Origin of the sequence: Nitratireductor sp. B36, assembly GCF_020833685.1 — a bacterium.
Taxonomy (GTDB): domain Bacteria; phylum Pseudomonadota; class Alphaproteobacteria; order Rhizobiales; family Rhizobiaceae; genus Nitratireductor.
Genome location: NZ_JACKZY010000001.1, coordinates 793,128 through 906,820 on the forward strand (window position 1 = coordinate 793,128; position 113,693 = coordinate 906,820).

Sequence of the window (113,693 nt, forward strand, 5' to 3'; positions counted from 1 at the left end):
CATCTCGAAGCCGAGAATGCCTATCAGGCAGCGCTCATGGCCGATACGGAAGAGTTGCAGAAGACACTCGTTGCCGAAATGCGTGGCCGCATCAAGGAAGATGAAACGTCTGTGCCTTCCAGAGACGGCCCCTATGCCTATGCGGCCGGCTTCCGAACCGGCGGCGAATATCCCCGCTTCTTCCGCCTGCCCAGCGGTGGCGGAGCGGAAGAGACCTTGCTGGACGGCGACCGGGAAGCCGAGGGCAAGAGCTATTTCCGCGTCGGCGGGGTCGATCATTCACCCGATCACAAGCGTCTTCTATGGGGCCACGACGACAAGGGATCTGAACTCTACACGATCAGCGTGCGCGATCTCGCCAGCGGCGAAGACCTGCCCGACATCGTAGCTGAAACAGGTGGCGGTGGCGTGTGGGATGCGGCAAGCGACGGCTTTTTCTACACACGCCTCGATGAGAACCATCGTCCTTCGAAAGTCTTCTTCCACCGTGTTGGCGCAGACCCCGCCTCCGATCGTCTCGTCTATGAAGAAGCCGACGCAGGGTTTTTCGTCGGCGTCTCCGGTAGCCGCACGCAGGAGTGGATTTATATTTCCGCCCACGATCACGAAACGTCGGAATGCCACATCCTGCCGGCCAACGATCCGGATGCCGCGCCACGTCTGGTCGCGCCACGCGAAACAGGCCTTCAATACGATCTCGAGGAAGGCGGCGATATCTTCTTCATTCTGACCAATGCGGATGGCGCCAAGGATTTCAAGATTGTCACCGCGCCGGCCAGCAACCCCGCGCGCGAAAACTGGCGGGATCTCGTCCCCCATGAGCCCGGCCGCCTGATTCTCGCGATCATGGCCTTTGCCGATTACCTCGTACGCCTCGAACGCAAGGATGGACTGCCGCGCCTTGTTATTCGCGATCGCCACGACGGGTCCGAGCACACCATCGCCTTCGATGAGGAAGCCTATTCGCTCGGGCTTCAGGGCTCCTACGAATACGCCACCGACACGCTGCGGTTTTCCTATTCCTCGATGACCACCCCGGAGCAGGTGTTCGACTACGACATGCGGACCCGCACCCGCAGACTTCTAAAAACGCAGGAGGTCCCCTCCGGGCACAATCCGGATGCCTATGTGACCCGTCGTCTGATGGCGCCTGCGCCCGATGGCGAATTGGTGCCGGTGTCTCTCGTCTATCGCAAGGGCATCGCGCTCGACGGCTCCGCCCCCTGCCTGCTCTACGGTTACGGGGCCTACGGCATGGCCATGCCCGCGTCCTTCAATACGAACTGCCTGTCGCTGGTCGATCGCGGCTTCGTCTACGCCATCGCCCATATCCGTGGCGGCAAGGAAAAGGGTTACGCCTGGTACGAGGAGGGAAAACGCGAGAAGAAGGTCAACACCTTCACCGATTTCATCGCCGCGGCCCGTCACCTCGTGGCCGAGGGATACACCAGCCACGACCGCATCGTTGCGGAAGGCGGGTCGGCCGGTGGCATGTTGATGGGCGCGGTTGCCAACATGGCGCCGGAAGCTTTTGGTGGCATCGTCGCCGCCGTGCCTTTCGTCGATGTGCTCAACACAATGCTCGACGACACATTGCCTCTCACCCCTCCCGAATGGCCGGAATGGGGCAATCCCATCGTCTCGCGTGAGGATTACGACACCATTGCGGCCTATTCGCCATACGACAATGTGGATGCGAAGGAGTACCCACCCATCCTGGCCCTTGCCGGCCTCACGGACCCGCGCGTTACCTATTGGGAACCCGCGAAATGGGTGGCCCGGCTGCGCGATCGGAAAAAGGGCGGCAATCCGGTTCTCCTGAAAACCAATCTCGATGCCGGTCACGCAGGAGCCTCCGGCCGTTTTTCACGGCTGGAGGAAAAGGCGCTGACCTATGCCTTCGTCCTGAAAGTCACCGGGAAGATGGATAGCCGTTAGCTCTGGCAGGCACCGACTTGAGATAGGCGGCAATCGCTTCTCGGTCTTCCTTGGAAAGGTGGGCCATGTTCTTCTGAACGGAAACCATGGCCCCTCCCACCGAATCGAACTCCGGCGTGAAGCCGCTCTCCAGATAGTAGGCGATATCGCCCGCCGACCAGGAATCGATGCCGCCTTCCCCGGAGGTGATGTTGGGTACGATCCCCTCGCCTTCGGCTGATACGGCTCCTGCAAGCCATTGATCATAGAGCTGCCCTCCGGCGAAATTCCGCGGCGTGTGGCATTCGCCGCAATGGCCAGGCCCTTCAACGAGATACCGCCCTCGCTTCTCCGCCTCAGAGGCAGCTGGAGCCAACGGGATGACGGGCTCGTCACGCATGAAGGCCAGCTTCCAGAGACCGACACCACGGCGCATCGTGAACGGGAATGAAAGCTGGTGTTCTCCCGCCTGGCCCTCCACTTCCGGCAGCGTTTTCAGGAAGGCAAAAAGATCGCTTACATCCTGTGCCGTCATCCGCGCATAGGAAGGGTACGGAAACGCGGGATAATAGTGCTCCCCTTGCGGAGAAACGCCGTACAGCATCGCATTGGCGAAATCTATCTCGCTCCAGTCGCCAATACCGTCCTTGGGATGAGGGGAAATGTTGGGGGCGACGAAGGTGCCGAAATCGGATTTCAGCTCGACGCCTCCCGCAAGCTCCAGCCGCGCATCGCCGTCAGCCCCGGGGCGCGCGTGGCAGGAAGCACAGCCCCCAGCCCAAAACACATGTTCGCCACGTTCTGCACTTGGCTCTTCCAGAGCACCCAGGGCCCCGGCTTCGAGCGAAGTCGGAGCACTGAGCAACCAGAACGCCGCTCCACCGCCCGCAATGATCACGAAGGCCGAAGCAAGCAACGTCTTTTTCATGAGAGTCCCGAAGATCCCGGGTTAGTTGTTCTGCACACGGAAGTTTTCATGGCAGCTCTTGCAGTTTCCGAAAACAGGGCCGATCGCCGCCTGGAATGCCGCAAGATCGGCAGGACCATCCTTGCCGGAAGCCTCGACGGCAGCTGCCGTATCAGATATATATTTGTCGAGAGCGGCCTGAAAGCCCTCGGCGTCATCCCAGATTGCGGGAGCTGCCGTCGTATCACCATCTCCCGAACCTTCAGGGAAGAATTCACCGAATGATTTCGCACTCGCGCTCAAGGTCAGGATAGCGGCCTTGGCAATCGCGGGATTGTACTCCAACTCCCCCTTCATCATCGCGCCCGCGAGTCCCGCGGAGGCGGCATTCGCCTGCATGATCGCCTTGCGCACGGCAATGGGATCGTCAGCAGCGGCAACGCCGGAGATGGATAAACAAAGTGCTGTCACGGCAAGCGCAATTTTTTTCATGAGAACCCTCCGTTGATTTGTCCAAACAATACCCCGATCAACGCCCGGGACCCGCATTTATTCCGGAAAGTGCGCTCACGGTTTCGTGATGGCCCAACAGAATCGAAAAAGGCCCGGCTTTGACCGGGCCTTTGATACAGTCCGAAACTGTATTGATTGTGAAATCGCCAAATGCTGTTACGAGGCCTGCTCGTAAAGCTCCAGCACGTAATCCCAGTTGATCAGGCTGTCGACGAACGCTTCGAGATATTTCGGGCGCGCATTGCGGTAGTCGATGTAGTAGGAGTGCTCCCACACATCCACACCCAGGATTGGCTTGGCGTCATGGATGAGCGGGTTCTCACCGTTCGGGGTCTTCATGATCTCAAGCTTGCCGTTCTTGACGGCGAGCCATGCCCAGCCGGAACCAAACTGCGTCGTGCCGGCGTTGATGAAATCAGCGCGAAACTTGTCATAGCCGCCCAGATCGCTGTCGATCGCCTTGGAAAGCGCGCCTGGCAGGTTCGTGCCGCCGCCGCCCTTTTTCATCCATTTCCAGAAATGGACATGGTTGTAGTGCTGGGCTGCATTGTTGAAGAGCCCGGCATTCTTGCCGTGAGACTGCTTGACGACCTCTTCGAGGGAAAGGCCGTCCATGCCTGCTTCTGCCGCAAGCTTGTTACCATTGTCGACATAGGCCTTGTGGTGCTTGTCGTGGTGGTATTCCAGCGTCTCCTTCGACATGAAGGGCTGCAGCGCCTCGTAATCATAAGGCAGATCCGGCAGTTCAAAAGCCATGGTGGTAAACTCCCTCGTACAGGTGGTTGAATTCTGCAGGACGCAGATGGGGTTGCGCCTCTGATGACACAATACCCATCGCTCCCGATTGTTCCCGGTGTATCAGACGGGCAACCCGGAATGGGCCCATTCCCAATAGAGCTCACGCGCCTTTTTGGCCACAGGGCCAGCCTGATAATTCTGGTCTTCGACCTTGCTGACCGGCACGATCTTTGAATGATTGCCCGACGAAAACACCTCGTCCGCGTCCAGAAAATCCTTCACCGACAATGTTTTCTCGACCACCTCGACGCCAGCTTCCCGCAGAAGCGTGATGACACGACTACGAGTGATGCCTGAAAGGAAAGTGCCGTTCGGTGCCGGTGTGAAAACCACCCCGTCCTTCACCATGAAGATGTTGGAGCTCCCGGTTTCGGCCACATTGCCGAGCATGTCGAGAACCAGGGCATTGTCATAACCGCGGCTGCGCGCCTCCATGATCGCCCGGCCATTGTTGGGATAGAGGCATCCAGCCTTTGCATTTGTCGGCGCGGTTTCGAAGGTCGGACGGCGGAACGGTGAGACGGTCACCGAGAATCCGGTCGGCTCCAGCATCGGAGCTTCATAAAGACAGAGGCAGAAGCGGCTCGAATCCGGGTCAGCGGGAACGCCCATATAGCCCCCGTGTTCGCCCCAATACATGGGCCGGATATAAACGGCCGTTTTGCCGTCGAACTTTTTCAGACCATCCTTTGCCAATCCGATGATTTCATCGGCCGAAACCTTGGGTGTGAGACCAAGATTGGCCGCCGACGCGTTGACACGCTTGGCGTGAAGATCAAGATCGGGGGCGACATTCTCGAACCAGCGGGCGCCATCGAACACGGTGGAGCCCAGCCACATGGCATGACTGCGCGGGCCGATGAGCGGTACGTTTCCCTCATGCCAATCGCCGTCAACATAGGTCCAGGTCGTCGATTGGACTTCGCTCACCACGGTCATGCTGTGTTTCCCTTCCTGTGATTTCTTGCGTATCTCGGCAGAGATGCAATTCTTCAATTCTTTATGCCACGCATCGAAATGGCTTTGTCGGATTTCGTCAATCGTTCCTGCATCGCTATCGATAAGGCCAGAGGGCGTTTCTTGACCGCCGTCTGCTGGTGCGGTCAAGTGGACGATACAAACAAGGAGTTTTCATGCGGCACGCAGCTTTCGTCTTCGATGCATATGGTACGCTGTTCGATGTGCATGCGGCTGTGCGCCGTCACGCCGGCGAGATCGGGCCCGAAGGACAGCGTTTTTCGGAATTATGGCGGGCAAAGCAGCTTGAGTATTCCTGGGTATTCACACTCATGGACCAGTATCAGGATTTCTGGACCATGACAGAGCGGGCGCTCGATTATGCGTTCGCAAAGATTCCCTCGGTCGATCGGCGACTGCGGAAGGACCTGCTCGACGCCTACTGGCAATTGGATTGCTACGAGGAAGTGCCGGCCGTGCTGAAGGCGCTCAAGGCAGGTGGGGCGCGGCTCGCCATTCTGTCAAACGGTTCCCCGGCGATGCTCGAATCGGCCATCCGTTCGTCAGCCCTCGATTCCGTTCTGGATGAAGTCTTCTCTGTGGAGTCCGTTCGCCGTTTCAAGACCGATCAAAGCGTTTATGAGATGGTGACCAACGCCTGGCGGCTTTACCCGGAAACCGTATCTTTTCAATCCTCAAACCGTTGGGATATCGCCGGAGCGCGGCAATTCGGGTTTCGCACCGTTTGGCTCAACCGTACCGACCAACCCGACGAATATGAAGACTTCCCGCCCGATCTCATTCTACCCTCACTTGAGGGGCTGATCGCATAGCGGCTGGGCGTGCCTGACACCTGATGATTATGATGCATCTATAACACACATTCACGATAACTTGTGTGGGTGCGGCATTTTTCGCCTTCAAGTCGAGTGTACTCGGTCTATCAAGCACACTCCGATATTTTTTCGGAACCTAGGGAGGGAAGCTTGGGGTTACCCCCCAAAAGGGAGGCAAGCATCCATCACGGATGTTCGCACTCACCGGTCCTGACGAAACGCGAGTATACGAAGAAACCATGTCCAATTCTCCCATTGCCGCACGATCTCTCAACCGGCGCCGCTTTTTGTCCATCAGCGCCGCTGGTGCCGCGTCGCTAGGTCTGTCCGCATGTGTCAGCAGCTCAAGCGATACGCCCACCATAGCGCCTCGCCCCGAGCCTGAACCCGGTCCGATGCAGTACAGCTCCATTTACGGGGCGGTCACGGACGCCGGATACGACATTCCCGCTGTGCCGATCGAAAAGATCAATCCGCGCTACTATCGTCAGGAAGTCGCCGACCCGACGGGTGAGCGTCCCGGCACCATCGTGGTCGATACGGCCAATCATTTTCTCTATCTCGTGCGTGAGCGCGGTCGCGCCATGCGCTATGGCGTTGGCCTTGGCCGCGCCGGCTTCGAATGGGCAGGCCGCGCGGAAATCAAGTACAAACAGCAATGGCCACGCTGGTTCCCGCCGGCGGAAATGATCGATCGTCGTCCCGAGCTCGAAAAATATCGCTCGGAATACGACAAGGCCAACGACAAATGGGTCGGCGGCATGCAGCCGGGCGTTGCCAATCCGTTAGGCGCGCGCGCACTCTATATTTTCGAGAATGGCAAGGACACGCTCTATCGTGTCCACGGTTCGCCGGAATGGTGGACGATCGGCAAATCTGTTTCTTCGGGTTGCGTTCGCATGATCAATCAGGACGTGATTGATCTCTATAACCGTGTGCCCGACGGTTCGCCGATCCTCGTGACCTCCGGTCTGCGCAGCGTCTAGACCTGCGTTTCCGTCAGGATCAAAAGTGAAAAAGGGGCGTTTTCAGCGCCCCTTTTTCAAACTCCCCAGAATGCCGCGCACCAAGGCCCGGCCGAGCGATGTCCCTACAGACCGTACCACGGATTTCAGCGCAGCTTCGCTGACCGATTGCCGGTTGGATGTGCGCCGCCTTGTGGTGGTTTTGCGTTTCGTGGTGGTGGTGGCTCCACCGCTGCCGAAATCGGGAAGCGACCAGCGAGAGCGCTCTTCCGCCGCCCCTGCCTCTTCCGCCTTCTGCGCCTCGGCTTCGGCCTTGGCCTTGTCCTCTGCCTTTTTTTGCAGGATTTCGAAGGCTGATTCGCGATCGACGCTCTCATCATACTGCCCGAACACCGGGCTGGCTTTCAGCAGCTGGTCGCGTTCAGCGTCGGTGATTGGGCCCAGTCTGGATGCCGGTGGACGAATCAGCGTCCGTTGCACCATCGCCGGAACACCTTTTGCCTCCAGCGTGGACACCAGCGCCTCACCTACCCCGAGCTTGGTAATTGCTTCAAAGCAGTCAAATTCAGGATTGGGCCTGAACGTGTCAGCGGCTGTCTTCACTGCCTTCTGCTCGCGCGGCGTATAGGCGCGCAGCGCGTGCTGGATACGATTGCCGAGCTGGCTCAACACGGTTTCAGGCACATCCAGAGGGTTCTGCGTGACGAAGTACACGCCGACACCCTTTGATCGAATGAGTCGCACCACCTGCTCCACGCGGTCGACCAGGATTTTCGGCGCTTCGTCGAAAAGCAGATGCGCCTCATCGAAGAAGAACACGAGCCGTGGGCGGTCCGGATCGCCCACTTCCGGCAATTCTTCAAAAAGCTCTGACAGCAGCCACAGCAGGAAGGTGGCATAAAGGCGCGGGTTCATCATCAGCTTGTCGGCAGCCAGCACATTGATGGCACCGCGACCATCCGGCGTGGTGCGCATGATGTCACTGATCTTCAAGGCCGGCTCGCCGAAGAAGAAATTTGCGCCCTGCTGTTCCAGCACCAGCAATGTCCGCTGGATTGCCCCCACCGACTGTTTTGACACATTGCCGTAACGCGCACCGATCTCGTCGGCGCGGTCGGCGACATGAACGAGAAGCGCCTGCAGATCCTTCATGTCCAGAAGCAGAAGACCTTCCTCGTCTGCAATCCGGAAAGCGATGTTCAAAACGCCTTCCTGCGCATCGGTCAAATTCATCAACCGTGACAGAAGCAGAGGCCCCATCTCCGAAATCGTTGTGCGGATCGGGTGTCCCTTTTCCCCGAAAAGGTCCCAGAAGATCACCGGGAACTCCTGAAACTCATAGGGATCGAGCTTGATCGTATCGGCGCGCTTGGTGAGGAAATCCTTTTCCTCACCCATCATCGCAATGCCGGACAGATCGCCCTTCACATCCGCGCAGAAGACCGGAACGCCCGCATTGGAGAAGCCTTCCGTTAAAATCTGGAGGGTGACCGTCTTGCCGGTGCCGGTCGCGCCGGTAACGAGGCCATGCCGGTTGGCATATTTCAGCAGCAGGCTTTCGGCCTTCTGATAGCTGTCGTCGGGATGCCGGCTGGCCCCCAGAAAAATGCTGTCTTCCGCCATTTGCAGTCTGCCTCGCTCGCCGGTCCCGCTGAATTTCGTGGTTCTCCGGTATAGTCAGCCTAGCAAAAAGTCTCAACGCCGTTGTGTGCGTGAAGTAAAGCGCGGCTTTCCTGCAACGCTAGCCGGCTATTCGGCCTATTGTGCATTGCGGCGTCTCGTATGGCGTCCTAAACTTCCCTGGCAATGACAGGTTGGTTGCCCTTGAGGTCTGATGCCGGCTGTGCGGACAGATTTCCGGGCCAACGGCGGAGCGGGAGGCATGATGGATCGCGCGATCCTGAAAAAGGTGAAATTTCCTCAGATCGACCAGGAGCGCTGGCGCGATCTCGTGATCGAGTCCCTGAAAGGTGAAGCCGGTCCCGAGGCGCTTTCCTGGCAGACGGATGACAACATTTCCATGCGCGCACTTTATGAGCGCATGCAAGATGCCAAGCCACTCGCCCGGGGGCGCGATAAGTCCGGTTGGGCAGCGGTCCAGCGCATGGACGATCCCGATCCGGTGCGTGCAAACCGTCAGGCAAAGGAAGACATCGCTCAGGGCGCCACAGGCCTCGCTCTTGTTTTCGAAGGCGCACCCAACGCATTCGGCTATGGCCTTCCAGCTACGCCCGAGGCGGTCGCCAAAGCGCTCGAAGGCATCGACCTGCAGGGGCTCTACCTGCGCATGGATGCCAATCCCAGCAGCCGCGCCGTCGTCGATTGGCTGACCCAGATCTTCACCGAGCGCCGCATCAATCCGGCCGCCATGACGCTGTCCTTCGGCATTTCGCCAGCCGCCACCTTCGCCGGCACCGGCAAGCTGCGCATGTCCATCGAGGCTCTGGAAGCGTCCATGCCGCAGTCCTTTGCAGGCTTCTTCGCCATGGACCTGCCCGGCATCCTGCTTGAGGGCGATGGACGTGTGTTCCACAATGCGGGCGCCTCCGAGGCGCAGGAGCTTGGCATCATGCTGGCTTCCGCCGTTTCGCATCTGCGCATGTTCGAACAGGCCCGCCAGCCGCTGGTCTATGCCGCGCCGCATATCGGCTTCTCGCTCTGCGTCGATCAGGACCAGTTCCTGTCGATTGCCAAGATCAGGGCCTTGCGCCGGCTGTGGGCGCGGGTTCAGGAGACCTGCTCCATCGAACCCTCGCTCGCGACGATCCATGCCGAAACCTCCTATCGGATGATGACGGCGAAGGATCCGGAAACCAACACGCTGCGCACAACCATCGCAGCCTTCGCTGCCGCCGTCGGCGGTGCCGATTCGCTGTCCGTCCTGCCGCACACCATCGTTCACGGTCTGCCGGATGAAGATGCAAGGCGGCTTGCCCGCAACACGCAGCTCATCCTGTCGGGCGAGAGCCATCTCGACCTGATCATAGATCCCGCCGCCGGCGCCGGCGGCATGGAAACGCTCACTGCGGCCCTTTGCGAAAAAGCCTGGGACGAGTTCCGCCGCATCGAGAGCGAGGGTGGCGTGCTGCGCAGCCTGATGAACGGCCACATTCAGGAACGTGTTTTGGAAATGCGCGAGCGCCGCGAACAACGCATTAACGACGGCAAGAAACCCATTGTCGGCACCACGATCTATCCAGCGGCCGAAGAGCGTCCTGTGAAGACACTGGATGCGCAATCGCCCGACTTCTCGGGAGAAACGGCAGCCGTGCGCTGTCAGCCGCTTCTGGCCCAGCGTCTCGATGAAACCGGAGGAGGCATCGCATGATTCCGGATTTTGCCAGCATCGGCTGGTCGGATCCGGAAACGTCGCCTCTCCCGCCCCAGGCTCCGCCCACGGCCACGCCTGAGGGCATCGAGATAAAGTCCTTCTATTCGCAGGACGATGTGAAGGGCCTGCGGTTCCTTGACACCTATCCGGGTGCCGCGCCCTTCATTCGCGGCCCCTACCCCACCATGTATGCGCGCCGTCCCTGGACGATCCGCCAATATGCGGGCTTCTCAACGGCGGAGGAATCCAACGCCTTCTACCGGCGCAATCTGGCAGCCGGGCAGAAAGGCCTCTCGGTCGCCTTCGACCTTGCCACCCACCGCGGTTATGACAGCGACCACCCGCGGGTGGCCGGCGATGTGGGCATGGCCGGTGTAGCCATCGATTCCATCCTCGACATGCGCCAGCTCTTCGACGGCATCCCGCTCGATAAAATGAGCGTGTCGATGACCATGAATGGCGCAGTCCTGCCCATCATGGCGCTCTATATCGTCGCGGCGGAAGAACAGGGTGTCGCTCAGAAAGACCTTTCGGGCACCATTCAGAACGACATTCTGAAGGAGTTCATGGTCCGCAACACCTATATCTACCCGCCCAAACCATCCATGCGGATCATTTCGGACATTTTCTCCTATACGGCGGAGAACATGCCGAAATTCAACTCCATATCCATCTCCGGCTACCACATGCAGGAAGCCGGTGCGACGGCGGATCTGGAGCTTGCCTACACAATCGCCGACGGCATCGAATATGCCCGTGCCGGCATTGCCGCCGGGCTCGACATCGACCGTTTCGCGCCGCGCCTGTCCTTCTTCTGGGCCATCGGCATGAACTTCTTCATGGAAGTGGCCAAGATGCGCGCCGCGCGCCTTCTCTGGGCGACACTTCTTCAGGAGAATTTTGCGCCGAAGAAGGAGCGTTCGCTCTCCCTGCGCACCCATTGCCAGACCTCCGGCTGGTCGCTGACGGCGCAGGACCCCTACAACAACATCGTGCGCACTATGGTCGAGGCCATGGCCGCCACCCAGGGCCACACCCAGTCGCTCCACACCAACGCCTTCGATGAGGCGCTGGCGCTTCCGACAGACCATTCCGCGCGCATTGCCCGCAACACGCAGCTTGTCCTGCAGCTTGAATCCGGCACCACCCGCATGATCGACCCATGGGGCGGCTCCCACTTCATCGAACGCCTCACCCACGATCTCGCCCATCGTGCGCTCAAGCACATCGAAGAGGTGGAAAGCCTCGGCGGCATGGCGGCAGCCATCGAAAACGGCGTGCCGAAAATGCGCATCGAGGAGGCCGCGGCCCGTACCCAGGCGCGCATCGATTCCGGCGAACAGACAGTGGTCGGCGTCAACCGCTTCCAGCCTGAGCGCGACACCAAGGTGGACGTGCTCAAGGTGGACAACGCCGAAGTGCGTGCCCGCCAGCTCGCCAAGCTGCAACAGCTCAAGGGCACACGCGATGTGGCTGAAACCGAAAGCGCGCTGGAAGCTCTGACCAATGCGGCCGCCGGGAACGGAAACCTTCTCGAATTCGCCGTGCGCGCCGCCCGCGCCAACGCGACGGTGGGTGAAATCTCCTCCGCCCTCGAAAAGGCCTTTGGCCGGCATGTCGCGGAGATCCGCACCATTTCCGGCGTCTACCGCAAGGAGGTGGGCGACCTCACCGCTTTTGAACAGGCGCAGCAGAAGGTGGAAAAATTCCGCAAGAAGACCGGAGCCGCCCCGCGCATTCTGATCGCCAAGATCGGTCAGGACGGGCACGATCGCGGCCAGAAGGTCATCGCCACCGCCTTTGGCGATCTCGGTTTCGAGGTCACGGTCGGTGCCATGTTCCAGACACCGGAGGAAGTGGCCGAGCTTGCCATTGCCAACGACGTGCAGATCGTCGGCGCCTCCTCGCTTGCCGCCAGTCACCTGACCCTTATTCCTGAACTTAAGGAAGCGCTTGAAAAACGCGGCCATGGCGACATTCTCCTGGTCGCCGGCGGCGTCATCCCGCCCGACGATTTCGAGGCCGTGCGCGAGGCCGGTGCTGCCGAAATCTTCCCGCCCGGAACGGTCATTCCCGAAGCCGCCGAAAAACTGCTCGACCGGCTCCTGAAAGCAGGCTGACACCCTGATCTTGAAATGGACGGCGCCATGTTATACCTTAAGTTATAACAGACGGAGCCAAAGCCATGAACGTGACCATTCGCAAGATCGGCAATTCGGAAGGTGTCATCCTGCCGAAGGAGGTGCTTGAGCGCTACAATCTGCGCGCTGGCGACACGCTGAACCTTCTCGAGGACGGAACGGAACTGCGCCTTCGTCCTCCCGTGGATGATCCCGAAGAATTCGAGCGAAAGATGAAAATCGCTCGAGAGCGGATGAAGAAATACGAAACGGCTTACCGCGTTCTGGCCAAGTGACAGAGTTTCACTCACGTGACTTCGTCGAAGCGCTGCATGTCGAGCAGTTGCGCCTTCATGGCGGTGCCAGTGGTGTTCGGGATGAAGGCGCGCTGGAATCTGCGCTTCATCGCCCGCTGCAGAAACAGGCCTATGAGGAACCGGATCTGTGCGCGCTCGCAGCAGCGTACCTGTTTGGTATCGTGAAAAACCATCCGTTCGTTGACGGAAACAAGCGTACCGGCCTCGCTGCGGCCGACCTTTTTCTCTTCTTCAACGGGCTCAGCATGGAAGCCGAGCAGGAAGACGTCATTCAACTCGTTCTTCTCGTGGCCGCCGGCGAGATCGACGAAGAGGGTGCGTCCCGTTTTTTCCGCGACCATACCGTCCCGCTAGACACCTGATCCTGCGGCACGAAACCTGCATTTAACGGCGGGCAACAGCAGACCAAGTCGGAGTTGTACCAATATGAACCGCCGTCGCCTGTTGAAAGCCACTGCAGGGTTTGCCGTCCTCGGCCTTGCCATGCCGCGTGCGGCCTTCGCTGACGCCGCACTGCGACGCGCTGCAACGGGTGCCGCAAACGCAGCCGAATTCGGCGTCACACCCAACGCAGCCCAAAACCAGACCTCTGCCCTCCAGGCCCTGCTTGAACGCGCAAGCGCGGAATCCATTCCCATATTCCTGCCACCGGGTCGTTATCATCTTTCTAGTCTTGTTCTGCCCCGCCAAGCTCGCCTTGTCGGTGTTCCCGGCGCCACCCTTCTGGAACAGGATGATCTGGGGTCGCTGCTAACTGGGCGGGAGGGCAATCATCTCGCGCTCTCCGGTCTCGCATTCGATGGCAGGCTCATGCCGCCTTCCGGTTCAGGCGGCGGCCTGCTCGACATTGACGGTACACTGCACCTTTCCATCGAAGCCTGCACCTTCGCCAACAGCGGCGGCAATGGCCTCTCGCTCCGCCGCACACAGGGCAAAATCCGCAACTGCGCCATCACCGACATTGCGGACTACGCACTCTACGCACTCGATTCGAGCGGCCTTGATGTCATCGAAAACACTGTCTCCGATTGCGGCAATGGCGGCATTCTGATCCACCGCAGCGCTCCAGGCGCGGATGGCAGCCGTGTTTCTGGAAACCGCATCAGCCGTATCCGCGCCGACAGGGGTGGCACCGGCCAGTATGGCAACGGCATCAACGCCTATCGCGCCGACAATCTCCGTGTGTCAGAAAATGAAATTGCCGACTGCGCCTTCTCAGCCATACGCGGCAACAGCGCTAGCAATCTCCAGATATCCGGCAACACCTGCCTGCGCTCGGCTGAAACCGCGCTTTACGCGGAGTTCGCCTTCCAGGGTGCGGTCATCTCGGGCAATCTCGTGGATGGGGCTGCCCACGGCATCTCCATGGCCAATTTCGACAAGGGTGGACGGCTCTGCGCCTGCACCGGCAACATCATCCGCAACCTTTCAGAAGATGGCCCCTACCCCTCGCCCATGGCCGGTTTCGGCATCGGCGTCAATGTGGAGGCCGACAGCACCGTCACCGGCAACATCATCGAAAACGCACCGCTTGCGGGCATCCGCATGGGCTGGGGCCCCTTCCTGCGCAACGTCACGGCTTCGGGCAACGTCATTCGCAAGGCGAAAACCGGCATCATCGTTTCCGTCGTCGAAGGTTCGGGAAAAGCCGTCATTTCCGGCAATGTCTTCGAGGATACGCCCAATGGCGCGGTCGTCGGCCATCGGTGGGCCGATGCCGCAACCGGCGATCTGCTGCGCTCCGGCAGCGAGACCATCCCGCACCTGACGCTTGCAGGCAATCGGGCAGATTAGGACATTGCGGAAGTTTGCCGCGATCCTCTTCGCCGCGCAGGGCACGCAATGATTGCGTGGCCAAGGGCGGTGCGTGGTTCGACAGGCTCACCATGAGGGAGGGCTTTGTTCAACATGAAGGAAGTGGTCGCTGCCACAAAGGCTAGAGCATTTTGCAGTCAGGTGGAATCACCTGACGTCCGCATAAATGCGGAAAAACAAGAAGATTGAGCGTCCTTTGTGCGTCCAAGAGGACGCACGGCGCGCTAGCGGAACGGCGGCGCAACGGTGTGAAACCGATTCCTTCCCTCATGGTGAGCTTGTCGAACCACGCACCACATCAATGCGGGCCGACGCCGTTCACCGTGGGTCCTGTTTTCACCGGGTACGCTCTAAACGCCCTAACCGACCAACGCTTCTGAAGGCCGCAAAGACCCCACCTCGAACCCGCGTCGATTGGTCAGAACGGGTCGCGCCATCTCACGCAGCGTCTCGGCCAATGCATCACCATCCAGAAGCTGCGCCAGCACTTCGGCGACCATCACTTCTGCGGCACGCGTCGTGCCGTCATCGCATTTGAGCGCGATGCCGATACCCTTTTCCGGAATTGCGGCACAAAACACGCCTTCGGCACCCGTCTTGGTGAAGATGCGCCCCTTGCCCGCTTCCATCATCAGCGTATCGGCGCGCCCGCTGCCTGCCACATAAAACGGTTCCGCCATGCAGGCGGCAAATATGCGCTTTGCGGCTTTCGCACGTTCGGGCGCGAACCCGGTCCCCGTCGCCATGCGTGCGAACCCATGCGCCAGCGCCTTCAGCGGCACGGCATAAGTGGGAATGGAGCAGCCGTCCGTGCCGCAGAGATCGCTCTTGTGCGCTGCCCCCGTCATCGCCTCCATTGCCGCCTTCACGGCGTCCTGCGCCGGGTGTCCAAGCGCCACATAGCCCTGCGGATCATGGCCGAGATGCACGCAGGTGCACAGGAAACCCGCATGCTTTCCCGAGCAATTGTTGTGCGCCGCCGTCGGCTCCACGAGATCGCGCGCCTGCGCGATCAGTACATGTTGCTCTGATGACCAATGCGCCCCGCATTCGAACGCGTCGCTTCCAAGCCCTGCCCGCTCAAGCATGGAGGTCGCCAGCGCCGCATGCTCCGGCTCGCCTGAATGCGATGCGCAGGCAAGCGCGATTTCCCGATTGCCGAAGCCGAACGCATCCGCCGCCCCGCTTTCCACGAAAGGCAGCGCCTGAATGGCTTTTACGGCAGAACGTGGAAACACGGGCCGATCGACGTCGCCAAGGCTCATCACCTTTCCGCCATCCGCATCAAACACGGCTATGGCACCACGGTGCCTGCTCTCGACAACGTTACCGCGCAGCACTTCGACCAGAACCGGATTGCCCATGTTTTCACCGTAATTTGCGGGATTCACTTTCAAATCAAGCCGACCGCAATAGACTGGCCCTCATGCGATTTTTCAAGCGAACTTTGCTGTTTATCACCCTTGTCTTCATTCTGCCGGCCTTCGCCTCGCTGGCATGGTGGGCCATACAGGACAGGCCGGGCTCGTGGCGCAGCGCCGACTGGTCGGCGAGCGGCGTTCTTCCACACGCAACCGATGACCCAAGGGCAGCGATCTATGTCATGGCGGCGCGCACCGGCGGCATGAAGGGCGCCCTGTCCGTCCATAGCTGGCTCGTGCTCAAACGTGCAAATGCATCGAGCTATGACCGCTATGACAAGGTCGGCTGGGGAAGCCCCGTGCGCCGCAACGCCTATCCGGCAGATGGGCGCTGGTATTCCAACACGCCCTATGTCGTGGCCGCGATCACAGGAGAGGAAGCCGAACGCCTCATGCCGCAAGTGGAAGCGGCCATCGCCAGCTATCCCTTCTCGCAGCGTGGCGACTACGGGATCTGGCCTGGACCGAACTCCAACTCCTTCACCGCGCATGTGCTGCGCAGTGTGCCGGATCTCGACGCTTCCCTGCCACCGACCGCTGTCGGGCGCGATTACCGTCCCGGCCTTTTCGCGTTTGATCACACGCCAGACTGGAGCGATGTGCATATTTCGCTCGGCGGGCTTGCAGGCATCGCCGCCGGCCTGCGCTCCGGTTTCGAGCTGCATTTTCTGGGGCTGGTCGCAGGCCTCGATCTGCGCCGCCCGGCACTCAAGGTGCCGGGCTTTGGCCGCGTCGAACTGTGGCCGTCAGCGACGGCCGGCGAGAAGGCTGTGCCCGCTACTTGATCCGCTCGAGGATCGACACATAGTTGGCGACCGCCGCGCCACCCATGTTGAAGATACCGCCCAGCTTTGCGTCGGGGATCTGGATGCCGCCGGCCTCGCCGGTCAGCTGCATCGCCGTTAGCGCGTGCATGGAAACGCCGGTCGCGCCGATCGGATGCCCCTTGGCCTTCAACCCGCCTGAGGGGTTCACGGGCAGCCGCCCGCTCTTCTCGGTCTGGCCTTCGAGCGCGACCTTTCCGCCCTCGCCCGGCTTTGCCAGCCCCATCGCCTCATATTCGATCAGTTCGGCAATGGTAAAGCAGTCATGGGTCTCCACGAAGGAGAGATCGTCCAGCGTCACACGCGCGCTCTTGAGCGCGCGCTTCCAGGCTTCTTCACACCCCTCGAATTTCAGAATGTCGCGTTTCGACATGGGCAGAAAGTCCTGCACATGCTCGTTTGCCCTGAGCGCCACCGCGCGGCGCATCGAAAGTGCGGTTTGCGTATCCGTCAACACGATCGCGGCCGCACCATCCGAAACCAGCGAACAGTCGGTGCGTTTCAGCGGGCCGGCCACATAGGGGTTGCGCTCGCTCTCCTGCCGGCAGAAGTCGAAACCCAGATCCTTGCGCATTTGCGCAAACGGGTTCTCGACACCGTTTTTGTGGTTCTTGGCCGCGAGTGTCGCCAGCGCGTCCGACTGGTCGCCATATTTCTGGAAATAGGCATCGGCGATTTTTCCGAAAACGCCGGCAAAACCGCCTGGAATCTCGCCATCTTCCGGTAAATAGGACGCTTTCAGCAGGTTTTCTGCAATTTGCGGACCAGGTGTTTTCGTCATCTGCTCCGCGCCCACCACAAGCACGATACGGGCGTCGCGCGCGGCGATGGAACGGGCTCCTTGCCGAACTGCGGCAGAGCCGGTCGCACAGGCGTTTTCCACCCGTGTCGCCGGCTTGAAACGCAGCCGGTCGTCGGCCTGCAGCACGAGGCTGGCGGTAAAATCCTGCGGTGAGAAACCGGCGTTGAAATGGCCGAGCACAATCTCGTCCACATCCTCGGGCCCGATGCCGGCATGGTCCAGCGCCTCGCGCGCCACCTGAACGATCAGCCCTTCAAGCGTATCGTCGGTCAGCTTGCCGAATTTTGAATGGGCCCAGCCCACAATGCATGCGGTCATCTCGTCTCTCCCGGAGCGCGGCATTCTGTGCCGCAGATTAGAGCAAACATGTGAGCGGCACCATAAATCCGCCGTCGACTTTGTTCAAGCATGAACTATTTTCTGCAAAGCCCCTGTTCTCTGTCTGACGTTCCATCCAAGTCCGCCTCCCTGGAGCGTGATCTTCTCCCCCATGAAGCCCGACAAATTTCCTTGATTGATCAGTCAATCAATAATAAATGAACTCCATGCCCAAGATCGGAATGGAACCCATACGCCGCCGTGCGCTCATTGATGCGGCCATCAGCGCCATCGGCGAGCGCGGTGCGCTCAACGTCACCATGTCGGACATCGCTGGCCGGGCCGGCGTTTCGACGGCCCTTGCCCATCATTATTTCGGCGGCAAGGACGACCTTCTGTTCGCCACGATGCGCCATATTCTTGCGCAACTCGGCAACGAGATCCGCCCGGCCATCGCACCCCTTTCCGGTCCGGAGAGAGTTCGCGCGATCATTGCGGTGAACCTCTCGCCCGACCAGTTCCGCCCCGAAATCATCGCCGCGTGGCTCGCCTTCTACGTGGAGGCGCGGCGTGACGCGGCACTCGGCCGCCTCTTCCGCATTTATGTTCACCGCCTTCACAGCGACCTGATGAGCGGGCTTACCCACCTTCCGCGCGCGCGCGCTGTCCACATCGCGCGGGGCCTCGCCGCCCTCATCGACGGGCTTTATCTGCGCCGCGCGCTCGGCGAAGGCGTCGAGGATTCCGCCGCAGCCATCGCCCTTGTCGAGGACTACCTCGACATGGCCCTTGCCCCGCACCCCTCCCGCGGGAGCCAGCCCCATGCATGAGGCCGATTTCGTCATCATCGGGTCCGGCTCTGCCGGTGCCGCGCTCGCCTACCGCCTTTCCGAAGACGGCAAAAACTCCGTCATCGTCATTGAATATGGTGGCAGCGATTTCGGCCCCTTCATCCAGATGCCTGCCGCCCTCTCCTTCCCCATGAACATGGCGCGCTATGACTGGGGCTTTGAGAGCGAGCCCGAACCGCACCTGGGCGGCCGCGTGCTCGCCACACCGCGCGGCAAGGTGATCGGCGGCTCCTCCTCCATCAACGGCATGGTCTTTGTGCGCGGACATGCGCGCGACTTCGACCACTGGGCCGATCAGGGCGCGACCGGCTGGGCTTCCGCAGACGTCCTTCCCTATTTCAAGCGCATGGAAACGATGGCTGATGGCGAGCCCGGCTGGCGCGGCACGCAAGGCCCGCTCCATGTCCGCAAGGGCGCGCGCGACAACCCGCTCTTTTCAGCCTTCATCGAGGCCGGGCGCCAGGCCGGTTTCGAGACCACGGATGATTACAACGGCTCCAAGCAGGAAGGGTTCGGAGCACTCCAGCAGACCATCCACAAAGGGCGGCGCTGGTCCACCGCCAATGCCTATCTGAAGCCCGCGCTCAAGCGAAAGAATGTGAGTCTCGTCAATGGCTTCGCCCGGCGTATTGTCATGGAGAATCAACGCGCCATCGGCGTCGAGATCGAAGTTCACAAAAGGATTCAGGTCGTTAAAGCGCGACGTGAGGTCATCGTCGCAGCCTCCTCGATCAATTCGCCAAAACTTCTGATGCTTTCGGGCATCGGGCCGGCGAAGCACCTGCGCGAGAATGGCATCGATGTGGTGGCGGATCGCCCCGGTGTCGGCTCCAATCTGCAGGACCATCTGGAACTCTATATCCAGCAGGAATCACTTCAGCCGATCACGCTCTACTCAAAGCTCAATCTCCTTTCCAAAGGGTTGATAGGCGCGCAGTGGCTGTTCCTGAAATCGGGCCTCGGCACCTCCAACCATTTTGAGGCCGGTGCTTTCGTGCGCTCAGCCGCCGGGGTCGATTATCCCGACATCCAGTTCCATTTTCTGCCCGTCGCCATCCGCTATGACGGCAAGGCGGCGGCAAAGTGCCATGGCTTTCAGGCCCATGTCGGGCCGATGCGATCGAAGTCGCGCGGCACAATCCGTCTTCGGTCGGGCGACGCCTGGGAGAAGCCGGAGATCCGCTTCAACTACATGTCCCATCCGGACGACTGGCGCGATTTCCGTCACTGCATTCGCCTCACCCGCGAGATATTTTTGCAGGATGCCTTCACCCCCTATCGTGGCCGCGAGATAGCGCCGGGCGAGACTGTTCAAAGCGACGAGGAACTGGACGCCTTCATCCGCGAACACGCTGAAAGCGCTTATCACCCCTGCGGCACCTGCCGGATGGGATCGGCAGATGACGCCATGAGCGTGGTGGATTCCGAATGCCGGGTGATTGGCGTGGAAGGTCTGCGCGTCGCGGATTCGTCGATCTTCCCACGCATCACCAACGGCAATCTCAACGGCCCGTCCATCATGGTCGGCGAGAAGGCGGCTGACCATATTCTCGGTCGCACGCCACTCAGCCCGTCCAACCAGGAGCCTTGGATCAACCCGCGCTGGCGGGAAGCCGACCGCTAGAACATTCTTGCGAAAAAATTGAATGGATCGGGAACGCGTTTCCATGAAACGATGTTCCGTTCCGAAAGCTGGAGAATTCATGCGCGCGCAGCCAAAAGCATCGCACTACATCAATGGCCGTTATGTCGAAGACGAACAGGGTGAGGTGATAGAGGTCGTCTATCCCGCCACCGGCGAGATCATCGCCCGCGTCCATTCGGCAACGCCCAACATTGTCGAACTGGCCGTGGAGGCAGCCCGCGCCGCCCAGCCCACATGGGCAAAGCTGAAGCCGGTGGAGCGCGGCCGCATCCTGCGCCGGGCGGCAGACCTCCTGCTTGAGCACAATGAGGAACTGGCGAAGCTCGAAACACTGAACACCGGCAAGGCGCTGCAGGAAACGCTTGTCGCCGACGCGCCTTCCGCTGCAGAGGCGCTCGAATTCTTCGGCGGCGCGGTTGCAGCCTTCAATGGCGAGCAAGTGGAGCTTGGCGGATCCTTCGGCTATACGCGCCGTGAGGCGCTTGGGGTCTGTGTCGGCATCGGCGCGTGGAACTATCCGATCCAGATTGCCGGCTGGAAATCCGGTCCCGCCCTCGCCATGGGCAACGCCATGGTGTTCAAACCGTCCGAGGTGACCCCGCTTTCTGCTCTCAGGCTTGCCGAAATCTTCACCGAGGCCGGCCTGCCCGACGGCCTCTTCAATGTGGTGCAGGGGCTGGGCGATGTCGGTGCCTCTCTTGTCGCCCATCCCGAGGTCGCCAAGGTCTCGCTCACCGGTTCGGTTGAGACCGGCAAAAAGGTGCAGGCGCTTGCCGGCGGCGAGATGAAACCGGCCACGATGGAGCTCGGCGGCAAATCACCCCTGATCGTGTTCGACGATGCCGATCTGGAAAACGCCATTGGCGGTGCCATGCTCGGCAATTTCTATTCGACGGGCCAGATCTGCTCCAACGGCACGCGCGTTTTCGTTCAGAGCAGCATCTACGAGCGCTTCCTGTTGCGCCTCACCGAGCGCACCAGCGCCATTCGCCTGGGCGATCCGCTTGACCCCGAGACCCATCTCGGCCCGCTCATCAGCAAGGCGCAGTGTGACAAGGTGCTGCGCTATATCGAGATCGGCCGCGAGGACGGCGCAACCCTGCACCATGGCGGTGGCACGCCACGGCTTCAGGGCCTTGAAGACGGTTTTTATGTCGAACCGACCATCTTTACCGACGTCACAGACCGGATGCGCATTGCCCGCGAGGAGATCTTCGGTCCGGTCATGAGCATCCTGACGTTCGACGACGAGGACGAGGTGATCGAGCGCGCCAATGACACGCCATTTGGCCTTGCAGCCGGCGTCTTCACGAGAGATCTGGCCCGCGCCCACCGTGTGATCGGGGCGCTGAAGGCCGGCACCTGCTGGATCAACACCTACAATCTCACACCCGTAGAGCTGCCCTTCGGCGGCGTGAAGCAATCCGGCTTCGGGCGCGAAAATGCCATGGCGGCACTTGCCCATTATTCACAGGTCAAATCCGTCTATGTGGAAATGGGAGACGTAGAAAGCCCATATTGATGACGGTTTGATCTTGCGCAGTCGAAAGACGGCAGCTATAAGCCCGCCGTCTGGTCACGGAGTGTAGCGCAGCCTGGTAGCGCACCTCGTTCGGGACGAGGGGGTCGCAGGTTCAAATCCTGCCACTCCGACCAGTTTTTCCGAGCCTATCTCAGTGACTTTCAGGTCACACGGCGCGGCTAGATTTCTCAGCCCAGTATTACCGTTGGAACTGTCGCCCGCCCCTGGCGGCGTGGCGGAACGCGTGGGTCGCAAGCCGCCACTTCAACAAGGTGACATATTTGTCACGCTCAGCAGCCATCCCGGCGAAAACGCCTCCATAAACTTGATAATTATTATCATATATGTCTTTTCACCTCTGAAGGAAGCCAGAGCAATACGTCAAGCCACCTTGAATACCGTTGAAATTTGAGGGCTTGGCATGCATCGTAACTTTGTTGTCTTGCTGGCGGCGTCCGCCAGTCTCTTCTCCCTGAGCGCAAACGCACAGGACGACGACACCACCCAGTTAAACCGGATTGTCATTCACACAACCGAAGATTCCAGCAACACGGTTGATGTGACCGATGCAGATATCGAGCGCCTGAATCCCGCAGACCTGCAGGACCTCTTCGCCTCCGAACCGTCCATCTCGGTCGGCAGTTCGTTGCCGGTCTCACAGAAACTCTATGTACAGGGTGTTGAAGAGACCAATCTGTCGGTCTCCATCGACGGCAGCCGCCAGAACAACAAGATCTTCCATCACAACGCGACGACCCTTATCGACCCTGCCCTTCTGAAGGCGGTGAGCATCGACCCGGGTGTCGCCCCTGCGGATGCCGGTCCGGGCGCACTGGCTGGTGCGGTTTCCTATGAAACCATGGATGTGCAGGATGTGCTCCTCCCCGGGCGCCAGTTCGGCGGATTTCTCAAGGGGGAATATGACAGCAATGGCGACATCTTCACCGGCAGCGCCGCAGCCTATGGTCAATCCCAGGGTTTTGAGGCTCTGGGCTTTCTGAAATACGCCGATGGCGGTTTGCGCACGGATGGCGATGGCAATCTGATCCTCGGCTCGGAGACCGGACTTTTAAGCGGTCTGGGCAAGCTTGCCTATGAAGCGCCGACCGGCCATCGTTTCGAACTCTCATATGAGCACGTGAAGGACGACAATGTGCGCCCCTACCGCGCCAATATCGGCCTCATAACAGGCGGGCGCCCGGTGCCCCCGACCCGTGTGTACGATCTGACCCGTCAGAACATCGTTTTCACCTATACGAATGAGATGCCAGAGGGGTGGTGGGATCCGAAAATCCAGCTCGCCTACAGCGTCACCGATCTGGATATTCCTGAGACCGACACCCGCTCGCGCGGCACCACGGACAGTTTCAACGGAAAGATCGAAAACCGGTTCGCACTGGATAAGGGATCGGTGGTCGCCGGCATCGACTTCTATAATGATAGCGCAAGCCTCGATTACGAAACCTTTTCCGATCCCTCGGGCGGCCTTCAAGGCGAAGAAAAAGCAGCCAATATCGGCGTTTATTCGCAGGCCCGCCTCGACCTGACCGAGCGTATGCGCTTGTCGTTCGGCGGGCGTGCCGATTTCCAGCGTTTTGAAGGCGTGAATGGCTACAAGGACAACAACGCCGGACTTTCGGGCAACATCTCCGGTGAGTTCGATGTCACGTCCTTCCTGACGGCGAGCGCAGGTATTTCGCGTGTCTGGGCCGGCATTCCGCTCGCTGAAAACTTCATCCTCAACCCCGCCTGGGATTATTCCCAAGGCATCGACCCGGTCACCGCAAACAATGTCTTTGCCGGATTGCGGGCCGAACACGAAGGGTTCTGGGTGGAAGGCAAGATCTTCCGCACCGACATCGACAATGCGCGTGCTCCAAGCTATCGCGGCGGCCCGCACCTTCAGCACGACCTGCGTTCGCAGGGATATGAACTCGGTGCCGGATACCGCTGGGACGATGGCTTCCTGCGCATCGGCTACGCCGATATCGACACAGAAATCGACGGCAACCCCGCAGATACCTATACGGGAAACTACCTTACCACGCCGATCGGGCAGAACATCACGCTCGAAGCCGCTCATACGTTTGCAGACTGGGGTTTGACGGTCGGAGCGAATGCCCGCTTCGTTCTTGAGGAGACGGACACCTACAATCCCGACACCGGCGGTCGTGGCGCGCCCTTCCCTTCTTATGAAGTCGTCAATGCCTTCGTGGAATATGTTCCCGATGCCATGCCGCATCTGACGCTGCGTGGCGAGGTGAACAACCTGTTTGACGCAGCCTATGTCAGCCGCGCCACCTATGGGCAGGAATTCGCGAATGTTGCGCCACTCCAGGAACCGGGGCGCTCGTTCAAGCTCTCCCTGACCGGACGCTTTTGAGCCTCGCTGCTCCATCCATCAGGTGAGCGGCTGCTGAAGGTGCATGTCAGGAATCATCGTTAGCGCCATTGCCGCCGTGCGGCGTGGCGCTAATTCTGACATCATGGACAAAGTGGAAATTACAGCAAAGACCATGTTTGATGCCCTGCAGAGCGGAACCTGGAAGCTGCAACCTCCCTCCGTGCGTGCAGAATGGCTGGCCAAGGCACGAGCGCTTCACGCCGCGATCGATGCTGGTAAATGGCCTGGAAATCCAGGTGCTGGCATATAGCTCTCAAGGCATGTCGTCCAATTTCGGCGCGGCCAGGCGGAGGTGGTATGCGGCTTCCATGGACGCTTCCCCTTGACATCTCCCGTCTGGGTCAATTCTGATATCGAAAAGGGAGGCAACCATGCGCAGCCTGCTGATTTCGTCATTCACTGCTTTCACTGCTTTGACAATGTTTGCCGTCACCGCCACCCCGGTGCTTGCCGAAGGCACAATCCTCACCGTCACGGGTCAGATTGAGAAGACAAACCGCGAAGCATTCGATCCCTTCTTTGACGGTTTTCTCAAGTTTCACGACAAGACCTTTGAGAAAGCCTATACGTTCGACTGGGACACGCTGGCAGCTCTGCCGCAGCACACCGTTACTGTGAACGCGGATACTGAAGATTGGCCGGGTCCCCTTGCGATGGAAGGCCCCCTCCTGAAAGATGTACTGGCCACGGCCGGTGCATCGGGTGCAACCACCACGCTCTACGCTCTTGATGGTTTTGGCCTGGAGATGAGCGCGGAAAAAATGGATTCGCGCGACTGGGTTCTTGCCATGAAGGTAGAGGGAGAGCCGCTGGGGATCGGTGGATTTGGCCCCTTATGGCTCGTTTATGACACGGGTGGCCGAAAAGCGCCGGAAGAGGAGGAACGAAGCTGGGTCTGGTCGGTGTTTCACATTGAGGTCAAGTGACCTTAAGGCGGGATGCAGCCAAGGCTACGCTACAATGTCACGCGGTGCATGGTGCATGAAGCGGTCGCGTCCGCCCTGCTTTGCCTTGTAGAGCATCGTGTCAGCTTCCCTGATGACCTCGTCGAGAGACTGCAGGGGCCCATGAACCGCAACGCCGATGCTGACGGTGGTCGAGATTCCCTCGACGCTGGCACCGCAACCGACCAGGCGGCAGGTGATGGCGATGCGTTCGCAGATCGTGCGTGCAAGCGGCAGATCCGCACCCGGCATGAAGACTGCAAACTCTTCTCCGCCGATACGGGCACAGACATCGTTTGTGCGCACGCTTTGCCTGATGGCCTCCGCGATCAGCACGAGAACGCGGTCCCCTTCTGCATGGCCGAAACGGTCGTTGATGCGCTTGAAATGATCCACATCGATGATCAGGACAACGCCGGCAGATGATGCTGTCGAGTTGATCGTCTCACCGGCAATCCGCATGAAATCCCGCCGGTTGCGCAAACCTGTCAGGAAATCCGTGGTCGCGGCCAAGTCGAGCTCCGCAGCCAGTTCGGCAACCATCGCTGTCTTGCGCAGGAAGACATAGGAGATGGGATAGGCGATCACGACAGTGATGAGCGCAGTCAGCATCAGATCCAGCAAAAGCCGCTCTGAAAAGAAGATAGAGTAGAAAACAAAGGTCAGCGCTTCAGCCGCCACAACGGAAAACAGCGTGACAAAGCAGGCCTGCTGCCAGATCCGCAGTTTATAAAACCCGTCAAATACCGCCTGAAACCAACTCATCCCACCGCCCCATTTTGCCGGCATAGGATTAATCCGATCTCGTAAAGAGGATGTTACCTTACGGAAGGTCCTTCCTTCCGCCGAGCCCCTTTTCTGAAAACGAACCCGCATGTCGGGAATTTATTGTCATTCTTCCGCCTTATCAGTCATACTGTCGAGCAGTGGAAGAAATGGCGCGTTGTGCTGCCTTTGGAACCCTGTCGGTTTCTGTTGGAAACCTAAAAACACTGTCGTTGACCAACGATATGAAAGTAAGTGTTTTCAGTACCTTGGACTGGCTTGCCATGTTCCGGCAATAAATAAGGCATCTACGGAGATAGACCTTATGGATATGCTTTCTCTGGCATCCGAGTTCCTTCAAGGTCTGGGAGTCGCCGTTATCGCAGCGCTTCTTTACGAGCGCGCGGCCAGGCTCCCCCTGACATCGCTGCAGCGTCATCTTCTTGTGTCTGTTTTGTTTTCGGTGGGTGCAGTCGGCCCAGCCTTTTTCTCAGCTGCGTCTTCGTCGGGCCTTTCCTTCGACATTGGCAATGTCTTTGTCGTTCTTGCAATGACCTATGGCGGGTGGATCACGTTAACTGCCACCACTGCCGTTGCAGTCCTCGGCCGTCTGTGGCTCGGCGGGGCCGCGGTGACAAGCAGTGTGCTTGCGGTGTTGATCTGCAGTGTTGTCAGTGTCGCCTTCGCCCAGATGGTGAAGGGACGGCGGGTGTCGATACCGGCGCTGGCCGGTGTGGGGCTTCTGACGTCGGTCGCATTGATCTCCGTTTTCCTCTTGCCGAGGGAAATCGCCATGAAGGTCTTGGGGGAAGTCGCTCCTGTTGCTATTGTCGCCAATGTCGTCGCCGCGGTGGTCGTTGGCCGCATTCTCGAATTGCAGCGCTCGCATGTCGGTCCGCAGCGCTTGAAGGAGGCACCATTGGGAACCACGGATACCGCCACCGGACTATTGAACAGACGCGTCTTCGACAAGCTGGGGCCGGAACTTGCAGCCGCCATGAACTGGGCGGGGCAGCCCTATTCCATGGCCTTGATCGATATCGATGCCTTTGACCAGGTGGTGGAAGCGCATGGTCATGCGGCCGGCGAGCAGACATTACGCCATGTGGCCTCAGTCGTTCAGTCCGCTGTCCGGCAGACGGACATGGTGGCGAGTTTCGGAGGTCAGGCCATTGCGCTGGTTCTGCCGGCTTACGATGCTGAACGCGCCCTCGGGCTAGCAGAGCGTATTCAGAAAGCGGTTGCTGAAACACCATTTCATCTGAACGGTATCGAAATTGAGCTAACCGTCAGTGTGGGGCTGCACACGCCGCTGCCGCGCAAGGAAAGTTTCTGGATCGCCCTGGGGCAGGCGGATACGGCGCTCAACCGTGCCAAATCCACCGGACGCAACCGTTTGGAAGTGGCTGTCTGAAACTGAAAGCTTTTCCAATACGGAAAGGACGTCCTGCCTCTATTCTGGGCAGCGTGCCCGCCTGTGCGTCAGCACAACGTTCGAAACACTTTTCAGACAACCAGTCGCATCTCGCCAACCCCATGAAAAACCGCGGAAAAACGGCATAGCGCGAGTTTGGCACGCTTGATGCTTCTCTTCCTGAGAGTCCGGAGGGGACTCTCCAGGAAAACGCCATAAGAGCGCTGGAGTAAGCCGTCAGACAGTTCGTGCCTGCCGTGGGGCCGAGCGTCTGGCGGCTTTTTATTTCTCCACACACTTCCCTTTTCGGGCCAGAGAACGATTGATTTGTTCTCTTTTTGTTCTTATTGTGTGGGGATGCAATACACCCTGCCTCTTGTGCCTTTCGACCGGCTCGAAAGTCTCCATCAGCGCTTGCTGGCTGTCTTCGGACCGCCCGAGGCTTTTGTGCGTCTCGATCCGGTCAGTCAAATGCTTCTGGCGATGCTCAGCGGCAGAACACGCAATGAAACAGCATTGGCGGTGTTTGTCAGGCTCGTCGAACATTTCGAAGTGGCAAGGCTCAAGGGCTCCTGGGTTCGGTTGGCCGAGGCTTCCTTTCACGAAGTGGATCTCCTGCTCGAAGGCATTACCCACGCCGATCGCAAAGCCGTAGCTCTGCCTCGCGCGCTGCAGGAAATCGCCAGCTTGAGCGGAGGCCTCAGTCTCGATTTCCTCCATAACTGGCCGGTCGATGATGCGCGAGCCTGGCTGGAGCGTCTTTATGGCGTCGGCCCCAAGACCAGCACGGCCACCTTAAACATGAGCACATTGCGCAAGCGCATCCTCGTCGTCGACACCGCCCACTGGCGAGCCGCCCGCTGCCTTGGCCTTGTCCCCGAACACGCATCGCCGGAGCGGTCGGTTCGCCTTCTCAACCGGCAGCTTCCTGACCGGTGGGGAGCGGGAGAGACCGAACAGCATCACATTCTGATGCAGGAGCTTGGACGAAACTTTTGCGCCAGAAAAAACAGGACGGCGTGCCCTTTCGCCAGGCTTTGCGCTCATGGCGTCCGCAACCCGGCGCACCAGCCTGAGCGTCTGCTGGAAGATTTTCTTCGCATGCCGACGCCCCTCCCTGACAAGAGAGAAAAGGTGAATCCAATCAGTATTCTGAAGGCGGATGCTGAGAACTTGAATCCGGAAAAATCGACGATGCGGCCAATGGCGCAGAACTCCGTGGGGCCTGGCACGCTTTTCGGGCTACGCCAGGAGGCTGCGCCATGAAACAGGCCGTTGAAGTGAAGCCAGTTCAGGAAACTTTTCCCCCTGGCGCTGGCCCGGTTCAGCATACCAGCGGAGAAAGAGCAGCCACGACACCATCCGAAAAAATAGGCCGTGTTCTTGAGGTTTTGCGCGGCCGCATTGCCCCCCAGGAAAGGTTTGCTTCAGCGCCTCGCCCCTCTCTTCCGCTCGGGCTCGAAGTGCTTGACAGCGCCCTGCCCGGTCACGGTCTCAAGACCGGCGCGTTGCACGAGGTCCTGCCGGCCGGCCACGGCGATTTCGCTGCCGGAATCGGCTTCGGTATCTGTCTTCTGGCACGGCTTCTGCGCGAACGGCCGGGAAAGATATTATGGGTGGTGCCGAACCATATGGCCAATCGTGAGGCCGCGCTCTACCCACCCGGACTTGCAGCGCTCGGGCTCGACCCGAACCGAATGATTCAGGTGGAGGCGCGCAAGCCGATCGATGTGCTTTGGGCGCTTGAGGAAGGGCTTTCCCACGCCCCTCTTGCCGCAGTCGCCGGCCTCTTGCCGGACAAGGCCCGCGCTTATGACTTTGCCGCCAGCCGCCGGCTTGGCCTGCGGGCGGCACGTCATGGCGTCACGGCCCTCCTCATGCGCGATCGCCATGCCTGCGCGGAAAACACAGCTGCTGAAACCCGCTGGTCTGTCAGCACTCTCCCCAGCCATACGCTTTACCCCGGTCAGGCAGGGCCTGGCGCACCGCACTGGCGGCTTCAGCTTCTCAAATGCAGGCAAGGCCTCTCCCGCCGTTTATCGCAACACTGGGATGTGGAGTGGGATCATGAAACGCTTTCTTTCCGTCTTCCTGCCCCGCTGGCCAATCGAGCGGCGGATCACGCGCACTGGCAGCGCGACGCCTCCCGGAGATGGGCAGAAGCCTCGTGACGATGAACCGCTGGTCCTCGTCTCCACCACGGACAATGGACAGCGTATCACCGCTCTCAACCGGGCAGCCGGGGCACTCGGCTTTTCGCCGGGCATGGCTCTGGCGGATGCGCGCGCCATTCACCCTGCTCTCAAGGTCGCTCATGCCGATCTTCAGGGTGACGAGCGCGCGCTCATCCGCCTGGCGCTCTGGTGCCAGTGTTTTTCACCCTTCACGCGGCCTGATTTCCCCGACGGGGTAAGCCTCGACATCACCGGCTGCGCCCATCTCTTCGGCGGTGAAGCCGCATTGGTAGACACGCTGGCCACAAAACTCGACGGCTTCGGCCTCACCGCGCGGCTGGCGCTGGCGCCCACCATTGGCGGCGCATGGGCGCTGGCTCGCCACGCGCCAGCCGAAAAACTCATCGTATCGCGCGACGCACTCCACATGCACATGGCGCCCCTGCCCGTGTGTGCCCTGCGGCTGGAACACAACACTGTCGAGGCCATGGAGAAGCTGGGTCTCAAACATGTGGGAGACCTGATCGGCAGGCCGCGCGCACCGCTTGCCGCCCGTTTCGGACCGTTTGCCCTGCGTCGGCTGGACGAAGCGCTTGGTCATGAGGAAGAAAGCTTTCACCCACTCAATCCGCCCCTTCTTCATGCCGCGCATTGCCGTTTTGCCGAGCCCGTTGTCACGCAGGAGGCAATCGAAATCGCCATTCAGCGCCTTGCATGCGACCTGTATGTGAAGCTGGAAAAGGCTGGAAAAGGCGCGCGTCGCGTGGAGCTGCGCCTGTTCCGTGTCGATGGCTGGTTCGAGGCCCTGCCGCTTGCCACCAGCACAGCCACGCGCGATGCCGGACACCTCGCCCAACTGCTTGGCGAGCGTCTCGAGCGCATCACCGATCGCGTTGGTTTCGGTTTCGAGGCGGCCAGCCTCACCGCCCTTACCGTGGAAAACCTCGCCATGCGGCAGGACGATCTGGGCGACAGCCCTCAGAGTGGACGCACTGGCGATATTGCCCCCCTGCTTGACCGCCTCGTCAACCGGTTCGGCGCGCAGAATGTCACCCGCGCCGCCCCTCATGCGAGTTTCCTGCCAGAGCGAGCAAGCCAGGCCGTTCCGGTTCTCAGAAAGGTCAGCGACCATGACTGGCAGGCGCATCTTCGGCACATTCAAGATGGCGCAGCTTTTGCCCGGCCACTCTTTCTCTTTCCTGTACCCGAACCTGTCACCACGCTTGCCGGAGTGCCCGACGGGCCACCCAGCCGGTTCGAGTGGCGGCGTGTGGCGCATCGCGTTGTCCGCGCCGAGGGTCCGGAGCGCATTGCGCCAGAATGGTGGCGCGCGCCATTCGGCGCCAGCCGCAAGACACGTGACTATTTTCGTATTGAGGATGACGCAGGCCGGCGCTTCTGGCTTTTCCGCGACGGGCTCTACGAGCGCGATGAGGAAGCCCCCCGCTGGTTCCTTCACGGAGTCTTCGCATGAGCGAGAAAATCATCGAGCCAGTCATTGCCTTTGAAGACCCCAAGGGAGCAGAGAGCGGCATTTCTGCCCCAACACCCATCCCGAAATCACGCCCTGCTCCGCCATCTCCTGCCTTTGCCGAGCTTGGCGTCACCAGCAATTACAGTTTTCTGCACGGAGCCTCCCATCCACGCGAACTGGTGGCCGAGGCCGCCCGGCTTGGCCATGCAGCCATCGGCATCGCCGACCGCAACACGCTGGCCGGCGCCGTGCGCGCCCATGTGGAGGCAAAGTCACAGAAAATCCGTCTCGTGGTCGGTGTGCGCCTGGTGCTCATGGATGGTTTTGAAACATTGTGTTTTCCAACCGACAGGGATGCCTATGGCCGGCTCACCCGGCTCTTGACCGATGGCAACCGCCGTGCGCCGAAGGGCGAGTGTCATCTGCATATGGACAATCTTGCAGCGCTCGACCATGGCCAGCGCCTCATTGCCATGCCCCCCTATGATTTCAGGGCCGATTTCGAGGAAAACTTGCGCCGCCTCGCCACTCTCTTTCCCGGCGATGTCTTTCTGGCGCTCACGCCCTATCGACGGGCCAATGACGGCGCCCGCCAGCAACGTCTTGCCGCGCTCGCCGGTGCCTGCGGCACGCCGCTCATCGCCACCAATGACGTGCTTTATCACACGCCGGCGCGCCGTCCCTTGCAGGATCTTCTCACCTGCATTCGCAGCCATTGCACCATCGATGAGGCAGGTTTTCGCCTTGAGCGCAATGCCGAGCGACATCTCAAGTCGCCAGAAGAGATGGCGCGCCTCCTGCGCGGCCATGAGGAGGCCATTGCCCGCTCCGTGGCGCTGATGGATGATTGCCGTTTTTCGCTCGATGAATTGTCCTTCGACTATCCGAAGGAATCGAACGGAGAAAGCACCACCCCGCAGGAAGAGCTGGAACGTCTGACCTGGCTCGGTGCAAAATTGCGTTTCCCGGAAGGTATCCCCTCAAAAGTCAGAGCTCTTATCGACCATGAATTGAAACTGATCGGCCAGCTTGAATATGCCGCCTACTTTCTCACCGTGCACGATATCGTGCGCTTTGCCCGCACGCAGGAGCCGCCAATCCTGTGCCAGGGGCGCGGTTCGGCGGCCAATTCGGTTGTCTGCTATTGCCTTGGTGTCACTTCGGTCAACCCCACCGAGATCGATCTTCTGTTCGAGCGCTTCATTTCCGCCGAGCGCGGCGAGCCGCCGGACATCGACGTCGATTTCGAGCATGAGCGGCGCGAGGAGGTGATGCAGTATGTCTATGACAAATACGGTCGCCACCGCGCCGGGCTTGCCGCCACTGTCATTTCCTACCGCACGCGCAGCGCCGTGCGCGAGGCGGGCAAGGCGATGGGACTTTCACCCGACGTGGTGGCCGCCATGACCGGTCTTGTCTGGGGCCATTCGGAAAAAACGCCCGCCGCAGACCAAATACGCGAAGCCGGTCTCGACCCCACCGACCCAAGGCTGCGCCAGACTTTGCTGCTTGTCAGGCAGTTGATTGGCTTTCCGCGTCATCTCTCCCAGCATGTGGGCGGTTTCGTGCTCACGCACTCGCCCTTGAGCGAGATCGTGCCCATCGCCAATGCCGCCATGAAAGACCGCACCATGGTGGAATGGGACAAGGACGATCTCGATGCCCTCAACATGCTCAAGGTGGACGTGCTTTCGCTCGGCATGCTCACCTGCGTGCGCAAGAGTTTCGACCTTTTGCGGGAGCACTATGGAATAACCCACACGCTTGCCTCCGTGCCCCGTGACGATGGGCCCACCTATGCGATGATCCAGCGGGCCGACACGATCGGTGTCTTTCAGATCGAAAGCCGGGCCCAGATGTCGATGCTGCCACGTCTGAAACCGCAAAACTTTTACGATCTCGTGATCGAAATCGCCATCGTCCGCCCCGGCCCCATCCAGGGAGATATGGTCCATCCCTATCTGCGCCGGCGCAATGGCGAGGAAGATGTAGATTACCCCTCCGAAGAATTGCGTGCCGTGCTCCAGAAGACACTCGGCGTACCGCTCTTTCAGGAACAGGCAATGAAGATCGCCATCGTGGCTGCCGGCTTCTCGCCGGAAAAGGCCGACCGTCTGCGCCGGGCCATGGCAAGCTTCCGCCGTACAGGCACGATCGACCAGTTCCGCGAGGATTTCATCAAAGGCATGTTGGCCAACAATTACACGCCCGATTTCGCCGAGCGCTGTTTCAACCAGATGAAAGGTTTTAGCGATTACGGCTTTCCCGAAAGCCATTCGGCCAGTTTCGCGCTGCTCGCCTACGCCTCCTCCTGGCTCAAATGCCACTACCCCGATGTCTTTGCCTGCTCGCTTTTGAATTCGCAGCCCATGGGTTTTTATTCTGCCTCCTCCATCGTGCGTGATTTTCGCGACCATGGTGGCGAGACGCGACCTGTCGATATCAACCACAGCGACTGGGACCACTCACTGGAGCCGGCAGCAAAGCCTGGTGCGATCAGCCATGCATTGCGGCTCGGCTTGTGCCAGGTGGATGGCATGCGCGAGGCAGCGGGCCTGAAAATCATGGCCGCTCGTGAAGCAGGCCCTTTCGCCAATGTGCGCGATCTTTATTTCCGGTCCGGCATCGACATGTTTTCGCTGCGCCGGCTGGCCGAGGCCGATGCCTTCCGCTCGCTGGGCCTCGACCGGCGCGCAGCCCTTTGGGAAGTGCGTGGTCTGAGCGGCCATCAGGGCGTGCGCACGGCAGCGGAGGAACTGCCCCTCTTTTCCAGCGCCAAAAGCGCAGCCGCAACGCCCCTTCAGGAAGAGGAAAGCGTCGCGCTGCCGGCCCTTCTTCCCGGCGAACAGGTGGTGGAGGATTACGGCACGCTCGGTCTTTCGCTCAAGGCGCATCCCGTCTCCTTCCTGCGACGAAAGCTGGAAAAGCGCCGCGTCGTGCAAACCTGCGCCCTTGCCGAAACCCCGGCCGGCCGCTTCGTGCGTGTGTCGGGCCTTGTTCTGGTACGCCAGCGTCCCGGCACCGCCAGCGGCGTCATCTTCATGACGCTGGAAGACGAGACCGGCATCGCCAACATCATCGTCTGGCCGCGCGTCTTTCAGCGTTTTCGTCGTATCGTCTTCGGTGCGCGCATGGTGACGGTTGAGGGCATTGTGCAGAAGGAAAGCAATGTCATCCACGTGGTCGCGCGGCGTCTCATCGACACGACACCGGACCTGATGGCCGCACTGTCCGATCAGGGTATGGAGACACGGGAGGAGAAGCCTGACACCACGCACAACCTCTGGCGGCATCCGCGTGATGTTCGCGTGCTGCCCAAGGGCCGCAATTTCCATTGAAAGGAGAGGCCTTTCCGCGTAACCAGACGGCTCCTTCTCGTCGGGGCAATCTCGAAAAGGAACACAAGGGAGGCTTTTCATGATCCTTTGCTGCGGCGAAGCGCTGATCGACATGCTGCCGCGCCAGACAGGCCAGGGCGAGGCCGCTTTCGCGCCCTATACGGGAGGCGCCGTTTTCAACAGCGCCATTGCCATTGCGCGCCTTGGCGTGGCGTGCGGATTCTTCACCGGGCTTTCAGACGATCTTTTCGGGCGGATGCTGCAGGAGAAGCTTGCGGAAAGCCATGTGGACCTTTCCCTCACCCAGGTTTCAAGCCGCCCAACCACGCTCGCCTTCGTGACCCTTGCCGACGGGCAAGCCGAGTATAACTTCTATGACGAAGGTACGGCCGGACGCATGATCGAGCCGGCCGACCTGCCCGCTGTCCCAGGCGACGTTTCGGCCATGCTGTTCGGTGGCATTAGCCTGGTTTCAGAACCCTGTGGCTCGGCCTATGAAGCATTCATGGCGCGCGAGGCCCAAAATCGCGTCATCATGCTCGATCCCAATATTCGCCCCGCATTCATCGCCGATGCGAACAGCCACCGCGCGCGCATCGCCCGCATGGTCGAAAAGGCCGATATCATCAAGATCTCGGCGGATGACCTCGAATGGTTCGCGGAGACCGGGAGCATCGATGAGATCATAGCTCGCTGGCTGGAACGTGGGCCCAGTCTCATTATCCTCACCGATGGCGGGAAAGGCGCGACCGCCTACACCAAATCGCAAAAGCAATTCGTTCCGGCAACGCCCGTCGAGGTGGTCGATACGGTCGGCGCTGGCGACACTTTCAATGGCGCGCTTCTCGCGGCTCTTGAAGGGGATGGGCTCCTGACAAAGGAGAAAATCGCCGCGCTCGATGAGGCGCAAATTGCAAAAGCGATTGCCTTTGCATCGCGCGCTGCCGCTGTCACCGTTTCGCGCGCGGGTGCCAATCCGCCATGGAGAAGCGAACTTCCGCCGGCCTGATCAGGCCGGCGCAGTTTCGGCAATGAAGAAGGGGCTCGCAAAAGCCTCCAGCCCTTCTCCGCCCTTCGGGCCGTAAGTGAGCGGAGCACCGTCCAGAGTGCACGCCATGCCACCTGCCGCCCTTAAGATCGCATCACCCGCTGCGGTGTCCCACTGCATGGTGCGGCCAAAGCGCGGATAAAGGTCCGCGTCCCCGCGAGCGATCATGCAGAATTTCAATGACGATCCGATCGATGTCGTTTCGGCACCGGGATGGCGGTCGATAAAGGCGCGGGTTTCGTCGGTGCAGTGCGACCGGCTGGCGACGATAACGGGCGGGTTTTGTCGCGGCCGGGCGCGGATGGTGCGGCGCTCGTCAGGCTGACCATCAACCACCATGACTTCAAACGCGGCACCGGGGCGTGCGGAATACAGCAGATCACGCGCCGGCGCGAAGATCACGCCAGCAACAGGCGCGCCATTCCGGATCAAGCCGATATTGACCGTGAAGTCCGGCCGCCGTGCGATGAACTCCCGCGTGCCGTCCAGCGGATCCACCAGAATGAAATCGCCATCCCCGCATACGGGGATGACACCGCCGGAAGCCGCTTCTTCCGAAACGCATGGCGTTGCGAGCCCGGCATCCCTGAACCCGTCGAGGATAACCTTCTCGGCAGCGCGGTCCGCAGCCGTAACGGGTGTATCGTCCGCTTTCTGATGGACTTCGCAACCGGCATCATAATGCCGCATGATCGCGGCACCCGCGGCGAGCGCCAATTGCTCGAACAGCGCCAGCAGCGCCGCGTCATCCTTCAACATGCCCATGAAACAGTCTGTCTTTCGCGTTCAAGAGATCAGCAATAGCCGCGCTCCCGCAGCCAAGCTTCGATTTCGTCGACCAGTTCTTCCGGCGCGCGGGCCGTCGTCTCCACGTGGATATCAGCCTTTTCCGGGGCCTCATAGGGGGAGTCCACACCAGTGAAATTCTTGATTTCCCCCTTGAGCGCCTTGGCATACAGACCTTTCGGGTCGCGTCTGGCGCATTCCTCGAATGGCGTATCCACGAACACTTCCACGAACTCTCCGTCGTTCATCAGCTCGCGTGCCATGCGCCGCTCCGCCCTGAAAGGCGAGATGAACGAGACGAGCACGATCAGGCCGGCATCCGCCATCAATTTCGCCGTCTCGGCCACACGGCGGATATTCTCCACCCTGTCGGCATCCGTAAAGCCGAGGTCGCGGTTCAGTCCGTGGCGAATGTTGTCGCCATCCAGCACATAGGTGTGGCGGCCGGATGCATGCAGCTTCTTTTCAAGCAGGCTGGCGATGGTCGACTTGCCCGACCCGGACAACCCGGTGAACCAGAGAACGGCCGGCTTCTGATGCTTCAGCGCCGCGCGGGACTGCCGCGTGACATCGAGTGCCTGCCAGTGAATATTGGCGGCACGGCGCAGCGGCCATTCGATCATGCCTGCACCGACCGTCGCGTTTGTCAGCCGGTCGATCAGAATGAATGCACCCGTGACGCGATTGTCGCGGAAGGCATCGAAGGCTATCGGTGCCTGTGTCGAGAAATTGCACAGCCCCACCTCGTTCAGGTTCAGGCAGGTGGCCGCTTCTTCGGCAAAATTGTTGATGTTGCGGCGGTGCTTGAGATGACTCACCGTGGCCGAAACCTCATCGGTCTCGGTGCGCAGAATGTAGGAGCGCCCCGGAAGAAGCGGGCTTTCATCGAACCACACCAGCGTTGCGGCAAACTGATCGGCCACATGCGGCCGCGCTTCCGGTGTCACCAGCATATTGCCGCGCGAAAGCTCTACCTCATCCTCGAGCACAAGCGTCACGGCCTGCCCCTCGGATGCAACGTCCAGATCGCCGTCCTGGGTAACGATGCGCCGAATGCGCGTCTGTTTCCCTGACTTGGCAACGGTTACCGGATCGCCGACACCGATATGGCCGGAGGCAACAGTGCCTGCAAAACCGCGGAAATCCAGATTGGGCCGGGAGACATACTGTACGGGAAAACGGAACGGCCGGCCTTCTGCTTCAACCTCGATATCGACAGTTTCCAGATGCTCGAGCAGCGTCGGCCCCGAATACCAGGGAGTTTGCTCCGACGAACGGGTGACATTGTCGCCGTAGCGCGCAGACATGGGGATTGGCTGGATCGAGTTGAAACCGAGCTCCTCGGCAAAGGCGCGATACTCGGCGGAAATCCGCTCGAACACAGTCTCGTCGAAACCGACGAGGTCGATCTTGTTCACCGCCACCACGATATGGCGGATACCCAGAAGTGAGGCGATGATCGAATGCCGCCGTGTTTGCGGCAGGATGCCCTGCCGCGCGTCCACCAGAACGATGGCGAGATCGGCTGTGGAGGCACCCGTCGCCATGTTGCGGGTATATTGCTCGTGGCCCGGTGTGTCGGCCACAATGAATTTGCGGCGCGGTGTCGAAAAGAAGCGATAGGCAACATCAATCGTGATGCCCTGTTCGCGTTCAGCTTCAAGACCGTCGACAAGCAGCGCAAAATCGATCTCATCACCGGCGGTGCCGTGCTTGCGGGAATCGTTTTCGAGAGCCGCCAGCTGATCCTCGAAGATCAGCTTGGTGTCGAACAGCAAACGGCCGATCAGCGTCGACTTGCCGTCATCCACCGATCCGCAGGTCAAAAAGCGCAAGAGCCCCTTGTTCTCCTGTCCGGCCACGTAGTCGCGAATATCGACCGGAGCCGCGTCTTCTTCACCCACGGGCACTTTGTTGCCGGTCAACATGATCAGAAATACCCTTCACGCTTCTTCTTTTCCATGGAGCCCGCCTCATCGCGGTCGATCAGGCGCCCTTGCCGCTCAGATGTGCGCGCTGTCAGCATCTCGCCGACAATCTCCTCAAGGGTGGTCGCATTCGAAGGGATCGCGCCCGTCAACGGATAGCAACCAAGTGTGCGGAAACGAACCATACGCTCCTCCACCTTCTCGCCCGGCAGAAGGCGCATCCGGTCATCGTCCACCATAATGGTCATGCCATCGCGGTCCACCACCAGCCGTTTGGCGGCGAAATAAAGCGGAACAATGGGAATATTCTCCTGCAGGATGTATTGCCAGATGTCCTGCTCGGTCCAGTTGGAAAGCGGGAAGACGCGGATGGATTCACCCGGCGCCACGCGCGTGTTGTAGATCTTCCACATTTCCGGCCGCTGGTTCTTGGGATCCCAGGCATGCCCTGCGGAGCGAAATGAAAAAATGCGTTCCTTGGCGCGGCTCTTTTCCTCGTCGCGCCGCGCGCCACCAAAGGCCGCGTCAAATCCATATTTGTCGAGCGCCTGGCGCAGCGCCACCGTCTTCATCACATGGGTGTGGGTGTTGGAGCCATGATCGAACGGGTTGATGCCGTCGCGCACACCCTCTTCATTGATATGCACAAGGAGGTCGAAGCCTTTTTCCTTCGCCATTCGGTCCCGGAACGCGATCATCTCCCGGAACTTCCAGGTGGTGTCCACATGCAGGAATGGAAATGGCGGCTTGGCAGGATAGAACGCCTTCATCGCCAGATGCATCAGCACGGAGGAATCCTTGCCGACGGAATAGAGCATCACGGGCTTTGAAAACGTCGCCGCCACTTCGCGGAAAATGTGGATCGCCTCGGCTTCCAGCCTGCCGAGATGAGTGAGGGCTGCCGGCATTTTTTCGCCTTCTTGTCTGTGTCGATGCGGCCGGGGCCGTGGCTGCGTCTGGATTGTGCCTTTAGGTATCACGCGGTATTTGGCCTATCAAGGAGCGCACTCTCCCACCGACCCCCGGTTTGCGAGGCGCATTTTGCGTTGTTCCAAAGGCTAGGGAAAAGGCATTTCAGAAATGGTGAAGGCCCGCCGTCAGAGCGCGGCTAAAGGCCCAAACCTGTTTCCCGTCTATTCAGAGACGGCCTTGCGAATGGTCTCGATCACACGATCCTGATCGCTTTCTTCCAGATAGGGATGCATCGGCAGGCACAGGATGCGGTGCGGGAGACTTTCCGAGATTGAAAGCCCACCGGGCGCCTTCGCATACATGTCATAGGCTTTCTGCAAATGAAGCGGCTTTTCATAATAAACGACCGAGGGGATGCCCGCTTCGCGCAGGCGACTGCGCACCAGATCGCGCTTCTCGGTTTCGATGGCATATTGCGCCCAGGCCGAGCGATGGCCTTTCGGCGTCACCGCGACCTTTACCACGTCACCGAGCCCTTCAGCATAGCGTGCGGCAACCTTCTGACGCGCATCCATCTCGTCTTCAAGGATCGCCAGCTTCTCGATCAGGATCGCCGCCTGGATCGTGTCGAGGCGCGAATTCAGGCCCACGCGCACATTGTCATACTGGCTCTCACCCTTTCCATGAAAGGCGATGGAGCGCAGCACATCGGCGAGCTCATCATCGTCGGTGAACATCGCGCCACCATCGCCATAGCAGCCAAGCGGCTTGGCCGGGTAAAAGCTGGTGGACGCCACATGGCCGAATGCGCCGCAGCGCTTGTTGTTGAGCGTGCCGCCGATGGATTGCGCGGCGTCCTCGATGATGCGCAGACCTTCGCGCGCGGCGATGCCCTCGATGGCACCGTAGTCGGCAGCCAATCCGAAGAGATCGACCGGAATCACCGCTTTCGGGGTCAGCCGGCCTTCTGCCTTGATATGGTCGATGGCAGCCGTCAGGCTCTTCGGGTCCATGTTGTAGGTATCGGCATTAATCTCCACGAAGACCGGCTCCGCACCCGCCAGTGCCACGACTTCGGCCGTCGCTGCAAAGGTGAAGCTTGGACAGAACACCGCGTCGCCCGGTCCGATGCCATACGCCATCAAAGGCATCAAAAGGGCATCCGTGCCATTGGCACAGGCAATTGCGTGTTTCGTTCCGACATAGGCCGCAAGCTGCTCCTCAAAAGCGGCGACCTGCGGTCCTAAAATATAGTGCCCTTCTGCAACGACCGTGTCGATTGCAGCTGCGAGCTTGTCCTTGATGCGCTCACGCTGAGCGCCGAGATCGATAAATTGCATTTGTTGCCCAATCAGTTGCGGGATGATTCCGCATCAGCCCCGCTCGTTGAATAGGGATGCGGCACGCATAGCGCAACCAAGGGTGCCCTTCAATCTGCCACCTCAGCTGTTACAAGAGGTGAACAGGATAGTCTGCAACCCTTTCAGCCCCTTGTGTATTTGAAGGGCGTGCGCACTTGCCGCCGCGAATCCAATGATGAGCTCTTTCTCGCAAACCTAACAAAACTTCAATCAATCATTGCAATGCTCCACGGCAACAGCGCATTGTTCGTCTTCAAGAAACATCCAGGAAGGAAAGTATGGGCGCCCCTTTCAAAGCGTACGACGTTCGTGGTCGAATCCCCGAGGAAATCAATATCCCTTTCGCCTATCGCTTTTCACAGGCGCTCAAGCAGAGCCTCAACCCCGGCACAGTCGTTGTCGGTCATGACATGCGCATGGACAGCCCGGCTCTCGCCCAAGCGCTGACCCAGGGCCTACTCGATAGCGGCGTAAGCGTGCGGCCGGTTGGCCGTTGCGGCACGGAAGAGGTTTATTTCCATACCGCTGCCAGCGGCGCGGATGCCGGCCTCATGGTCACCGCCAGCCACAATCCGCCCGACTACAACGGCATCAAGATGGTGCTGAAGGGTGCATCCGCCGCGACGCCGGACAACGCCTTCAACGGGATCGAGGCGATCATGCGTTCGGATGCGGTGCTGCAGCCGGTTGCCGATTATGCCGCGCGCGGCACGCTGCACGATCTTTGCGACCGAGATGCCTATATCGAACGCCTTCTCAATGAGGTGGCCGGTCAGAACCTCAAACCGATGAAGATCGTCTGCCACGCGGGCAATGGCTGCGCAGGGCCGATCATTGACCTTCTGGAAAAGCACCTGCCCTTCACCTTCATCAAGATCGACCACGAGCCCGACCCGCGCCTGCCAAATGGCGTGCCAAATCCGCTGTTGCCGGAAAAACGCGAAAAGGCCAGCAAGGCGGTGATCGAGCATGGTGCCGATCTGGCGATCGCCTGGGACGGCGATTTCGACCGCTGCTTCCTATATGACCACAAGGGCCGGTTTGTCGAAGGCTACTACCTGGTTGGCATGATCGCCCAGACCTTGCTTGGCAAGCATCCTGGCAGCACCGTCCTCTATGATCCCCGCCTCACCTGGAACACGATCGACATGGTCGAAAGCGCCGGTGGCGTGGCAAAGCCCTGCCGCACGGGGCACGCCTATTTCAAACAGATGATGCGCGAGGAGAACGCCATCTATGGCGGCGAGATGAGCGCGCACCATTATTTCCGTGATTTCGCCTATTGTGATTCGGGCATGCTCGCCTGGCTCGATGTGGTGGCAGACCTTTCGGCCAGTGGCACCACGCTTGCCGAACGCCTCGAAGAGCGCATCGCCGCCTATCCATGCTCTGGCGAAATCAACTTCACCGTGTCGGACGCAGCCGAAGTCCAGAAGCGCATTTCCGACCACTATCTGCCGCAGAACCCGGAAGTCGAGAGCCAGGACGGCCTCGGCATGGTGTTCGATGACTGGCGCTTCAACCTCCGCGCCTCCAACACCGAACCCCTGCTCCGTCTCAACGTGGAAACCCGCGGCGACAAGGCACTTCTGAAAGCGAAGGTGGACGAATTGCGCGGGATGATCGAGCAGGCTGGTTAGCGCGCGCTACGCCGATCACAATTTCTGAAGCCCGTTGCTCGTTGCGGCGGGCTTTCAACTTTATGATGCTCGGTGGCTTTTATGGTGCTCGGTGGCTTGCCCAGCCGTAGCTTTAGCGGAGGCTGGCTGGGGCGGCAGGATTCGAACCTGCGAATGACGGTACCAAAAACCGTTGCCTTACCACTTGGCGACGCCCCAAGACCGAGCGAAGCGGTGGATAGCAGAAGCACGGCCCCACGACAAGCAGTCGTCTTCAGCCTTTCTGTGGAGCACGTGCTTTCTTCTCCCTCGTTCGTCAAGCCACCCATTCACCCCAGAACTGGGTGAGCGACGCCGGCGCATAACCGTCGAGCCCGCCGAAGAACTGTGCCAGCTCAACCGTGTCCCCCGCCGTCAGCCCTGCCATCACGTGAAGGTGCAACGCTGCCTCAGATCCATCGACCGCGAGACTGGCCACGTCACTCGCCACCAGAGGCGCGCACAGGTCGCTTGCCCCGTTCAAAACCAGTTTCGCCTTCAGTGCGGAAGGCACATTGGTGCCGTTCTGTTTCCAGCCAATCACCGCTCCGAACCGATAAAGCCCATCGGCGGGTGCGGTAAAGCGGTTGGCCCCCGTGTCGAACGCCAGTTGGTCATTTGCCACCGTATTGTTGATCGCCACGGTCTGCCATGTGTCGGCGGCGATATACTGGTCGTAGTTGATGAAGCCGAGGAATTTCGGGTTCGATGGCAGCGCAACGCGACCGGAGTTCTCGTCGGTCGAAATCGCGTCGTTGAAAATGGAACCGTCTGCCGAAACTGCAAGCCGCCAGCCATCCGAGCCGAAAAGCCCCATTATCGCACGCGTGAGAAAGTCGCTCTGCAGCAGCAAACCCACATCGCCGGAAGGCGCTTCCTTGTTCATTGTGTAGAGCAGACTGCCCGTCCCCCCTTCGGCTGCGTAGCGGGCGGTCCAGAGCGTCTTGTCGAGCTTTGCGGAAAACGGGTTTACGGCGTCGGCACTCGTGCCAAGCCCGAACAGGGCTGCATTCTGGATTTCAGCACCGCTTTCGGGCACACCGTCGATCGGCTGCCAACCGGTGCCGTCGAAGACCACGAGACGCATTTCATCGACGACCCAGGCGCGCCAGCCGGTGACAGGCGCGAGCCTTTCCCATGCCCCGTCAACAAAATACGCGATTTCGCCTTCCCATCCACTCCAGGCTCCCGAGGCAACGCCCCCCACGATGTAGCATGCACCGTCGTCCGGGGTGTCAGGTGGTGCGGAGAGATCGCGATCGCGCACGGCGAGGTGCACCAAACCGTCAAGCAGGCGGATCGCTTCATTGTGTGTCACATGCTTCTGCGCCTGTGAGGGCATGATGTAGGGGAGGTTGAGATTTGCGGTCTGTTCCATGGCGGCCCGTTCCTTGTGAGAGCACAAGTCTAGTGGCGCTTGGGCGCGCGGGGATAAACTGGCCGCGGAGCGTTGCTGCCTTCCCCGACAAAGGAGGGAAAACGCTTTCCCTTTTGGTCGCTTTCACGCCTTGCCATGAGGAAAAAAAGCTTGTCGGGGTAGCGCCCTCTCCCCATGGATGCAGCAAATCCACCGATGGCCCTATTGCCTACACCCGGCGTCAACGTTTCCAATCTATTGTCGGGGCAATCTACGTGGATACGTGCTGAAACGGCGAAGACGTTTCACCGGTTCACGGTCATGGAAACACGTTTGATACGATGATGGCGGGGTGGATTGATGTTTGTACCGGTGATCATGGCGGGCGGAATGGGAACGCGGCTGTGGCCGGTTTCGCGCGAACACTATCCCAAGCAGTTCTGCACGCTGGTCGGTGATACCACCATGTTGCAGCAGACCATGGCGCGGCTTGTTGGCCTCGATTGTGCTGCACCGCTCACGGTCTGCAATGAAGAGCACCGTTTTCTCGCGGCAGAGCAGCTCAGGCAGGCCGGCATTGAAAAGGCTTCTATTCTGCTTGAACCGGTGGGCCGCAACACCGCACCGGCCATCACCCTGGCCGCCTTACAGGCGACGGCGACGGGGGAAGACCCGCTGCTTCTTGTCATGCCCGCCGATCATCTTATTCAGAACCTGTCCGCATTCCGTGAAGGCGTCGCCAAGGCCGAAACTTTGGCCCGAGAGGGCCGGCTGGTGACATTCGGCATCGTGCCGACCAGTCCCGAAACCGGTTTCGGCTATATCCGTCGCGGCGAAAAGATCGGCGAGACCGGATTTGTCGTTTCTGGTTTCGAGGAAAAGCCCGATCGCGTCACCGCGCAAGCCTATCTGAAAGATGGGGGCTACGACTGGAACAGCGGCATGTTCATGTTCCGGGCCAGCACATATCTGGAGGAGATGCGCGCCCATGCTCCGGCCATTCTTGATGCCTGCAAGGCAGCCATGGCGGGTGTAGAGAGCGATGACTATTTCCTCCGGCCAGCACGCGAGGCGTTCGAGGCCTGTCCGGCCGATTCCATTGACTATGCGGTGATGGAAAAGACCGACAGAGCGGCTGTGGTCCCGCTTGATGCCGGCTGGAACGACATCGGCTCATGGTCTGCCATATGGGAGGCGCAGGACAAAGACGCCAACGGAAATGCCTTGATCGGCGACGTGTTGCAGGTTGCCTCCAAAAACTCGATCGTCTCCGCCCAGAAACGCCTCGTTGCGCTCGTCGGCGTGGAAGATCTGGTTGTGGTCGAGACGGCGGACGCCGTTCTCGTCGCCAGGCGCGATGCGGTGCAGAACGTCAAGGAGATCGTCGGACAGCTGAAGGCGGCAAACCGCACCGAGCATGTGGATCACCGACGGGTCTACAGGCCCTGGGGCGACTATGATTCCATCGATTTCGGCAACCGCTATCAGGTCAAGCGGATCACTGTGAAGCCAGGGGCGAAACTTTCGGTCCAAAAGCACCACCATCGGGCCGAACACTGGGTCGTGGTGCGGGGAACGGCAAGGGTTCTGAAGGGCGACGAGACCATCATGCTGACCGAGAACCAGTCGACCTATATTCCGCTGGGTGAAATCCATGCGCTGGAAAACCCGGGCAAGATCCCGCTGGAACTGATCGAGGTGCAGTCGGGCTCCTATCTTGGCGAGGACGACATCATTCGCCTGGAAGATCGATACGGCCGCACCTGAAGGAGCGGCGTGGTCCGAAGGAGGGAAGGGAAGAACTGCCGCTTATGATCAGAGGCGGTTCTCCGGCCCGGCAAACGCCCTGTTCTCCCGCTCCTGCTGTTCGTCTGCAAGACGCGAGGTTCCGTTCGCCAGAAAGAGCCCGATAATCAGGAACATCATGAAAACCGTATCGAGAATGTCGTGGCCGAAAATGAGGTTCACGCTTCCTCCACCGGCATAGACGACCACCAGCATCAAAAGCAGGGTTGCACCCAGCCGTGCCGATCTATCCCGCCCGTGGGTCAAACAACGGACAGCCAAAACGGCAATCAACGCAAACATGGCGAGGATCGCGCAGCCGGCCACGATGCCCGACTCGACCACGATGGTGAGAAATCCATTGTGAAAATGCGTGAAGCCTACCTTCAGTCCGAAGTCGTCAGCCAGCCGCTGATGAATGAGCGCCGTCACATTCTGCATCCCATGCCCAAAAACCGGGCTTTCTGCGAAAAGCTGCGCTCCCGTTTTCCAAAGCGCGACGCGCAGACCAACAGAGGTGTTGTAATATCCCCCCTCTGTCAGCCTCTCCACATTGTGCCAGAGCGTTTCGAACCGGTCCAGGATGAGGCCGGAAGCCAGAACGGCGATTACGATGACGAGCCCTGCAAGCGCGAGAATCCGTCCCTTTAGCAGGCTCGCCACAAAACGCCGGAAAATAAAGAGCTGAACCAGCGTGAGGATGATCATCAACACCCATACCGAGCGTGAACCAGACAAGGTCACGGCGGCGAAAGCTGCAATAAAAGCAACGCTGAGCAATAGAGGACGCCGATTTTCGAAAGCAAGCGCTCCCGCCAGGCAAGAAAGCCCGGCCAGACAGGCCACATCGGCGAACACGAGTGCATTTCCAGCGCCCCCCTCGGCTCGCATGTCCAGAAAGATGTATTGGACAAGCGCCAGCAGCAGCGCGCCGAAACTCGCCAGCGCACAGCCGGCAAGAAACGCATGAGCAACCTCTTCCCTGTCCGATATGGTCCAGACCGAGTAGGAGAAGGGAAACAGAAGAAAAGTGGCGAGAGGCAAAAGCTTGTATGCCATGCCCGGCGTCGGCTCATTGGCAAGAAACGCAATGAGATTGGCGGCAACATATACCAGCATCAAAAGCGCGATCCACCGCATCGCGGTGTCCGGGCTCAAACGGCGCCGGCCGGAAAGAACTTCAAAGGCGCACCAGAGTGCGCCGCCGTGCCAAACGACGCTGGCAACCGACCCCACGACCGGCGGCATGGCAAACACGGCCAGGGTGAAGAGTCGATTGATCCCGCGATATGTCATTCCCGGTTCCGTTTGGCGAGTTTTGCTTCCCAGTTGAGCGCATGCTCCACGATTGTGTTCAGATCATCGAAGCGTGGCTTCCAGTCCAGCTCTCGCCTGCATCGCTCGGCTTCAGCGACAATCGCCACTGCGTCGCCCGGCCGGCGCCCTGAAACACGCACCTCAAAATCCTTCCGGGCCACATCCTTTACCGCATTGATGACTTCGAGCACCGAATAACCGTTTCCGTAACCGCAATTGGCGACGAGGCTACCTTTCCCCTCACGCATGCGCTTGAGCGCAAGATAGTGTGCGTTCACGAGATCAGAAACATGAATGTAATCGCGAACGCAGGTCCCATCCGGCGTATCATAGTCCGTGCCAAACACTTCCATGTGGTCGCGCTTGCCCGTGGCCGTCTCGCACGCAACCTTGATCAGGTGGGTCGCGCCCTTGGTGGATTGACCCGTGCGCTGGTCGGGATCCGCTCCTGACACGTTGAAATAACGCAGCACCGTGTAGTCGAAATCATAAGCAGCCGCACAATCGCGCAACATCAATTCGGTCATCATTTTCGACGTGCCGTAGGGAGATTCCGGCCGCAGTTCCGTGTCTTCGCCTACAGGAAAATGTTTCGGGCTGCCGTAGACGGCTGCGGTGGAAGAAAAGATGAAGTGCCGCACACCGCATCGTACTGCACTCTCGATCAAGCTGCGGGACTTTACCGTATTGTTGAGGTAGTAGCCCAGAGGATCCGACACGGATTCCGGTACGATGATAGATCCGGCGAAATGGATGATCGAATCGACATCGTGCTCGCGAATGACATTCTCCACCAGCTCCTGGTCGGCAATGTCCCCGACAACCAGGGTCGCAGCTCCTGCCACCGCCCAATCGAAGCCGGTGCTCAGACGGTCAAGAACGACAACCTCTTCCCCATGATCCAACAGTTCCCAGACCATGTGGCTGCCGATGTAACCGGCACCGCCGGTGACCAATACACTCATTCCCATCCCCTCAAGAAATCGGGCCAGACATCACCATCCGGCCCGACACAAACAGATTTCTTTGTCAGCGAAGTCTCAAGGGCTTAGCGGTCAGGACTCCCCAGACCACGCAGCAACGCCCATGCTGCTGGCAGGAAGCAGGCGGCCAGGGCAACCTTGATCAGGTCAGGCAGGATGAACGGCGCGACGCCGAACTGCCAGGCCTTGTCTGCACCGATCAAGCCGGCAAGCCAGACAAAACCGAGAGTCATCATTACGACTTCCGCCACCAGCATTGCACCGCCAAGCTTCAACGGATTGCGGTCCCAGCCGCGGTCGGCGGCCCATCCGGCGATTGCCGCCATTGCCACGAATCCGAGCAGATAACCGCCGGTCGGCCCCATCATGTAGGCAAAGCCGATCCCCTTTTCGGGCGTCCCCTGGAATACCGGGAGCCCCATGGCACCTTCAGCCATGTAGAGGAGAAGCGTCGCCACGCCGAGGCGCATGCCGAACGTCGCGCCAATGACGAGCACAGCCAATGTCTGAAGAGAAAGATCGACGGGCCCAAGAACGACACGGGTCTTTGCCGAGAGTGCGAGAATCACCGTTGCGCCAATCGCGAGGAAAAGCTGCGTGATCAGACGCTGCGTGGCATTGTGCGGAAGGCTCCGCGAAACGAGGGATTTTGAGGCGATAGCGAGCGACATGGCTCCTCCGTTCAGGCTCTTTGCGAAATAATGCGCGTTCCTTCTCCTATAGAAGCTTCCATGATATGCGGCAACCTGAATGCGGCTTCGCACCGTGCAGTCATCACCGTTTCCGGACAATCTGCCAATGGCTCTCGAATTTGAAACGCGCTTCGATCCCGCCTATGGCGAGGCAATCCAGGTGGCTCCGGATGTTTTGCGCGTCACGGTCAACAATCCCAGTGCTTTTACCTTCCATGGTACAAACAGCTATATCGTGGGGAAATCCACCCTCGCCGTTATCGATCCGGGCCCCGAGGACGACGCTCATTTGAGGGCACTTCTCAAGGCCATTGATGGAAGGCCGGTAAGCCATATCTTCGTCAGCCATACGCACCGGGACCACTCGCCGCTCGCCGTCAGTCTTGCGCGCGAAACCGGTGCGCTTGTCTGTGCAGAAGGCCCGCACCGGGCCGCCAGACCATTGAGAATCGGTGAGACCAATCCACTTGACGCAAGTGCAGATACGGATTTTGTACCGGATCACGCGCTCGCCGACGATGAACTTGTCGAAGGCGAAAATTGGGGTATTCGCGCCATTCATACACCCGGCCATGCAGCCAATCACGCCGCGTTTGCGCTGGAAAACACCGGCATTCTCTTCTCCGCCGATCATGTAATGGCTTGGGCGACCTCCATCGTCGCGCCCCCCGATGGCGCAATGTCGGATTACATGGCCTCGCTTGACCGCCTGCTAGCGCGTGACGACACGGTGTTTTTTCCTGGCCATGGCAGCAGAGTGAAAAATCCGCAACGTTTCATGCGTGGCCTGAAGGCTCACCGCAAAATGCGCGAGCGCGCCATTCTGGATCGCATCACGCGCGGTGACCGAACGATACCGGAAATGGTCGCTGCCATTTACCGCGACACGGACCCCAGGCTACATGGAGCCGCGGCACTTTCGGTGCTCGCCCATCTGGAAGACCTTGTCGCGCGTGGCGCTGTGACGACGGAAACAGCGCCGTCTATCGACGCCGTCTATTTGCCCGGCTAGTGACGTTTCTGGCTAAACCGCGGCCAGCAAGGCCATTCTTTCATCCAGCTCTCTGAGAAACCGCTGAATGCGTGCAGCGTTGTCCCCCAGGTCGTGACGTGCGTAGCGCGAAGCGGAGCGCATATCGACGAATGTGGCCGTTTGATCGTCGTCTATGCGGATCGCGACATCTGCCGGAAATCCCAGAATGAAAGAGTAAGCCACCCCCTCCAGGGTGATGCTGCCGCCGGCCAACTCCTGGCCCTCCGCCCCGCGGGGCTGCCAGCCTCTCTCCTGCATCATGGAACGGACCACCTCGAGCACCTTGTCAGCCGTATGTTCATACCGGCGCCCGGTGACTTCAGGATATCCTTCTTCCTGAAGCGCACGAGCCTCCAAATTGAATTCCGCAATGGGGTTCATTGAAGCACTCCGGGCTGCCGCCGCCAGTGGCATTTCTGGAGGGTTTTCAAGGTCGGTGGAAATGTCGATCAGTCTTGGATGCCCGATGAGACGGAGAGCCGAGACTCCATAGGGGATGAGCGCAATGGCTGCGATCAATATACCGGCGCCGGCGATGGAGGCACCCGATGAACCGTGCTCCCATATCTGGACCAGAGCGATCACGCCAAGCGCGAGGCCGATAAAGGCAAGCACTCCACTCAACCCCAGCAGCCAGAAAAACGGCACGGTTTCGACCAGAGCGAACCGGTGTCCTGCTCCCGACACTGCAAGGAGCACTGCAGCAAATGTCGCAAATCTACGGCTCCACGGAGCTGCCGGTGCTCGTTGCGGTACCAGAATTGCGTTCATATGACGGACCACGCATGTCTTGCGGCTAAGGATAGGTCCTCTTAACGCAATGCTCGCCGGCGGGAAATGCGCTTCGCGTATATTCCTTGAGGTTTCAGTCTCTTGCACCGTTAGGCTGCGAAACTGATTCAGCTTCCATGAATTGCCTGGTGGTATGCAACGTTCTGCTCGCCTCAGCGTTTCCTTCTATAAGGATAACACGCCACATTCCGGCCATGCTGACCAGCAGAATGAAACGGGCGGAGGGAGTGCGTGGATGAAAGTTGTGAGGGTCCACCATGCAAACAGTGCTTCCAGAACACGATAAAACCGCCTCAAGCTCGCTCGAGCTGGTCGAGCTCGAACTTGCTCTCAAGCATCAGGATTTCGTCGATCTCGGTTTCCAAGGTGCTGTGCAAAAGGCATTGGATCAGACCAACGGGCGTATGCTTTTTCACATGCGGCTTGATGGAATGAACGATTGCGACTGGGTTGCCGCTGTCGTTCTGGAGGAGCATGGAGATCCTGCCTATGCTCTTGTGGTGCAGAGGACAGGCAGCGGCTCGCTCGAGATCGAAGACATTGAGACAAGTGAATTGCCGGTGGCTCGGATCGTCACCGCCTATGCTGGTTTGATGACAACACTGGATGGCGTGCAGTAATGCCGCACATCGCGTAACAAGGTGTTACTCCTTGGAGAGGAACCGGCAGAAAACCGTTGCGTTCCCTCCACAACGGAGTGAACGTCATGACTGATAAAGAAAACCCGGCCCCCGGTTTCTTGCGCAATCCCAAAAAGCGCATGACCATTGCACCTCAAAAGAAGACGATTTCCGTCAAGGCCGATGGCCTCGAAATTGCAAAGACGGAGGCTGCGAAAATTCTACGAGAGAGCGGGTGTCCGGACGTGCTCTACATTCCATTCGCGGACATCAATTTTGCGCGCCTCGAGCAAACCCGCACCAGGACCCACTGCCCCTACAAGGGCGATGCCACCTATTGGCGGTTGTCCGGCGCCGGAGAACCGGGCGGCGATATCATGTGGGCTTACCAAGATCCCTATGACGAAGCCTTGGAAATCAAGGAGCACGGCGCATTTTACGCCGAGCTCGTTGATATTGAAGAGAGCTAGGCGCTGGCCCGGGCTTCGCTGATCGCAGCCTGAGCTGCAGCCAGTCTGGCAATGGGGACGCGGAAAGGCGAGCAAGATACGTAATCGAGCCCCACGCTCTCACAGAAGCGGATCGAAGCGGGATCTCCCCCGTGTTCACCACAGATGCCGAGCTTGATATCAGAACGAGCCTCCCGCCCCTTTGCGGAGGCAATCCGCACCAGTTCACCAACACCGTCGACGTCCAGAGAAACGAACGGATCCTGCTCGATGATACCGCGTGCACGATAGGTCTCCAGGAATGAGGCCGCATCGTCTCGGGAAATGCCGAACGTGGTTTGGGTAAGATCGTTGGTCCCGAAAGAAAAGAATTCCGCGCTGGCGGCAATTTCATCCGCCCTGAGAGCAGCTCGCGGCAATTCGATCATTGTCCCCACGAGATAATCGAACGTCACGCCTCGCTCTTCCATGACCGTGTTCGCGACCGCATCGACGCGATCCTTCACGAAGGTCAACTCGGCAGAGATGCCCACGAGCGGCACCATGATCTCAGGCACCACAGGCTTACCGGCCTTTTCGGCCGCATCTGCAGCCGCCTCGAAAATCGCGCGTGCCTGCATCTCCGCAATTTCCGGGTAGGAAATCGCAAGCCGGCAGCCGCGATGGCCGAGCATCGGATTGAATTCATGCAGCGCTTCGGTTCGCTGGCGCAATCTCTCAGCCGAAACCCCCATTGCCTCTGCCACCTCGGCGATTTCTTCCTCGGTTTTGGGCAGGAACTCGTGCAGTGGCGGGTCGAGCAGGCGGATGGTGACAGGCAGCCCGGCCATCACCTCGAAGATTTCAATGAAGTCCGACCGCTGCATGGGCAGCAGCTTGGCGAGTGCCGCCCGGCGATCGATCTCGCTGTCGGCGAGGATCATCTCGCGCATCGCGAGGATGCGGCCATCGTCAAAGAACATGTGTTCGGTGCGGCAAAGACCGATGCCCTCCGCCCCGAAGGATCTTGCGGTGCGAGCATCAGCCGGCGTTTCGGCATTGGCGCGCACCCGCATGCGCCGCACCTCGTCCGCCCACCCCATGATGGTGGAGAAATCGCCCGAGAGCTCCGGCTGCAGCATAGGAACCGAGCCTTTCAGAACCTGTCCTGTCGCGCCATCAATGGTGATGGTGTCGCCAGTCTTGAGCGTCTGCCCCATGGCCAGAAGCACACCTTTCTTATGGTCCACGCGCAGGGAGCCGGCGCCTGAGACACAGGGCTTTCCCATACCGCGCGCGACCACCGCCGCGTGGCTCGTCATGCCACCACGCGTGGTCAAAATGCCTTCTGCGGCATGCATGCCGTGAATGTCTTCGGGGCTCGTTTCCACCCGCACCAGGATCACCCTGCGGCCTTCGGCCTTCGCTTCCTCGGCAGCTTCCGAAGAAAACACGATCTCGCCGGTGGCAGCTCCAGGAGAGGCCGGCAGGCCCATGCCGATGATGTCGCGCGGGGCGGAGGGGTCGATGGTGGGATGGAGAAGCTGGTCGAGAGACGCCGCATCGATGCGCGCCACCGCCTCCTCTTTCGTGATGAGTCCCTCATTGGCCATGTCGACCGCGACCTTGAGAGCCGCACTGGCCGTGCGTTTTCCCGAACGGGTCTGCAGCATCCATAATTTGCCGCGCTCGATGGTGAATTCCAGATCCTGCATGTCGCGATAATGCCGCTCGAGCGTGTCGGCGATCTGGATGAAGGCTGCGAACGCCTCCGGCATCAGTTTTTCGAGCGAGGGTTTGTCAGAGCCGGCGGCGAGCCTTGCCGCTTCGGTGATGTTTTGCGGCGTGCGGATGCCGGCCACCACGTCTTCGCCCTGCGCATTGACGAGAAATTCGCCATAGAGCGCCTTTTCGCCAGTGGAGGGATCACGCGTGAACGCCACGCCCGTTGCCGAATCCTCACCCCGGTTGCCAAACACCATGGCCTGCACGTTCACCGCCGTACCCCAGCTTTCGGGAATGTCGTGCAGCCGGCGATACGTCACCGCGCGCGGGTTCATCCATGATGAGAACACTGCGCCGACCGCGCCCCAAAGCTGCTCGTGCGGATCCTGCGGAAACGGCGCACCGAGTTCGGTCTCGATCCGCCCCTTGTAGAGCGCGATCACGTTCTGCCAGTCTTCAGCCGAAAACTCCGTATCGACCTCATAGCCGAGCCGCGCTTTCTCCTCTTCGAGAATTTCCTCGAAGACATCATGATCGAGTCCGAGGACCACATTGCAGTACATCTGGATGAACCGGCGATAGCTGTCATAGGCAAAGCGTGCATCACCAGCCTCCGCCGCAATTGCCTCAACCGTTGCATCGTTGAGGCCGAGATTGAGCACCGTGTCCATCATTCCAGGCATCGAAGCACGAGCGCCTGAGCGAACGGAAACCAGAAGCGGTTGGCGCGCATCGCCGAAACGGCGACCGGCCACCCGGCCAACCTCTTCAAGAGCCGCTTCAACTTGAGTTTTCAGTTCGTCCGGATAGGTGCGGCCATTGGCATAATAGTGGGAGCAGAGTTCGGTGGTGATCGTAAAGCCGGGCGGCACCGGCAGCCCCAGGCTGCACATTTCCGCCAGATTTGCGCCTTTGCCGCCGAGCAGATTTTTGTCGCCCGCGCTGCCTTCGGCACGTCCATCGCCAAACACATAGACCCACTTGGTCATGCTGCCTTCCCCTTCCGGTCGATTTGCCGGCGCTGGAACCTTTTTGCACCGGCCACGGGACGCAGCGTTAAGCGGCAGCGCGCGCCAAGGCAAGGCCGGCTTCCGCGCCATCCGCCGCTTTATCGATTGAAGAGAAATTTTTTTCTCAACCAGCCAGATCCAGGTGAAGCAGCAGAGCCTCTCGCACGATGCGAGGCGGCGATAGCCCGCCGCCTCCACTGGACCGCACTGATGCGAGATCAGGCCGTGGCTATTACTGACCGGGGGCGAACTCCGACAAAGATCATCACCGCCGCCAGAAACAGCACTATGCTTGCCGCACTGAACACGCCCTGTGCGCCGCTGGTGTCGAAGATCAACCCACCGCCGGCTGCGCCAAGGGCGATCGCAAGCTGGATGGCAGCCACCAGCAGACCACCGGCACTTTCCGCCTGATCGGGTACGGTGCGTGCCAACCAGGTGGACCAGCCAACCGGAACAGCGCCGAACGCGAGACCCCATAGTGCGATCATCACAGCACTCGCCACAGGCGTGGATCCAACCGAGATCAGCCCAAAGCCTAGAATGCTCAAAACAAGCGGCACGGTCATCAACGTACGCCGCAAACTCCGCTCGACCAGAAAACCGCCGAACAATGAGCCCAGGAAATTGGCAAGGCCGAAGCCCAGCAACATTCCGGAGACCGCCGTAATGCTCGCCTCCGTGATGTTTTCCAGATGCGGCCGGATATAGGTGAAAAACGCGAAGTGGCCGGCGAAGACCAGCATTGCCGACAAGAGGCCCAACCCAACCCCTGGGCGCACCAAAACATCAAGCAGCGTACGCAGCCGGGTTGCGGAATTGGGAGCCATGGCCGGCAGCGTGGCAAACTGGACCACGAAGGTGATGACCCCCAGCCCGGTGCCCAGCAGAAAGACACTGCGCCAGCCGAACAGATCACCTACATAACTGCCCACAGGTGCGGCAATAATGGTGGCCGCGGCCACGCCGCTGACGATCATCGACAGCGCCCTCGGCACCAGAGCATCCGGCACCAGCCGCATGGCGACCGCCGTCGACATGGTCCAGAACCCTCCCAGACCGATTCCGAGCAGAACCCTCCCAACAAGCAGAACCGTGATGTTGGGCGCAAACGCTACCATGAGATTTGAAGCCATCAGCAATACAGTGAAGCCGAGCAGAACATGCCGCCTGTCGATGTTGCGCGTGGCAGCCGAAACCAGCAGGCTCGTTATCAGCGCCACCACGGCCGTGGCTGTCACCGCCTGACCGGCCATCCCTTCCGACACCTCCAGTTCCTGGGCCATGGGCGTTAAAAGGCTTGCGGGCAGAAACTCCGCCGTTACCAATCCAAACACGCCAAGTGCCATGGAAATCACCGCTCCCCAGGCTGGCGACCGACTTGCCTGGGCCCCGGTCCACTGCGGGACATCGTCCATCTGTCATTCCTTTCAAAATGCAAAAACTGTTGTGCAGTGCAAAAGAAATAGACTGGACTTTCCGGACGTACCATGCCAGAAAATCCGAAATGCTTGATCGAAACGCCGAAAATTCATCAATGCACACCAATCCCGATCTGGTCAGCGATCTATTGATGGGGATGCGGCTGTATGGGCTCGAATACAATCGTACCCAGGTCTCTCCCCCTTTCGGCCTTCGGTTTCCCGCCATCGAGGGGCGCGCTCAATTTCATTTCGTGGGCCGAGGTCCGGTGCATCTGCGCGGCCCCGGTGAGGCTATTCATGCTCTGGATACAGGCGATGCGGTTCTCCTACCGCGCGGTGGCGAGCATTCTCTTGTTTCTGATACGAAGCTCAAGTGTCAGTGCATCACAGAGTTTCAGCCCAAAGCGCTGTGCAGGGACGTCAGTGAGATCGTGGCCCGTTCGAATGAGCGAGACCAGTCTTCCGATGTCCTCATCTTCTCGGGCTGCATGGAGTTCGATCTGGGGAGCATGCATCCGCTCGTTTCCCTTATGCCGGACGTCATGCGCGTCAACACATTGCTGGAGCGCTACCCGGAAATCCTTCCGATTCTTGATGCTATGGAGCGCGAAGCGAAAGAAGACCGCGCCGGCTTTGCAGGCATTCTTGCCCGGCTCGCAGACGTGGTTTCAGCCTTCATCGTGCGGGCATGGGTGGAGTGTGGCTGCGGCGGCACCAGCGGCTGGGTGGCAGCGTTGCGCGATCCACGTCTGGGGCGTGTCATTGCAGCCCTTCACCGCGATCCCGGCCGCGACTGGACGGTGGCAGAACTGGCAGCACAGATGGGCAGTTCCCGCTCCGTCTTCGCAGACCGGTTTCAGGCCGTCACGGGCATGACACCAGTCCGATATCTGACAGAACTGAGAATGCGGCTTGCCGCGCAGTGGATCAGCCGTGAAGGCATGCCCATAGAGACGGCCGCTCAACGCTTGGGATATGGATCCCAGGCCGCGTTCAGCCGCGCTTTCAAGCGCATCATAGGAAAACCGCCTGGTGCCGTGCGCGTCGCGCAGCCCCGATCACGCCCTGCCGCTACGGATCGTCAAGCTTCCGCTCCGGCTCCGTAGACACTGTAAGGCGGAGCGTTGCCTCATCCATCGCTCCACCGCACCACCGGGCGAGTGCCGAGGAAAAAGGGGCGTCCCGCTCTCGCGAGACCAACGCAAAGAGTGTCATGCACGAGCAGAATTTCTGATCGTCAGGATGTCCAAGAATAGCTGCCAGAGACTGGCCAGGTGCCTTCAACATCACCCTAGTCGCCTCCTGCAGGCGCGGCCCCAAAAGCGGATGCGCAAGATAAGCGCGTGCTTCCTCCAGGGAGGAAATGCCGTAATAGGTCGCGTTCCGCGACCGGCCAAGACCACGCAGCTGTGGAAACACAAACCACATCCAGTGGGTTTGCTTGCGGCCAGAACGCAATTCCCGGAGCGCGGTCTCAAAAACACCCGCCTGTGCCTCGGTGAAACGCTGCAGATTGAACGGATCCATCGCCATCTCAGCCCTCCCGCACACTTGATTGCACGACCACTATGAACCCTATTTCACACCAAGTTATACGCTCTGGCCTTGCAAAAAGTTCAGACGTCAAATAGAACAAAATAAGAACACTGGAGAGAGCCATGCGCAAGACCGGAAAACTGGATTATATCGAAATGCCCGCCGGCGGCGGGAGCATCGACAGCGTAAAGGCCTTTTATGCCAATGCCTTTTCCTGGTCGTTTACCGACTATGGGCCCGGCTACTCGGCTTTCAGCGAAGGTTTGGATGGCGGTTTCGACGGCAATCCGGAGGGCAACCATAAACCGCTACCCGTGCTGTTTTCCGAAAACCTCGAGGCCACTCTCAAGTCGGTCGAGGACGCAGGCGGCAAGATCGTGAAACCGATCTTCTCGTTTCCCGGAGGCCGCCGCTTCCATTTTACGGATCCGGCGGGCAATGAATTGGCGGTTTGGAGCGAGACATGAGCGCGTCGAAAACCGAACGACCGGTGAAGAGCGGGCACGGTCTCGATGAAATTTTCTTGCGGAGAGAGATGTTAGCCGGCCTCGCGCAGGCGCTCGGCAGTCTGCAGATCGACCGAGACGAGTTGGCTGACGCCCTGCTCGGCCATGGTGACCCCGAAGAGCCGGTTCATACGGGCCATGGTGATGGGATTGTGGGTTATGACCACGAAGCGTGTGTCCGTTGATGCCGCCATCTCGTCCATGAGATTGCAGAAGCGCTCGACATTGTGATCGTCGAGCGGCGCGTCCACCTCGTCCAGCACACAGATCGGGGCGGGATTGGTTAGAAAGACAGCAAAAATCAGCGCCATCGCAGTCAAAGCCTGCTCACCACCCGACAGGAGCGTCATGGTCTGAGGACGCTTGCCCGGAGGGCGGGCAAGAATTTCGAGCCCCGCCTCGAGCGGGTCGTCGGATTCGATCAGTTGCAGTTCTGCCGTACCGCCGCCGAAGAGATGCGTGAACAGTCGCTGGAACTGTTCATTGACCACATCGAAGGCGGCCAGCAGGCGCTCGCGCCCTTCCCTGTTCAGGTTCTGGATCGCGTGGCGCAGTTTGCGAATGGCTTCGATCACGTCTTCCCGCTCGGCGACGATCGTGCCGTGGCGTTCCGTCAGCTCGGTCTGTTCTTCCTCGGCGCGCAGATTGACCGCGCCGAGCCGTTCGCGCTCCATCTTCAGCCGTTCCAGCCGGCGTTCCACTTCCGCGATCTCCGGCATGGCCTCGTCAGGCTCCAGCTCGGCCATCGCCAGGACCTTGTGGGGCGGAACATTCAACACTTCCTGAATACGGGCTTCGGCCTCCTTGCGTCGCTCCTCGGCTGCCGTCACACGTTCTTCAGCACGGGCTCTGGCCTCGCGTGCGGAAGAAAGCGCCTGAATGCTCTCGGTCGCACGCTTGTCCAGCTCCGCCTGACGGTTCTCAGCTTCCTGCAGCGTGTCTGCGGCTTGCCTGCGCACCGCCTCAGCCTTTGCAATCTCGGAAAGCAGCGAACGACCACGCGCCTCTATCTCTTCGGGTGCTTCAGCGAGCTCCTCCAGTTCGGCTTCCGTGTCGGCGCGCCGCTGGAGTAGAGCTTCCGTGTGACGGTCGGCATTTTCCGCACGCGACTGCCAGCTCCGCCGCTCTGCAGCGATCGCCTCAAGTCGGCGCCGGCGGGCTTCCGCTTCGCGCCGCAAGCCTTCATAGGCAGCGCGCGCCTCGGCCACAGCTGCACGTTTGGCGGAGACCTCGGCAGACTGGCGCTCAAGCCGAGCCTGCAATTCCGTGAGGTCCGGCGCGCCTTCAAGCGCTTCTTCCGCCGCCATTGTCGCAGCCACAGCCTCTTCATGGTCCTCGACCACCCGGCCCCGCGCCTCTTCGAGGCTCATGCGCCGGCTTGAAAGCTCACCAGCCGCCTTCTCGGCACTTGCCAACGCGTCGCGCGCACGGCTGAGCGCGGCCTGCGCTTCACGCGCTTCTTCGCGCGCGCGGCGTTCGCCTTCCACCGCACTCTTCACGCCTTGCTCGGCGTCATTGAGCGCGGTCTCGGCAGCGCGAAGCCGCGCGGTCGCCTCAATCACCTCTCCATCGAGCTCGGAGAGGCGATTCTTCTGCGCCAGTCTCTGCGCTGCTGCTGTCGGCGCATCGGCGCTGGCGCGATACCCGTCCCAGCGCCACAAAGCCCCGTCCCGCGCGACCAAACGTTGACCAGGCTTCAGCATTTTCTGAAGCCGGGGCCCATCCGCGGCGTCCACAACGCCAATCTGTGCAAGGCGACGCGCCAGCTGTGCAGGTGCTTTCACCACAGAGGCCAGTGCCGGGATACCCTCGGGAAGGGCCGGGTCATCCGAGGCGATCTCCGAAGGCCCCCAATAGACAGGCGCGGCACTATCGAGCGGCACATCGAGGTCTTCGCCCAGTGCGGCACCGAGCGCCGTCTCGAACCCGCGCTCAACGCGCAATTGTTCCAGAACCGCCGGGAACAGGTCCGCCCCGCCGGCATTCAAAATCTTGCGCAGGGTTTGCGCTTCTGTTTCCACACGACCAAGCTCGGCCCGTGCTTCCTGCAGGGGGGTGCGGGCGGCCTGCTCGGCCTCGCGGGCGGCTGCAACGCGCTCTTCGCTTTCGCCGACAGCCGCTTCAGCCAGTTCAAGGCGCTCGGCCGCTTCCTCAACCAGCATGCGTTTTTCGGCCGGGTCCGGCAGTCCGGCTATCCGGCTGGCGATTTCCGATAGTTCCGCATCCATATTGGCAATCTGCCGCGCAAGCCGGTCACGGCGCTCGGCCTGCTCGCGGATGGCCCGCTCAGCCTGTTGGCGACTGGCAGAAACCTCAGCCTTCTCAGCCGTCAGCCGTGAGAGCAAATCCTCGGCACTCGTGAGGTCTGAAGAAACCTCTTCAAAGACACTCTGCAATTCGGCTTCACGCCCTTCAGCACCGTCTTCGGCTTCTTTGAGCGCCTCTTCCTCTTCCGCCAGCCGCGCCAACGCGTCGGCATTGTCGCGCACCATCTGCTCTTCGCGCGCCACATCGGCATTTAACTGGTCGATGCGTTTCTTCAGTTCCTGTGTGCGCGCTTCAATGCGCTTGGCTTCTTCCTCAACCTGTGTGCGGGCGATCGTCAGCCTTTGAAGGGCGGCGGCGGCAGCCGCTTCGGCATCGCGCAATGCAGGAAGCTTGTGTGCACCGACGGCCTGAGCCTTGGCCGCTTCCATCTGGCCGCTGGCATTTTCCCCCACCAGGGCTGTCGCCTGTGACAGCGCGCTTTGGGCCTCGGCCTCCTGCGCCTTGGCGGACGACCAGCGCAAGTGCAACAGGATCGCTTCAGCCTTGCGCACTTCCGCGGAAAGCTTCTTGAAGCGCGAAGCCTGACGCGCCTGGCGTTTGAGGCTTTCGATCTGGCTGTCGAGCTCACTCACCACATCGTCGAGCCGTTCAAGATTTTGTTCGGCAGCACGCAGCCGCAATTCCGCTTCGTGACGGCGGGAATGAAGCCCTGATATGCCGGCTGCTTCTTCCAGAAGCGCACGGCGCGCCTGCGGTTTTGCCTGGATCAATTCGCCAATCCGCCCCTGCCCCACCATGGAAGGCGAGCGTGCGCCGGTCGACTGATCAGCGAAAAGAAGCTGCACATCACGCGCGCGCGCCTCCTTGCCGTTGATCCGGTAGACGGACCCCGCCTCGCGCTCGATCCGGCGCGAGACCTGCAACTCGTCCGCGTCGTTGAACGCGGCTGGTGCTGTGCGATCGGCATTGTCGAGAAACAGCGTCACCTCGGCGGTGTTTCGCGCCGGGCGCGTACCGGAACCGGAAAAGATGACATCATCCATACCGGAGGCGCGCATGTTCTTGTACGAGCTTTCGCCCATCACCCAGCGCAACGCTTCCACCAGATTGGATTTGCCGCAGCCATTGGGACCGACAACGCCCGTCAGCCCGTTCTCGATCACAAACTCGCTCGGCTCGACGAAGGACTTAAACCCCAGAAGGCGCAGCTTGGTGAACTTCATGCCGGCAGCACCTTATCCGGCGCGCACGAAAGCGGCAGGCAAACGCGTCGCCCGCTCAAGCATGCCGTCGATGATCGCCGACATTTGTTCAATCGATACGGCTCCCGAGTGCTTCATCCCGTTGATGAAGAATGTTGGAACAGCCTCACTTTCCGGACGCTCCAACCCCCCATTGCGCATGGCCCTGACTTCATCTGGAAGCTTACGGCCCGTCAAGCAAGCTTCAATATTCTCTGGCGAGAAACCCACATATAGAGCGGTTTTCAACAGGATAGAGGCCTCGCACCGCATCGCCTTGCGCGACCCGCGCATGTCTCCAAGAGCTCTGTCCGGACCACAAAACGCACGACACCACCGGCAAAAACCGGTGGTGTCAATCATCTCGGTCACTTCCCAGCCTGCGTCAGAGCATCCCGTCAATGACCGCCGAGATTTCCTCGATCGACATGGCGCCGGAATACTTCTTTCCGTTGATAAAGAAGGTCGGCGTCGCATCGACGCCAAAATCGCTGGCACCGCGCGTACGCACAGCGCGAACCTTGTTCAAAAGCTCCTGATCGGTCAAACAGGCCTCAAAGCTTTCCTGTGTGAAGCCGGCAAGCTTGGAGATCTTCAAAAGAGCCGACTGCGCGTCCTGCACGGGCGCCCAGTTGTTCTGCTGCTTGAAGAGCACATCAACCATGGCGAAATATTTGTCATCGGAGCAACGCGCCAACATGAAGCCCGCTTCGGCGCGCGGATCAAACGGAAATTCGCGCAAGATAAAACGCACCTTGCCCGTCTCGATATATTTCTTCTTCAGTTCCGGATAGGTGCGGGTGTGAAATGTGGCGCAGTGACTGCAGGTCATCGAAGCATATTCGACAATCGTCACCGGCGCATTTTCATCGCCAAGAACCTTCTCCTCCAGCGCCCCCTCTTCAAGAAGCTTCTCCATGTCCACCGTTCCGCTTGAAGGCGGAGCCTCGACGGCGGCCGTGGTGACGGGGTCGGTGGCCGGAGTCCCCGCATCCGCTTCGGCATTGCCTTCGGTGCACGCGGCCAGCCCAAGCCCGAGCACCGGCAAGGCGGCCATGGAAAGAAGGAGTTTGCGGCGCTGGATCAGTTCGGACATGAAATCTCACCTGTTCGTCTTGGGATGTTACCTGCGATACCGCCACAAAGCGGGCGTTTCGGGCGAATTTGGGTCAAGGGCGTGTTTTTCTGAAGCAAGCGTTCTATCACGTTTTGGTGATCGGCGTTCATTTTCGTCGGCCAAGAATGCTCGCACCGAGCTTCTGCAACGATAGACGCAAGCCCTCGTCCTCGACCCCGGCGACCAGCGCATCGATCCGCGCGGTCTCTGATCCGGTGAGCGGACGCATGGCCGGTGTGCGGCGCGTCTGCGGCTGCGCCACGGGCTTTTGCACGATTTTGATGCGCCCGACAGCCGCAAAGCCAAGAAAAGCATTCACCCTGGCGATCACCTCGCCCGTCTCGTGCTGCAGGCGCAGGGCAGCCGCCCCTTCGCAGGCAATCACCAGTGTGGCTGGTTCAAACGGATCATCCTCGTGCCGGCGCCGCGGCCAGGCAAGCTTTTCGGGTCGCGTGCTGAGCGCCAGTCTCTCACCCACGATGTCGCCCCAGCACTGAACAAGCTCAACGGAAAGGCCGGCACGCTTGCGCATCACCGGATCGAGAATGCCAGTGGCAAGATCGCTGACAGCGACGGGATTGCCCGATTGCCTCTTCCCTGTCATGACATGAAATCTCGAATTGATCCGCAACGCATAATGAGTTTCGCTCCAGTATGGCACGCAGGGCAGCGTCGGTCACCGACGCACAGTCTTTCTCGACCGATTATTCGCTCCCGCTGCTCGCATGGTATGATCGCCATCACAGGAGCCTGCCCTGGCGCACCCCACCGGACGAAACCAGACTCGGCGTGCTGCCCGATCCCTACCGCGTCTGGCTTTCGGAGGTCATGCTTCAACAGACCACCGTCGGCGCGGTCAAGCGCTATTTCGAAGTCTTTACCGATGCCTGGCCGACAGTCGAGGCTCTTGCCGCCGCTGATGCCGACGATGTGATGAAAGCGTGGGCGGGTCTTGGCTATTATTCGCGCGCCCGCAATCTGAAGAAATGTGCGGAAACCGTCGCGACCGAATATGCCGGACGTTTTCCCGATACGGAGGCCGGTCTCAAGACCCTTCCCGGCATCGGCGACTACACCGCCGCCGCTATTGCCGCGATCGCCTTCAACCAACCTGCCGCCGTGGTCGACGGCAATATCGAGCGCGTCATCACGCGTCTTCACGCGATAGAGACGCCGCTGCCGCAAGCGAAACGCGAGATCCGCGCTTTGGTCGCGAAAGCCATGCCGCATGACCGGCCGGGCGATTTCGCCCAGGCCATGATGGATCTCGGGGCAACCATCTGCACACCGCGCAAGCCTGCTTGCGTGGTTTGCCCCATCGTCGCGGGCTGCGTGGCGCGGCGCGAAGGCATTGCCGAGCATTTTCCGGTCAAGGCGCCGAAGAGCGAGAAACCCATGCGCGTCGGCGCAGCTTTCGTCGCCATGCGTCCCGATGGCTCCGTGCTTCTGCGAAAGCGTCCCTCTTCTGGCCTTTTGGGCGGGATGGCTGAGGTCCCCGGCAGCGACTGGACGGCGCGGCAGGATGGCATCACAGACATATCCGCCGCTCCCTTCCCCGCCGCGTGGCATGCAACCGGATCGATCCGCCATGTCTTTACGCATTTTGCGCTTGAGCTTTGTGTTTTCAAAGCCAACCTGCCGGACGACGCTTCGCCGGGTGATGGCTGGTGGTCTCCCCCCAGCGCCCTTCCACATGAGGCACTGCCCACTGTCATGAAAAAGGTCATCGAGGCTGCGATACCTGGAGCCACGAAGAAACGCCGCAAAGGATAAAACCGCATGAGCGACATTCGACACATCGTATTCGACATCGGTCGGGTGCTGATCCACTACGACCCGGAAATTCCCTACCGCCACCTGATCCCTGACGATGATCGGCGCCGCTGGTTTCTGGAGAATGTCTGCACCGGCGACTGGAATGTGGAACAGGATCGCGGGCGCACCTGGGAAGAAGCCGAAGCGCTGCTCATTGCCGAGCACCCCCTTGAGGAAGAGAACATTCGTGGTTTTCGCCGCCACTGGCACGAAATGGTGCCACATGCCTATGACGATTCGGTCGCCATCCTCGAGACGCTGATCGATGAAGGCCACGATGTGACGATGTTGACCAATTTCGCCGCCGACACATTTGTCGAGGCGCGCAGGCGTTTTGCCTTCCTCAACAGACCACGCGGCGTCACCGTTTCAGGTGAAATCGGGCTCATCAAGCCGGACCGCGCGATTTACGACACCCATGTCGAGAGTTTCGATCTGGAACCGGCAGCGACACTCTTCATCGACGACAGCGAGAAAAATGTGGAAGGCGCAAGAAATGCGGGCTGGCAGGCCGTTCATTTCACAGGCGCGGAGAAGCTGCGCAATGACCTCGCCCGCTTCGGCTTCTCCGTTTGAGAAACACAGGCGCTTTCGAATCATGCATTGATTCATGAAAGCGCTTTACTCCGTTGATTGATCACGCGTTTCATGGCTCCGGGACATGTCGCCGGAGCCGTTTCAATATCACGCTCAGGCGGCAACGCCTTGCATGTTCTCCCGCATGATCTGGCGCAGGCTGTCGATCGGCTTGAGGCTACCCTTTTCTTCAAAATGCCAGAAGGTCCAGCCATTGCAGGCTTCCAGGCCCTGAACGCGGGCACCGATCCGGTGGATCGAACCGGCCTCGTCTCCAATGGCAATCGTACCGTCAGCCCGGACATTGGCCGTCCACCGGCGCTTGGAATCATGCAACCGTGTGCCCGGCTGCATGAGGCCTGCTTCCAGAAGGCTGCCGAAAGCGACGCGCGGCGCGGCGCGCTTTCCCTGCATCTGGGCGAGATCCATATCGTCCAGCGGCTCGATCGCGGCTATCCGGGCGCTTGCCGCCTTTATGTAGTCGTCCTGCCGTTCAATGCCGACAAAATGTCGACCAAGCCGCTTGGCGACTGCCCCGGTCGTGCCCGAACCGAAAAACGGATCAAGCACCACGTCGCCCGGTTTGGTTGAGGCCATCATCACCCGCGCAAGCAGCGCTTCCGGTTTCTGTGTGGGATGCAGCTTGCTACCATCCTCGTTCTTCAGCCGCTCCTTGCCCGTGCAAATCGGGAAAAGCCAGTCGGAGCGCATCTGCACGTCGTCGTTGGAGGCCTTCAGAGCTTCGTAATTGAAGGTGTAACCCTTCGAAGACTTGTCGCGCGAGGCCCAGATCATCGTCTCATGCGCGTTTTGGAACCGCCGCCCGCGAAAATTTGGCATCGGGTTCGTCTTGCGCCAGACAATGTCGTTGAGCAGCCAGTAACCCAGGTCCTGCATCACCGTGCCGACCCGAAAAATGTTGTGATAGGAGCCGATCACCCAGATCGTGCCGTTCGGTTTCAAGACGCGACGCGCTGCCAGCATCCATGCCCGGGTGAAGGCGTCATAGGCAGCGAAACTGTCGAACTGGTCCCAGTCATCGTCAACCGCATCGACGCGCGACTGGTCAGGACGGTGAAGATCCCCGCCAAGCTGCAGATTGTAGGGTGGATCGGCAAAGATCACATCGACCGATTTTTCCGGAAGACGGTCAAGTGCGGCGACACAGTCCCCCTTGATGATCGTATCGAGCCATTCGGCTTTTTTCGGTTCGGGTGCAAGCTCATCGATACGACGCACGGCGGACATGGACTGACCTCTAACTCGGACTGTTTACCTGCCGTTATGGTTACGGAAGATGGTAAATATTCCGTAAGGGCGCAGCGGATTTGCGGCTCATGCGAAGCTGTGCAATCTTCCCTTACGTCAAGTTTCATCCACGGAGATCCGGCATGATCCGCACCCGCTTGTTGAGCGTTCTCGCAGCCTTGCTCTTTGCCCTTCCTGCAATGGCCGCGGGCAAGACAATCATCGTCCTGGACGGTTCCGGCTCCATGTGGGGGCAGATTGACGGGACGACAAAGATCGAGATCGCGCGTGACACGCTGCGCAAGGTCATGGGCACGCTGCCGCAGGATACCGAGCTTGGCCTCGTGGCCTACGGGCACCGGGAAAAAGGTTCCTGTTCCGACATCGAGATCGCCATTTCGCCCGCAACAGGCACGGCGGGCGCTGTCGCTGATTTCGCCGACAATCTGAACCCGAAAGGAAAAACACCCCTCACGGATGCTGTCCGAAAGGCAGCAGAGGAACTGCGCATCGAAGAAAATCCGGCCACCGTGATCCTTGTCACTGATGGCCTGGAGACCTGTAACGCGGATCCCTGCGCTCTTGGCCGGGAGCTGGAAGCCGCGGGCGTTGACTTTACAGCCCATGTCGTCGGCTTTGGCCTGTCGGAGGAAGAGGGTCAGCAAGTGGCCTGCCTGGCAGAAAACACCGGTGGCCTTTATCTCAAGGCCGATGATGCCGGGCAACTTGCCGAAGCGCTCGAAACCACAGTCGCGAAGGCACCTGATCCAAAGCCCGAGCCAAAGCCGCAACCGGCTGCTGTCGAGTTCAATGTGCGCGGAATCGCCCGGCTTTCGCCGGATGGCCCGGACATGACCGACAATTCGGAAGTGCGCTGGGACTTCATTCCGCTCGGCGAGAATGGCCAACCGGCGGATCGCAGCGCCGCAGGCGGCTATCGCGGCGTGTTCGCGGCCAACGTTCCTCCCGGTGCCTATCGCGCAAAAGCGAGGCTTGGCCGCATCAATTTCGAGACCGATGTGGAACTGACCGCCGATAAGACGACAGATGTCATTGCCGTGCTTGATGCCGGCCTCGTGGAAATTACTCCCAAACGCACTCCGGAGGACACCCAGGCCGACCAGAGTGCGCGTGTCGATGTGCATTTCGACGACACCAAGGATGGCGGCTACGGCAAGACCCGTGTTTGGGCCAGGGCTGGCTCCATCAAGGTCACCGGGCGGATCGGCAAGGCCACGGTCGAGGAGAACCACGAACTTGCAGCCGGCGAAACGCTCACTCTCGATCTGATCATTGGTTCGGGACTTGTCGTGCCCTTTGCTGTCTACACGGAAGGAGGTCCGGATGTCGAAGGCAGCGAAATCCGCTTCGAAGTCCAGGATGCCAAGGCCAACATCAATGGCGAACGCAAAACTCTGGAAGGCCAATATGGACCAGGCAAGCAGGGTATGGACGTTCCACCCGGCGATTACATGCTTTATGCACGGCTTGGAAAGGCCGAGGCTATGACGCCCATCAGCGTCAAGGCCGGCGAACGCACCGAAGCGACCGTCAACATCAACGCCGGCGTCCTGGCCGTCTCTGCTCCCGGCGCATACAGAATCGATTTTCTGGAAGGTAAGAAGGACCTTCAGGGCAATCAGAAGAACCTGAGCGGCGAGTATAACGTGGAAGCTCAGGAGACCTTGCACCCGGGCGAATACGAGGTGCGCGTACGCTATGAAGGTGACAGGGCCGAAGAGAGCCGGAAGGCGACCGTGACTGCAGGCGAGCGTACGGAGGTTGTCATCGAATAAGAGCCTCAGGCATGGTGTGCACGGAGTTGTCTTGGGGCGGCATAACGGCTATGCCCCCTCCTCGCATCCTTCAGCCCCCACATCAGAACAGGTCTTGCCATGCCAGCTCCCGAACTTGTCATCTTCGATTGCGATGGCGTTCTTGTTGATTCGGAAATCATTGCTTCGCGCGTCGAGGCCAAGGTGCTGACTGACGCAGGGTTCGCGATCACACCGGAAGAGTTGGCAAGCCGCTATGCCGGCCTCACCTTCAAGGACATTCTTCTCTCCATCGAGGAAAATGCTGACGCGCCCCTCCAGGCCACGCTGATCGATCGCGCCGAGAGCGAAGTCGACAAGAAAGTGCGAAAGGAAGTGAAAGCTCTGGACGGTGTGCATGACGCGGTCGCTGCTGTCACCGTGCCGAAATGCGTCTGTTCGAATTCTAGCCATGAACGGGTGGAGGCGATGCTGTCCCGCACACGGCTCCTGCCCTTTTTCAAGGATCACATCTATTCTTCTCTGGAAACGCCCACCGGTCGGCCCAAGCCTGCGCCGGACGTTTTCCTTTATGCCGCCGAGAAGATGAATGCCTCCCCGGGACGCTGTTTCGTCATTGAAGATTCGGTGCATGGTATTGCCGGCGCGAGAGCTGCCGGCATGCGCGTCATCGGGTTCACCGGCGGTTCACACATTCAGCCCGGGCATGCAGACCTCCTGATGGAGGCTGGAGCAGAGACGGTCATTCATCGTCATCAGGATCTCAGCGGTGTTCTCGAAGCCTTGTCGGAGTGGAGCGAGAACGCCTGATATTCCATCGGTCACGGCGATTCAGGAACCCGTTATAAACGTCTGATTTTCTTTAAGAATCAGCGAATAGGCGCACCCGTTTCCTATTCAACCTCGATGCCGGAGGCACCGTTCCGACCACTAGGCCCCTGCAGAAGTGGCTAGCGTCCGCCGCTTGGCCCCTCGTCAAATCCGACCATCAACCGAATGCTTCGATCAGGCGCGCCTGAAATCATCACATTCGGATCGTTGAAGATGAACTGGGTGGCTCCCGCGGTGTCACTGATCGCCACCTGGTGCTGAAACAACTTGGAATAGACCACCTCACCACCGCGAACAGCCGCTATGCGGATGGGCATCGTAATCGTTCCGGTGCTTCCTTTCGGACCTGGCACGACACGCCCTGCCACAGCTACGGTCATTGTGAAAGAGCCCGTGCCATAGGTGCATTTGCGTGTGACATCGCTGATGGATGCCTGGTAGATAACGCTTTCCGGCTGGTCCTGCCCACCCTTCGCATAGGTGGTAAAATATGCCGTTCCCTCACGCAGCGAGACCGGGGGACAATAGGCGCGCAGTTCGCTCTCGCGGATCACGTTCTCGTCCTGCTGTTGAACATTCCCATTCTGAAGGTCGAGACCGCTTGTGGCGCTGTCGGACTGACAGCCCGAGACAAACGCGGTGGCAGAAAGCAGGATGGAACTGATGAAAAGACGATAATTGACCAAGTGACATGCCCCGTGGATCTGCGCGCCCTTCAAGCATTCGGTGAAACCCATGCGAAAAGGCTGCGGAGAGATGACAGATTTTTCCGGCAATTTCCAGAAAACCCGTCATCGACGATCAATTTCCATGCGGTTTGAGTGGAAAACCGGTTCCCACCCGTCCAGATCATGCTCTATACCAGACGCGCAGCCGGAATGCGACGGGCTCGTGCGCGCACCGGTGCTCTCTCCTCGCACTTCATGAGGCAACACGAAGAATGGCGACAGATTATATCAGCACGCGTGGCGATGCGCCGGCGCTTGGATTTTCCGATGCGATGCTGGCGGGGCTTGCCCGCGATGGCGGTCTATACGTTCCCCGGGAATGGCCTCGCTTCTCGATCGATGACATTCGTGCCATGCGCGGTCTGAGCTATAGCGAGATCGCCTTTCAGGTTTTGTCCCCCTTTGTGGGCGATGAGATCGGTGCTGCGACCTTGCGCCGCATCATCGAGGAGAGCTACGCGACCTTCCGCCACCCGGCCGTCTGCCCGCTTGTTCAGACTGGACCTAACGAGTTCATCCTGGAACTCTTTCATGGTCCCACCCTCGCCTTCAAGGACGTCGCGATGCAGCTTTTGGCACGGCTGATGGACCACGTCCTCGCCGAGCGCGGCGAGCGTGTCACCATTGTCGGCGCGACTTCGGGCGATACAGGCGGCGCGGCGATCGAAGCATTTGCCGGCACGGAGCGTGCCGATGTCTTTATCCTTTTCCCCGAGGGGCGTGTCTCCCCGGTCCAGCAACGACAGATGACCACCTCGGGCGCAGCCAACGTGCATGCGCTTGCCGTTAAAGGCAATTTCGATGACTGTCAGGGCCTCCTGAAGGACATGTTCAACGATCACGCGTTCCGCGACAGTGTTGCCTTGTCCGGTGTGAATTCGATCAATTGGGCGCGCGTCATGACGCAGATCGTCTACTATTTCACCGCCGGTCTCTCGCTCGGCGCCCCCGACAGGCCAGCATCCTTCACCGTGCCCACCGGCAATTTTGGTGATATTTTTGCTGGCTATGCAGCCAGAGAAATGGGCCTGCCCATCGACCGGCTTGTGATCGCCACCAATGACAATGACATTCTCGCCCGCACGCTGGAGAGTGGCGAATATGCGACCCGCGAGGTCGTTGCGACCACCTCGCCATCCATGGATATTCAGGTCTCTTCCAATTTCGAGCGCCTGCTTTATTTCGCATCCGGCAGGAATTCGGATGAAATCCGGCGCTATATGCAGATGCTGAAGCAGTCAGGCAGCTTCACTGTGGAACCGAAGACGTTGGACGCCATTCGGGAAGGGTTTTCTGCCGGCCGTTCAGATATGGCGGAGACCGCTGCGACAATCGGTTTGGTTCGTCGGGAGAGTGGCTATCTGCTCGATCCGCACACCGCCACCGGCGTGAAAGTTGCCCGTGATATGCCGGCATCCGCATCGCCCATGGTGGTTCTGTCGACGGCCCATCCGGCGAAGTTTCCGGCCGCAGTCAAAGATGCGAGCGACGTCGAGCCAGCCCTGCCTGAATGGCTCGGTGATCTGATGAATCGGAAAGAGTCCTTTACAGTCCTTCCCTCAGATTTAAGAATGCTGCAGGATCACATTAGCCGCCATGCGAGAGCGGCGCGTTGAGTTTGTTCAAGGAGTGAGAAGCATATGGGTGTTGAGGTAAGCCGTCTGTCGAACGGCCTGACGGTCGCAACCGAAACCCTGCCTCATCTGGAAACCGTTGCGCTGGGCATCTGGGTCAAATCCGGTTCGCGCAATGAGCACGAGAATGAGCACGGTATTGCGCATCTCCTGGAACACATGGCGTTCAAGGGGACCAGCAAACGCACCGCACGCCAGATCGCAACCGATATCGAAGACGTCGGCGGGGAGATAAATGCCGCGACAAGTGTTGAGACAACGGCCTTTTACGCCCGGGTCCTCAGTGCTGATATGCCGTTGGCGGTCGAGCTTCTGTCCGACATTCTGACCGATTCAAAATTCGACCCCCACGAGCTTGAACGCGAGCAGCATGTGATCCTCCAGGAGATCGGCGCCGCGCACGACATTCCCGACGACATTGTGTTTGACCGGTTTACCGAAACCGCGTTTCGCCACCAGTCGCTCGGCCGCTCCGTGCTGGGTACGCCGGAAACGGTTCAGTCGTTCACATCGGAGCAATTGCGCGGCTTTCTGGAACGCCAATATTCAGCAGACCGTATGGTGATTGTCGCTGCCGGTGGGCTCAAGCACGACGACTTCGTGCGTGAGGTGGAGAATCGTCTGGGAACGTTCCGCAGCAAAGCCGAAGGCAAGACTCCTCCCTATGCGCATTATGTTGGCGGCGATTTCCGCGAACACCGCGACCTGATGGATGCGCAGATCATTCTCGGCTTCGAAGGACGCGCTTATCATGTGCGCGACTTCTACGCGTCCCAGGTGCTTTCCACCATCCTCGGCGGAGGCATGTCCTCCAGACTGTTCCAGGAGGTGCGTGAAAAGCACGGCCTGTGCTACTCGGTCTATGCTTTCCACTGGGGTTTTTCAGATACCGGCATTTTCGGCGTGCATGCAGCAACCGGAAAGAACGACATTGAAGAGCTGGTGCCGCTGCTGGTTGGAGAACTGCAAAAAGCCGGCCAGTCCATCGGGCAGGACGAGCTGGACCGGGCGCGGGCGCAATATCGCGCCGGCCTTATGATGGCGCGGGAAAACCCGGCAAGCCGTGCCTCTCAGATCGCGCGTCAGCTCCTCCTCTATGGTCGGCCCATCGATGTTGACGAGCTGATGGATCGTCTGTCGAACCTGACAGTCGATCGACTGACCGATCTTTCGCAACGCCTTTTCACCACCAAGCCCACGCTTGCGGCAATCGGTCCGGTCGGCAGCCTTGCGCCCTTCGAATCCATCCAGGATGCACTGGCCGATCAGGGGCCGATGCCGCGCAAGCTCGCCGTGTAGGATCGTCGCGGACATATGCTGGACGTGCCCTTCTTCCGCCGCCCGCCTCCGGCGCTCAAGGGCGAAACCGTGTTCCTAAGAACACCGGGCATGGGCGATCATGCGGAGTGGGCGGCCCTGCGCGATGAGAGCCGCGGATTTCTCGTTCCTTGGGAACCCACCTGGGCTCCCGATGAATTGTCCAAACGTGCGTTCCGCCACCGTTTGAAGCGCTATCGTACAGAATACGACAACGGCACTGGCATCAGTTTTCTGGTCTTTGATGCCTCCACCGAAGCATTGGCTGGCGGAATCACACTCTCCAACATCAGGCGCGGCGTCGCCCAGAGCGCCAGTATAGGCTACTGGATGGGGGAGCGTTATGCGGGCCGCGGTATGATGTTGGCGGCCCTGCAATTGCTCATTCCCTATGCTTTCGACGGCTTGCGGTTGCACCGTTTGGAAGCCGCCTGTATTCCAGACAATAAACGTTCTGTCGGTTTACTTGAAAAAGCCGGATTTCAGCGCGAAGGGCTGCTCAGATCCTATCTCAGGATCAATGGTTCTTGGCGTGATCATTATCTCTATGCGCTGATCGCCGAGGAGCATCACGTGCCTGTACTAGAACCACGAGGCTGATTTCCTTGTTCCCCGCATTGCAGCGTTCCTTCATCTCCGCATTCATAGTGGCCTTCTTCGCGGCTGTTGCAGCCCTTGTAGCAGTGGCCGGCCCGGCACACGCGATCGAGCCTATCAAGATTGCCCGCGACGATGTTGCGCTGGACCTGTCGGGGGCGGTCGAGATCTACCGTGGTCAGGGAGATGCATTTCAGGTGTCGACCGCGCCCGATGTCGATGGCATCGTCCGGCGTATCGAGGTGGAGGCGCAGGATGAGCGCTCCACGGGGGACTGGGCGGTGTTTGCCCTTGCCAACACCACAGACCAGCAGCTTGACCGGCTCATCGTCGCACCTCATTTCCGGCTGGTGGGTTCGGGGCTGATCTGGCCCGACCTTGGCTCCCAACGCATCGCAGCCATCACGCCGAGTTCGGGTTTCACGCTCGACCGGCAGGAAAGCCCGGATGCGGACGAATTTCACGTCACCCTCAATCCCGGCTCCGTTGTGACTTTTGTTGCCGAGCTTTCCTCGCCCAACCTGCCGCAGGTCTATCTGTGGGATCCTGGCGCCTACAAGGACACGGTCAATGCCTACACGCTGTTCCGCGGTATCGTGATTGGCATTGCAGGGCTGCTCGCCCTCTTCCTCACCATCCTTTTCGTGGTCAAGGGAACATCCATGTTCCCGGCGACCGCGGCGCTTGCGTGGGCGGTGCTTGCCTATATCTCCATCGATTTCGGTTTCTTGAGCAAGGTGATCGAGATCACGCCGGGCAATGAGCAGATATGGCGCGCGGGCACCGAGGTCGGCCTGGCCGCCACACTCGTCGTGTTCCTCTTTGCCTATCTCAATCTCAACCGCTGGCACGATCATTTCAGCTATGGCGTGCTCGCCTGGATCCTGGGTCTCGGCATCATCGCCGGCTTCGCCATTATCGACCCCGCCGTGGCTGCCGGCATCGCGCGCATTTCCTTCGCCGCCACGGCCGTGGTCGGGCTCGGTATCATCATCTACCTCAGCCTCCAGGGCTATGATCGCGCCATCATGCTGGTGCCCAGCTGGGTTATGATCATTGCCTGGATGGTCGGATCGTGGATGGCGATCACCGGGTTTCTCGACAATGACATCGTTCAGCCGGCCATCGGCGGCGGACTCATCCTGATCATCCTCCTGATCGGGTTCACCGTCATGCAGCATGCCTTCGCGGGCGGCGCCCTGTTCCAGGGCCTGTTCAGCGATATGGAACGTCAGGCGCTTGCGATCTCCGGTTCCGGCGACGTGGTCTGGGACTGGGACGTTTCGCGAGATCGCATCATCACGCGACCCGACGTGAGCCGCCAGCTCGGCCTGCCTTCGGGAAGCCTGAACGGTCCGGCGCGCGACTGGCTCTCAACGCTTCACACCGAAGACCGCGACACGTTTCGCACGACCCTGGACGTGGTGCTCGAGCAGAGGCGAGGACGTATTTCTCAGAGCTTCCGGCTGCGCGGCGCCGACGGCCACTATCACTGGTTCGACCTGCGCGCGCGCCCCGTGATCGGCTCCGACGGGCAGGTTATCCGTTGCGTGGGCACGATGGTCGACGTCACGGAGCAGAAGAAGGCCGAGGAACGCCTCCTGCACGACGCCGTCCATGACAATCTCACCGGGTTGCCGAGCCGCGAGCTGTTCCTCAACCGGCTCGATGCAATCATCTCCATTGCCCGCACGGAACAGCATGTTCGCCCCACTGTCTTCGTGATCGACATCGACCGGTTCAAGCAGGTCAATGAGGAATTGGGTATCTCGGTCGGCGATACGATCCTGCTCACCATCGCTCGCAGGCTGCACCGGCTTTTGAAACCGCGCGATTCGCTTTGCCGATTGTCCGGGGACCAGTTCGCCATGATCTTGCTTTCCGAGCAGGAGCCAGCGCGCATCGCGGCCGTGGCGGATTCGGTCAAGCAGGCAATCCGCACTCCTGTAACATTCGCACGCCGAGAGATTGTTCTGACCTCTTCCATCGGTCTCATTTCCTGGACCACCACGCAGGAATCGGCAGAGGAAATGCTCAAGGACGCCGAGCTTGCCATGTATCAGGCCAAGCGCTTCGGCGGGGATCGGATCGAGCCATTCCGGCCTGCATTCCGCTCCATCGACAACAACCGCCTGCGGATGGAGTCGGACCTGCGCCGTGCAATCGAACGCTCGGAGCTCAAACTCGTCTACCAGCCAATCGTTCGCCTGGAAGATCAGGCCATCGCCGGCTTTGAAGCGCTTCTGCGTTGGGATCACCCGCGGCGCGGTGCCATCCCGCCGTCAGATTTCATCCCCATAGCTGAGAGTTCTGGGCTCATCGTTCAGCTTGGCCTCTTTGCCATGCAACAAGCCGCCGAAGACCTTTATCGCTGGCAGAAACAGTTTGCGGATACGCCGCTCTTCATGTCGGTCAATCTTTCAAGCCGCCAGCTCATACGTCGCGATCTCGTCGGGGATGTGCGCTCCGTCATTGCCCGATCAGGCGTGTCGCCGGAAAGCTTCCGGCTCGAGCTCACGGAATCGGTGGTCATGGACAATCCTGAACAATCCGCCCATGTGCTGCAAAAGCTGAGGCATATCGGCATCGGTCTCTCTCTGGACGACTTCGGTACAGGCTATTCTTCGTTGTCCTATCTCTCGAGCTTTCCGTTTGACACGATCAAGATCGACCGCCGCTTCCTCGAAGATCACAGCGCGCGTGGCATCGTGCTGGTCCGTTCCATGGTCAAGATGGCCAAGGAACTCGAACTCTCCGTGGTGGCAGAAGGTGTCGTCGACCAGCAGGATGCGCAACAGCTGGCCGAAATGGGGTGCGACTTTGCCCAGAGCTTCGTCTTTGGTGAACCGGAAGAAGCCGAAACCACCGCAAGACTTCTGTTCGAACATACGACTGCAGCGAAGTCCTGAAGCCGAATACACGTTCGGCCTGGGTGCGTATGCCGCACAGTTTTCAGGCGTGGAGAGCTATCAGGCGTGGCCGGCGATCTGGCTGAGATTCGCCACATCGATACCGATTGAGGCAAGGACGCCATCATATTTCTGGTCGATCTCACCCTCGAAGAGGAGTTCCGGCGTCGCCGGACAGGTCAGCCAACCGTTCTCGCCGATTTCCATCTCGAGCTGCCCCGCGCCCCACCCTGCATAGCCAAGCGCCATCATGGCATGACGCGGCCCCTGTCCGAGCGATATGGCTCGGAGCATGTCGACAGTGGCCGTCAGGCAAATGCTGTCGGAAACCGGCATGGAGGATTCCACCACATAGTCGTCCGTATGGAGCACGAACCCCCTGCTCCGGTCCACGGGCCCACCGTTGCGCACCGGCATGTTCCGCGCTTCACGCGGCAGACGGATGGCCTCTTCCTCCTCCAATATCCCGAGCTGAACCAGAATATCCGGAAAGGCGAGTTGTTGCGGCTGGTTGATGATCAGCCCCATCGCGCCTTCTTCGCTGTGAGCGCACAAATAGATCACTGCGCGCGCAAACCGCTCGTCACGCATGCCAGGCATGGCGATCAGGAAATGGTTTTCCAGATATGGAAGTCCCGTCATTTCCTCACTGTGCTCTTCGTCTGTGGTGTTTCCACGGCTTTTCATGTCTCAGCCTAACCGGTTTTCCCATGGCTTGAAAGACGGATATCACGACGCTCCGGCGGGCCGCTCACGCATTTATGATGCTGCCGTGCGGAAGTGTGCCTTGCAGGTGGAACAGCCCGATTGCAATCTCTCACCATGATTCGAGCTGCCTCCCTGACCCTTATGCTCCTGATGAGCACGCAGGCACACGCTGCCTCCAGCCAATGGCAGGAAAGCGAAGGCGGTTCGGTTCGCCTCGTCACCGTCGGGCTTCCGGATGGTGACGGGCGCTTGCGCGGCGCGCTGGAGATTGATCTCAAGCCTGGTTGGAAGACCTATTGGCGCAACCCCGGCTCTGCCGGCATTCCACCGCAGATCGATATCTCACGCAGCGCGCATATCAGCGCCGCCGAACTGCAATACCCGGCTCCGGAACGTATCCATGATGGCGAAACCCAATGGGCCGGTTACACGCAGTCCGTGGCTCTCCCGGTGACCTTCACACTCGATCAGGCGAACGCTGTCACGCTGATCGATGTGGATGTGTTTCTGGGGATATGCGAGACGATTTGTATTCCTTTTCAGGCGTCTTTCACTTTCGATCCAGCCGCAGACGCCGACAACATCAGCGATGCACTTACGGTTCGACGCGCCTTCGCCTCGCTTCCATCACCCGCCGACGCGGCGTTCGGGATCGTTTCTGCTGAACGGACAGGCGACGCTGTTCTTCTGACGGGCAATGTCCCCCCGTCAACGTCGGACCCTACCCTCTTTCTCGATCACGAACGCGCGCATCTGCTTGCTACACCGAAGCTCGAAAGCCGGGACGGCGACACGGTCAGCTTTGTTGTTGAAATATTGGGCGATGATATCGGGAAACTTGAAAGCACTCCGCTTATATATACGCTGACAGCCGGTGGAGAGGCTGTCTCGGGGGACATTCAAATCCCTTGAATCACTTTCATACCCATTTGTTTTTTCCAGGAGCCTCTGATGAAAATTACCGTCGGTGACCGCATTCCCGATGCGTCCTTCAAGAAAGTCAGCGCCGAAGGCGCAAACGAAGTGGCAGCGCCCGATTTTTTTGCAGGTCGCAAAGTGGTTATGTTTGGAGTGCCGGGAGCCTTCACCCCGACCTGCAGCAACAGCCATCTACCGGGTTTCGTAGAGAATGGTGATGCGATCCGTGCGCGCGGCGCAGACGACATTGCGGTCGTTTCCGTGAACGACGCTTTTGTGATGAAGGCCTGGGCAGGCTTTACCGGCGCAGAAGACAAGATCACCTTTATCGCCGATGGCAATGGTGACTTCACCCGCGCGCTCGGGCTTGATGCGGACCTCTCCGTCGCCGGCCTCGGACACCGGTCGAAACGCTATTCGATGATCGTGGACGACGGTGTCATTCGTGCAATCAACGTCGAGGAAAATCCGGGTCAGGCTGAAACGAGCGGCGCCGCCCGCATCCTCGAGCAACTTCAGGGCTGAGACACGCGCCTTCCCTGCACATCGCGATCCGATGTGTTGCCATCCTCGGGATCACCCCGGGGATGTTTGTCATCCCGGCTCGGGGTAACGCCGCGGCACATCGGTTTTCACCTTGGTACCGCGCGTTACCGCCGCTTTTTCTTGAAAGGCTCCATGCCCGCACGCGCCAATGCGTCGGCCCGCTCGTTTTCGGGATGACCAGCATGGCCTTTGACCCAGTGCCAGTTGATCTTGTGGCGCTTTCGGGCCTCATCCAACGCCTGCCAGAGTTCGGCATTTTTCACCGGCTTCTTGGCAGCCGTTTTCCAGCCATTGCGTTTCCAGCCCTCGATCCAGCCGGAAATCCCATCGCGGACATAGACGCTGTCGGTGTAGAGATCCACGTCGCAAGGCCGTTTCAGCGCGTTGAGCGCTTCGATGGCGGCCTTCAATTCCATCCGGTTGTTTGTGGTTTCGGCCTCTCCGCCAGAGAGCTCCTTCTCCACGCCGTTGTGGCGCAGCAGCGCGCCCCAGCCACCGGGGCCCGGATTGCCCGAACAGGCTCCGTCAGTAAAGATTTCCACGCTTGTCACTTTATGCCGATCCCGTATTCAGATGCCGATCCGATCTGCCGATGAAAACGCAGACGTCGCACATACTCCATGGGATCGCGCTTGTTCACCAGCGCTCCGTCGGCAATGGTCAGCCAGTCATAGAGCCGGGTCAGCATGAAGCGCAGCGCCGAACCTCGCGCCAGTAGCGGCAACGCCTCGATCTCCTCCGCTTCCAGAGGACGAACCGACTGATAGCCCTCCAGCAACGCCGTGCCCTTGGTCAGATTATAGGAACCGTCTTTCTCGAAACACCAGGCATTGAGGCCGGTGGCAATGTCATACGCCAGGAGATCGTTGCAGGCGAAATAGAAATCGATGATCCCCGATACCTTGTCACCGAGGAAGAAGACATTGTCAGGGAAGAGGTCGGCATGAATAACGCCGGTCGGCAGATCCGAAGGCCAGCCGTCGCTCAGCGCCGCCAGATCAGCCTCGACTTCCGCCTCCAGTCCCGCTTCCACCTCGTTCGCCCGCGGCTTTGCCTTCTCCCAGAGCGGCCGCCAGTCGCCAAGGGTCAGCGCATTCGCTCGCGTCAGCGCAAAATCGCGGGCAGCCAGATGCATGCTCGCCATGGCCCTGCCCACCTCGCGACAATGACGGGGCGCTGGCTTTCTCAGCCACATACCTTCCAGAAACGTGATCAGTGCAGCCGGACGCTCGGCGATTTCGCTTACCATGGCTCCATCCAGGCGCCGCACAGGAAGCGGACAGTTCACGCCATGCTGCGCAAGGTGCTCCATCAACCCCAGAAAGAACGGCAGGTCGGAGCGTTCCACACGCTGTTCATAGAGGGTCAGGATGTAGGCTGCCGTGGACGTGTGAAGCAGGTAGTTGGAATTTTCCGTGCCCTCGGCGATGCCCTTGTAGGACCTCAGGTCACCTACATCATACTCCTTGAGGAACGCGGCCAGCTCGACCTCGGAAATATCCGTATAGACTGCCATGCTTATGCGTTGCCGTTCACAAAGGCCATGTCGGCGCTGGTCAGTTCGACGTCACGGATCGCGCGCATGACGGGGAAATTTTCGGTTTCCTCGGCGGTGATCGCGAGCTCCACCGTCACATCGAATCGCTCGCGGAATGCGTCGATGATTTCATTGACGATGATTTCGGGCGCCGAGGCGCCGGCCGAAAGTCCGAGGACGCGAATGCCGTCCACCTCGTCCCAGGGGATTTCAGAAGCGCGCTGAACAAGCAGGGATCGCTTCGCCCCTGCCCGCTCCGCAACCTCCACCAGACGGCGCGAGTTCGATGAGTTGGGTGCGCCGACCACGAGAAACAGATCCGAGCCGGGTGCCGCCTTCTTCACGGCCTCCTGCCGGTTGGTGGTGGCGTAGCAGATGGATTCGGCTGCCGGTGCATGCAGGTCCGGAAAACGGTCTTCCAGCGCCTTGAGAATGTCTGCCGTGTCCTCCACCGAGAGCGTGGTCTGGCTGACAAAGCCCAGTTCCGCGCCATCTGGCCGTACAAGCGCGTTGGCGCCTTCCACCGTCTCCACCAGGGTCACCGTGCCCTCGGGCAATTGCCCCATCGTGCCGATCACTTCTGGATGTCCCGCATGGCCGATCAGCAGCACGTGACGGCCGAGCCTGTGGTGACGCATGGCCTGTTTGTGGACCTTGGAAACCAGCGGGCAGGTCGCATCCAGATAGAAGAGGTTGCGGTTCTGCGCATCCGCCGGCACCGATTTCGGCACACCATGGGCGGAAAAGACAACCGGGCAATCGCGATGATCTTCCGGAATCTCGCTCAGTTCCTCGATGAAGACGGCGCCGCGCTCCTGCAACCCCTCAACAACATAACGATTGTGAACAATCTCGTGGCGCACATAGACGGGCGCGCCGTATTTTTTCAGCGCCAGCACAACGATCTGAATGGCGCGGTCAACGCCCGCACAGAAACCGCGAGGCCCGCAAAGCCGTACCGTCAGCTTCTGTCTTGTCATGTCGGCAGCCTTCATCTCTTGTCCCCTTGCTGATGCCGGAATTGGGGGTGTGGGGCCCTCAATGTCAAGGCCCCGGAGCCAAACAACGCGATCAGACGCTCCGCCGGTTTCTTCGCCACCAGACGAAGAGCACCCCGCATAGCGCCAGGGCGAGCCCATACCAGGTAATCGCATACTGCAAATGGCTGTTCGGCAGATCGATACGCGTCACGCCGCCCACGGGCAGTCCACCGGGATTGGGCGCGTCGTCGGCATCGACATAGAATGGCAGCACCCGGGCCGTGTCAGGCAGTCCCGCCGTGCGTGCCATCGTTTCGATATCCTTCCAATAGAAGATGTTTTTGCTGATATCATTGTCAGGAACGATGAAGGACGGCTTCTCCTCAAGTCCGTTGCGCGCAAGACCGCTGATGCGCACGCCGCCAACGATCTGCCCTTCAGCGCGCATTTCCGCCTCCTTGCGGTCGAAAGGCACGAACCCGCGATTGACGAAGATGAATCGCCCGTCCTCGAGCCTGAGCGGTGTGTGGACGAAATAGCCCGACTGCCCCTTCCAGGTCGCGAAATAGTGTCGTTCGCCCGCATGCCGAAACGCCCCCGCAACGCGCACGGGCCGATATTCCACATCACCGGTCTCCGCATAGACACGCTCGATGCTGGCGAGATCCGCTGGCTCTGCGTTGATGCGCGCCTCGATCTGCGCAAGCAACGCCTCTTTCCATTGAAGCCGCTGTACCTGCCAGGTCCCGAGCGCCAGAAGGCAGGCGAGCACCACAAGGCTGAGAAGCAGCAGCAGCCAGGTAAGGCTCGATCGGGGGGATTTCATTTCAGTTACGGCCATTATCGTTCGAGCTCTCCTTGCTCCGCCTTGTTGCGATATTGCAGCGCTATCAGCAGGCCCTTCATGAGGCGGAGAGCCGTGAGGCAAAGAACAAGCGCAAGCGGGATCCAGAGGAGAAAGTGAACCCAGAGCGCAGGTCCGAGGGACACTTCCATCCACAGAGCCAGCCCCACGACCAGAAAACCGATGATCAGGATAACGAACACTGCCGGTCCGTCGCCGGCATCGGCAAAGCTATAGTCCAGCCGGCAATTGTGGCATCCTCGTCCCACGCTCAGAAAACCGGCAAAGAGCCGCCCTTCCCCGCAGCGCGGGCAACGACCGCCAAGCCCGGCGCTGACCGGATCAACCGGCGGCCAGATCGCCTGATCGACGACAGGCTCGTCAACTTGTGTGTTGTTCTGTCGCTCGGTCATGTCGTTTCAATCCCGCGTCAAACCAGGGAAAGATATACTGCCCGGCTGGTTGCATGTCCGTGCGCTCTAGCATGGCAGCGCCAGCCCGGTCGACACCGCCTCATGACGCAGCCCACGGATAGGACGAGAATGCGTCCCAAAAAAGAACGTGACTTGGCCAAAAAAAGAAAGCGGCCGGGTTTCCCCAGCCGCCTTTCGCATTCTCACACTGCCTTGTCAGCCGTGTGCAATCGTCGCGCCCGCAGAGGCCCAAACATAGACGAAGGTGAAGAGGAAGAGCCACACCACGTCAACGAAGTGCCAGTACCATGCAGCCGCCTCGAAACCGAAATGATGCTTCGGCGTGAAGTCACCAGCCATGGCGCGCAGCAGGCAGACCAGAAGGAAGATGGTGCCGACGAACACGTGGAAGCCGTGGAAACCGGTCGCCATGTAGAAGGTCGCACCATAGATCGAATCGGAGAAGGCGAACGGTGCATGCATGTACTCATAAGCCTGAACAAAGGAGAACAGCACGCCGAGCGCCACGGTTAGAGCCAATCCCCACACGAGGCCCTTGCGGTCGTCTTCAAGCAGCGCATGGTGAGCCCAGGTGACCGTCGTTCCGGACAAGAGCAGGATGATCGTGTTGTAGAGCGGCAGGTGGAAGGGATCGAGAACCTCGACGCCTGCCGGCGGCCACACGCCTCCGGTGAATTCGGCGCGCGTTGCCTGCACCGCCTCGCCCGGGAACAGGCTGGCATCAAAGAACGCCCAGAACCACGCCACGAAGAACATCAGCTCCGAGGCGATGAACATGATCATGCCGTAGCGCAGATGGAGCGAAACGACGCGGGTGTGGTGACCCTCATGCCCCTCGCGAATGGTGTCGGCCCACCAGGAATACATGGTGAAAAGCACCAGGAAGAGGCCGATCAGGAAAAGCCAGAAATTGGTCGCGGCGAGGTCCACACCGAAAATGGTGAACTCAGAGCCGTTGAGCGCCTTCATCCAGGCGATGCCGCCAATGGACATGATCAGGGCGCCAAGCGAGCCAAGGAACGGCCATGGGCTCGGGTCGATGATGTGATAGTCGTGATGTTTTGCGTGCGCGTCGGCCATGTCAGCCCCCGAGATTCTCGTTCTGATTGGTGTTGGTCTTGGGCGCGGCAGCCACCGGCGCCTTCTTCTCAAGCGGGAAGAATGTGTAGGAAAGCGTAATCGTTTTCAGGTTCTTCAACTCAGGCACGTTGACGATCTCCGGGTCGACAAAGAACACGACCGGCATGTCATAGGATTGTCCCGGTTGCAACTCCTGTTCCGTGAAGCAGAAGCACTCGACCTTGTTGAAATAGGCGCCGGCCCGCGCCGGCGACACGTTGAAGGTCGCCGTGCCCGACGTGGGCACGTTGGAAAGGTTCCGTGAAACGTAGGAAATCTGCTTCGTCTCGCCCAGACGCAGCGTCACTTCACGCTGTTTCGGCTGGAACTCCCAAGGCACGCCGTTCGTATTGGCGTCAAACCGAACAGTGATGGTCTGGTCCAGAATCGTATCGGAATACTGTTCGACACGTTGAGTGGTGCCGCCATAACCCGTCACCTGGCAGAAGAGCTGGTAGAGCGGTACGGCTGCGTAGGCCATGCCCACCATGCCGCCCACCACGGCAACGCAAAGGATCGCTGCATTGCGATTTCGATGCCCTGCTGTCTCTTTCCGGTTTTCCGGCTTGCCACTCATGTCAAACCTCACATCGCGCGCTCGAACAGGCCCGGCCCGAGCTTGGCCAGGCTGCCGACATAGACGAGCACAACGAAGACAGCGAGTGCGATGGCAAGGGCGATGTTGCGCTTGCGGCGGGCCTTCAGCTGCGCTTCAGTCGGTTTGAGAAGGTCTTTGTCCATCATCTCACCTCAAGAAACCAAACCAAGGCTGGCAAGCAGCCGGTCGGCGAGAAGCGCCGTGAACAGGACGAAAAGATAGAGCAACGAATAGCCGAAAAGCGCCTTGGCGGGTTTCATGCTCGTATCGCTTTCCGGCATGCGCAGCACCTGCCAGGAATACCAGATGAAGCCGACGCCCAGGATCGCGGCAACAGCTCCAAAGGCAAAGCTCGCAAAACCTGCCACCACCGGCAGGATACCGCTTGCGGCGAGAAGCAGCGCATAGATGAAAATCTGCTTCTTGGTCGTGGCATGTCCGGCGACATTGGGCAGCATAGGAATGCCCGCGCGTTCGTAATCGCCCGATTTGAAAAGCGCCAGCGCCCAGAAGTGCGGCGGCGTCCACAGGAAGATGATGAGGAAGAGCACGAGGCTTTCCATGCTCACCGTGCCGGTGACCGCGGCCCAGCCAACGACCGGCGGCAGCGCGCCCGCGGCACCGCCAATAACGATGTTCTGCGGCGTCGAGCGCTTGAGCCACATCGTGTAGATCACGGCGTAGAAGAAAATCGTGAAGGCCAGCAGCGCTGCGGCCGTCCAGTTGGCCATCAGGCCGAGTGTGGCCACGGAAAACGCCGAGAGCACCAGACCGAAGCCAAGCGCCTCGCCCGGCGTGACGCGACCGGCCGGAACGGGCCGGCGGGCCGTGCGCCCCATCACCGCATCGATATCGGCGTCATACCACATGTTGAGCGCGCCCGAGGCGCCCGCACCAACGGCGATGGCCGCGATGGAGATGATCGCAAGCAGCGGGTTCGGCACCCCAGGTGCCATCACCATGCCCACAAAAGCCGTAAAGACAACAAGCGACATCACGCGCGGCTTCAAAAGCGCAATGAAATCGCCGGGTGCGGCCTCGGAAAGGCGCAGCCCCGTATCGTCCATATGCTCCTGATCAACCAACGCCATGGTGTGCCTTCGTTCTGTTAATCGGCTGCGCGGCACATTCGAAGACGGGCCGCGCAACCTTCACGCTTTGAATTTGCCTGCGATCAGCGGATCTTCGGCAGCTGTTCCCACTGGTGGAAAGGCGGCGGCGAAGAAAGCTGCCACTCGAGGGTCGTCGCACCCTCGCCCCATGGGTTGGCGCCAGCCGGACGCTTCTTGGCGAATGCCTCGAAGACACCGAACAGGAACACCAGCACACCAATGGCCGCGAGATAGGAGCCGTAGGACGACACCATATTCCAACCGGCAAACGCGTCCGGATAGTCGATATAGCGGCGCGGCATGCCGGCCAGACCCAGGAAGTGCTGCGGGAAGAAGATGACGTTCACGCCGATGAAGGTGATCCAGAAGTGAACGCGGGCGATGAACGAGTTGTACATGTAGCCGGTCATCTTCGGGAACCAGTAGTACCAGGCCGCGAAGATTGCGAACACGGCACCCATGGAAAGCACGTAATGGAAGTGTGCAACCACGTAGTAGGTGTCGTGCATGGCGCGGTCGAGACCGGCATTGGCAAGCTGCACGCCCGTCACACCGCCAACGGTGAACAGGAAGATGAAGGCGATGGCCCAGATCATCGGCGTGCGGAACTCGATGGAACCGCCCCACATGGTGGCGATCCACGAGAAGATTTTCACGCCCGTCGGAACCGCGATCACCATCGTTGCGAACACGAAATAGCGCTGCGTGTCGAGCGACAAGCCGGTCGTGTACATGTGGTGCGCCCACACGATGAAGCCTACCGCTCCAATGGCGACCATGGCGTAGGCCATGCCGAGATAACCGAAGATCGGCTTTCTCGAAAAGGTCGAGACAATGTGGCTGACAATGCCGAAGCCCGGCAGAATCAGAATGTACACTTCCGGGTGACCGAAGAACCAGAACAGGTGCTGGAACAGGATCGGGTCGCCGCCGCCTTCAGGCGCAAAGAATGTCGTGCCGAAGTTGCGGTCAGTCAGAAGCATGGTGATGCCGCCGGCCAGAACCGGAAGCGACAGAAGCAGAAGGAACGCGGTGATCAGCACAGACCAGGCAAACAGCGGCATCTTGTGCAGCGTCATGCCCGGAGCGCGCATGTTGAAGATCGTGGTGATGAAGTTGATCGCACCGAGGATCGACGAGGCACCGGCGACGTGGATCGAGAGGATGGCGAGATCCATTGCGGGACCAGGCTGACCGGACGTCGAAAGCGGCGGGTAGATCGTCCAGCCACCGCCCGTACCATAGGCACCGGCCGGGCCCTGAACGAAGAGCGACATGAGCAAAAGGATGAATGCCGGCGGGAGCAGCCAGAACGAAATGTTGTTCATGCGCGGGAACGCCATGTCCGGCGCGCCGATCATGATCGGCACCATCCAGTTGGCGAAGCCGCCGATCAGCGCGGGCATGACCATGAAGAAGATCATGATAAGGCCGTGCGCCGTCGTGAACACATTGAACATGTGCTTGCCGGCATCGATGGCTGCATCGCCCTCGAAACCGTAGACCATGGCGGCAAGGCCATGGAAAATCTGGATACCGGGCTCCGCAAGCTCCCAGCGCATCATGACGGACAGGAAGCCGCCGATGATGCCCGCACAAATTGCGAAGATCAGGTAGAGCGTGCCAATGTCCTTGTGGTTGGTGGAATAAACCCACCGGGTCCATCCGGTTGGCTTGTGATCGCCATGGGCGTCATGGGTTGTAGCGCCTGCCATTTCCTACCGCTCCATTTCCTCTCTAGACGTCAGCCGGCTCATTCGCCAGCAGACGCAACTTTCGTATTGCCCTCGATTGCGGCCATCAAAGCCTTGTTGGCGCCGGCGAGGTCTTCACCGGCGGCTGCAATCCAGGTGTCATATTGGTCTTGAGCCACAACGCGGATGGCAATCGGCATAAAGGCGTGATCCTTGCCACAAAGTTCCGAGCACTGGCCGTAATAAAGGCCTTCCTTCTCGGCCTTGAACCAGGTCTCGTTGATGCGGCCGGGAACGGCGTCGACCTTGACGCCGAAAGCCGGCATGGCAAACGCGTGAATCACGTCGCTGGCCGTCACGAGGACGCGCACGGTGGTGTCGACGGGAACAACGACTTCATTATCCACGGCCAGAAGACGCGGATAGACGGATTTGTCTTCCTTACCGGCATCGGCGCGTTCGTCTTCCTTAAGCATAAGAGAGCTGAAGGAAACGGGCTCTTCAAGCTGGTATTCGTAGTCCCAGTACCACTGCACACCCGTGGCCTTGATGGTGAGGGCTGGTTCCTCCTCGGGCGTGTACTGCGCCGTCAGAAGCTGGAACGACGGCACCGCCAGGAACAGCAGCACAATCACCGGACCAACGGTCCAGATGACTTCGATCAGCGTGTTGTGGCTGGTGCGCGACGGCGTGGGATTTGCCTTTGCGCGGAAACGCAGGATGCACCAAGCCAGCAAGGCCATCACCAGAATGGTGATCGGCACGATGAACCACAAAGTGTATTCCTCGAACCAGGTGATCTCATGCATGATGCCGGTTGCGGCCGGTTGAAAGCGCATCTGCCAAGGCTCAGGTTGCGCAGCAACGGCGCCCGTGGCGAGAAACGGCAGAGTGGCAAGGCCAACAGCGATATTCTTCATAACCCTCGTCATCTCCCGTGGCGACACGGCAAGCCGGAACGTCCGGTTTTGCCGCAAAGGGAATTCTGGCTTTTTATAGGCGCGTTCAAACCATACTCTCATTTGAACCGCAAGGAAGGCGTTGGATGCGACGTGCGGCATTTTTGCGCCCCTTCGGCAGGCTCATACTGCCGTCCACGTTGAAAGTGCAATAGCACAAAACGCCCGGGCGTCCCATTTCCGTCGGAATTGCCCGCAAATGTCATTATTGTTTTCGCGTAATCGGGTTTTCCCAATCTTTTGCCGAAGCCCTCCCTTTTCGCCAACTGCAATCGCAGGATAAATTGCCCTGATTCGTACGGGAGCCAGGAACCATGAGCACGTCCTTCCTCAAATGCGCCGCTGCAGCGCTCGCGATGACCGTTTTCCCCGTCATGGGCGCGCACGCGCAGCAGAGCGGCACGGTTCGCTCGACTCATGGCGCCTGGTCCATCCTCTGCGACACGCCCGCCGGCGCCTCCAGCGAACAATGCGCGATGATGCAGAATGTCGTTGCCGAAGACCGGCCAGAAATGGGGCTTTCAGTCGTCGTGCTTCGCACCGCCGACGGAAAGGCGGAAATCCTGCGTGTTCTGGCTCCGCTCGGTGTGCTCTTGCCAAATGGCCTCGGCCTCAACGTGGACGGCAAGGATATCGGTCGGGCCTACTTCGTGCGCTGTTTCCAGGATGGCTGCTACGCCGAGGTGATCCTTGAGGAGCAGCTTGTGGAAACCTTCAAGATCGGCCAGTCCGCGACGTTCATCGTCTTCCAGACCCCGGAAGAAGGCATTGGCATCCCCGTTGATCTCAACGGTTTTGCTGAAGGTTTCGAAGCCCTGCCCCGCTAATCGCGGAACTTCCTGTCCAAGCCGCACTGGATTGCGTGCCCGTGCTCCCTTAAATGAAAGGGAGTTTCGACAGGATATTGTTCATGACCGCCAAATCGCTTCTCGACGCCTTCGACTGCTCGCCCGATCGCCTGAAGACGCTCCTTGCCGACACGATCCGTGGCGCGGATGACGGAGAACTCTTCCTTGAATATCGGGAAGGAGAAGCGCTTGTTTTCGACGATGGGCGCCTGAAGACCGCGAGCTTCAACACCGATCAGGGTTTTGGCCTGCGCGCCGTTGCCGGTGAAGCCTCGGGCTATGCCCATTCCAGCGAGTTGACGGAAGCTTCGCTGCGCCGCGCCGCCGACGCCGTTTCCACCGTCAAGGACGGATATTCGGGCAAGCTCGCCACGGCTCCCGCCGGCACGAATCAGCGTCTTTATGGAGACGAGAACCCGATCACCTCGCCGGGCTTTGAGGAAAAAGCGAAGCTCCTGCAGGAAATCGATGGCTGGCTTCGTGCGAAAGACCCGCGCGTACGGCAGGTCACCGCGTCGCTCGCCGCCTCATGGCAGCATGTGGAAATCCTGCGTGCCGACGGCCAGATCGCCCGCGACATCCGCCCGCTTGTGCGCGTCAATGTCTCGGTCATGGTCGGCGATGGCGACCGGCAGGAAACCGGCTCCTACGGCATGGGCGGACGCAAGAGTTTTGGCGAGTTTCTGGCCGAGGATTCCTGGCAGTTCGCCGCCGGCGAGGCGCTTCGCCAGGCGCTCGTCAATCTGGAAGCCGTTCCCGCGCCTGCCGGCACCTTCGACATCGTTCTTGCCAATGGCTGGCCGGGCGTGATGTTGCATGAGGCCGTGGGTCATGGTCTCGAAGGCGACTTCAACCGCAAGAAGACCTCCGCCTTTGCCGGCCTGATGGGCGAGCAAGTCGCCGCCAAGGGCGTCACCGTTGTGGATGACGGCACCATCTCGGAGCGCCGCGGTTCGCTCACCATCGATGATGAAGGCACGCCGTCGGGCCGCAACGTGCTGATCGAGGACGGAAAGCTGGTCGGCTACATGCAGGATCGCCAGAACGCCCGCCTGATGGGCATGGCACCCACCGGCAACGGTCGGCGCGAATCCTACGCGCGCGAGCCCATGCCCCGCATGACCAACACCTACATGACGGGCGGCGACAAGACCCCTGAAGAGATCATCGCCTCGGTCAAAAAAGGCATCTATGCAGTGTCCTTCGGCGGCGGTCAGGTGGACATCACCTCCGGCAAATTCGTGTTCGGCTGCACCGAGGCCTATATGATCGAGGACGGCAAGGTCACCCAACCCATCAAGGGCGCGATGCTGATCGGCAATGGACCAGATGCCATGCACCGCGTTTCCATGGTCGGCAACGACATGAGCCTCGACAATGGCATCGGCATGTGTGGCAAGGCCGGACAGGGCGTGCCCGTCGGCGTCGGCCAGCCACATCTGCGCATGGACCAGATGACCGTGGGCGGCACGCAGACCTGATGGATTACCGGCGCATCGTCATACTCACCGGCGCGGGTGTCTCTGCCGAATCGGGCGTGGACACCTTCCGCGACAAGAACGGGCTTTGGTCGAAGATCGACTACCGTGACGTGGCAACGCCGGAGGGTTTCGCCGCCAATCCCGCCCTGGTGCATGAATTCTACAATATGCGCCGGCGCAGGATCGCTGAACTGGAACCCAACGAAGCCCACCGCGCACTCGCCCGGCTGGAGCGCGACTTTGCAGGCGATGTGCTGCTCGTCACCCAGAATATCGACGACCTGCACGAACGCGCCGGCTCCAAAAACCTCATCCATATGCATGGCGAACACCGAAGCGCACTCTGCACCCATTGCGGCGGTCGCAGCCCATGGGACGGCGATATGTCCCTTGATTCCCCCTGCCCCGCCTGCGCCATGGTTGGGCACCTGCGCCCCGATGTCGTGTGGTTCGGTGAAATGCCCTATCAGATGGAGCGCATCTACGGCGCTCTGCGCTCTGCCGATCTCTTCATCTCCATAGGCACGTCCGGCAATGTCTATCCGGCAGCACAATTCGTGCAGGAAGCCGGCCGCCATGGGGCACATACGATCGAACTCAATCTCGAACCTTCCGATACGTTCGACGATTTCGACGAGGCCATTCACGGCCCGGCAAGCCGTGTTGTGCCCTCCTATGTCGACATGCTTCTGAAAAGCTGATCAGCGCCGCTTCGGCTTCTTCTCCAGCAGTGCCACCGCTTCCACATGCGGCGACCAGAGAAACTGGTCGATCGGCACCACGCGCGTGAGCCGATAGCCTCCTTCCACGAGGATCGCCAGATCCCGCGCCAGCGTGCCCGGATTGCACGAAACCGCAGCCACCCGTTTCACACTGGAACGTGCGATCTGCCGGCACTGAAACTCGGCCCCTGCCCGCGGCGGGTCGAACACCAGCCCGTCGAACTGCGCCAGTTCCTTCGCCAGCAGTGGACGATGAAAAAGATCGCGTTTTTCCGCCGTCACCGGCTTCAAAGAGGGCCATTGCCTTGCGGCAATATCGAGCGTGGCAAGCGCAATCGCATCGCCTTCAGCCGCATAGACCCGTGCCTTCTGCGCCAGCCGCAGCGCGAATGTGCCGCTGCCGGCGAAGAGGTCGGCAACATGCTTGCACCCATCAAGATGGCGGCCCACCAGCGCTGCCATCGCCTCTTCCGCGGCAAGCGTGGCCTGCAGAAAACCCGCCGGCGGAATGGCCACCGGCACCTCACCGAACATCACGCTCGGCTTCTGGCCCTCCACGATGATCTCGCCATCAGCCGAAAGCCGGGCAAATCCTTTTTCAAGCGCCAGATCGATCACTGCCCGGCGCTGTTTTTCACCGAGCCGTCCCGCGCCCACCGCTGCAATGTCGAGCCCGGAGCGGGTTTCCGTAACCGTCAGGTGAAAGGGTTTCGGCGTCGCCGCGATGGCCTTGGCGAGGACCCGCAAATCCCCAAGCGCGGCGACAATACCGGGTGTTGCCACCGGGCATTCCTCGACCACGACGATGCGATGGGATTGCGCGGCATTGAAGCCCAGAAGAACGTCCGAACCCAATCGCCTTGCAGTGAACGTCACACGGCGGCGCGAATGCGGCGGGCAGACAAGCGTTTCATCGACTTCGGTCTTTATGCCGCGTGTTGCCAGCGCGCTCACCACTTTCTCGCGTTTCCAGGCGAGATAGGCTTTATCCTCGAGGTGCTGCACCGCGCAGCCGCCGCAATCGCCAAAATGCCGGCATGCCGGCTCCACACGCTCGGGCGCGGCCTCGCGCAAAACCGTCTTTGCGGCACGCCCCTTGCGCAGTTCCGCCTCAACCACTTCGCCCGGAAGCGCAAACGGCACATAGGCAGGTCCCGTGGGTGTAAGCGCAACGCCATCGCCCTGTGCTCCCAGATGATCGATCGTCAGCGTTTCGCTCATTGGTCCTTGCGTCCGGCCAGTAGAAATTCGCGGTTTCCGTCTCCGCCTTCGATGGGTGACGGCGCAAGCCCCACGGCCCGCCAGCCGGCATTCGTCCCCAGCCATTTTTCCAATTCTGCGGCGATTTCGTCGGCCTGCGCCGGATCGCGCAGCAAACCGCCCTTGCCGATGGCCTCGCGGCCCGCCTCGAATTGCGGCTTCACGAGAAAGATACCACACGCCCCTTTTGCCGCCAGCGCAAGGGCCGGCGGCAATGCGAGTTTGAGCGATATGAAACTGACATCCGACACCAGAAAGTCCGGCACGCGCCCATTCAGCTCATCCTGGGTGAGATGGCGGGCGTTCACGCCTTCGAGCGAGGTCACGCGCGGATCGCCGGCTATGCGGGCATCCATCTGCCCCGTGCCCACGTCGATGGCGGTCACATGCACGGCACCGCGCTCCAGAAGTACCTGTGTGAATCCGCCCGTTGAAGCTCCGATATCGAGCGCCTGGCAACCGGTCGGATCGAAACCAAAAATATCGAGACCATGGAGCAGTTTCAGCGCCGCGCGGGACACATAGGCGCTGGCCGGATCATCGACCACGATCTTGACCGCAGGGGTAACCGTCTGCCCGGGCTTTTTCGCCGGCGTTCCGTCCACCTTCACCGTGCCGCGCAGGATTGCATCGCGCGCCCGCGCGCGGCTGGCAAACAAGCCCCTATCCACGAGAAACTGGTCGAGCCTCATCCGGCCATCTCTTGATGGGCGTTGTGCGGGTTCGGTCGAACGCGGTCAGGCACGCGCTGCGCTTTCCGCACGCTGGCCCAAGGCCGCAAACACCGTGTGGACAATCGCGCCCGCATCGAGCCCGGCATCCTCCACCATGCGCTCGGGCTTTGCGTGGTTGACGAAACGGTCGGGCATGGCCATCGGCCGCACCTTCACGCCGCTTTCAAGCAAGCCCTCATGCGCCATGAAGTCGAGCACATGCGAGCCGAAGCCGCCGATCGCGCCTTCTTCGATGGTGATCAGCACCTCATGCTCCAGCGCCAGTCGCCGGATCAGCGCCCGGTCAAGCGGCTTTGCAAACCGCGCGTCGGCCACGGTCGTCGAAAGGCCTGCTGCATCCAGCTCGTCCGCCGCCTTCAAACAGTCCTCAAGCCTGCTTCCGAGCGACAGCAGCGCCACTTTGGATCCCTCGCGTATCACGCGCCCCTTGCCGAGTTCCAGCACCTCGCCGCGTTCCGGCATCTCCACACCGACGCCATTGCCACGCGGATAGCGGAAGGCGATGGGGCCCTGATCGTGTTCGGCGGCGGTGCGCACCATGTGCCGCAGCTCCGCCTCGTCGCTTGCTGCCATCACGACAAAATTCGGCAGGCTCGCCAGATAGGTGATGTCGAAAGCGCCACAATGGGTGGGGCCGTCCGCACCGACAAACCCCGCCCGGTCAATGGCGAAACGCACTGGCAGGTTCTGCAGCGCCACGTCATGCACCACCTGGTCATAGCCGCGCTGCAGAAAGGTCGAATAGATCGCCGCAAACGGACGCAGGCCCTCGGTGGCCAGTCCGGCTGCGAATGTCACCGCGTGCTGCTCGGCAATGCCCACATCGAAGGTGCGCTCCGGAAACTCCTTCTCGAACAGATCGAGCCCCGTGCCCGACGGCATCGCAGCCGTTACCGCGACGATCCGCTCGTCCTCGCGCGCTTCCTGAACCAGCGACTGGGCGAAAACCTTGGTGTAGCTCGGCGCATTGGCAGGCGCCTTGGCCTGCGCGCCGGTGATGACGTCAAACCTGTTCACGCCGTGATATTTGTCGGCCGCGGCCTCGGCTGGCGGATAGCCTTTGCCCTTTTTCGTCACCACATGGATGAGCACCGGTCCACTGCCGTTGTCGCGCACGTTTTTCAAAACCGGAACGAGATGTTTCAGATTGTGCCCGTCGATCGGGCCGATGTGAAAGAAGCCCAGCTCTTCAAACAGCGTGCCGCCCGTCACATAGCCGCGCGCATGTTCCACCGCGCGCGTAATGGCGCGGTCGATCCCTTCACCCAGATAGGATGTCAGCTTCTTGCCCAGGTCGCGCACACCCTGATAGGTGCGCCCCGAGGCGAGGCGCGCCAGATAGGCGCTCATCGCGCCCTGCGGCGGGGCAATGGACATGTCGTTGTCATTGAGAATGACGATCAGCCGCTCGCCCAACGCCCCCGCATTGTTAAGAGCCTCATAGGCCATGCCGGCCGACATGGCCCCGTCGCCGATCACCGCAACAACATTGCGCTTTTCGCCTTTCAGCCGATGCGCGACGGCCATGCCCAGGCCCGCCGAAATGGAAGTCGACGAGTGGGCCGTGCCGAAGGGGTCGTATTCGCTCTCGGAGCGTTTTGTGAAACCATAGAGCCCGCCTTCCTGGCGCAGAGTGCGGATGCGCGCGCGCCTGCCGGTCAATATTTTGTGCGGGTAGGCCTGGTGGCCCACGTCCCAGATCAGCCGGTCGGCCGGCGTGTCGAACACATAGTGCAGCGCCACGGTCAGTTCGACCACGCCGAGCCCGGCACCAAGATGCCCACCGGTCTTCGAAACCGCATCGATCAGTTCCGCACGCAGCTCGTCGGCAAGCTGGGGGAGATCATCCTGCGAGAGTTTTTTCAAATCGGCTGGCGTGCCAACCGCGTCAAGGAGAGGAGTGTCGGGCGGCGATTTCACGCGCGTCACCTCGGCTGTTTGCATCACTTCGACATAGGGCTTCAGCCGCACAAAGTAAACGCGATGAGATGAAACAGTACAGTTTCATTGAAACTTGGTCTCACCACTTTTGAATACAAAACAACCTCCGTACAAACAAATGTACAGAGGCTGCCGCGCTCGGAGTTACTCTGATCTCAGGCCTCGTCGATCTCAGGCCTCGTCGAGCGGTTCACTGCCAACAGCCTGCCCCTCGCGCGACAAGCGGATCTTCTCAACCTTGTCCTCAGCGGATTTCAGCAGCAGGTCGCAGTGCTTTTTCAGGGCCTCACCCCTCTCATAGATCTTGATCGACTGGTCCAGGGGCACATCGCCACGCTCCAGATCCTCAACGATCTTCTCCAGCGCTTCCAGTGCCTGCTCGAAGCTCATGCTCTTGATGTCGTTGTTGGCTTCTTCGGCCATCTCTCACCCCTTCAACAAACGGCCGACATGCGCAGCGACCGACACGGAAAGTCCCTGCAGGTCGTACCCACCTTCAAGCAGACTGACAAGGCGCCCCTGTGACAAACGGTCGGCCCGTTCCATCAGAACGCCGGTCGCCCAGTCGAAATCCTCGGCTTCCAGATTGAGTTCAGCCAACGGATCGCGCCGGTGTGCGTCGAAACCGGCAGAAATGATGATCAGATCCGGTGAAAACCGATCGATCGCTGGCAGTAGTTTTTCATCGAACGCCTCGCGAAACGGCGCGGAACCCGAACCGGCGGGCAGCGGCGCGTTGACGATGTTGCCGGCGCCCGTCTCATGGGCTGCGCCTGTGCCCGGGTAAAGCGGCATCTGATGCGTCGAGCAATAGAGCACACTCGGATCGTCCCAGAAGATGTCCTGGGTTCCATTGCCGTGATGCACGTCCCAGTCGACGATGGCGATGCGCTCTGCACCGTGTTCCTTCTGCGCGTGGCGGGCCGCGATGGCCGCATTGTTGAAGAGGCAAAAGCCCATGGCCCGGTTCTTCTCGGCATGATGGCCGGGAGGACGCCCCGCGACGAATACGTTCCCGGCCTCGCCGGAAAACACGTCGTCGACACCGGCCACAGCACCGCCAATGGCCGTAAGAGCAGCTTCAAGGCTCTTCGGGCTCACGGTGGTGTCATCGTCGATCACCGCAAGCCCCTCATCCGGTATGCTGGCTTTAACCTTTTCAAGGTGTTCAACGGGATGCGCCAGCAACACCACCTGCTCATCGGCCCGAGGCGCTTCGAGCCGCTCGAGATAGGCGAAAGGCTCGTCGTCCAACCGGTCGACGATCACACGCAGACGGTCGGGCCGCTCCGGGTGGCCCGGCGGCGTTAGGTGCTCACGGCAGATCGGATGGGTGTAGAAACGGGTTCTCATTCCCCAAGTGTAGTGGTCAAACCATGGCTTGGCCATGACGGGAAGTGGTGCGTGGGGCCCATGTCAACAGGGTTTCACCCAGCTGGTTTTGCAGACGCCGCACCAGTGCGGACACCCACCGTCTCCAGTGCCCGTTCCTTCAGTTCCCGGAATTGCTTGGATGCATTGCTCAGCCGCTCATCCCACTCGCGATTGGGTGTCTGTCCTTCGATAACCTTGAAATAGACGGACATCAGCGCAGCAATGGCAAATGGCTCGATGAGTGCCGCCTTTACCGCCCAGGCAAACACGATCGCCAATACAAAGGCCCATCCTGCCAATTGCCCCGGCATGGCATAAAGGATCGCGCCCGCCGGTGCCAGCATGACTAGGAAGACAACAAAGGTCAGAAGCCACATGAAGAGCGCCAGCCAGACGGCGTTCTTGAGCATGGTCTTGCCATTCTGCGCATAGAGCACCACGCCCTGCCGAGCCGTTTCGAACGGTGTGCTTGAACCGATGCGAATATTATAACCGAGAATGATCTCGTCCACATAAGTAAGCGCAATGCGGATCACCGTGTTGACGAAACGCATCAGCGTGTCGAGGCCTGGAATGGGCAGAAAGCCGGCAATCCCGCCCAGAAGTCCGGTCAAAACGCGAATCACGCCTTTTACGAGCTGGTCGAGAACGAAAAGCACATTGGCCTCGGCAAAACGTGCCGTCACTTCCTGGCGTGCATAGGTGATCTGGCTCTTGCCATCTGGCACATCGCGCCCGTCGATCAGATGCACCATTACGGCGATATGGCCGGCCTTGACGATGTAGAGGATGTATTCGCGGATCCAGTAGACAATTGCGGAGACCAGGCCAAATCCGACAATCCCGCCCCAAAGCGCGAATGTACCGGGGCCGCCGGGGTCCGTGGAGATGTGGCCTACACCATAACCAACCCCAGCCCCGGTCCCCGTAGCAAAGATATAGGCAACGGTAATACCGAAATAGACCACCATGCGCAGCACGATGAAGGGCCATGTCCGACCCATGATCGCGAGCGTCCTGCCAATATCGAAATCCCACATGAAACAGCCCCCAGCACGTTGCCGGAAGCATGACCGATGACGCAGGATTGTCAACCTGGAGTAGGCGTTGGGTAGCGAAGCCCTTCAAGCAGCCGCTTGAAGGCGGAAACCGCACGCTTCGACGTTGCCTCAGGGTCATCCGAATTGGCAATCCACAAGGATGCGTGGAGACTGGCTCCGCTCACCAGCCGAGCCATCGCTTCGGGGTCGGCCACATCCGCCCGCCCTTCTTCCACCAGTCTCTGAAGACTGGCCGTCAGCGAACGTATGCACGACGGCTGATTGGGCCAGTTGAACGGATCGCCAAGCACGGACGGGCCGTCGAGCAGCATGATGCGCTGGATCTCCGGCTCAAGAGCCATCTCGATATAGGCGACACACTCGTCCACAAAGCCCTGCCAGGGGTCGCTGGCACGCTGTGAAACGCCCTTGAGCCTTTCGGTCATCTCCCCATCGATCTGCATTATGACGGCTTCGAACAGCCCTTCTTTACCGCCGAAATGGTGGTAGAGAGCGCCGCGCGTCAGGCCTGCGCCTGCGGTAAAATCATCCATCGAAGCATTCGCATAACCAACCCTGCCGAAGGCATCCCGCGCTGCAGCCACCAGTTTGGCTCTGGTTTCGGCAATCATTTCACTGCGCGGCTTATGCACCATTCAAGTCTCCATTCACATACGCGACGTATATCAATTGACATACGAGGCGTATGCCATTATCTGATCCACATACGCTGCGTATGTAAAACACCCCTGCTTCTGCATCAAGGATCTTTCCAATGGCCAACCCCTATCGCCAGATTTTCAAGGCACCGGGCTCCAAAGGCTTCGCCGCAGCCGGTTTCTTCGCCCGATTGCCTATTGCCATGGCCCCCATCGGCATTGTCGCCATGCTATCACAAACCCACGGCGAATATTGGCTTGCCGGCGCAGTCTCGGCCACGTTCGCCCTCACCAATGCCTTCGTTGCACCGCAAATCTCGCGACTCGTGGACCGGCGTGGCCAAAGCGCCATATTGACGCCGTTCACAGCCATCTCCGTGATCGCATTTTTCCTGCTTATTACCGCGGCCAATCGTGACTGGCCGCTGTGGACGCTGTTTGCCGCCGCCCTCGCCGCAGCCACCATGCCCAGCATCCCGGCCATGGTGCGATCGAGATGGACCGAGATCTTTCACGACCGTCCCGAACTCAACACCGCCTTCGCTTTCGAATCTGTCGCCGACGAACTGGTCTATATCGCCGGCGCGTCGCTTTCGGTGGGATTGAGCGTCTCGCTCTTTCCTGAAGCCGGCATGCTGGCGAGCACACTCTTTCTCGCATTCGGAACGGCGGCTTTCGTGTTGCAGCGCTCGACAGAACCAGGCATACGCCCGGCCGAAGACGGTCCGTCACATTCCGCGATCCGCCTGCGCCCGGTGCAAATCGTCACGCTTGCCCTGATCTTTGTCGGCGCCATCTTCGCCACCGCCGAAGTCAGTTCCGTGGCCATCACCAAGGCTCTTGGCCAGCCCGGTGCCGCCAGTCTTGTCATTGGTGTCTACGCTGTGGGTTCGTTTCTGATCGGAATCGTCATTGGCGCCCTCAACCTAAAAATGCCCCTCCAACGTCAGCTCGCCATTGCAGTGGCCGTGATCGCCTTCACCACAATTCCGCTTCTCTTCGCCAACACAGTTGCCTTGCTCGCTCTGGCTGTCTTTGTCAGCGGCCTCGCCGTCTCGCCCACTTTCATCACGGCATTTGGCGTGATCGAGCGCCGTGTGTCCCCTTCCATGCTGACAGAGGGCATCACATGGGTCATGACCGGTATCGGGATCGGTATGGCGCTCGGATCGTTTGTCGCCGGCTGGGTGATTGATGCGTTCGGGCCGCAAAACGGTTTCTGGGTATCCGTCGCTGCAGGCTTTTCTGCTCTTTTGACGGTGCTGCTTGGTCAGAAGAGCCTTGCCGGAGAGCGCCGCGTGGCAGCCGGCGCAACATTCCAGCCGGCGGAGTAGAGCATCAGGCTTCATCTAGAGCCAGGCCGGAGAGGTCGGGCCTGGCTCACAGGGTTCAAACAATATCGGTCGAGGCGATCTCTATGCCGAAACCCTCAAGCCCGACATAGTGGCGCTCACGCGAGGCCATCAGCTTGATGGAGGAAATACCCAGATCCTTGAGGATCTGTGCGCCAAGTCCGATTTCGCGCCACTCGCTCTCACGCCGTAAGGCCTCGTCATGGTCCTCGCGGTCGCTTCCCGCCGGACGGCGCCGGTTTTCATGGGCGACACCCACGGAGCCTTCACGCAGATAAACCAGAACGCCCCGTCCAAGTCCCGCCATGCGGTTCATCGCTTCGCGCAGCCGTTCTTCCTTGCCGAAAACATCGGTTACCACGTCCTCGGTGTGGAGCCGGACAGGAATATCCACCCCGTCCCGGATATCGCCAAAGACGATCGCCACATGCTGCATCGCTTCCCAGGGAAGCGTGTAGGCATGGGCCTTGGCAGGACCGCTCGGTGTATCGATGTCGAAACTCGCCACGCGCTCCACCAGCGTTTCCTGCCTCTGGCGATAGGCGATGAGATCGGCAACCGACACCTGCATCAGCCCGTGCTGTTCGGCAAAAGCCGAAACCTGCGGTCCACGCATCACCGTGCCGTCATCATTCACCAGCTCGCAGATGACCCCGATGGGCGGCAGCCCGGCAAGCTTGCAAAGATCGACGGCCGCTTCCGTATGGCCCGAGCGCATCAGCACACCGCCCTCACGTGCGACCAGCGGGAAGATGTGTCCGGGGCGCACGAAATCGGCAGGGCCCACATTGGGGTTTGCCAGATTGCGGACGGTCAGTGTGCGGTCTTCGGCCGAAATGCCGGTCGTGGTGCCATGTTTGAAATCGACGCTGACAGTGAACGCCGTCGCGTGCGGCGCATCGTTCTCGGCCACCATGGGTGCAAGGTTCAACCGCTTCGCCTCGCCATGGGGCATGGGGGCGCAGACGATGCCCGACGTGTGGCGCACGATGAACGCCATCTTTTCGGGCGTGCAGTGCACGGCAGCAACGATGATGTCGCCCTCGTTCTCACGACCGTCATCATCCATGACGACAACCATCTCGCCCTTTTCAAAGGCACGAAGGGCTTCGACGACCTTCTTCTGATCATAGGGCATCAGCAAACTCCGTCAGATGCGGCCGGTCTGGCCGCGGTGGCGCAGATAGTGATCGGCGATTGCGCAGGCAACCATCGCTTCGGCAATCGGCACGGCGCGAATGCCCACACACGGGTCGTGCCTGCCCTTGGTCAGGACGTCGACCTCATTGCCATCCTTGTCGATGCTCTGGCGCGGCGTCAGGATCGACGAGGTCGGCTTCACCGCAAAGCGCGCGACAATCGGCTCACCAGTTGAGATGCCGCCCAGAATGCCGCCGGCATTGTTGCTCAGGAAACGCGGGGTTCCGTCATTGCCCATGCGCATCTCGTCAGCGTTCTCCTCGCCGGTAATGCGGGCCGCCTCAAAACCATTGCCGATCTCCACGCCCTTCACAGCATTGATCGACATGAGATTCGCGCAGATATCCTGATCAAGTTTGGCATAGACCGGCGCACCGAGCCCCGCCGGCACACCTTCCGCCACCACCTCAATGACCGCCCCCACTGAGGAGCCTGCCTTGCGAATGCCATCGAGATATTCCGTAAAGACCGGGACGGATTTCGGATCCGGCGTGAAGAACGGGTTTTCCGCGTCACCTATGAAATCCCAGCTCCAGTTCGCCCGGTCGATTTCCTTCTCGCCCATGGCGACCAGAGCGGCACGCACGGTCATGCCCGGCACCACCTTGCGGGCAAGCGCGCCGGCAGCAACCCGCGTTGCCGTCTCGCGTGCAGAAGAGCGCCCGCCGCCGCGATAATCCCGCAGGCCATATTTGGTCTCATAGGTGTAATCGGCATGTCCCGGCCGAAAACGCTTTGCGATCTCGCCATAGTCCTTCGAGCGCTGATCCACATTCTCGATCATCATGGAGACCGGAGTTCCGGTAGTGATCAGCGTTTCGCCATCCTCGTCCGGCAGCACGCCTGACAGGATCTTCACTTCGTCCGGTTCGCGCCGCTGTGTGACGAAGCGCGACTGGCCTGGCCGTCTTCTGTCCAGTTCGGCCTGTATCTCTGCAGGCGTGAAACGAATGCCGGGCGGGCACCCGTCGACCACACAGCCGATAGCCGGTCCATGGCTCTCGCCCCAGGTGGTGACACGAAACAGATGACCGAAGGTATTGTGAGACATGAATGCAGGCTTTCACAGATCAGACAGCGCGGCCGTGATGCAGTTTTCCCGGCCGGTCGCTCCGCTTCTATTGGCCTTTGCGAATGTGGTCAAACCGGATTGCCACATGCGCAAGTTTTGACACATTTAGGTGGTTTAAGAAATGGATCGAATCTGCGCCACACGATCTGGATAACCAGTCGAAATCCGAGAGGTATGGAATGCGCATTCTCGCCGCCGTCACGGGCTTACTTATGTTCGCTTCCTCCGCCTTCGCCCTGGACACCGAGGGTAAGGTCGCCAATGTGGATCCGGAAAATCTGACCATCACGCTCGACAACGGGCAGACCTACAAACTGCCGTCCGAAATGGACATCTCCGCCATCGAACCGGGGATGAGCGTGATCGTGGCCTATCGGGAAGTTGACAATGGCGTCAAGCAGATCACAGACATGCTCCTGCCGGATTAGGGGCTAAAGCCACTCCGCCGTACCGTTTTCAAATCGGAGAATTCTATCCTGAGGGATGGCAAGCGCCGCCGCCTCATCGCTGGAGGCGTGTCCCGTCAGGTAAAGAAGCGACCGGATAACCCCGCCATGCGTCACGCACACCGTAGGGGTATTCACCTCGTCCAGCCAAGGCTTCACCCGTTCAGCCAGCGTCTCATAGCTTTCAGCAGCATCACCGGGCGGCACGAAACCCCACTTGTCTTCTGACCGGCCACTGGTGCATCCCGGATTGGCCGCTTCCAGCTCGGCGTAGGTAAATCCCTGCCAATCTCCGAAATTCAGCTCCATCAGGCGTGGATCGGTGCGATAGCCTTCCCGCGGCAGGCCGAGCCCTGCACGCACGCGCTCCATGGTCTCGCGGGTGCGTCGCAATGGACTCGCCACAAAATCGAAGCCGTCAGCATCGTGGTTCAGAAGATCGGCAAGGCGAATACCATTGCGGTCAGCCTGAACCTGGCCAACCGCATTGATGTCCGTATCGGCCTGACCCTGGAGGCGCTCTTCGGCGTTCCATTCGGTCTGACCATGGCGAATGACATACAATAATGGAAGCACGACGCGCCTTCGTAGCTACTCCGTCACCACAGAGATGTCCGGAGCGTCGACCGCTTTCATGCCGACAACATGATAGCCGGAGTCGACATGCAACACCTCGCCGGTCACGCCGCGCGAGAGATGGGAAAGCATGTAAAGCGCCGAATCGCCCACTTCGTCAGTGGTGACCACACGTTTCAGCGGCGAGTTGTACTCGTTCCAGCGTAGGATGTAGCGGAAGTCTCCGATGCCGGAGGCGGCCAGTGTCTTGATGGGCCCCGCCGAAATGGCGTTGACGCGGATGTTGCTGCCGCCCAGGTCAACCGCCAGATAACGCACACTCGCCTCGAGCGCCGCCTTTGCGACGCCCATGACATTGTAATGCGGCATCACCTTCTCGGCGCCGTAATAGGTCAGCGTGAGGATCGACCCACCATCGCTCATCAGCGGCTCGGCGCGTTTGGCAAGCGCTGTCAGTGAGTAAACCGAGATATCCATGCTGCGGAGGAAGTTGTCACGGCTCGTATCGACATAACGGCCGGTCAGTTCGTCCTTGTCGGAGAAGGCGACAGCGTGGACCAGAAAGTCGATCTTTCCCCACTCCTTCTCGAGCTTTGCGAAGACCGCATCGACGCTGTCCATGTCCGTAACATCGCAATGCCCCGCGACAATCGCGCCGAGTTCCGTAGCCAGTGGCTCCACCCGCTTCTTCAGCGCGTCCCCCTGATAGGTCAGGGCCAGTTCTGCACCGGCATTGGCACATGCTTTCGCAATGCCCCAAGCGATCGAGCGGTTGTTGGCGACCCCCAGAATGAGCCCGCGCTTTCCGGCCATCAGGCAATTGCCATTTGTCATGGAATGGTTCTCCGAATCCAATTGCCGAAGCGTCTTGCTTTCACCTGAAGGCGCGGCGCTTCTTCATCCTGTGTACTGCATCTGCGCCGCTGGCGATTCTCCAGCGGCACAATGCGATAAGCCGGCAGCCCTATCGCACAGCCGGGCCACGGCATCAAGCGGATTGGCGGAACAAAGCCTCCAGAGCAGGGTCTCCACCCTCCGGAAGCACGATCTGGATGTGGGCATAAAGGTCGCCATTGCCCTCGGTCTTTCGCGGCAGCCCCCGGCCTTTCAGGCGCATCGTCTTGCCGGAGCTGGTCCAGGCCGGGATCGTCAGCGCCAGCTTTCCGGTCGGGGTTTCGACCGGGACCTTGGCCCCTAGAACCGCATCGCGCAGACTGACCGGCAAGTCCACATGGAGATCACGTCCTTCGACCCGATAGCGCGGGTGTGCCTTGAAACGCAGTTTGACCAGCGCGTCACCCCGCTCGCCGAACGGCGTCTCCTCACCCTGCCCCTTGAGACGGATTGTCTGGCCGTCCTCCACATAACGGGGCAGTTTCACTGCAATGCGCCGACCACCGGGAAAGATTGCCGTCACCTTCTGCGCCTTCGCCACATCCTCGATGTCCACATCAAGCGTGGCGTTCAGATCACCCATGCCACTGGGGCGGCCGCCGCCGGCATTCCCGGATCCGGCACGACGCCCACGTCCGCCTCCTGCCTGCGAAAAGGCATCACCAAAAATCTGGCTGAAAATGTCCGCGCCGCCGAAACCCGCGCCATCGGGACCACCGCTCCTGAACTCGAAATGCTGCGCTCCCGGTCCGCCACGGGCAGACCGGCGAAATCCTGCAAACGGGTCACCGCCTGCTCCGGCACCTTCAAAACCAGCAAAGCGGGGCTTGCCCTCGGCATCGATCTCGCCACGATCGAAAGCACGGCGCTGCTTCTCGTCGCCGAGGATCTCATAGGCCTGGCCGATTTCGGCAAAGCGTTCCTTGGCCTTGGGATCATCCGGTTTCTGGTCCGGGTGATATTGCTTTGCCAGCTTCCTGTAAGCCGATTTTATATCCTTGGACGAGGCGTTCTTGGCCACGCCCAAAACGTCATATGGATTGCGCATGTGCAACTCTGTTTCTGGTCGTTCCCCATTATAGGGCAAAACGCTCGTGAATTCGGGATGTTGTTCACTATATGCGTTCGGTTAGGAAGAAATTCCAGACCTTGGACCGGTTTCGTTCGTCAAACCGCCTCGAAAGTCTGAATCTGCCACCCGAATTCCGGGCTTGGGCAAGCCGTGCCGCGATAAAGGCTGATCCCGTCAAAACTTTCGCGCGTGGTCACGAAGCGCCGGCACGTTCCGTCATCATATATATGCGAGATTACGCCGCGAACGCCGTTTTCCTCATCCGCCCACGAGAGCGGCAATGCACCATCCAGCCCCTCTCCCATCTGCGAAACCATTGCGTGAAGCATCGCGGCCGTTCCGGCTGGCAGCGTCGGGGAGTGGGAGGGCTCCGCGGCAGGGGTAACCGAACCGGTTACCGCAGAAGCGTCGATACCCGACTGATCGAGATCGAGTGCAGAGACACTGCAGCCCGCAAGCAGGGTTGCGGTCATGGGGAGGAAAAGGCGCCCAAAAAGACGCAGCCCCAAGGCCATACCCCGAACTGGCGCTTGCGTTGCCCCCGACAATCGGCATTCTCCCCGTAGAATAAGCGAACAGGCAGCCAGTATGATTGACGAGACGTTAAAATCCGGTGACTTCACGGAGCGCGACGAGCCCTTCCGGCTCTTTGCCGAATGGCTTCACGACGCCACCCAATCAGAGCCCAACGATCCCAATGCGCTGGCTCTCGCCACCGTCGATCCCGATGGAATGCCCAATGTGCGCATGGTGCTTCTGAAGGGCTTCGATGAGCGCGGCTTTGTGTTCTACACGAATTTCGAGAGCGCCAAGGGTGGCGAGATCCTGAGCGCGAAAAAAGCAGCCATGTGCTTTCACTGGAAGAGCTTGCGCCGACAGGTGCGCATTCGCGGGCCGGTTGAAGTGGTGAGCGACGAAGAGGCCGACGAATATTATGCCTCGCGCCCGCGCGGCAGCCGTATCGGCGCCTGGGCCTCAAAACAGTCGCGACCGCTTGAAAGCCGGTTCGCGCTTGAAAAAGCGGTTGCCGAATATACCGCGAAGTTTGCGGTCGGCACGATCCCGCGCCCGTCGCACTGGTCGGGCTTCCGCATCGTTCCGCAGACCATCGAGTTCTGGCACGACCGACCCTTCCGCCTGCACGACCGCGTGGTCTTTATCCGCAACAAGAAGGGCGACTGGCAGACCGAGCGGCTTTATCCGTAAGACAACCGCCCTCGATCACAGCCTCCTTCTCCCCGCGAGCGGGGAGAAGGTCCCGGCAGGGGGATGAGAGGCAGGGGTTGCAACACTGATCGAGGCGTCCAACGCCCCGCGCCCCACCCTATTTGCGGCTCATGAATGCCATGAAGGCGGCCCGCGCTTCATCCGATTTCAGACGCGCACGGAAATGCTCGCCCTCTTCCCTGATGCGCGCGACGACATCGTCGCGCGGCCCGCGCAACAGGTTCCGGGCGATGCGCAAAGCCTCGGGCGGTTTTGCGGCAAGTGCTTCCGCCGCCTTGAAGACCGCACTCTCCAGCTCGCCCTCACTCACCACGCGGTGGATCAGCCCTGCCGCCTGCGCCTCTTCCGCCGGCAGTCCTTCGGCCATCGCCAACATGGCAAAGGCGCGCTGATGGCCCATAATCGCAGGTCCAAGCAGGCTCGACCCCGCCTCCGGCACGAGGCCCAGATCCACAAACGGCGTGGAAAACACCGTTTTCGGCGTGGCGAAGGTCAGATCGCAATGCATGTGGATCGTCGTGCCGATCCCCACCGCAATCCCGTCCACACCCGAGACCAGCGGTTTTCCCGCCCCTGCCAGCGCCAGAAGAAAATTATAAACCTCCTCGCCGCCTTCGCCGCCGGCGGCCACAGCCATGAAATCGGCAAGGTCGTTGCCCGCCGAAAACGCGCCTGGCTGGCCCAGAAGCACGTGGCAGCGCACTGTCTCATCCGCGTCACCCGCCTTCAGCGCTTCAGCCATTGCCGCATACATGGCGCGCGTGATGGCATTCTTCTTCTCCGGGCGATTGAGACGGATGACCTGCACCGCACCGCGCCGCTCTATGAGAACATGCTCGCTCATGATCGTCTCCTCAGGCCGAAAGCAGGGCGTCGGCCGCCGCATCGAGGCTCGCCGCCCCCTCCGTCACCCGCTGCCTCAGTGCGCCCGTCTCACCAAGCAGGTTCTCCGCCATGAAGCGTACCAGCGCGGCATGCCCGGGGTTTTCGTTGCCGGCAACAGCCCGCGCATTGAAGGCCACGCCGATGACAAGCGAAAACAGACGCAGATACGGCGTCGCGCCCGCAAGCGCCTCATTCACACGACTATTGGAAAGCGCGTCGTTCATGAAGCCGGTCGCCGCCTCCAGATCATCGAGCGCGTCGGCCAGCTTCTCGCCGGTCGCCCCCAGACCGGGTGCCTGGGCAACCGCCTTCTGGTCCGCGCGCAACTCACCGGTAAGACGCGCCACCGCCTCACCACCCTGAAGCGGCAGCTTGCGCATGACCAGATCGATCGCCTGAATACCGTTGGTGCCCTCATAGATCGGCGCGATCCGCGCATCCCGGTAGAGTGCAGCAGCCCCCGTCTCCTCCACATAGCCCATGCCGCCGTGAACCTGCAGGCCAAGCGAAGCGACCTCCACGCCCACATCGGTGGAAAAGGCCTTCGCCATGGGGGTCAGAATATCTGCGCGCGCCTGCCAGGCTGTCGCCTCCTCGCCCTCGTCAAGCCGTGCCCGGTCTATCGCATAGGCGCAGGCATAGGTGATCGCGCGCGCCATCTGCGTCTCGGCCTTCATGGTCAAAAGCGTGCGTTTGATGTCGGGGTGCTCGACAATCGGGCTCATTTCGCCATCCTTGGGCGCACCGGCGGCACGGCCCTGCCGGCGCTCCTGCGCATAAGCAATCGCCTTCTGCGTTGCCGCCTCTGCAATCCCCACACCCTGCATACCAACGGCCAGACGGGCGTTGTTCATCATGGTGAACATGCAGGCGAGTCCCCGGTTTTCCTCACCGATCAGCCAGCCGACAGCGCCCGGCGTCTCGCCGAATTTGCCGTCGCCATAGATCATCGTGCAGGTGGGCGAGGCATGAATGCCCAGCTTGTGCTCCATGGAAGCGCAGAAGACATCGTTGCGCGCACCCAACGATCCGTCGTCATTGACGAAAAACTTTGGCACGAGAAACAGCGAAATGCCCTTCGTTCCCGCCGGCGCATCCGGCAGCCTTGCCAGCACCAGATGCACGATGTTGTCGGTGAAATCGTGCTCGCCATAGGTGATGAAGATTTTTTGCCCGAAGATGCGATAGGTGCCGTCGCCCACCGGTGCCGCGCGCGCCTTGAGCGCATTGAGATCGGACCCGGCCTGCGGCTCCGTCAGGTTCATTGTGCCCATCCATTCGCCCGAGACGAGCTTTTCAAGATAGGTCTTCTGCAGTTCCGGCGTCGCGTGCTTTTCCAGCGCCTCGATGGCGCCAACCGTCAATGTCGGACCGATTGCAAAGGCCATGGAGCCGGAGTTCCACATCTCGATGGCCGCGACCGAGAGCAGCGTTGGCAGGCCCTGCCCGCCAAATTCTTCCGGCGCTGCAAGGCCGTTCCATCCGCCCTCGCACCAGCGGCGGTAGAGATCGGCCCAGCCTGGCGGTGTGGTTACGGTGCCGTCCCTTAAGACCGCTCCCCTTTCGTCGCCCACTTTCGCAAGCGGCGCGATCTCCTCAGAAGCAAAGCGCCCGGCCTCGCCAATGATCGCATCGACAAGATCTTCCGAGAGATCGCCAAACCGGCCAGCATCCAGATCGGCACCAAACCCGGTGACATGTTTCAGGGTGAAGGCGATTTCGTCGACCGGGGCTCGATACATGCTGCAATCCTCCTGATGTCCCGACAGCGCCTGGAAGTGCGGCGCGCGCCAAACTGTCCAGCGTGCGCCCGGGACCAAAATCTAGCCGCTCGACCACACCCCCGCCATCATACCTTGGCGCAAGATTGCTATTTTCTTTTTACGTAAACGTCAATATTGAAAACCTTGCAGCCCTCCCGGCCGAAGGATAGAACCCCTCCAAAGGAAGGGCCTCAATGCTTGCAAGACCGGAAAAGAACCGCTGCATCGAATGCGGAAAAATGTTCGGAACGCCGGGCTTTGCCTATCATGAAGGCCTGATCGAAAACGGCCCCGCCTACTGGGCGGATCGCGGCATTCTCTGTTCCATCGAGTGTTCGCTCATCCACCACAAAAAGCGGATGGCGGAAGGCACCGTCCCTGAAAAACCCGCTCCCGATCCCTTCGAGATGGAGCACCTGTTCGAGGAATAGAGCCGCAGAAAGCTACGCGCCCGGCCCTGAGGCCCTTCAGCCTTCGCGTTCCACCGCGCGCCAGCCGATGTCGCGCCGGCAAAAGCCTTCCGGCCAGTCGATCAGATCGACCGCGCGATAGGCCTTCTCCTGCGCCTCTTTCACCGATTTGCCCAGAGCGGTGACATTCAGCACCCGTCCGCCATTGGCCACCAGCGCGCCGTCGTTCATCGCGGTGCCGGCGTGAAATATCTCGACACCTTCATCAGCACCCGCCGCCTCCACGCCGCGGATCACCGTGCCTTTTTCAGGGCTTGCCGGATAGCCTTTTGCCGCCAGCACCACGGTCAGCGCCGCCTCGTCGCGCCAGCGCGCAGAGACATGCGCCAGTTGCCCGTCCACCGCCGCATTGATGAGAAGCAGGAGATCTTCCTTGAGCCGCATCATCAGCACCTGGCATTCCGGGTCGCCAAAACGAACATTGTATTCGATCAGCTTCGGGCCGTCCTTCGTCAGCATCAGCCCGGCATAGAGAACGCCGGTGAAGGGCGCACCCATCTCCGCCATGCCCTCTAGAGTCGGCTCGATGATCTCGGCCATGGTGCGGGCAAGCGTTTCCTCGTCCAGCACCGGGGCCGGCGAATAGGCGCCCATGCCGCCGGTATTCGGCCCTGTATCGCCATCGCCCACGCGCTTGTGGTCCTGCGCGGTGCCGAAAGGTAGCGCCGTCTTGCCATCGCAAAGACAGAAAAAACTCGCCTCCTCGCCCTCCAGAAACTCTTCCACGACAACAGAAGCACCCGCCGCGCCGAAGCTGCCGTCAAAGCAGTCGTCGATGGCCGCGATGGCCTCATCCTCCGTCATGGCCACGGTCACGCCCTTGCCGGCGGCAAGCCCGTCCGCCTTGATGACGATGGGCGCTCCCTGCTCGCGCACATAGTCGCGTGCGGCCAGCGCGTTGTCGAACCGGCCATAGGCTGCCGTGGGTATCGCGTAGCGGTCGCAGAGTTCCTTGGTGAAGCTCTTCGACCCTTCAAGCCTGGCTGCCGCCGCACTCGGGCCAAAAACACGGATGCCCGCATCGGTCAGCGCATCGGCAAGGCCGGCAACGAGCGGCGCTTCCGGCCCCACCACAACAAGGTCTATCGCCTTTTCCCGGCAGTAGGCGACAACAGCCGCATGATCGGTCACGTCGAGCGCCAAGCATTCAGCGTCCCCTGCCATGCCGGGATTACCGGGCGCTGCATAAAGCTTCGTCAGCACAGGAGATGCAGCCAGCTTCCAGGCCAGTGCATGCTCGCGGCCACCGGACCCGATCAGGAGAACATTCATCGTGCGCATCCCCGCTTGTTCAATCACTGCCTCGGGCTATGGCCCTTCGCGCCGAAAATCAAGGCGCTTGTCAGCCGTTCCCCGACAGAAACGCTTGACGCGGAGAGACGGGCTTGCCACTCCCTGCAGGGAAGACACATAAAAACGGACGGTTTGCACAATGGAAAAGATCCAGTCCCGCCAAGGTCAGGGCCGCGTTGCCGATGCCCCATCCGGCCACTGGGTCTATCGCGTCATGCCGCGCGGCATGTGGCCCTATGCGCAGCTTGCCCGCTGGGATCGCCCCATCGGCTGGCAGTTGCTTCTGTGGCCCTGCCTCTGGTCCACGGCCCTTGCGGCCTCCGCCTATGCGCAGCCCGGCGCCCCCCTTGCCGAGGTGCTTCCCTCGCTCTGGCACATCCTGCTCTTCCTCGTCGGCGCGATTGCCATGCGCGGGGCCGGCTGCACCTACAATGATCTGGTGGATGAGCGCATCGACAATGCGGTCGAGCGCACGCGCTCACGCCCCCTGCCCTCCGGTCAGGTTTCGCGCGGTCAGGCATGGGCCTTCCTTCTGGCGCAGGCGCTGCTCGGGCTCCTGGTGCTCGTTCAGTTCAATGCATTTGCCATCGCGCTTGGCTTCGCCTCGCTCATCGTGGTGGCGATCTACCCCTTCGCGAAGAGATTCACGGACTGGCCGCAACTCTTTCTGGGACTTGCCTTTTCCTGGGGTGCGCTGATGGGCTGGGCAGCCGATTTCGAGAGCCTGTCGCTCGCTCCGGTCCTTCTCTATTTCGGCTCCATTCTGTGGGTCATCGGCTATGACACGATCTACGCCCATCAGGACAAGGAAGACGATGCCATTGTCGGCGTTCGCTCCACCGCGCGCCTGTTCGGCGAGAAAACCCGTCAATGGTTGATTGCGCTTTATGGCGGGGCGCTTCTGTTCTTTGCGGTCGCCTTCGCGCTTGCCGAAGTGCCGATGCCAGCACTTGCCGGCCTTGTCGCTGCAGGCGCTCATATGGCACGGCAAATCCGGGTCATCGACATCGACAACCCGGATCAGTGTCTGGCCCTCTTCCGATCCAACAATGTGGTCGGCTGGCTGATCTTCCTCGGTCTGATCGGCGGTGGCCTGTGGGCCGTGATCAGTCCACAGTTCTGACCGGCGCGATCAGTCGCGGGCGATGATCTCCGCTCCGCCAACAACCATGCGCACACCCAGGCTGCCGCATCGGCGACGCGCGAGGAAACGCGGGCGGCGCGCCCGAACAGCATGGCCCTGACGCCGATGCTTCGGGGGATTTGCCTTCACCTCTCCAATGCTCTCTTCGAGCGGGCGGGCCAGTCCGTCAGCCTCGATCATCAGCATGGGAAGCCCCAGCGCCTCCGACCATGCACGCCAGTCGGCAGCCACATCATCCAGATCACCCGCCACCAGAAGCGGCACGCACAGCATCGCATCCGTGTGAAGCAGTTCGAGCGTCACCGTCACATCGCCCAGATCATCCTCGATGGCGCGTGCCGCAACGCCGCGAAACGCGCGCGTCGGCAGGGCGAACGTCACCGGCAGACCACTCTTGTTGAGAACGCGCTTCATACGCACGCCGCGATTGTCCACAGTAAAGGACACTTCGCCGAAATCGTCGTGCGATGCATAGCTCACCGCCTGTGGCAGGCGAAAGGGGTCGAGCCGCATTGCGCGGCCCGCCCAGACTGGCTTGAGCCCACTGTTCATATTCTTGCCTTCCTGTCACTCCTGAGAGCCGGTTTTCCGGTTCTCTCACCGGGCCGTTTTCGGCCTCGTTATGGAAGGCACCCTAGCGCCGAGCCCGTTACCGTCAGGCTTAGAAAGTCGGTTAAATTTTGCTGACCTTACAGTTGGTTAGCGATTTCCAACCAAGTGTAACGATCTGGCAAGAGGCGTGACCGGGAGGTAAATGGCGCAACCCCGGTACGAAGATGCCTGAGCGCAAGACGCATTGCGCGCCCCGCCCAACGCTTTTGAATTCAGATCACCTTGCGCGGGTTCATGATGCCGGCCGGGTCAAACGCTGCCTTCACCCGGCGCATCAGCTCCGTGGCTATGGCGGGTTGCGTGGCGATCAGCTCGTCGCGCTTCATGCGCCCGATGCCGTGTTCGGCCGAAAAAGACCCGCCCAGATCGCGCACGATGGCGTGGATGGCATCGTTCATCTTCCGGTAGAGGGCCAGATAGGCGTCGCGGTCGCCATCCTTTGGCTGCGAGATGTTGTAGTGCAGATTGCCGTCGCCCATATGGCCGAAGCAGACCACGCGGCAGCCCGGCGCGACCTTCTGCGCCTCTTCGCCCGCACGCTCGATGAATTCGGGGATCGCCGCCACCGGCACGGAAATGTCGTGCTTGATCGAGCCGCCTTCCGGCTTCTGCGCCTCCGACATGGATTCGCGCAGATGGCGGAAGGCATTGGCCTGCCCCTCGTTCTGGGCAATCGCGGCGTCCACCACCAGCCCTTCCTCGAAGGCGACCGTCAGCACTTCCTCCATCAGCTCCTTGGCATCATCACCGGAACGCCCGGAGGAGATCTCAATCATCACATACCAGGGATGCGCCTCGGTCAGCGGATCGACAGAACCAGGCACATGCGCCAGCGTGAAGGCAAGCGGCGTGCGCTCGATGAGCTCGAAGGCCGTCAGGCCATTGCCGGCGCGGTCATTGGCCAGCTCGAAAAAGCGCAGCGCATCGGCAGGCGTCGGCAGAGCCGCCCAGGCCAGTTCCCGCCCCTTGGGCATGGGAAAGAGCTTCACCACAGCCGCCGTGATCACGCCCAGCGTGCCCTCGCCGCCCACAAACAGATCTTTGAGATCGTAGCCGGTGTTGTCCTTCTTGAGCTTGCGCAGATCGTCAAAAACCTCGCCCGTGGGCAGCACCACCTCGACACCGAGGCAAAGGTCGCGCGCCGTGCCATAGGCCAGCGCACCCACGCCACCGGCATTGGACGAAAGATTGCCACCGATCTGGCAGGAGCCCTGCGAACCGAGCGATAGGGGAAAAAGGCGGTCCTTCTCGGCCGCCGCGTCCTGGAGCACCTGCAGCACCACGCCGGCCTCCACCGTCGCCGTGTTGGACTGCAGATCGATTTCGCGGATCCTGTTGAGGCGCGAAAGCGAAAGCACGATCTCGTTGCCCTCGCCGTCCGGCATCTGTCCGCCCACAAGGCCCGTATTGCCGCCCTGCGGCACAATCGCCGTGCCGGTTTCGCTGGCAAGCTTCAGGATTGCGCTCACCTCGTCCACCGAGCCTGGGCGCAGCACCAGCGGCGTCTTTCCGCTAAACAGCCCGCGTGGCTCTTCCTCGTAAGGCGCGATCTCCTCCGCAGCGGTCAGGGCGTGGCGCTCGCCGACGATTTTGGCAAAACGGGCGAGAAGAGCGGGGTCGATGGTCATGAAGTTGCGGTTTCCTGAAGGGTTAGCGGTCACGGGGTGCGGCTGCGCGCGCGAGGCGATCATTGATGGCTTCGCCAAGCCCTTCAAGGGGCACAGGCTCGACGGCAATTGTGGCAGCGCCCGACCGGTCTAGCGCGAGCAGATGCGAGAACAAATTGGCTGCCGCCTCGCGCATCTCTCCGCTCTCCGAAAGATTGCGCATGGCAACCGCCCTCTCCGCCCCCGCCACACGTTGCGGCCCAAAGGCAAGCAGCGCCTCTCCCGGTTTCACCTCGGCCACCCCAAGCCGCATATGGGCATCGGGCGCATAGTGAGAGGCAAGCATGCCGGGGGCCTGCACCCCCTTGGCACCACGTATCAGCGCCATACCGGTGACGCGCTCGATCTCATCAGCCGCAACGCCTCCCGGACGCAGAAGCGTGATGCTCTCTTCCTCCACTTTCACGATGGTGGATTCGAGCCCCACCGGCGTCGGCCCGCCATCCACGATCAACGGAATACGCGACCCGAGATCAGTCTCGACCGCCTCCGCCGTTGTGCCGCTGATGCGGCCCGATGAATTGGCGCTTGGAGCCGCCACGGGTCGCCCCAGCGCTTCGATCACCCGCGCGCCAAACCCTTTCGGGCAGCGCAGCGCAATCGTGTCGAGCCCGGCAGTGACCAGAGGATGAACGCCGGATCCCGCACGATGGGGCAGAACCAGCGTCAGCGGCCCCGGCCAGAAGGCATCCGCAAGGACGCGCGCGAGCGGGTTGAAAACCGCGATGCGCTCGGCCATCTCCCGGTCCGCCACATGCGCGATCAGGGGGTTGAACTGCGGGCGTCCCTTGGTCTCATAAATGCGCGCCACCGCCTCGCCATTGGTAGCATCGGCGGCAAGCCCATAAACCGTTTCCGTGGGAATGGCGATGGCCGCGCCCGAAAGCAACAGCTTCACAGCCCGCGGTAGCGCCTCACTCTCCGGCAGAATATCAGCCAAGCAGCAGTCCTTTCAAAAAACCAATTGCTGACTATCGCGCCTGCCGGATATGGGCAAGCATGGCAGGCGGGCTTGAGGGGTTTTCATTCGTGTATGAGCAAAGCAACAAGGCCGGAGCTCTTTCAACGTCCTTCCCCTTATGACGATGCACTGAGGGGATCATCCCGGGCCGCTCCGCCGGCAAAGAGGTTTGTTGAATCTTAATGCATTTCGCGTTTGATGGCTTGTGCGCCATGAGAAGCG

103 protein-coding genes and 2 tRNA genes (1 of these 105 only partly in view) are annotated in these 113,693 nt (G+C 60.4%); 47 read left to right on the forward strand and 58 right to left on the reverse strand.

What is annotated here, in order from left to right; translation table 11 throughout:
- Positions 1-1,938 carry the 3' portion of a S9 family peptidase gene (locus tag H7H48_RS04005; RefSeq protein WP_229447499.1) on the forward strand. It extends 171 nt beyond the left edge of the window, so 1,938 of the gene's 2,109 nt are visible here — the last part of the coding sequence; its start codon lies beyond the left edge, outside the window; it ends in the stop codon at positions 1,936-1,938.
- Here H7H48_RS04005 and H7H48_RS04010 read toward each other — a convergent pair.
- The 4 genes from H7H48_RS04010 to H7H48_RS04025 all read right to left on the reverse strand — a co-directional run bounded on the left by H7H48_RS04010 (position 1,913) and on the right by H7H48_RS04025 (position 5,074).
- Positions 1,913-2,845 (reverse strand): cytochrome c, encoded by a 933-nt coding sequence (locus H7H48_RS04010; protein ID WP_229447500.1) that lies wholly within the window; start codon positions 2,843-2,845, stop codon positions 1,913-1,915. The genes H7H48_RS04005 and H7H48_RS04010 overlap by 26 nt on opposite strands.
- A gap of 21 nt (positions 2,846-2,866) precedes the next feature.
- Complete coding sequence (locus tag H7H48_RS04015; protein ID WP_229447501.1) at positions 2,867-3,316, reverse strand: cytochrome c; 450 nt, start codon at positions 3,314-3,316, stop codon at positions 2,867-2,869.
- Between the two features lie 177 nt (positions 3,317-3,493).
- Positions 3,494-4,093, reverse strand: coding sequence for a superoxide dismutase (locus H7H48_RS04020; protein ID WP_229447502.1), 600 nt, complete (start codon positions 4,091-4,093; stop codon positions 3,494-3,496).
- 102 nt (positions 4,094-4,195) lie between these two features.
- Positions 4,196-5,074 (reverse strand): branched-chain amino acid aminotransferase, encoded by an 879-nt coding sequence (locus H7H48_RS04025; RefSeq protein WP_229447503.1) that lies wholly within the window; start codon positions 5,072-5,074, stop codon positions 4,196-4,198.
- Positions 5,075-5,268: 194 nt separating this feature from the next.
- Here H7H48_RS04025 and H7H48_RS04030 point away from each other — a divergent pair, with 194 nt between their 5' ends.
- A complete protein-coding gene (locus tag H7H48_RS04030) occupies positions 5,269-5,925 on the forward strand; it encodes a haloacid dehalogenase type II (protein ID WP_229447504.1) in 657 nt (218 codons plus the stop codon).
- A 242-nt stretch (positions 5,926-6,167) separates the two neighbouring features.
- On the forward strand, positions 6,168-6,914 hold the full coding sequence (locus H7H48_RS04035; RefSeq protein ID WP_229447505.1) for a L,D-transpeptidase: 747 nt from the start codon (positions 6,168-6,170) through the stop codon (positions 6,912-6,914).
- Between the two features lie 42 nt (positions 6,915-6,956).
- Here the strand turns inward: H7H48_RS04035 and H7H48_RS04040 are convergent, their stop codons facing one another.
- Positions 6,957-8,516, reverse strand: a complete 1,560-nt coding sequence (locus H7H48_RS04040) for a helicase HerA-like C-terminal domain-containing protein (protein WP_229447506.1) — start codon at positions 8,514-8,516, stop codon at positions 6,957-6,959.
- A 259-nt stretch (positions 8,517-8,775) separates the two neighbouring features.
- Between H7H48_RS04040 and H7H48_RS04045 the strand changes: the two genes are divergently transcribed.
- The 5 genes from H7H48_RS04045 to H7H48_RS04065 all read left to right on the forward strand — a co-directional run bounded on the left by H7H48_RS04045 (position 8,776) and on the right by H7H48_RS04065 (position 14,455).
- Complete coding sequence (locus H7H48_RS04045) at positions 8,776-10,221, forward strand: methylmalonyl-CoA mutase family protein (protein WP_229447507.1); 1,446 nt, start codon at positions 8,776-8,778, stop codon at positions 10,219-10,221.
- Positions 10,218-12,344, forward strand: a complete 2,127-nt coding sequence (scpA, locus tag H7H48_RS04050; RefSeq protein WP_229447508.1) for a methylmalonyl-CoA mutase — start codon at positions 10,218-10,220, stop codon at positions 12,342-12,344. The genes H7H48_RS04045 and scpA overlap by 4 nt, the downstream gene beginning before the upstream one ends.
- A gap of 65 nt (positions 12,345-12,409) precedes the next feature.
- A complete protein-coding gene (locus tag H7H48_RS04055; protein ID WP_229447509.1) occupies positions 12,410-12,640 on the forward strand; it encodes an AbrB/MazE/SpoVT family DNA-binding domain-containing protein in 231 nt (76 codons plus the stop codon).
- Complete coding sequence (locus H7H48_RS04060; RefSeq protein ID WP_229447510.1) at positions 12,637-13,023, forward strand: type II toxin-antitoxin system death-on-curing family toxin; 387 nt, start codon at positions 12,637-12,639, stop codon at positions 13,021-13,023. The genes H7H48_RS04055 and H7H48_RS04060 overlap by 4 nt, the downstream gene beginning before the upstream one ends.
- Positions 13,024-13,087: 64 nt before the next feature.
- Complete coding sequence (locus tag H7H48_RS04065) at positions 13,088-14,455, forward strand: TIGR03808 family TAT-translocated repetitive protein (RefSeq protein WP_229447511.1); 1,368 nt, start codon at positions 13,088-13,090, stop codon at positions 14,453-14,455.
- A 380-nt stretch (positions 14,456-14,835) separates the two neighbouring features.
- Here the strand turns inward: H7H48_RS04065 and H7H48_RS04070 are convergent, their stop codons facing one another.
- Complete coding sequence (locus H7H48_RS04070) at positions 14,836-15,840, reverse strand: asparaginase (RefSeq protein WP_229447512.1); 1,005 nt, start codon at positions 15,838-15,840, stop codon at positions 14,836-14,838.
- A gap of 62 nt (positions 15,841-15,902) precedes the next feature.
- On the opposite strand from H7H48_RS04070, the gene H7H48_RS04075 reads away from it, so the two are divergent.
- Positions 15,903-16,682, forward strand: a complete 780-nt coding sequence (locus H7H48_RS04075) for a DUF3750 domain-containing protein (protein WP_229447513.1) — start codon at positions 15,903-15,905, stop codon at positions 16,680-16,682.
- On the opposite strand, the gene H7H48_RS04080 is transcribed toward H7H48_RS04075, so the two are convergent.
- Complete coding sequence (locus H7H48_RS04080) at positions 16,675-17,841, reverse strand: acetyl-CoA acetyltransferase (protein WP_229447514.1); 1,167 nt, start codon at positions 17,839-17,841, stop codon at positions 16,675-16,677. The two genes, H7H48_RS04075 and H7H48_RS04080, sit on opposite strands and share 8 nt — an antisense overlap.
- Positions 17,842-18,068: 227 nt before the next feature.
- Between H7H48_RS04080 and betI the strand changes: the two genes are divergently transcribed.
- The 7 genes from betI to H7H48_RS04115 all read left to right on the forward strand — a co-directional run bounded on the left by betI (position 18,069) and on the right by H7H48_RS04115 (position 25,189).
- Complete coding sequence (betI, locus tag H7H48_RS04085; RefSeq protein ID WP_229447515.1) at positions 18,069-18,671, forward strand: transcriptional regulator BetI; 603 nt, start codon at positions 18,069-18,071, stop codon at positions 18,669-18,671.
- Positions 18,664-20,316, forward strand: a complete 1,653-nt coding sequence (gene betA / locus H7H48_RS04090) for a choline dehydrogenase (RefSeq protein WP_229447516.1) — start codon at positions 18,664-18,666, stop codon at positions 20,314-20,316. Before betI ends, betA begins: the two co-directional genes overlap by 8 nt.
- 79 nt (positions 20,317-20,395) lie before the next feature.
- Positions 20,396-21,859: a betaine-aldehyde dehydrogenase gene (gene betB / locus H7H48_RS04095; protein ID WP_229447517.1), complete on the forward strand. Its 1,464-nt coding sequence runs from the start codon at positions 20,396-20,398 to the stop codon at positions 21,857-21,859.
- A 57-nt stretch (positions 21,860-21,916) separates the two neighbouring features.
- Positions 21,917-21,993: transfer RNA gene (locus H7H48_RS04100), tRNA-Pro, on the forward strand.
- Between the two features lie 287 nt (positions 21,994-22,280).
- Entirely contained in the window at positions 22,281-24,242 is a 1,962-nt protein-coding gene (locus H7H48_RS04105) for a TonB-dependent receptor domain-containing protein (RefSeq protein ID WP_229447518.1), read from the forward strand.
- 43 nt (positions 24,243-24,285) lie between these two features.
- Positions 24,286-24,513, forward strand: coding sequence for a hypothetical protein (locus H7H48_RS04110; protein WP_229447519.1), 228 nt, complete (start codon positions 24,286-24,288; stop codon positions 24,511-24,513).
- Positions 24,514-24,634: 121 nt separating this feature from the next.
- A complete protein-coding gene (locus tag H7H48_RS04115) occupies positions 24,635-25,189 on the forward strand; it encodes a hypothetical protein (RefSeq protein ID WP_229447520.1) in 555 nt (184 codons plus the stop codon).
- Positions 25,190-25,213: 24 nt separating this feature from the next.
- On the opposite strand, the gene H7H48_RS04120 is transcribed toward H7H48_RS04115, so the two are convergent.
- Positions 25,214-25,972 carry a GGDEF domain-containing protein gene (locus H7H48_RS04120; RefSeq protein ID WP_229447521.1) on the reverse strand — a complete coding sequence of 253 codons (759 nt, stop codon included), beginning with the start codon at positions 25,970-25,972 and terminating at the stop codon, positions 25,214-25,216.
- A 325-nt stretch (positions 25,973-26,297) separates the two neighbouring features.
- Between H7H48_RS04120 and H7H48_RS04125 the strand changes: the two genes are divergently transcribed.
- The 6 genes from H7H48_RS04125 (at position 26,298) to H7H48_RS04150 (ending at position 35,381) form a co-directional block, all read left to right on the forward strand.
- Positions 26,298-27,386 carry a diguanylate cyclase gene (locus H7H48_RS04125; RefSeq protein WP_229447522.1) on the forward strand — a complete coding sequence of 363 codons (1,089 nt, stop codon included), beginning with the start codon at positions 26,298-26,300 and terminating at the stop codon, positions 27,384-27,386.
- A gap of 357 nt (positions 27,387-27,743) precedes the next feature.
- Positions 27,744-28,652 (forward strand): endonuclease III, encoded by a 909-nt coding sequence (gene nth / locus H7H48_RS04130; protein ID WP_229447523.1) that lies wholly within the window; start codon positions 27,744-27,746, stop codon positions 28,650-28,652.
- Positions 28,649-29,557, forward strand: a complete 909-nt coding sequence (locus H7H48_RS04135; RefSeq protein WP_229447524.1) for an ImuA family protein — start codon at positions 28,649-28,651, stop codon at positions 29,555-29,557. The genes nth and H7H48_RS04135 overlap by 4 nt, the downstream gene beginning before the upstream one ends.
- Positions 29,454-31,034, forward strand: a complete 1,581-nt coding sequence (locus tag H7H48_RS04140; RefSeq protein WP_229447525.1) for a DNA polymerase Y family protein — start codon at positions 29,454-29,456, stop codon at positions 31,032-31,034. The genes H7H48_RS04135 and H7H48_RS04140 overlap by 104 nt, the downstream gene beginning before the upstream one ends.
- Positions 31,031-34,372 carry an error-prone DNA polymerase gene (locus tag H7H48_RS04145; RefSeq protein WP_229447526.1) on the forward strand — a complete coding sequence of 1,114 codons (3,342 nt, stop codon included), beginning with the start codon at positions 31,031-31,033 and terminating at the stop codon, positions 34,370-34,372. The genes H7H48_RS04140 and H7H48_RS04145 overlap by 4 nt, the downstream gene beginning before the upstream one ends.
- 79 nt (positions 34,373-34,451) lie before the next feature.
- Entirely contained in the window at positions 34,452-35,381 is a 930-nt protein-coding gene (locus tag H7H48_RS04150) for a carbohydrate kinase (RefSeq protein WP_229447527.1), read from the forward strand.
- Here the strand turns inward: H7H48_RS04150 and cysQ are convergent, their stop codons facing one another.
- The 4 genes from cysQ to H7H48_RS04170 form a co-directional block, all read right to left on the reverse strand.
- Positions 35,382-36,185, reverse strand: a complete 804-nt coding sequence (gene cysQ, locus H7H48_RS04155; protein ID WP_229447528.1) for a 3'(2'),5'-bisphosphate nucleotidase CysQ — start codon at positions 36,183-36,185, stop codon at positions 35,382-35,384.
- A gap of 29 nt (positions 36,186-36,214) precedes the next feature.
- Positions 36,215-38,134, reverse strand: a complete 1,920-nt coding sequence (gene cysN, locus H7H48_RS04160) for a sulfate adenylyltransferase subunit CysN (RefSeq protein WP_229447529.1) — start codon at positions 38,132-38,134, stop codon at positions 36,215-36,217.
- 2 nt (positions 38,135-38,136) lie between these two features.
- Positions 38,137-39,042, reverse strand: a complete 906-nt coding sequence (cysD, locus tag H7H48_RS04165; RefSeq protein ID WP_229447530.1) for a sulfate adenylyltransferase subunit CysD — start codon at positions 39,040-39,042, stop codon at positions 38,137-38,139.
- A gap of 225 nt (positions 39,043-39,267) precedes the next feature.
- Positions 39,268-40,386 (reverse strand): DegT/DnrJ/EryC1/StrS aminotransferase family protein, encoded by a 1,119-nt coding sequence (locus H7H48_RS04170; RefSeq protein ID WP_229447531.1) that lies wholly within the window; start codon positions 40,384-40,386, stop codon positions 39,268-39,270.
- Positions 40,387-40,685: 299 nt separating this feature from the next.
- On the opposite strand from H7H48_RS04170, the gene H7H48_RS04175 reads away from it, so the two are divergent.
- Positions 40,686-42,047 (forward strand): phosphomannomutase, encoded by a 1,362-nt coding sequence (locus tag H7H48_RS04175; protein WP_229447532.1) that lies wholly within the window; start codon positions 40,686-40,688, stop codon positions 42,045-42,047.
- A gap of 123 nt (positions 42,048-42,170) precedes the next feature.
- On the opposite strand, the gene H7H48_RS04180 is transcribed toward H7H48_RS04175, so the two are convergent.
- Both H7H48_RS04180 and H7H48_RS04185 read right to left on the reverse strand, forming a co-directional pair.
- Positions 42,171-42,245: transfer RNA gene (locus tag H7H48_RS04180), tRNA-Gln, on the reverse strand.
- 97 nt (positions 42,246-42,342) lie between these two features.
- On the reverse strand, positions 42,343-43,443 hold the full coding sequence (locus H7H48_RS04185) for a DUF2793 domain-containing protein (protein ID WP_229447533.1): 1,101 nt from the start codon (positions 43,441-43,443) through the stop codon (positions 42,343-42,345).
- 339 nt (positions 43,444-43,782) lie between these two features.
- Between H7H48_RS04185 and H7H48_RS04190 the strand changes: the two genes are divergently transcribed.
- Positions 43,783-45,189, forward strand: coding sequence for a mannose-1-phosphate guanylyltransferase/mannose-6-phosphate isomerase (locus tag H7H48_RS04190; RefSeq protein WP_229447534.1), 1,407 nt, complete (start codon positions 43,783-43,785; stop codon positions 45,187-45,189).
- A 48-nt stretch (positions 45,190-45,237) separates the two neighbouring features.
- On the opposite strand, the gene H7H48_RS04195 is transcribed toward H7H48_RS04190, so the two are convergent.
- From H7H48_RS04195 to H7H48_RS04205, 3 genes are all read right to left on the reverse strand, one after another.
- Positions 45,238-46,503 carry an O-antigen ligase gene (locus tag H7H48_RS04195; protein ID WP_229447535.1) on the reverse strand — a complete coding sequence of 422 codons (1,266 nt, stop codon included), beginning with the start codon at positions 46,501-46,503 and terminating at the stop codon, positions 45,238-45,240.
- Positions 46,500-47,489 carry a UDP-glucose 4-epimerase GalE gene (gene galE, locus H7H48_RS04200; RefSeq protein ID WP_229447536.1) on the reverse strand — a complete coding sequence of 330 codons (990 nt, stop codon included), beginning with the start codon at positions 47,487-47,489 and terminating at the stop codon, positions 46,500-46,502. Before galE ends, H7H48_RS04195 begins: the two co-directional genes overlap by 4 nt.
- An 83-nt stretch (positions 47,490-47,572) precedes the next feature.
- Entirely contained in the window at positions 47,573-48,178 is a 606-nt protein-coding gene (locus H7H48_RS04205; protein ID WP_229447537.1) for a biotin transporter BioY, read from the reverse strand.
- Positions 48,179-48,305: 127 nt separating this feature from the next.
- Here H7H48_RS04205 and H7H48_RS04210 point away from each other — a divergent pair, with 127 nt between their 5' ends.
- The gene (locus H7H48_RS04210) at positions 48,306-49,211 is read left to right on the forward strand and encodes an MBL fold metallo-hydrolase (RefSeq protein ID WP_229447538.1); all 906 of its coding nucleotides are present in this window, start codon (positions 48,306-48,308) and stop codon (positions 49,209-49,211) included.
- A gap of 12 nt (positions 49,212-49,223) precedes the next feature.
- Here the strand turns inward: H7H48_RS04210 and H7H48_RS04215 are convergent, their stop codons facing one another.
- A complete protein-coding gene (locus H7H48_RS04215; RefSeq protein WP_229447539.1) occupies positions 49,224-50,003 on the reverse strand; it encodes a DUF1499 domain-containing protein in 780 nt (259 codons plus the stop codon).
- A 278-nt stretch (positions 50,004-50,281) separates the two neighbouring features.
- On the opposite strand from H7H48_RS04215, the gene H7H48_RS04220 reads away from it, so the two are divergent.
- Entirely contained in the window at positions 50,282-50,644 is a 363-nt protein-coding gene (locus H7H48_RS04220; RefSeq protein ID WP_229447540.1) for a hypothetical protein, read from the forward strand.
- Positions 50,645-50,700: 56 nt separating this feature from the next.
- On the forward strand, positions 50,701-51,114 hold the full coding sequence (locus tag H7H48_RS04225; protein WP_370633304.1) for a DUF427 domain-containing protein: 414 nt from the start codon (positions 50,701-50,703) through the stop codon (positions 51,112-51,114).
- On the opposite strand, the gene ppdK is transcribed toward H7H48_RS04225, so the two are convergent.
- Positions 51,111-53,786, reverse strand: coding sequence for a pyruvate, phosphate dikinase (gene ppdK, locus H7H48_RS04230; RefSeq protein ID WP_229447541.1), 2,676 nt, complete (start codon positions 53,784-53,786; stop codon positions 51,111-51,113). The genes H7H48_RS04225 and ppdK overlap by 4 nt on opposite strands.
- Positions 53,787-54,025: 239 nt before the next feature.
- Positions 54,026-55,225: an MFS transporter gene (locus H7H48_RS04235; protein ID WP_229447542.1), complete on the reverse strand. Its 1,200-nt coding sequence runs from the start codon at positions 55,223-55,225 to the stop codon at positions 54,026-54,028.
- 89 nt (positions 55,226-55,314) lie between these two features.
- Between H7H48_RS04235 and H7H48_RS04240 the strand changes: the two genes are divergently transcribed.
- Positions 55,315-56,337 (forward strand): AraC family transcriptional regulator, encoded by a 1,023-nt coding sequence (locus H7H48_RS04240; protein WP_229447543.1) that lies wholly within the window; start codon positions 55,315-55,317, stop codon positions 56,335-56,337.
- Here the strand turns inward: H7H48_RS04240 and H7H48_RS04245 are convergent.
- A complete protein-coding gene (locus H7H48_RS04245) occupies positions 56,303-56,764 on the reverse strand; it encodes a DUF1810 domain-containing protein (RefSeq protein WP_229447544.1) in 462 nt (153 codons plus the stop codon). The two genes, H7H48_RS04240 and H7H48_RS04245, sit on opposite strands and share 35 nt — an antisense overlap.
- A gap of 125 nt (positions 56,765-56,889) precedes the next feature.
- Between H7H48_RS04245 and H7H48_RS04250 the strand changes: the two genes are divergently transcribed.
- Positions 56,890-57,234: a VOC family protein gene (locus H7H48_RS04250; RefSeq protein WP_229447545.1), complete on the forward strand. Its 345-nt coding sequence runs from the start codon at positions 56,890-56,892 to the stop codon at positions 57,232-57,234.
- A gap of 71 nt (positions 57,235-57,305) precedes the next feature.
- Here the strand turns inward: H7H48_RS04250 and smc are convergent, their stop codons facing one another.
- The 4 genes from smc to H7H48_RS04270 all read right to left on the reverse strand — a co-directional run bounded on the left by smc (position 57,306) and on the right by H7H48_RS04270 (position 62,503).
- Positions 57,306-60,764, reverse strand: coding sequence for a chromosome segregation protein SMC (smc, locus tag H7H48_RS04255; protein ID WP_229447546.1), 3,459 nt, complete (start codon positions 60,762-60,764; stop codon positions 57,306-57,308).
- A gap of 12 nt (positions 60,765-60,776) precedes the next feature.
- On the reverse strand, positions 60,777-61,145 hold the full coding sequence (locus H7H48_RS04260) for a thioredoxin domain-containing protein (protein WP_229447547.1): 369 nt from the start codon (positions 61,143-61,145) through the stop codon (positions 60,777-60,779).
- Between the two features lie 22 nt (positions 61,146-61,167).
- The gene (locus tag H7H48_RS04265; protein WP_229447548.1) at positions 61,168-61,878 is read right to left on the reverse strand and encodes a DsbA family protein; all 711 of its coding nucleotides are present in this window, start codon (positions 61,876-61,878) and stop codon (positions 61,168-61,170) included.
- Between the two features lie 127 nt (positions 61,879-62,005).
- Positions 62,006-62,503, reverse strand: a complete 498-nt coding sequence (locus tag H7H48_RS04270; protein ID WP_229447549.1) for a DUF721 domain-containing protein — start codon at positions 62,501-62,503, stop codon at positions 62,006-62,008.
- Positions 62,504-62,553: 50 nt separating this feature from the next.
- On the opposite strand from H7H48_RS04270, the gene mutY reads away from it, so the two are divergent.
- Both mutY and H7H48_RS04280 read left to right on the forward strand, forming a co-directional pair.
- Entirely contained in the window at positions 62,554-63,672 is a 1,119-nt protein-coding gene (gene mutY / locus H7H48_RS04275) for an A/G-specific adenine glycosylase (protein ID WP_229447550.1), read from the forward strand.
- Between the two features lie 6 nt (positions 63,673-63,678).
- Complete coding sequence (locus H7H48_RS04280; protein ID WP_229447551.1) at positions 63,679-64,290, forward strand: HAD family phosphatase; 612 nt, start codon at positions 63,679-63,681, stop codon at positions 64,288-64,290.
- Between the two features lie 114 nt (positions 64,291-64,404).
- Here the strand turns inward: H7H48_RS04280 and H7H48_RS04285 are convergent, their stop codons facing one another.
- Positions 64,405-65,538, reverse strand: a complete 1,134-nt coding sequence (locus tag H7H48_RS04285; RefSeq protein ID WP_229447552.1) for a site-specific DNA-methyltransferase — start codon at positions 65,536-65,538, stop codon at positions 64,405-64,407.
- A gap of 143 nt (positions 65,539-65,681) precedes the next feature.
- Here H7H48_RS04285 and H7H48_RS04290 point away from each other — a divergent pair, with 143 nt between their 5' ends.
- A complete protein-coding gene (locus H7H48_RS04290; RefSeq protein ID WP_229447553.1) occupies positions 65,682-67,334 on the forward strand; it encodes a VWA domain-containing protein in 1,653 nt (550 codons plus the stop codon).
- Positions 67,335-67,433: 99 nt separating this feature from the next.
- The gene (locus H7H48_RS04295) at positions 67,434-68,123 is read left to right on the forward strand and encodes an HAD family phosphatase (protein WP_229447554.1); all 690 of its coding nucleotides are present in this window, start codon (positions 67,434-67,436) and stop codon (positions 68,121-68,123) included.
- Between the two features lie 140 nt (positions 68,124-68,263).
- Here H7H48_RS04295 and H7H48_RS04300 read toward each other — a convergent pair whose 3' ends face one another.
- The gene (locus tag H7H48_RS04300) at positions 68,264-68,830 is read right to left on the reverse strand and encodes a hypothetical protein (protein ID WP_229447555.1); all 567 of its coding nucleotides are present in this window, start codon (positions 68,828-68,830) and stop codon (positions 68,264-68,266) included.
- 254 nt (positions 68,831-69,084) lie between these two features.
- On the opposite strand from H7H48_RS04300, the gene thrC reads away from it, so the two are divergent.
- From thrC to H7H48_RS04320, 4 genes are read left to right on the forward strand one after another with little or no spacing between them, the layout of a single operon-like run.
- Positions 69,085-70,488, forward strand: a complete 1,404-nt coding sequence (gene thrC, locus H7H48_RS04305) for a threonine synthase (protein ID WP_229447556.1) — start codon at positions 69,085-69,087, stop codon at positions 70,486-70,488.
- 24 nt (positions 70,489-70,512) lie between these two features.
- Entirely contained in the window at positions 70,513-71,805 is a 1,293-nt protein-coding gene (locus tag H7H48_RS04310) for a pitrilysin family protein (protein WP_229447557.1), read from the forward strand.
- Positions 71,806-71,820: 15 nt separating this feature from the next.
- The gene (locus tag H7H48_RS04315; protein ID WP_229447558.1) at positions 71,821-72,423 is read left to right on the forward strand and encodes a GNAT family N-acetyltransferase; all 603 of its coding nucleotides are present in this window, start codon (positions 71,821-71,823) and stop codon (positions 72,421-72,423) included.
- Positions 72,424-72,470: 47 nt separating this feature from the next.
- Positions 72,471-75,329, forward strand: coding sequence for a sensor domain-containing phosphodiesterase (locus H7H48_RS04320; protein WP_229448099.1), 2,859 nt, complete (start codon positions 72,471-72,473; stop codon positions 75,327-75,329).
- A gap of 60 nt (positions 75,330-75,389) precedes the next feature.
- On the opposite strand, the gene H7H48_RS04325 is transcribed toward H7H48_RS04320, so the two are convergent.
- Positions 75,390-76,016 carry a YqgE/AlgH family protein gene (locus H7H48_RS04325; protein ID WP_370633305.1) on the reverse strand — a complete coding sequence of 209 codons (627 nt, stop codon included), beginning with the start codon at positions 76,014-76,016 and terminating at the stop codon, positions 75,390-75,392.
- A 135-nt stretch (positions 76,017-76,151) separates the two neighbouring features.
- Between H7H48_RS04325 and H7H48_RS04330 the strand changes: the two genes are divergently transcribed.
- Together H7H48_RS04330 and H7H48_RS04335 are read left to right on the forward strand one after the other, a co-directional pair.
- Positions 76,152-76,949 (forward strand): protein-disulfide reductase DsbD domain-containing protein, encoded by a 798-nt coding sequence (locus H7H48_RS04330; RefSeq protein ID WP_229447560.1) that lies wholly within the window; start codon positions 76,152-76,154, stop codon positions 76,947-76,949.
- A 39-nt stretch (positions 76,950-76,988) separates the two neighbouring features.
- Positions 76,989-77,480: a peroxiredoxin gene (locus tag H7H48_RS04335; RefSeq protein WP_229447561.1), complete on the forward strand. Its 492-nt coding sequence runs from the start codon at positions 76,989-76,991 to the stop codon at positions 77,478-77,480.
- Between the two features lie 125 nt (positions 77,481-77,605).
- Here the strand turns inward: H7H48_RS04335 and rnhA are convergent, their stop codons facing one another.
- The 11 genes from rnhA to coxB all read right to left on the reverse strand — a co-directional run bounded on the left by rnhA (position 77,606) and on the right by coxB (position 86,739).
- Positions 77,606-78,052: a ribonuclease HI gene (rnhA, locus tag H7H48_RS04340; protein ID WP_229447562.1), complete on the reverse strand. Its 447-nt coding sequence runs from the start codon at positions 78,050-78,052 to the stop codon at positions 77,606-77,608.
- A complete protein-coding gene (locus H7H48_RS04345) occupies positions 78,049-79,017 on the reverse strand; it encodes a homoserine kinase (protein ID WP_229447563.1) in 969 nt (322 codons plus the stop codon). Before H7H48_RS04345 ends, rnhA begins: the two co-directional genes overlap by 4 nt.
- 2 nt (positions 79,018-79,019) lie before the next feature.
- Positions 79,020-80,033 carry a 4-hydroxy-3-methylbut-2-enyl diphosphate reductase gene (ispH, locus tag H7H48_RS04350; RefSeq protein WP_229447564.1) on the reverse strand — a complete coding sequence of 338 codons (1,014 nt, stop codon included), beginning with the start codon at positions 80,031-80,033 and terminating at the stop codon, positions 79,020-79,022.
- Positions 80,034-80,109: 76 nt separating this feature from the next.
- Positions 80,110-80,859: an SURF1 family protein gene (locus tag H7H48_RS04355; RefSeq protein ID WP_229447565.1), complete on the reverse strand. Its 750-nt coding sequence runs from the start codon at positions 80,857-80,859 to the stop codon at positions 80,110-80,112.
- A complete protein-coding gene (locus H7H48_RS04360; protein ID WP_229447566.1) occupies positions 80,859-81,275 on the reverse strand; it encodes a DUF983 domain-containing protein in 417 nt (138 codons plus the stop codon). The genes H7H48_RS04355 and H7H48_RS04360 overlap by 1 nt, the downstream gene beginning before the upstream one ends.
- A gap of 216 nt (positions 81,276-81,491) precedes the next feature.
- Positions 81,492-82,376: a cytochrome c oxidase subunit 3 gene (locus H7H48_RS04365; RefSeq protein WP_229447567.1), complete on the reverse strand. Its 885-nt coding sequence runs from the start codon at positions 82,374-82,376 to the stop codon at positions 81,492-81,494.
- 1 nt (position 82,377) lies between these two features.
- Complete coding sequence (locus tag H7H48_RS04370) at positions 82,378-82,992, reverse strand: cytochrome c oxidase assembly protein (RefSeq protein WP_229447568.1); 615 nt, start codon at positions 82,990-82,992, stop codon at positions 82,378-82,380.
- Between the two features lie 8 nt (positions 82,993-83,000).
- Complete coding sequence (locus tag H7H48_RS04375) at positions 83,001-83,156, reverse strand: hypothetical protein (protein ID WP_229447569.1); 156 nt, start codon at positions 83,154-83,156, stop codon at positions 83,001-83,003.
- Positions 83,157-83,165: 9 nt separating this feature from the next.
- The gene (locus tag H7H48_RS04380) at positions 83,166-84,104 is read right to left on the reverse strand and encodes a heme o synthase (protein WP_229447570.1); all 939 of its coding nucleotides are present in this window, start codon (positions 84,102-84,104) and stop codon (positions 83,166-83,168) included.
- An 83-nt stretch (positions 84,105-84,187) separates the two neighbouring features.
- Positions 84,188-85,840 (reverse strand): cytochrome c oxidase subunit I, encoded by a 1,653-nt coding sequence (gene ctaD / locus H7H48_RS04385; RefSeq protein ID WP_229447571.1) that lies wholly within the window; start codon positions 85,838-85,840, stop codon positions 84,188-84,190.
- A gap of 38 nt (positions 85,841-85,878) precedes the next feature.
- A complete protein-coding gene (gene coxB / locus H7H48_RS04390) occupies positions 85,879-86,739 on the reverse strand; it encodes a cytochrome c oxidase subunit II (RefSeq protein ID WP_229447572.1) in 861 nt (286 codons plus the stop codon).
- A 395-nt stretch (positions 86,740-87,134) separates the two neighbouring features.
- Here coxB and H7H48_RS04395 point away from each other — a divergent pair, with 395 nt between their 5' ends.
- The 3 genes from H7H48_RS04395 (at position 87,135) to H7H48_RS04405 (ending at position 89,808) form a co-directional block, all read left to right on the forward strand.
- The gene (locus H7H48_RS04395) at positions 87,135-87,605 is read left to right on the forward strand and encodes an invasion associated locus B family protein (RefSeq protein WP_229448101.1); all 471 of its coding nucleotides are present in this window, start codon (positions 87,135-87,137) and stop codon (positions 87,603-87,605) included.
- A gap of 83 nt (positions 87,606-87,688) precedes the next feature.
- Positions 87,689-89,107 (forward strand): metalloprotease TldD, encoded by a 1,419-nt coding sequence (gene tldD / locus H7H48_RS04400; protein WP_229447573.1) that lies wholly within the window; start codon positions 87,689-87,691, stop codon positions 89,105-89,107.
- Positions 89,107-89,808: an NAD-dependent deacylase gene (locus tag H7H48_RS04405; protein WP_229447574.1), complete on the forward strand. Its 702-nt coding sequence runs from the start codon at positions 89,107-89,109 to the stop codon at positions 89,806-89,808. The genes tldD and H7H48_RS04405 overlap by 1 nt, the downstream gene beginning before the upstream one ends.
- Here the strand turns inward: H7H48_RS04405 and H7H48_RS04410 are convergent, their stop codons facing one another.
- The 7 genes from H7H48_RS04410 to H7H48_RS04440 form a co-directional block, all read right to left on the reverse strand.
- Positions 89,809-91,050: a class I SAM-dependent RNA methyltransferase gene (locus H7H48_RS04410; protein WP_229447575.1), complete on the reverse strand. Its 1,242-nt coding sequence runs from the start codon at positions 91,048-91,050 to the stop codon at positions 89,809-89,811.
- Positions 91,047-91,781: a TlyA family RNA methyltransferase gene (locus H7H48_RS04415; protein ID WP_229447576.1), complete on the reverse strand. Its 735-nt coding sequence runs from the start codon at positions 91,779-91,781 to the stop codon at positions 91,047-91,049. The genes H7H48_RS04410 and H7H48_RS04415 overlap by 4 nt, the downstream gene beginning before the upstream one ends.
- Before the next feature lie 45 nt (positions 91,782-91,826).
- Entirely contained in the window at positions 91,827-93,767 is a 1,941-nt protein-coding gene (gene dxs, locus H7H48_RS04420; RefSeq protein ID WP_229447577.1) for a 1-deoxy-D-xylulose-5-phosphate synthase, read from the reverse strand.
- Between the two features lie 168 nt (positions 93,768-93,935).
- Complete coding sequence (locus H7H48_RS04425) at positions 93,936-94,187, reverse strand: exodeoxyribonuclease VII small subunit (RefSeq protein ID WP_229447578.1); 252 nt, start codon at positions 94,185-94,187, stop codon at positions 93,936-93,938.
- Positions 94,188-94,190: 3 nt separating this feature from the next.
- On the reverse strand, positions 94,191-95,117 hold the full coding sequence (locus H7H48_RS04430; protein WP_229447579.1) for a histone deacetylase family protein: 927 nt from the start codon (positions 95,115-95,117) through the stop codon (positions 94,191-94,193).
- 74 nt (positions 95,118-95,191) lie between these two features.
- On the reverse strand, positions 95,192-96,178 hold the full coding sequence (locus tag H7H48_RS04435; RefSeq protein ID WP_229447580.1) for a hypothetical protein: 987 nt from the start codon (positions 96,176-96,178) through the stop codon (positions 95,192-95,194).
- Positions 96,179-96,228: 50 nt separating this feature from the next.
- Complete coding sequence (locus H7H48_RS04440; protein ID WP_229447581.1) at positions 96,229-96,834, reverse strand: TetR/AcrR family transcriptional regulator; 606 nt, start codon at positions 96,832-96,834, stop codon at positions 96,229-96,231.
- A 119-nt stretch (positions 96,835-96,953) separates the two neighbouring features.
- Here H7H48_RS04440 and H7H48_RS04445 point away from each other — a divergent pair, with 119 nt between their 5' ends.
- Complete coding sequence (locus H7H48_RS04445) at positions 96,954-98,171, forward strand: MFS transporter (protein WP_229447582.1); 1,218 nt, start codon at positions 96,954-96,956, stop codon at positions 98,169-98,171.
- A gap of 55 nt (positions 98,172-98,226) precedes the next feature.
- On the opposite strand, the gene ribB is transcribed toward H7H48_RS04445, so the two are convergent.
- Both ribB and aroC read right to left on the reverse strand, forming a co-directional pair.
- A complete protein-coding gene (gene ribB / locus H7H48_RS04450) occupies positions 98,227-99,327 on the reverse strand; it encodes a 3,4-dihydroxy-2-butanone-4-phosphate synthase (RefSeq protein ID WP_229447583.1) in 1,101 nt (366 codons plus the stop codon).
- A 12-nt stretch (positions 99,328-99,339) separates the two neighbouring features.
- On the reverse strand, positions 99,340-100,440 hold the full coding sequence (gene aroC, locus H7H48_RS04455) for a chorismate synthase (RefSeq protein WP_229447584.1): 1,101 nt from the start codon (positions 100,438-100,440) through the stop codon (positions 99,340-99,342).
- A 200-nt stretch (positions 100,441-100,640) separates the two neighbouring features.
- Here aroC and H7H48_RS04460 point away from each other — a divergent pair, with 200 nt between their 5' ends.
- Positions 100,641-100,889: a DUF1344 domain-containing protein gene (locus tag H7H48_RS04460; protein WP_229447585.1), complete on the forward strand. Its 249-nt coding sequence runs from the start codon at positions 100,641-100,643 to the stop codon at positions 100,887-100,889.
- 3 nt (positions 100,890-100,892) lie between these two features.
- Here the strand turns inward: H7H48_RS04460 and H7H48_RS04465 are convergent, their stop codons facing one another.
- The 4 genes from H7H48_RS04465 to H7H48_RS04480 all read right to left on the reverse strand — a co-directional run bounded on the left by H7H48_RS04465 (position 100,893) and on the right by H7H48_RS04480 (position 103,922).
- Positions 100,893-101,483, reverse strand: coding sequence for a histidine phosphatase family protein (locus H7H48_RS04465; RefSeq protein WP_229447586.1), 591 nt, complete (start codon positions 101,481-101,483; stop codon positions 100,893-100,895).
- Between the two features lie 15 nt (positions 101,484-101,498).
- Positions 101,499-102,317 (reverse strand): enoyl-ACP reductase FabI, encoded by an 819-nt coding sequence (gene fabI, locus H7H48_RS04470; RefSeq protein WP_229447587.1) that lies wholly within the window; start codon positions 102,315-102,317, stop codon positions 101,499-101,501.
- Between the two features lie 154 nt (positions 102,318-102,471).
- Positions 102,472-103,425, reverse strand: a complete 954-nt coding sequence (locus H7H48_RS04475) for a DnaJ C-terminal domain-containing protein (protein ID WP_229447588.1) — start codon at positions 103,423-103,425, stop codon at positions 102,472-102,474.
- Between the two features lie 119 nt (positions 103,426-103,544).
- Entirely contained in the window at positions 103,545-103,922 is a 378-nt protein-coding gene (locus H7H48_RS04480; protein ID WP_229447589.1) for an RT0821/Lpp0805 family surface protein, read from the reverse strand.
- A gap of 115 nt (positions 103,923-104,037) precedes the next feature.
- Between H7H48_RS04480 and pdxH the strand changes: the two genes are divergently transcribed.
- Positions 104,038-104,655: a pyridoxamine 5'-phosphate oxidase gene (gene pdxH / locus H7H48_RS04485; RefSeq protein WP_229447590.1), complete on the forward strand. Its 618-nt coding sequence runs from the start codon at positions 104,038-104,040 to the stop codon at positions 104,653-104,655.
- Positions 104,656-104,773: 118 nt separating this feature from the next.
- Here pdxH and H7H48_RS04490 read toward each other — a convergent pair whose 3' ends face one another.
- Complete coding sequence (locus H7H48_RS04490; protein WP_229447591.1) at positions 104,774-105,520, reverse strand: crotonase/enoyl-CoA hydratase family protein; 747 nt, start codon at positions 105,518-105,520, stop codon at positions 104,774-104,776.
- A gap of 10 nt (positions 105,521-105,530) precedes the next feature.
- On the reverse strand, positions 105,531-107,303 hold the full coding sequence (locus H7H48_RS04495; RefSeq protein WP_229447592.1) for an acyl-CoA dehydrogenase: 1,773 nt from the start codon (positions 107,301-107,303) through the stop codon (positions 105,531-105,533).
- A 215-nt stretch (positions 107,304-107,518) separates the two neighbouring features.
- Here H7H48_RS04495 and H7H48_RS04500 point away from each other — a divergent pair, with 215 nt between their 5' ends.
- The gene (locus H7H48_RS04500) at positions 107,519-107,755 is read left to right on the forward strand and encodes a hypothetical protein (RefSeq protein ID WP_229447593.1); all 237 of its coding nucleotides are present in this window, start codon (positions 107,519-107,521) and stop codon (positions 107,753-107,755) included.
- 36 nt (positions 107,756-107,791) lie between these two features.
- On the opposite strand, the gene purD is transcribed toward H7H48_RS04500, so the two are convergent.
- A complete protein-coding gene (purD, locus tag H7H48_RS04505; protein ID WP_229447594.1) occupies positions 107,792-109,066 on the reverse strand; it encodes a phosphoribosylamine--glycine ligase in 1,275 nt (424 codons plus the stop codon).
- A gap of 160 nt (positions 109,067-109,226) precedes the next feature.
- On the opposite strand from purD, the gene ubiA reads away from it, so the two are divergent.
- Positions 109,227-110,210 (forward strand): 4-hydroxybenzoate octaprenyltransferase, encoded by a 984-nt coding sequence (gene ubiA / locus H7H48_RS04510; RefSeq protein WP_065816094.1) that lies wholly within the window; start codon positions 109,227-109,229, stop codon positions 110,208-110,210.
- A 9-nt stretch (positions 110,211-110,219) separates the two neighbouring features.
- On the opposite strand, the gene H7H48_RS04515 is transcribed toward ubiA, so the two are convergent.
- The 3 genes from H7H48_RS04515 to H7H48_RS04525 all read right to left on the reverse strand — a co-directional run bounded on the left by H7H48_RS04515 (position 110,220) and on the right by H7H48_RS04525 (position 113,450).
- A complete protein-coding gene (locus tag H7H48_RS04515; RefSeq protein ID WP_025029476.1) occupies positions 110,220-110,783 on the reverse strand; it encodes a DUF6101 family protein in 564 nt (187 codons plus the stop codon).
- Positions 110,784-111,055: 272 nt separating this feature from the next.
- A complete protein-coding gene (locus tag H7H48_RS04520) occupies positions 111,056-112,471 on the reverse strand; it encodes an FAD-binding oxidoreductase (protein ID WP_229447595.1) in 1,416 nt (471 codons plus the stop codon).
- Between the two features lie 22 nt (positions 112,472-112,493).
- Complete coding sequence (locus H7H48_RS04525) at positions 112,494-113,450, reverse strand: L-threonylcarbamoyladenylate synthase (protein WP_229447596.1); 957 nt, start codon at positions 113,448-113,450, stop codon at positions 112,494-112,496.
- Between the last annotated feature and the right edge of the window lie 243 nt (positions 113,451-113,693).

What these genes read in the sequence shown, in the direction of transcription:
- H7H48_RS04010 (WP_229447500.1), bottom strand. Translation starts at nt 2,845, where the DNA reads ATGAAAAAGACGTTGCTTGCTTCGGCCTTCGTGATCATTGCGGGCGGT.
- H7H48_RS04015 (WP_229447501.1), bottom strand. Translation starts at nt 3,316, where the DNA reads ATGAAAAAAATTGCGCTTGCCGTGACAGCACTTTGTTTATCCATCTCC.
- H7H48_RS04020 (WP_229447502.1), bottom strand. Translation starts at nt 4,093, where the DNA reads ATGGCTTTTGAACTGCCGGATCTGCCTTATGATTACGAGGCGCTGCAG.
- H7H48_RS04025 (WP_229447503.1), bottom strand. Translation starts at nt 5,074, where the DNA reads ATGACCGTGGTGAGCGAAGTCCAATCGACGACCTGGACCTATGTTGAC.
- H7H48_RS04030 (WP_229447504.1), top strand. Translation starts at nt 5,269, where the DNA reads ATGCGGCACGCAGCTTTCGTCTTCGATGCATATGGTACGCTGTTCGAT.
- H7H48_RS04035 (WP_229447505.1), top strand. Translation starts at nt 6,168, where the DNA reads ATGTCCAATTCTCCCATTGCCGCACGATCTCTCAACCGGCGCCGCTTT.
- H7H48_RS04040 (WP_229447506.1), bottom strand. Translation starts at nt 8,516, where the DNA reads ATGGCGGAAGACAGCATTTTTCTGGGGGCCAGCCGGCATCCCGACGAC.
- H7H48_RS04045 (WP_229447507.1), top strand. Translation starts at nt 8,776, where the DNA reads ATGATGGATCGCGCGATCCTGAAAAAGGTGAAATTTCCTCAGATCGAC.
- scpA (WP_229447508.1), top strand. Translation starts at nt 10,218, where the DNA reads ATGATTCCGGATTTTGCCAGCATCGGCTGGTCGGATCCGGAAACGTCG.
- H7H48_RS04055 (WP_229447509.1), top strand. Translation starts at nt 12,410, where the DNA reads ATGAACGTGACCATTCGCAAGATCGGCAATTCGGAAGGTGTCATCCTG.
- H7H48_RS04065 (WP_229447511.1), top strand. Translation starts at nt 13,088, where the DNA reads ATGAACCGCCGTCGCCTGTTGAAAGCCACTGCAGGGTTTGCCGTCCTC.
- H7H48_RS04070 (WP_229447512.1), bottom strand. Translation starts at nt 15,840, where the DNA reads ATGGGCAATCCGGTTCTGGTCGAAGTGCTGCGCGGTAACGTTGTCGAG.
- H7H48_RS04075 (WP_229447513.1), top strand. Translation starts at nt 15,903, where the DNA reads ATGCGATTTTTCAAGCGAACTTTGCTGTTTATCACCCTTGTCTTCATT.
- H7H48_RS04080 (WP_229447514.1), bottom strand. Translation starts at nt 17,841, where the DNA reads ATGACCGCATGCATTGTGGGCTGGGCCCATTCAAAATTCGGCAAGCTG.
- betI (WP_229447515.1), top strand. Translation starts at nt 18,069, where the DNA reads ATGCCCAAGATCGGAATGGAACCCATACGCCGCCGTGCGCTCATTGAT.
- betA (WP_229447516.1), top strand. Translation starts at nt 18,664, where the DNA reads ATGCATGAGGCCGATTTCGTCATCATCGGGTCCGGCTCTGCCGGTGCC.
- betB (WP_229447517.1), top strand. Translation starts at nt 20,396, where the DNA reads ATGCGCGCGCAGCCAAAAGCATCGCACTACATCAATGGCCGTTATGTC.
- H7H48_RS04105 (WP_229447518.1), top strand. Translation starts at nt 22,281, where the DNA reads ATGCATCGTAACTTTGTTGTCTTGCTGGCGGCGTCCGCCAGTCTCTTC.
- H7H48_RS04110 (WP_229447519.1), top strand. Translation starts at nt 24,286, where the DNA reads ATGTCAGGAATCATCGTTAGCGCCATTGCCGCCGTGCGGCGTGGCGCT.
- H7H48_RS04115 (WP_229447520.1), top strand. Translation starts at nt 24,635, where the DNA reads ATGCGCAGCCTGCTGATTTCGTCATTCACTGCTTTCACTGCTTTGACA.
- H7H48_RS04120 (WP_229447521.1), bottom strand. Translation starts at nt 25,972, where the DNA reads ATGAGTTGGTTTCAGGCGGTATTTGACGGGTTTTATAAACTGCGGATC.
- H7H48_RS04125 (WP_229447522.1), top strand. Translation starts at nt 26,298, where the DNA reads ATGGATATGCTTTCTCTGGCATCCGAGTTCCTTCAAGGTCTGGGAGTC.
- nth (WP_229447523.1), top strand. Translation starts at nt 27,744, where the DNA reads ATGCAATACACCCTGCCTCTTGTGCCTTTCGACCGGCTCGAAAGTCTC.
- H7H48_RS04135 (WP_229447524.1), top strand. Translation starts at nt 28,649, where the DNA reads ATGAAACAGGCCGTTGAAGTGAAGCCAGTTCAGGAAACTTTTCCCCCT.
- H7H48_RS04140 (WP_229447525.1), top strand. Translation starts at nt 29,454, where the DNA reads ATGAAACGCTTTCTTTCCGTCTTCCTGCCCCGCTGGCCAATCGAGCGG.
- H7H48_RS04145 (WP_229447526.1), top strand. Translation starts at nt 31,031, where the DNA reads ATGAGCGAGAAAATCATCGAGCCAGTCATTGCCTTTGAAGACCCCAAG.
- H7H48_RS04150 (WP_229447527.1), top strand. Translation starts at nt 34,452, where the DNA reads ATGATCCTTTGCTGCGGCGAAGCGCTGATCGACATGCTGCCGCGCCAG.
- cysQ (WP_229447528.1), bottom strand. Translation starts at nt 36,185, where the DNA reads ATGGGCATGTTGAAGGATGACGCGGCGCTGCTGGCGCTGTTCGAGCAA.
- cysN (WP_229447529.1), bottom strand. Translation starts at nt 38,134, where the DNA reads ATGTTGACCGGCAACAAAGTGCCCGTGGGTGAAGAAGACGCGGCTCCG.
- cysD (WP_229447530.1), bottom strand. Translation starts at nt 39,042, where the DNA reads ATGCCGGCAGCCCTCACTCATCTCGGCAGGCTGGAAGCCGAGGCGATC.
- H7H48_RS04170 (WP_229447531.1), bottom strand. Translation starts at nt 40,386, where the DNA reads ATGCAATTTATCGATCTCGGCGCTCAGCGTGAGCGCATCAAGGACAAG.
- H7H48_RS04175 (WP_229447532.1), top strand. Translation starts at nt 40,686, where the DNA reads ATGGGCGCCCCTTTCAAAGCGTACGACGTTCGTGGTCGAATCCCCGAG.
- H7H48_RS04185 (WP_229447533.1), bottom strand. Translation starts at nt 43,443, where the DNA reads ATGGAACAGACCGCAAATCTCAACCTCCCCTACATCATGCCCTCACAG.
- H7H48_RS04190 (WP_229447534.1), top strand. Translation starts at nt 43,783, where the DNA reads ATGTTTGTACCGGTGATCATGGCGGGCGGAATGGGAACGCGGCTGTGG.
- H7H48_RS04195 (WP_229447535.1), bottom strand. Translation starts at nt 46,503, where the DNA reads ATGACATATCGCGGGATCAATCGACTCTTCACCCTGGCCGTGTTTGCC.
- galE (WP_229447536.1), bottom strand. Translation starts at nt 47,489, where the DNA reads ATGAGTGTATTGGTCACCGGCGGTGCCGGTTACATCGGCAGCCACATG.
- H7H48_RS04205 (WP_229447537.1), bottom strand. Translation starts at nt 48,178, where the DNA reads ATGTCGCTCGCTATCGCCTCAAAATCCCTCGTTTCGCGGAGCCTTCCG.
- H7H48_RS04210 (WP_229447538.1), top strand. Translation starts at nt 48,306, where the DNA reads ATGGCTCTCGAATTTGAAACGCGCTTCGATCCCGCCTATGGCGAGGCA.
- H7H48_RS04215 (WP_229447539.1), bottom strand. Translation starts at nt 50,003, where the DNA reads ATGAACGCAATTCTGGTACCGCAACGAGCACCGGCAGCTCCGTGGAGC.
- H7H48_RS04220 (WP_229447540.1), top strand. Translation starts at nt 50,282, where the DNA reads ATGCAAACAGTGCTTCCAGAACACGATAAAACCGCCTCAAGCTCGCTC.
- ppdK (WP_229447541.1), bottom strand. Translation starts at nt 53,786, where the DNA reads ATGACCAAGTGGGTCTATGTGTTTGGCGATGGACGTGCCGAAGGCAGC.
- H7H48_RS04235 (WP_229447542.1), bottom strand. Translation starts at nt 55,225, where the DNA reads ATGGACGATGTCCCGCAGTGGACCGGGGCCCAGGCAAGTCGGTCGCCA.
- H7H48_RS04240 (WP_229447543.1), top strand. Translation starts at nt 55,315, where the DNA reads ATGCTTGATCGAAACGCCGAAAATTCATCAATGCACACCAATCCCGAT.
- H7H48_RS04245 (WP_229447544.1), bottom strand. Translation starts at nt 56,764, where the DNA reads ATGGCGATGGATCCGTTCAATCTGCAGCGTTTCACCGAGGCACAGGCG.
- H7H48_RS04250 (WP_229447545.1), top strand. Translation starts at nt 56,890, where the DNA reads ATGCGCAAGACCGGAAAACTGGATTATATCGAAATGCCCGCCGGCGGC.
- smc (WP_229447546.1), bottom strand. Translation starts at nt 60,764, where the DNA reads ATGAAGTTCACCAAGCTGCGCCTTCTGGGGTTTAAGTCCTTCGTCGAG.
- H7H48_RS04260 (WP_229447547.1), bottom strand. Translation starts at nt 61,145, where the DNA reads ATGATTGACACCACCGGTTTTTGCCGGTGGTGTCGTGCGTTTTGTGGT.
- H7H48_RS04265 (WP_229447548.1), bottom strand. Translation starts at nt 61,878, where the DNA reads ATGTCCGAACTGATCCAGCGCCGCAAACTCCTTCTTTCCATGGCCGCC.
- H7H48_RS04270 (WP_229447549.1), bottom strand. Translation starts at nt 62,503, where the DNA reads ATGACAGGGAAGAGGCAATCGGGCAATCCCGTCGCTGTCAGCGATCTT.
- mutY (WP_229447550.1), top strand. Translation starts at nt 62,554, where the DNA reads ATGGCACGCAGGGCAGCGTCGGTCACCGACGCACAGTCTTTCTCGACC.
- H7H48_RS04280 (WP_229447551.1), top strand. Translation starts at nt 63,679, where the DNA reads ATGAGCGACATTCGACACATCGTATTCGACATCGGTCGGGTGCTGATC.
- H7H48_RS04285 (WP_229447552.1), bottom strand. Translation starts at nt 65,538, where the DNA reads ATGTCCGCCGTGCGTCGTATCGATGAGCTTGCACCCGAACCGAAAAAA.
- H7H48_RS04290 (WP_229447553.1), top strand. Translation starts at nt 65,682, where the DNA reads ATGATCCGCACCCGCTTGTTGAGCGTTCTCGCAGCCTTGCTCTTTGCC.
- H7H48_RS04295 (WP_229447554.1), top strand. Translation starts at nt 67,434, where the DNA reads ATGCCAGCTCCCGAACTTGTCATCTTCGATTGCGATGGCGTTCTTGTT.
- thrC (WP_229447556.1), top strand. Translation starts at nt 69,085, where the DNA reads ATGGCGACAGATTATATCAGCACGCGTGGCGATGCGCCGGCGCTTGGA.
- H7H48_RS04310 (WP_229447557.1), top strand. Translation starts at nt 70,513, where the DNA reads ATGGGTGTTGAGGTAAGCCGTCTGTCGAACGGCCTGACGGTCGCAACC.
- H7H48_RS04315 (WP_229447558.1), top strand. Translation starts at nt 71,821, where the DNA reads ATGCTGGACGTGCCCTTCTTCCGCCGCCCGCCTCCGGCGCTCAAGGGC.
- H7H48_RS04325 (WP_370633305.1), bottom strand. Translation starts at nt 76,016, where the DNA reads ATGAAAAGCCGTGGAAACACCACAGACGAAGAGCACAGTGAGGAAATG.
- H7H48_RS04330 (WP_229447560.1), top strand. Translation starts at nt 76,152, where the DNA reads ATGATTCGAGCTGCCTCCCTGACCCTTATGCTCCTGATGAGCACGCAG.
- H7H48_RS04335 (WP_229447561.1), top strand. Translation starts at nt 76,989, where the DNA reads ATGAAAATTACCGTCGGTGACCGCATTCCCGATGCGTCCTTCAAGAAA.
- H7H48_RS04345 (WP_229447563.1), bottom strand. Translation starts at nt 79,017, where the DNA reads ATGGCAGTCTATACGGATATTTCCGAGGTCGAGCTGGCCGCGTTCCTC.
- ispH (WP_229447564.1), bottom strand. Translation starts at nt 80,033, where the DNA reads ATGAAGGCTGCCGACATGACAAGACAGAAGCTGACGGTACGGCTTTGC.
- H7H48_RS04355 (WP_229447565.1), bottom strand. Translation starts at nt 80,859, where the DNA reads ATGGCCGTAACTGAAATGAAATCCCCCCGATCGAGCCTTACCTGGCTG.
- H7H48_RS04360 (WP_229447566.1), bottom strand. Translation starts at nt 81,275, where the DNA reads ATGACCGAGCGACAGAACAACACACAAGTTGACGAGCCTGTCGTCGAT.
- H7H48_RS04365 (WP_229447567.1), bottom strand. Translation starts at nt 82,376, where the DNA reads ATGGCCGACGCGCACGCAAAACATCACGACTATCACATCATCGACCCG.
- H7H48_RS04370 (WP_229447568.1), bottom strand. Translation starts at nt 82,992, where the DNA reads ATGAGTGGCAAGCCGGAAAACCGGAAAGAGACAGCAGGGCATCGAAAT.
- H7H48_RS04375 (WP_229447569.1), bottom strand. Translation starts at nt 83,156, where the DNA reads ATGGACAAAGACCTTCTCAAACCGACTGAAGCGCAGCTGAAGGCCCGC.
- H7H48_RS04380 (WP_229447570.1), bottom strand. Translation starts at nt 84,104, where the DNA reads ATGGCGTTGGTTGATCAGGAGCATATGGACGATACGGGGCTGCGCCTT.
- ctaD (WP_229447571.1), bottom strand. Translation starts at nt 85,840, where the DNA reads ATGGCAGGCGCTACAACCCATGACGCCCATGGCGATCACAAGCCAACC.
- coxB (WP_229447572.1), bottom strand. Translation starts at nt 86,739, where the DNA reads ATGAAGAATATCGCTGTTGGCCTTGCCACTCTGCCGTTTCTCGCCACG.
- H7H48_RS04395 (WP_229448101.1), top strand. Translation starts at nt 87,135, where the DNA reads ATGACCGTTTTCCCCGTCATGGGCGCGCACGCGCAGCAGAGCGGCACG.
- tldD (WP_229447573.1), top strand. Translation starts at nt 87,689, where the DNA reads ATGACCGCCAAATCGCTTCTCGACGCCTTCGACTGCTCGCCCGATCGC.
- H7H48_RS04405 (WP_229447574.1), top strand. Translation starts at nt 89,107, where the DNA reads ATGGATTACCGGCGCATCGTCATACTCACCGGCGCGGGTGTCTCTGCC.
- H7H48_RS04410 (WP_229447575.1), bottom strand. Translation starts at nt 91,050, where the DNA reads ATGAGCGAAACGCTGACGATCGATCATCTGGGAGCACAGGGCGATGGC.
- H7H48_RS04415 (WP_229447576.1), bottom strand. Translation starts at nt 91,781, where the DNA reads ATGAGGCTCGACCAGTTTCTCGTGGATAGGGGCTTGTTTGCCAGCCGC.
- dxs (WP_229447577.1), bottom strand. Translation starts at nt 93,767, where the DNA reads ATGCAAACAGCCGAGGTGACGCGCGTGAAATCGCCGCCCGACACTCCT.
- H7H48_RS04425 (WP_229447578.1), bottom strand. Translation starts at nt 94,187, where the DNA reads ATGGCCGAAGAAGCCAACAACGACATCAAGAGCATGAGCTTCGAGCAG.
- H7H48_RS04430 (WP_229447579.1), bottom strand. Translation starts at nt 95,117, where the DNA reads ATGAGAACCCGTTTCTACACCCATCCGATCTGCCGTGAGCACCTAACG.
- H7H48_RS04435 (WP_229447580.1), bottom strand. Translation starts at nt 96,178, where the DNA reads ATGTGGGATTTCGATATTGGCAGGACGCTCGCGATCATGGGTCGGACA.
- H7H48_RS04440 (WP_229447581.1), bottom strand. Translation starts at nt 96,834, where the DNA reads ATGGTGCATAAGCCGCGCAGTGAAATGATTGCCGAAACCAGAGCCAAA.
- H7H48_RS04445 (WP_229447582.1), top strand. Translation starts at nt 96,954, where the DNA reads ATGGCCAACCCCTATCGCCAGATTTTCAAGGCACCGGGCTCCAAAGGC.
- ribB (WP_229447583.1), bottom strand. Translation starts at nt 99,327, where the DNA reads ATGCCCTATGATCAGAAGAAGGTCGTCGAAGCCCTTCGTGCCTTTGAA.
- aroC (WP_229447584.1), bottom strand. Translation starts at nt 100,440, where the DNA reads ATGTCTCACAATACCTTCGGTCATCTGTTTCGTGTCACCACCTGGGGC.
- H7H48_RS04460 (WP_229447585.1), top strand. Translation starts at nt 100,641, where the DNA reads ATGCGCATTCTCGCCGCCGTCACGGGCTTACTTATGTTCGCTTCCTCC.
- fabI (WP_229447587.1), bottom strand. Translation starts at nt 102,317, where the DNA reads ATGACAAATGGCAATTGCCTGATGGCCGGAAAGCGCGGGCTCATTCTG.
- H7H48_RS04475 (WP_229447588.1), bottom strand. Translation starts at nt 103,425, where the DNA reads ATGCGCAATCCATATGACGTTTTGGGCGTGGCCAAGAACGCCTCGTCC.
- H7H48_RS04480 (WP_229447589.1), bottom strand. Translation starts at nt 103,922, where the DNA reads ATGACCGCAACCCTGCTTGCGGGCTGCAGTGTCTCTGCACTCGATCTC.
- pdxH (WP_229447590.1), top strand. Translation starts at nt 104,038, where the DNA reads ATGATTGACGAGACGTTAAAATCCGGTGACTTCACGGAGCGCGACGAG.
- H7H48_RS04490 (WP_229447591.1), bottom strand. Translation starts at nt 105,520, where the DNA reads ATGAGCGAGCATGTTCTCATAGAGCGGCGCGGTGCGGTGCAGGTCATC.
- H7H48_RS04495 (WP_229447592.1), bottom strand. Translation starts at nt 107,303, where the DNA reads ATGTATCGAGCCCCGGTCGACGAAATCGCCTTCACCCTGAAACATGTC.
- H7H48_RS04500 (WP_229447593.1), top strand. Translation starts at nt 107,519, where the DNA reads ATGCTTGCAAGACCGGAAAAGAACCGCTGCATCGAATGCGGAAAAATG.
- purD (WP_229447594.1), bottom strand. Translation starts at nt 109,066, where the DNA reads ATGAATGTTCTCCTGATCGGGTCCGGTGGCCGCGAGCATGCACTGGCC.
- ubiA (WP_065816094.1), top strand. Translation starts at nt 109,227, where the DNA reads ATGGAAAAGATCCAGTCCCGCCAAGGTCAGGGCCGCGTTGCCGATGCC.
- H7H48_RS04515 (WP_025029476.1), bottom strand. Translation starts at nt 110,783, where the DNA reads ATGAACAGTGGGCTCAAGCCAGTCTGGGCGGGCCGCGCAATGCGGCTC.
- H7H48_RS04520 (WP_229447595.1), bottom strand. Translation starts at nt 112,471, where the DNA reads ATGACCATCGACCCCGCTCTTCTCGCCCGTTTTGCCAAAATCGTCGGC.